The 98,681-nt window shown below is 38.6% G+C and carries 90 protein-coding genes, 1 other RNA gene and 1 pseudogene; 42 read left to right on the top strand and 50 right to left on the bottom strand.

From position 1 onward, the window contains the following. Positions 1–120: 120 nt before the first annotated feature. The 4 genes from thrS (at position 121) to rplT (ending at position 3,447) form a co-directional block, all read left to right on the top strand. The gene (gene thrS, locus UXI14_RS11890) at positions 121–2,061 is read left to right on the top strand and encodes a threonine--tRNA ligase (protein WP_335966316.1); all 1,941 of its coding nucleotides are present in this window, start codon (positions 121–123) and stop codon (positions 2,059–2,061) included. A 35-nt stretch (positions 2,062–2,096) separates the two neighbouring features. Continuing rightward, on the top strand, positions 2,097–2,645 hold the full coding sequence (gene infC / locus UXI14_RS11895; RefSeq protein WP_277901412.1) for a translation initiation factor IF-3: 549 nt from the start codon (positions 2,097–2,099) through the stop codon (positions 2,643–2,645). Positions 2,646–2,764: 119 nt separating this feature from the next. After that, entirely contained in the window at positions 2,765–2,962 is a 198-nt protein-coding gene (gene rpmI, locus UXI14_RS11900; RefSeq protein ID WP_277901410.1) for a 50S ribosomal protein L35, read from the top strand. A 140-nt stretch (positions 2,963–3,102) separates the two neighbouring features. Beyond that, positions 3,103–3,447: a 50S ribosomal protein L20 gene (rplT, locus tag UXI14_RS11905; protein ID WP_335966317.1), complete on the top strand. Its 345-nt coding sequence runs from the start codon at positions 3,103–3,105 to the stop codon at positions 3,445–3,447. A gap of 281 nt (positions 3,448–3,728) precedes the next feature. Here the strand turns inward: rplT and UXI14_RS11910 are convergent, their stop codons facing one another. Beyond that, complete coding sequence (locus UXI14_RS11910; protein ID WP_335966318.1) at positions 3,729–4,835, bottom strand: hypothetical protein; 1,107 nt, start codon at positions 4,833–4,835, stop codon at positions 3,729–3,731. A 195-nt stretch (positions 4,836–5,030) separates the two neighbouring features. Here UXI14_RS11910 and UXI14_RS11915 point away from each other — a divergent pair, with 195 nt between their 5' ends. Further along, positions 5,031–5,846: a Cof-type HAD-IIB family hydrolase gene (locus tag UXI14_RS11915; RefSeq protein ID WP_335966319.1), complete on the top strand. Its 816-nt coding sequence runs from the start codon at positions 5,031–5,033 to the stop codon at positions 5,844–5,846. Position 5,847: 1 nt separating this feature from the next. Here UXI14_RS11915 and UXI14_RS11920 read toward each other — a convergent pair whose 3' ends face one another. From UXI14_RS11920 to UXI14_RS11935, 4 genes are all read right to left on the bottom strand, one after another. Next, entirely contained in the window at positions 5,848–6,270 is a 423-nt protein-coding gene (locus UXI14_RS11920) for a secondary thiamine-phosphate synthase enzyme YjbQ (protein ID WP_335966321.1), read from the bottom strand. A gap of 9 nt (positions 6,271–6,279) precedes the next feature. Beyond that, a complete protein-coding gene (locus UXI14_RS11925; protein WP_335966322.1) occupies positions 6,280–7,590 on the bottom strand; it encodes an asparagine synthetase B in 1,311 nt (436 codons plus the stop codon). A 54-nt stretch (positions 7,591–7,644) separates the two neighbouring features. Further along, entirely contained in the window at positions 7,645–8,916 is a 1,272-nt protein-coding gene (gene purD, locus UXI14_RS11930; protein ID WP_335966323.1) for a phosphoribosylamine--glycine ligase, read from the bottom strand. Positions 8,917–9,209: 293 nt separating this feature from the next. Further along, entirely contained in the window at positions 9,210–10,202 is a 993-nt protein-coding gene (locus UXI14_RS11935; protein WP_335966324.1) for a UDP-glucuronic acid decarboxylase family protein, read from the bottom strand. 175 nt (positions 10,203–10,377) lie between these two features. Here UXI14_RS11935 and purU point away from each other — a divergent pair, with 175 nt between their 5' ends. Beyond that, complete coding sequence (gene purU, locus UXI14_RS11940) at positions 10,378–11,232, top strand: formyltetrahydrofolate deformylase (protein WP_335966325.1); 855 nt, start codon at positions 10,378–10,380, stop codon at positions 11,230–11,232. Positions 11,233–11,339: 107 nt separating this feature from the next. Beyond that, entirely contained in the window at positions 11,340–12,323 is a 984-nt protein-coding gene (locus tag UXI14_RS11945) for a carbohydrate kinase family protein (protein ID WP_335966326.1), read from the top strand. A gap of 229 nt (positions 12,324–12,552) precedes the next feature. Here the strand turns inward: UXI14_RS11945 and UXI14_RS11950 are convergent, their stop codons facing one another. The 3 genes from UXI14_RS11950 to prfA all read right to left on the bottom strand — a co-directional run bounded on the left by UXI14_RS11950 (position 12,553) and on the right by prfA (position 15,329). Beyond that, positions 12,553–13,344 (bottom strand): helical backbone metal receptor, encoded by a 792-nt coding sequence (locus UXI14_RS11950; RefSeq protein ID WP_335966327.1) that lies wholly within the window; start codon positions 13,342–13,344, stop codon positions 12,553–12,555. 3 nt (positions 13,345–13,347) lie between these two features. Then, positions 13,348–14,157: an orotidine-5'-phosphate decarboxylase gene (pyrF, locus tag UXI14_RS11955; RefSeq protein ID WP_335966328.1), complete on the bottom strand. Its 810-nt coding sequence runs from the start codon at positions 14,155–14,157 to the stop codon at positions 13,348–13,350. Between the two features lie 95 nt (positions 14,158–14,252). Then, positions 14,253–15,329: a peptide chain release factor 1 gene (prfA, locus tag UXI14_RS11960; RefSeq protein WP_335966329.1), complete on the bottom strand. Its 1,077-nt coding sequence runs from the start codon at positions 15,327–15,329 to the stop codon at positions 14,253–14,255. 397 nt (positions 15,330–15,726) lie between these two features. Here prfA and UXI14_RS11965 point away from each other — a divergent pair, with 397 nt between their 5' ends. Beyond that, on the top strand, positions 15,727–16,383 hold the full coding sequence (locus tag UXI14_RS11965) for an ABC transporter ATP-binding protein (protein WP_335966330.1): 657 nt from the start codon (positions 15,727–15,729) through the stop codon (positions 16,381–16,383). A gap of 26 nt (positions 16,384–16,409) precedes the next feature. Here the strand turns inward: UXI14_RS11965 and UXI14_RS11970 are convergent. From UXI14_RS11970 to UXI14_RS11990, 5 genes and pseudogenes are all read right to left on the bottom strand, one after another. Further along, positions 16,410–16,748: pseudogene (locus UXI14_RS11970) on the bottom strand (HepT-like ribonuclease domain-containing protein). After that, entirely contained in the window at positions 16,738–17,040 is a 303-nt protein-coding gene (locus UXI14_RS11975) for a nucleotidyltransferase domain-containing protein (protein ID WP_335966331.1), read from the bottom strand. Before UXI14_RS11975 ends, UXI14_RS11970 begins: the two are co-directional and overlap by 11 nt. A gap of 202 nt (positions 17,041–17,242) precedes the next feature. Then, the gene (locus UXI14_RS11980; protein WP_335966332.1) at positions 17,243–17,692 is read right to left on the bottom strand and encodes a GNAT family N-acetyltransferase; all 450 of its coding nucleotides are present in this window, start codon (positions 17,690–17,692) and stop codon (positions 17,243–17,245) included. Beyond that, entirely contained in the window at positions 17,693–18,874 is a 1,182-nt protein-coding gene (locus UXI14_RS11985) for an AIR synthase related protein (protein WP_335966333.1), read from the bottom strand. 336 nt (positions 18,875–19,210) lie between these two features. Further along, positions 19,211–21,397: a glutamine synthetase III gene (locus UXI14_RS11990; protein WP_335966334.1), complete on the bottom strand. Its 2,187-nt coding sequence runs from the start codon at positions 21,395–21,397 to the stop codon at positions 19,211–19,213. A gap of 280 nt (positions 21,398–21,677) precedes the next feature. On the opposite strand from UXI14_RS11990, the gene UXI14_RS11995 reads away from it, so the two are divergent. Next, complete coding sequence (locus UXI14_RS11995) at positions 21,678–22,700, top strand: glutamine synthetase beta-grasp domain-containing protein (RefSeq protein ID WP_335966335.1); 1,023 nt, start codon at positions 21,678–21,680, stop codon at positions 22,698–22,700. 108 nt (positions 22,701–22,808) lie between these two features. Here UXI14_RS11995 and UXI14_RS12000 read toward each other — a convergent pair whose 3' ends face one another. Further along, entirely contained in the window at positions 22,809–23,744 is a 936-nt protein-coding gene (locus UXI14_RS12000; RefSeq protein WP_335966336.1) for a calcium/sodium antiporter, read from the bottom strand. 158 nt (positions 23,745–23,902) lie between these two features. Between UXI14_RS12000 and UXI14_RS12005 the strand changes: the two genes are divergently transcribed. The 3 genes from UXI14_RS12005 (at position 23,903) to UXI14_RS12015 (ending at position 26,344) form a co-directional block, all read left to right on the top strand. Further along, positions 23,903–24,262 carry a BlaI/MecI/CopY family transcriptional regulator gene (locus UXI14_RS12005; protein ID WP_277901133.1) on the top strand — a complete coding sequence of 120 codons (360 nt, stop codon included), beginning with the start codon at positions 23,903–23,905 and terminating at the stop codon, positions 24,260–24,262. Next, positions 24,262–25,944 (top strand): TonB-dependent receptor plug domain-containing protein, encoded by a 1,683-nt coding sequence (locus tag UXI14_RS12010; RefSeq protein WP_335966337.1) that lies wholly within the window; start codon positions 24,262–24,264, stop codon positions 25,942–25,944. Before UXI14_RS12005 ends, UXI14_RS12010 begins: the two co-directional genes overlap by 1 nt. Before the next feature lie 247 nt (positions 25,945–26,191). After that, the gene (locus UXI14_RS12015; protein WP_277901131.1) at positions 26,192–26,344 is read left to right on the top strand and encodes an SsrA-binding protein; all 153 of its coding nucleotides are present in this window, start codon (positions 26,192–26,194) and stop codon (positions 26,342–26,344) included. Here UXI14_RS12015 and UXI14_RS12020 read toward each other — a convergent pair. Then, on the bottom strand, positions 26,341–26,853 hold the full coding sequence (locus UXI14_RS12020; protein WP_277901130.1) for an adenine phosphoribosyltransferase: 513 nt from the start codon (positions 26,851–26,853) through the stop codon (positions 26,341–26,343). The two genes, UXI14_RS12015 and UXI14_RS12020, sit on opposite strands and share 4 nt — an antisense overlap. Positions 26,854–26,998: 145 nt before the next feature. Between UXI14_RS12020 and UXI14_RS12025 the strand changes: the two genes are divergently transcribed. The 6 genes from UXI14_RS12025 (at position 26,999) to UXI14_RS12050 (ending at position 33,305) form a co-directional block, all read left to right on the top strand. After that, complete coding sequence (locus tag UXI14_RS12025) at positions 26,999–29,749, top strand: T9SS type B sorting domain-containing protein (protein ID WP_335966338.1); 2,751 nt, start codon at positions 26,999–27,001, stop codon at positions 29,747–29,749. A gap of 162 nt (positions 29,750–29,911) precedes the next feature. Next, positions 29,912–30,601, top strand: a complete 690-nt coding sequence (gene aqpZ, locus UXI14_RS12030; protein WP_335966396.1) for an aquaporin Z — start codon at positions 29,912–29,914, stop codon at positions 30,599–30,601. Between the two features lie 134 nt (positions 30,602–30,735). Continuing rightward, entirely contained in the window at positions 30,736–31,461 is a 726-nt protein-coding gene (locus UXI14_RS12035) for a DUF2092 domain-containing protein (protein ID WP_335966339.1), read from the top strand. A gap of 21 nt (positions 31,462–31,482) precedes the next feature. Continuing rightward, entirely contained in the window at positions 31,483–32,442 is a 960-nt protein-coding gene (locus tag UXI14_RS12040; protein WP_335966340.1) for a DUF6515 family protein, read from the top strand. Between the two features lie 116 nt (positions 32,443–32,558). Then, positions 32,559–32,885: a multidrug efflux SMR transporter gene (locus tag UXI14_RS12045; RefSeq protein ID WP_277901126.1), complete on the top strand. Its 327-nt coding sequence runs from the start codon at positions 32,559–32,561 to the stop codon at positions 32,883–32,885. 39 nt (positions 32,886–32,924) lie between these two features. Next, positions 32,925–33,305 (top strand): Dabb family protein, encoded by a 381-nt coding sequence (locus UXI14_RS12050; protein ID WP_335966341.1) that lies wholly within the window; start codon positions 32,925–32,927, stop codon positions 33,303–33,305. A 725-nt stretch (positions 33,306–34,030) separates the two neighbouring features. On the opposite strand, the gene rimO is transcribed toward UXI14_RS12050, so the two are convergent. From rimO to recR, 13 genes are all read right to left on the bottom strand, one after another. Beyond that, a complete protein-coding gene (gene rimO, locus UXI14_RS12055; protein WP_335966342.1) occupies positions 34,031–35,335 on the bottom strand; it encodes a 30S ribosomal protein S12 methylthiotransferase RimO in 1,305 nt (434 codons plus the stop codon). A 123-nt stretch (positions 35,336–35,458) separates the two neighbouring features. Next, entirely contained in the window at positions 35,459–35,740 is a 282-nt protein-coding gene (locus UXI14_RS12060; protein ID WP_335966343.1) for a hypothetical protein, read from the bottom strand. Further along, positions 35,740–36,693, bottom strand: coding sequence for a signal recognition particle-docking protein FtsY (gene ftsY / locus UXI14_RS12065; protein WP_277901122.1), 954 nt, complete (start codon positions 36,691–36,693; stop codon positions 35,740–35,742). The genes UXI14_RS12060 and ftsY overlap by 1 nt, the downstream gene beginning before the upstream one ends. A 213-nt stretch (positions 36,694–36,906) precedes the next feature. After that, the gene (locus tag UXI14_RS12070; protein WP_277901121.1) at positions 36,907–37,059 is read right to left on the bottom strand and encodes a DUF4295 domain-containing protein; all 153 of its coding nucleotides are present in this window, start codon (positions 37,057–37,059) and stop codon (positions 36,907–36,909) included. Positions 37,060–37,069: 10 nt separating this feature from the next. Continuing rightward, positions 37,070–37,252 carry a 50S ribosomal protein L33 gene (rpmG, locus tag UXI14_RS12075; RefSeq protein WP_277901120.1) on the bottom strand — a complete coding sequence of 61 codons (183 nt, stop codon included), beginning with the start codon at positions 37,250–37,252 and terminating at the stop codon, positions 37,070–37,072. 27 nt (positions 37,253–37,279) lie between these two features. After that, a complete protein-coding gene (gene rpmB / locus UXI14_RS12080; RefSeq protein WP_277901119.1) occupies positions 37,280–37,516 on the bottom strand; it encodes a 50S ribosomal protein L28 in 237 nt (78 codons plus the stop codon). Positions 37,517–37,591: 75 nt separating this feature from the next. Further along, positions 37,592–38,839 (bottom strand): competence/damage-inducible protein A, encoded by a 1,248-nt coding sequence (locus UXI14_RS12085; protein ID WP_335966344.1) that lies wholly within the window; start codon positions 38,837–38,839, stop codon positions 37,592–37,594. Positions 38,840–38,842: 3 nt separating this feature from the next. Further along, the gene (locus UXI14_RS12090) at positions 38,843–39,178 is read right to left on the bottom strand and encodes an Hpt domain-containing protein (protein ID WP_335966345.1); all 336 of its coding nucleotides are present in this window, start codon (positions 39,176–39,178) and stop codon (positions 38,843–38,845) included. A gap of 71 nt (positions 39,179–39,249) precedes the next feature. After that, the gene (locus UXI14_RS12095) at positions 39,250–39,861 is read right to left on the bottom strand and encodes a fumarylacetoacetate hydrolase family protein (protein WP_335966346.1); all 612 of its coding nucleotides are present in this window, start codon (positions 39,859–39,861) and stop codon (positions 39,250–39,252) included. Positions 39,862–39,884: 23 nt separating this feature from the next. Beyond that, on the bottom strand, positions 39,885–40,835 hold the full coding sequence (locus UXI14_RS12100) for a carboxypeptidase-like regulatory domain-containing protein (protein WP_335966348.1): 951 nt from the start codon (positions 40,833–40,835) through the stop codon (positions 39,885–39,887). Further along, positions 40,835–41,611, bottom strand: coding sequence for a 3'-5' exonuclease (locus UXI14_RS12105; protein ID WP_335966349.1), 777 nt, complete (start codon positions 41,609–41,611; stop codon positions 40,835–40,837). Before UXI14_RS12105 ends, UXI14_RS12100 begins: the two co-directional genes overlap by 1 nt. Positions 41,612–41,683: 72 nt before the next feature. Continuing rightward, complete coding sequence (locus UXI14_RS12110; RefSeq protein ID WP_335966350.1) at positions 41,684–43,084, bottom strand: dihydrolipoamide acetyltransferase family protein; 1,401 nt, start codon at positions 43,082–43,084, stop codon at positions 41,684–41,686. Positions 43,085–43,179: 95 nt separating this feature from the next. After that, positions 43,180–43,803: a recombination mediator RecR gene (recR, locus tag UXI14_RS12115; protein ID WP_335966351.1), complete on the bottom strand. Its 624-nt coding sequence runs from the start codon at positions 43,801–43,803 to the stop codon at positions 43,180–43,182. A 77-nt stretch (positions 43,804–43,880) separates the two neighbouring features. On the opposite strand from recR, the gene UXI14_RS12120 reads away from it, so the two are divergent. Continuing rightward, positions 43,881–45,347, top strand: a complete 1,467-nt coding sequence (locus UXI14_RS12120) for a sodium:solute symporter (RefSeq protein ID WP_335966352.1) — start codon at positions 43,881–43,883, stop codon at positions 45,345–45,347. Here UXI14_RS12120 and UXI14_RS12125 read toward each other — a convergent pair. Next, positions 45,344–45,703: a CoA-binding protein gene (locus UXI14_RS12125; protein ID WP_335966353.1), complete on the bottom strand. Its 360-nt coding sequence runs from the start codon at positions 45,701–45,703 to the stop codon at positions 45,344–45,346. The genes UXI14_RS12120 and UXI14_RS12125 overlap by 4 nt on opposite strands. 120 nt (positions 45,704–45,823) lie before the next feature. Here UXI14_RS12125 and UXI14_RS12130 point away from each other — a divergent pair, with 120 nt between their 5' ends. Further along, positions 45,824–48,286 (top strand): TonB-dependent receptor, encoded by a 2,463-nt coding sequence (locus UXI14_RS12130; RefSeq protein ID WP_335966354.1) that lies wholly within the window; start codon positions 45,824–45,826, stop codon positions 48,284–48,286. Between the two features lie 337 nt (positions 48,287–48,623). Here UXI14_RS12130 and nagB read toward each other — a convergent pair whose 3' ends face one another. Continuing rightward, complete coding sequence (nagB, locus tag UXI14_RS12135; protein ID WP_335966355.1) at positions 48,624–50,561, bottom strand: glucosamine-6-phosphate deaminase; 1,938 nt, start codon at positions 50,559–50,561, stop codon at positions 48,624–48,626. 98 nt (positions 50,562–50,659) lie between these two features. Further along, a complete protein-coding gene (locus tag UXI14_RS12140; RefSeq protein WP_335966356.1) occupies positions 50,660–51,409 on the bottom strand; it encodes a DeoR/GlpR family DNA-binding transcription regulator in 750 nt (249 codons plus the stop codon). Between the two features lie 167 nt (positions 51,410–51,576). On the opposite strand from UXI14_RS12140, the gene UXI14_RS12145 reads away from it, so the two are divergent. From UXI14_RS12145 to UXI14_RS12160, 4 genes are all read left to right on the top strand, one after another. Further along, a complete protein-coding gene (locus UXI14_RS12145; protein WP_335966357.1) occupies positions 51,577–52,143 on the top strand; it encodes a carboxypeptidase-like regulatory domain-containing protein in 567 nt (188 codons plus the stop codon). Positions 52,144–52,263: 120 nt separating this feature from the next. Next, complete coding sequence (locus UXI14_RS12150; protein WP_335966358.1) at positions 52,264–53,736, top strand: sodium:solute symporter; 1,473 nt, start codon at positions 52,264–52,266, stop codon at positions 53,734–53,736. Then, positions 53,714–54,526, top strand: a complete 813-nt coding sequence (murQ, locus tag UXI14_RS12155; protein WP_335966359.1) for an N-acetylmuramic acid 6-phosphate etherase — start codon at positions 53,714–53,716, stop codon at positions 54,524–54,526. Before UXI14_RS12150 ends, murQ begins: the two co-directional genes overlap by 23 nt. A gap of 256 nt (positions 54,527–54,782) precedes the next feature. After that, positions 54,783–55,295, top strand: a complete 513-nt coding sequence (locus UXI14_RS12160; RefSeq protein ID WP_335966360.1) for a hypothetical protein — start codon at positions 54,783–54,785, stop codon at positions 55,293–55,295. Positions 55,296–55,415: 120 nt separating this feature from the next. On the opposite strand, the gene UXI14_RS12165 is transcribed toward UXI14_RS12160, so the two are convergent. Further along, a complete protein-coding gene (locus UXI14_RS12165; protein WP_335966361.1) occupies positions 55,416–56,429 on the bottom strand; it encodes a beta-ketoacyl-ACP synthase III in 1,014 nt (337 codons plus the stop codon). 459 nt (positions 56,430–56,888) lie between these two features. Beyond that, entirely contained in the window at positions 56,889–58,094 is a 1,206-nt protein-coding gene (locus UXI14_RS12170) for an NAD(P)-dependent oxidoreductase (protein ID WP_335966362.1), read from the bottom strand. A 216-nt stretch (positions 58,095–58,310) separates the two neighbouring features. Between UXI14_RS12170 and ssrA the strand changes: the two genes are divergently transcribed. Further along, positions 58,311–58,710: a transfer-messenger RNA gene (gene ssrA, locus UXI14_RS12175) on the top strand. A gap of 284 nt (positions 58,711–58,994) precedes the next feature. Here ssrA and UXI14_RS12180 read toward each other — a convergent pair. Further along, complete coding sequence (locus tag UXI14_RS12180) at positions 58,995–59,981, bottom strand: helix-turn-helix domain-containing protein (protein ID WP_335966363.1); 987 nt, start codon at positions 59,979–59,981, stop codon at positions 58,995–58,997. 163 nt (positions 59,982–60,144) lie between these two features. Between UXI14_RS12180 and UXI14_RS12185 the strand changes: the two genes are divergently transcribed. The 10 genes from UXI14_RS12185 (at position 60,145) to UXI14_RS12230 (ending at position 70,109) form a co-directional block, all read left to right on the top strand. Continuing rightward, positions 60,145–60,603, top strand: a complete 459-nt coding sequence (locus UXI14_RS12185; protein WP_335966364.1) for an SRPBCC domain-containing protein — start codon at positions 60,145–60,147, stop codon at positions 60,601–60,603. A gap of 35 nt (positions 60,604–60,638) precedes the next feature. Then, positions 60,639–61,514 (top strand): SRPBCC domain-containing protein, encoded by an 876-nt coding sequence (locus tag UXI14_RS12190; RefSeq protein ID WP_335966365.1) that lies wholly within the window; start codon positions 60,639–60,641, stop codon positions 61,512–61,514. 366 nt (positions 61,515–61,880) lie between these two features. Next, a complete protein-coding gene (locus tag UXI14_RS12195; RefSeq protein WP_335966366.1) occupies positions 61,881–62,750 on the top strand; it encodes a helix-turn-helix domain-containing protein in 870 nt (289 codons plus the stop codon). A gap of 213 nt (positions 62,751–62,963) precedes the next feature. Continuing rightward, a complete protein-coding gene (locus tag UXI14_RS12200; RefSeq protein WP_335966367.1) occupies positions 62,964–63,929 on the top strand; it encodes an alpha/beta hydrolase in 966 nt (321 codons plus the stop codon). Positions 63,930–63,999: 70 nt separating this feature from the next. Continuing rightward, positions 64,000–64,503, top strand: coding sequence for a hypothetical protein (locus tag UXI14_RS12205; protein ID WP_335966368.1), 504 nt, complete (start codon positions 64,000–64,002; stop codon positions 64,501–64,503). Positions 64,504–64,657: 154 nt separating this feature from the next. Beyond that, a complete protein-coding gene (locus UXI14_RS12210; RefSeq protein WP_277901093.1) occupies positions 64,658–65,761 on the top strand; it encodes a nickel-binding protein in 1,104 nt (367 codons plus the stop codon). Between the two features lie 206 nt (positions 65,762–65,967). Continuing rightward, positions 65,968–67,338 (top strand): FAD-binding oxidoreductase, encoded by a 1,371-nt coding sequence (locus UXI14_RS12215; RefSeq protein ID WP_335966369.1) that lies wholly within the window; start codon positions 65,968–65,970, stop codon positions 67,336–67,338. 126 nt (positions 67,339–67,464) lie between these two features. Continuing rightward, on the top strand, positions 67,465–67,839 hold the full coding sequence (locus UXI14_RS12220; protein ID WP_335966370.1) for a cupin domain-containing protein: 375 nt from the start codon (positions 67,465–67,467) through the stop codon (positions 67,837–67,839). Positions 67,840–67,864: 25 nt separating this feature from the next. Further along, entirely contained in the window at positions 67,865–68,881 is a 1,017-nt protein-coding gene (locus UXI14_RS12225; RefSeq protein ID WP_335966372.1) for a carbon-nitrogen hydrolase family protein, read from the top strand. Positions 68,882–69,263: 382 nt separating this feature from the next. Further along, the gene (locus tag UXI14_RS12230; RefSeq protein ID WP_335966373.1) at positions 69,264–70,109 is read left to right on the top strand and encodes a phosphatase PAP2 family protein; all 846 of its coding nucleotides are present in this window, start codon (positions 69,264–69,266) and stop codon (positions 70,107–70,109) included. Between the two features lie 591 nt (positions 70,110–70,700). Here the strand turns inward: UXI14_RS12230 and UXI14_RS12235 are convergent. The 7 genes from UXI14_RS12235 to UXI14_RS12265 form a co-directional block, all read right to left on the bottom strand. Further along, on the bottom strand, positions 70,701–72,011 hold the full coding sequence (locus UXI14_RS12235) for a BatD family protein (RefSeq protein WP_335966375.1): 1,311 nt from the start codon (positions 72,009–72,011) through the stop codon (positions 70,701–70,703). After that, a complete protein-coding gene (locus tag UXI14_RS12240; RefSeq protein WP_335966376.1) occupies positions 71,995–73,713 on the bottom strand; it encodes a VWA domain-containing protein in 1,719 nt (572 codons plus the stop codon). Before UXI14_RS12240 ends, UXI14_RS12235 begins: the two co-directional genes overlap by 17 nt. Further along, entirely contained in the window at positions 73,706–74,713 is a 1,008-nt protein-coding gene (locus tag UXI14_RS12245; RefSeq protein WP_335966378.1) for a VWA domain-containing protein, read from the bottom strand. Before UXI14_RS12245 ends, UXI14_RS12240 begins: the two co-directional genes overlap by 8 nt. Then, a complete protein-coding gene (locus UXI14_RS12250) occupies positions 74,703–75,179 on the bottom strand; it encodes a DUF4381 domain-containing protein (protein ID WP_277901085.1) in 477 nt (158 codons plus the stop codon). The genes UXI14_RS12245 and UXI14_RS12250 overlap by 11 nt, the downstream gene beginning before the upstream one ends. Then, complete coding sequence (locus UXI14_RS12255; protein WP_277901084.1) at positions 75,179–76,120, bottom strand: DUF58 domain-containing protein; 942 nt, start codon at positions 76,118–76,120, stop codon at positions 75,179–75,181. Before UXI14_RS12255 ends, UXI14_RS12250 begins: the two co-directional genes overlap by 1 nt. A 9-nt stretch (positions 76,121–76,129) precedes the next feature. Then, entirely contained in the window at positions 76,130–77,095 is a 966-nt protein-coding gene (locus UXI14_RS12260; protein ID WP_335966379.1) for an AAA family ATPase, read from the bottom strand. Positions 77,096–77,207: 112 nt separating this feature from the next. Continuing rightward, entirely contained in the window at positions 77,208–78,716 is a 1,509-nt protein-coding gene (locus UXI14_RS12265; RefSeq protein WP_335966380.1) for an arylsulfatase, read from the bottom strand. 774 nt (positions 78,717–79,490) lie between these two features. Between UXI14_RS12265 and UXI14_RS12270 the strand changes: the two genes are divergently transcribed. The 3 genes from UXI14_RS12270 (at position 79,491) to UXI14_RS12280 (ending at position 81,567) form a co-directional block, all read left to right on the top strand. After that, positions 79,491–79,841: a hypothetical protein gene (locus UXI14_RS12270; protein ID WP_335966381.1), complete on the top strand. Its 351-nt coding sequence runs from the start codon at positions 79,491–79,493 to the stop codon at positions 79,839–79,841. Between the two features lie 96 nt (positions 79,842–79,937). After that, positions 79,938–80,144: a hypothetical protein gene (locus UXI14_RS12275; protein ID WP_335966382.1), complete on the top strand. Its 207-nt coding sequence runs from the start codon at positions 79,938–79,940 to the stop codon at positions 80,142–80,144. Positions 80,145–80,403: 259 nt separating this feature from the next. Beyond that, on the top strand, positions 80,404–81,567 hold the full coding sequence (locus UXI14_RS12280) for an IS4 family transposase (RefSeq protein WP_335966383.1): 1,164 nt from the start codon (positions 80,404–80,406) through the stop codon (positions 81,565–81,567). Between the two features lie 50 nt (positions 81,568–81,617). Here the strand turns inward: UXI14_RS12280 and UXI14_RS12285 are convergent, their stop codons facing one another. After that, complete coding sequence (locus UXI14_RS12285) at positions 81,618–82,988, bottom strand: aminotransferase class V-fold PLP-dependent enzyme (protein WP_335966384.1); 1,371 nt, start codon at positions 82,986–82,988, stop codon at positions 81,618–81,620. 75 nt (positions 82,989–83,063) lie between these two features. Between UXI14_RS12285 and UXI14_RS12290 the strand changes: the two genes are divergently transcribed. Beyond that, a complete protein-coding gene (locus tag UXI14_RS12290) occupies positions 83,064–83,612 on the top strand; it encodes a pyridoxamine 5'-phosphate oxidase family protein (protein ID WP_277901079.1) in 549 nt (182 codons plus the stop codon). Positions 83,613–83,716: 104 nt separating this feature from the next. Here UXI14_RS12290 and UXI14_RS12295 read toward each other — a convergent pair whose 3' ends face one another. The 4 genes from UXI14_RS12295 to UXI14_RS12310 form a co-directional block, all read right to left on the bottom strand. Further along, positions 83,717–84,325, bottom strand: coding sequence for an alpha-ketoglutarate-dependent dioxygenase AlkB (locus UXI14_RS12295; protein ID WP_335966385.1), 609 nt, complete (start codon positions 84,323–84,325; stop codon positions 83,717–83,719). Continuing rightward, a complete protein-coding gene (locus tag UXI14_RS12300) occupies positions 84,309–84,515 on the bottom strand; it encodes an Ada metal-binding domain-containing protein (protein WP_335966386.1) in 207 nt (68 codons plus the stop codon). The genes UXI14_RS12295 and UXI14_RS12300 overlap by 17 nt, the downstream gene beginning before the upstream one ends. A 179-nt stretch (positions 84,516–84,694) precedes the next feature. Beyond that, the gene (locus tag UXI14_RS12305) at positions 84,695–85,408 is read right to left on the bottom strand and encodes a 2OG-Fe(II) oxygenase (protein ID WP_335966387.1); all 714 of its coding nucleotides are present in this window, start codon (positions 85,406–85,408) and stop codon (positions 84,695–84,697) included. Continuing rightward, a complete protein-coding gene (locus tag UXI14_RS12310) occupies positions 85,409–86,254 on the bottom strand; it encodes a methylated-DNA--[protein]-cysteine S-methyltransferase (RefSeq protein WP_335966388.1) in 846 nt (281 codons plus the stop codon). It lies immediately after the preceding gene. Between the two features lie 247 nt (positions 86,255–86,501). On the opposite strand from UXI14_RS12310, the gene UXI14_RS12315 reads away from it, so the two are divergent. Then, positions 86,502–87,332 carry a DUF5694 domain-containing protein gene (locus UXI14_RS12315; RefSeq protein ID WP_335966390.1) on the top strand — a complete coding sequence of 277 codons (831 nt, stop codon included), beginning with the start codon at positions 86,502–86,504 and terminating at the stop codon, positions 87,330–87,332. A 77-nt stretch (positions 87,333–87,409) separates the two neighbouring features. Here UXI14_RS12315 and UXI14_RS12320 read toward each other — a convergent pair whose 3' ends face one another. The 4 genes from UXI14_RS12320 to UXI14_RS12335 are packed head-to-tail and all read right to left on the bottom strand — an operon-like array spanning position 87,410 to position 92,792. Next, positions 87,410–88,600, bottom strand: a complete 1,191-nt coding sequence (locus UXI14_RS12320) for an aldose epimerase family protein (RefSeq protein WP_335966391.1) — start codon at positions 88,598–88,600, stop codon at positions 87,410–87,412. A 2-nt stretch (positions 88,601–88,602) separates the two neighbouring features. Then, on the bottom strand, positions 88,603–89,670 hold the full coding sequence (locus tag UXI14_RS12325; protein WP_277901072.1) for a cellulase family glycosylhydrolase: 1,068 nt from the start codon (positions 89,668–89,670) through the stop codon (positions 88,603–88,605). Positions 89,671–89,706: 36 nt separating this feature from the next. Next, positions 89,707–91,764: a beta-L-arabinofuranosidase domain-containing protein gene (locus tag UXI14_RS12330; protein ID WP_335966392.1), complete on the bottom strand. Its 2,058-nt coding sequence runs from the start codon at positions 91,762–91,764 to the stop codon at positions 89,707–89,709. A gap of 2 nt (positions 91,765–91,766) precedes the next feature. After that, positions 91,767–92,792: a glycoside hydrolase family 43 protein gene (locus UXI14_RS12335; protein WP_335966393.1), complete on the bottom strand. Its 1,026-nt coding sequence runs from the start codon at positions 92,790–92,792 to the stop codon at positions 91,767–91,769. A 422-nt stretch (positions 92,793–93,214) separates the two neighbouring features. On the opposite strand from UXI14_RS12335, the gene UXI14_RS12340 reads away from it, so the two are divergent. Beyond that, positions 93,215–97,183: a two-component regulator propeller domain-containing protein gene (locus UXI14_RS12340; RefSeq protein WP_335966394.1), complete on the top strand. Its 3,969-nt coding sequence runs from the start codon at positions 93,215–93,217 to the stop codon at positions 97,181–97,183. 90 nt (positions 97,184–97,273) lie between these two features. After that, positions 97,274–98,290, top strand: a complete 1,017-nt coding sequence (locus UXI14_RS12345; RefSeq protein WP_335966395.1) for a family 43 glycosylhydrolase — start codon at positions 97,274–97,276, stop codon at positions 98,288–98,290. Positions 98,291–98,681 lie beyond the last annotated feature (391 nt).

Below are 98,681 nucleotides of genomic sequence, written 5' to 3' on the forward strand. Positions count from 1 at the left end.
CCGGCCCGAATGCAATGGAGGGAACGCCCCGTTTTTTATTAACTTATAAACATATTATATATAGTGTTGTATGCGTAAAGACTTACGCTTATCTTTGCAGACTGAAAAATATTATATATAATGATTAAGATTACTTTACCCGATGGATCGGTTAAGGAGTTTGAAAAGAACACAACTCCGATGGATGTTGCTAAAAGCATTAGTGAAGGCTTGGCCAGAAATGTTATTTCTGCAAGTTTTAATGGCACAAAAGTGGAAACGGTTACGCCTTTGACCACCGATGGGAGTCTTATATTATATACATGGAACGACGATGAAGGAAAGCAAGCATTCTGGCACTCTACTTCGCACATCATGGCTCAGGCCCTGGAGGAACTATACCCCGGTGTTAAATTGACCATTGGGCCTTCTATTGATAATGGCTTTTATTATGATGTTGATTTAGGCGACCAAACAATTTCTGAAAAGGATTTTCCTGCCATTGAAGCTAAAATGCTGGAAATTGCCAGAGGGAAGCATGACTACAAAATGCGTTCGGTTAGTAAGGCCGAAGCTTTGGATTTTTACAAAAAGCAACATAATGCGTTTAAAGTAGAATTGATTGAAAATCTAGAAGACGGGACCATTACTTTTTGCGACCACGATACGTTTACCGATTTATGCCGCGGCGGGCACATACCCAACACAGGGATTGTAAAGGCCGTAAAACTATTGTCGGTAGCTGGCGCTTATTGGAGAGGAGATGAGAACAACCCACAACTTACACGTATCTATGGGATTTCTTTCCCGAAACAAAAGGAGCTGAAAGAATATCTTGAATTACTGGAGGAGGCTAAAAAAAGAGACCACAGGAAACTGGGCAAGGAACTGGAACTGTTTACTTTTTCTTCTAAAGTAGGTCAAGGATTGCCTCTATGGTTGCCAAAAGGTGCTGCCTTGCGGGAACGCTTGGAGAATTTTTTAAAGAAAGCGCAAAAAAAAGCGGGGTACGAGCAAGTTGTTTCGCCACATATTGGACAGAAAGAATTGTATGTAACATCTGGACATTATGCTAAATACGGCGAAGATAGTTTTCAGCCCATACATACTCCAAAAGAGGATGAAGAATTTTTATTAAAGCCCATGAACTGCCCGCACCATTGCGAAATATACAATTCGCGTCCGTGGAGCTACAAAGAACTTCCAAAGCGTTATGCCGAATTTGGCACTGTATATAGATATGAACAAAGCGGAGAGCTACACGGTCTAACACGTGTTCGCGGGTTCACGCAAGATGATGCCCATATTTTTTGTACCCCGGACCAATTAGATGACGAGTTTAAAAAAGTAATCGATCTTGTGTTGTATGTTTTTGGATCTTTAGGGTTTGAAAATTTTACGGCTCAGGTTTCGTTGCGCGATCCCGAAAACCCCGATAAATATATTGGCAGTGACGAAAATTGGGTAAAAGCAGAAAATGCAATACTTAGTGCCGCTAAAGAAAAGGGATTGAATTATGTAGTTGAAACCGGCGAGGCCGCTTTTTATGGCCCCAAACTAGATTTCATGGTAAAAGATGCCCTGGGAAGAAGCTGGCAACTGGGGACCATACAAGTAGATTACAACCTTCCCGAGCGTTTCGACTTGAGCTACAAAGGCAGCGATGACAAGCTGCACCGCCCGGTAATGATACACAGGGCCCCATTTGGAAGCATGGAGCGTTTTGTGGCCATACTGCTGGAACATACCGCTGGAAATTTCCCGTTATGGTTGATGCCGGAACAGGCTATTATATTGTCAATCAGTGAGAAATATGAAAAATATGCCGAAAAAGTTTTAAATTTATTGGAAAATAACGAAATTCGCGCCCTCATTGACAACCGAAACGAAACAATTGGCAAAAAAATACGTGATGCCGAAATGAAAAAAATCCCGTATATGCTTATTGTTGGCGAGCAAGAAGAAAAAGACGGTACAATTTCTGTAAGAAAACACGGAGAGGGCGACATAGGTACCATAACCATAAATGAGTTCTCAGATTTGATAAATTCAGAAATCAATCGTACATTAAAGAAGTTTTAAAAATTAAGTTTAATTAAAATTATTTAGCCATAGCAATTAAAAGATTTAACAGAAACGCTCAAAGAAGAGAAGTTAAAAATCCGCATAGAACCAACAAAGAGATCCGTGTGCCGGAAGTGAGACTGGTAGGAGACAATGTTGAAATGGACATATACCCAACCAAAACCGCTTTAAGCAAAGCCGAAGAATTAGGATTGGACCTCGTTGAGATTTCACCCAATGCCAAGCCACCTGTTTGTAAAATAATGGACTATAAAAAGTTCTTGTACGAACAGAAGAAAAGAGAAAAGGCACTGAAGGCGAAAGCCTCCAAAGTCGTGGTTAAAGAGATCCGTTTTGGACCCAATACCGATGATCATGATTATGATTTTAAAAAGAAACATGCCGAAAAGTTCTTAAAAGAAGGTGCAAAATTAAAAGCATATGTTTTCTTTAAAGGACGTTCTATTGTTTATAAAGATAAAGGAGAGATTTTGCTGCTTAAACTGGCATCGGAGTTGGAAGATATAGGGAAAGTAGAACAAATGCCCAAATTGGAAGGAAAGCGTATGACCATGTTCATAGCTCCTAAAAAAACCAAGTAATTTACCTAGTACGAATTTTAAAAGTACAAAGTTAAAAGTTAAGGATACTGTTAATCCCGGTAGTTATCGGGACAGTATATAAAGATAATAAGCGAGATAATTAAATAAATATTAGGATTATGCCTAAACAGAAAACAAAATCCAGTGCCAAAAAGCGTTTTAAGCTTACCGGTACCGGTAAAATTAAAAGAAAGCACGCTTTTAAGAGTCACATCTTAACAAAGAAATCTAAAAAGCGTAAGCTTGCACTAACTCATTCTGGTTTAGTAGATAAAGCAGATGAGAATAGTATCAAGGAACAATTGCGTTTAAAGTAATTGCCCTTAGGTTCAATTAAATTGTTTAACCCTGGAGTCAGGCCATTTTAAAAAATTAAGCGCTTTTATAAGAGTGTTAAATCAAAAATAAATGAAACAAAGTGCCGGTTATCGGCCGCCTGCTACAAAAAATTAAAATTATGCCAAGATCAGTAAATTCAGTAGCTTCAAGAGCACGAAGAAAAAAAGTGATGAAGCAAGCAAAAGGCTACTACGGTAGACGTAAAAACGTTTGGACGGTTGCCAAGAATGCGGTTGAAAAAGCGATGTTATATTCGTACAGAGACCGTAGAAATAAGAAAAGAACTTTCCGCGCGTTGTGGATTACCCGTATTAATGCGGGAGCCAGATTGCATGGAATGTCTTATTCTCAGTTTATGGGGAAAGTAAAGGCTAACGAAATTGAGCTTAACCGTAAGGTTTTAGCCGATTTGGCCATGAACCACCCAGAAGCTTTTAAAGCAATTGTTGAGAAAGTAAAGTAAACGTTTAACAATATATTATCCGCTTATAAAAATCCCGGTTCGTTGAACCGGGATTTTTTATGGCCTTATTTAACGTGGGTTCGAGATAGAAAAGTTAACACCTCTATTAAAATTGCTTATTGTTGCAAGGTTTGGAGACCTTCTAGGTGTTTTAATTTTACGGTTAAACACTCCCTACAAGGTCGAAAAAAAGATCTTGCAGGAGCTTGTTGAACTCAACTACTTAAAATAAGCATCCAACATAGATTACTCTATCGAAAATTATATTATTTAATTATGTCTTATTCCACTATTTCGGGTAACTGGGCAATAAATATTTCATGAACAGCTTCAGGAGACAAAATATGACCTTTCTTTTGGGCACTTTGCGCCAGCTCGAAACCACGGTGAGCGGCATCCATACGCTGTATGGGCGTACCATGGTGCCCATCGCTCTCAAAGCTGCAGTCGCCTATATTGAAAAACAGATCAAAAAATTCTTCAACGCGCTTCCAGTTATATGTTGCTCCCCTTTTATGGGTCATATAATAAGCGGCAAAAAAATCGGCCTCCAATTCGGTAGAACGTGTAGATTCTGGCACATTTCCATCTTCAACAGGATAACTCCAATTGTTATTAAACTGTATTTGGTGCCCCCATTCGTGTGCCAGTATTCCAGTCCAAATAATATTGGCATCGATTCCCGTTTTTGTCATTACCGAAACTATTCCGTCGCTTATTACAATTATATCTCCTTGGCCCTTACCGAAAAAATTATCAATATTAATGGCAAATCCGTCAAATGAAACAAAGGGGTTTTCAATTAAAAAAGTACTCTCCTCGTTAATTGCATATATTTCCCCAATAAGTGCATCAATATCAGCAGTTGGGCCATAAAGAAAAGGCAATGTTTCCCTAAGCAGGTCTTCATTTTTAAAATTGGCATTATGCTGCCCTTTTACAGCAACTTCATTTGACATGTCCCAAAACCTTTCTTGATCTTTTACCCTTTTTTTCATTAAATTGGTATATTTTCCATCGACACCAAAATATTGCGGGCTTGTATCAACAAGAGACATGTAAAAGTTAATATCGCTGTAAATACTGTAAAACTGAGCTCCCAATTGATCGAGGTTTTCTGAAATTGTTTCATCAATAGCCTCATCGAAAGCAGTTGTTCCACATTCTGACGGTTCTACAACTTTGGAAAAGTTGTCGTAGTACGAGAATTCATTTATCCCAAGATCTATATTAACGGTTGTTCCTTGCGATAAATTAGGGAATTTGTTGATAATAGAAGTAGCATAAACGGCATTTAAATCGGGATCTACATAAGTATCTTCTTTAGTACAAGATCCAAGCATTATAGCAATGACTATAACGCCTGTTAAAAGGTAGTTGGTTTTCATAAAGTTATTTTTAAGATTATAGCTACATAATATAGAAAAACTTCATATTTTAAACAATTTAATTCGACCAACTGCATTATAAAATTTTAATTAGAAAACCCTTTTATAGATTTGTGTAAATTATAAATTCCTAACAAAGTATTAACTTCAATCTGGTTAAGAAGCCTTATTTTTGCACCTTATTATTAAAAAACTATGGATTTATCAAATGTAAAGTTGGTGGTTACCGATATGGACGGAACACTTTTAAACAGTAAAGGGGAAGTAAGCACGCTTTTTTTTGACCTTTTCAAGGAACTCCGTAAGCACAATATCCATTTTGTTGCCGCAAGCGGAAGACAATACAACAGCATAACCAACAAACTCGAAAAAATTGTTAACGACATTACCATTATTGCCGAAAACGGTGGTATTGCCAAACAAGGTACCGATGAACTTTTGGTAACAAATATGCCCAACGAAAGCATCCATGAGTTAATTACCTTATTAAGAAAGTTGGAAGATGTATATGTGGTACTTTGTGGTAAAAAATCTTCTTACATTGAAACTGAGAATGAAAAATTTATTACTCTCTTTAACGAATATTACGCTGCTTATAAAGTTGTAGACGATTTAACAAAGGTTACCAATGATGATTTTGTTAAAATAGCGGTATACCATTTTGATAGTTCCGAAGACCATATTTACCCCGCCGTACAACATTATGAAGACACTTTGCAAGTAAAGGTTTCTGGAAAAAACTGGTTGGACCTTTCGCACCCAAATGCCAACAAAGGCTATGCCTTAAAGCTGCTTCAAACAAAGTTGGGGGTTACCAAAGAAGAAACCATGGTTTTTGGAGATTACAACAACGATTTGGAAATGCTGGACTTGGCACATTTTAGTTATGCCATGGAAAATGCACACCCAAATGTAATCAAGGCTGCAAACTATAAAACCAAAAGCAACGACGAAAATGGTGTTGAATTTATACTGGACCAATTAATAAAAGCCAAGAAAAAGCTATCCTAATTTAATTTCCAAAAGCTGTTATTACAACCGATCTGCTTCCGCCGTGGTTTCTGTGTTCACAAAAATAGATTCCTTGCCAAATTCCAAGGTTTAACCTGCCGTTTGTAATTGGAATCTGCACTGAACTCCCCATCAACGAAGCCTTGATATGTGCCGGCATATCATCTGGGCCTTCATAGGTATGGATATAATATGGTGCATCTTCGGGAACCATTTTATTGATATGGCTTTCAAAATCTGTTCTAACGGTCGGATCTGCATTCTCATTAATGGTTAAACTGGCCGAAGTATGTTTTATAAATATTTGAAGTTGCCCGATTTTAATATTTTTTAATTCCGGGACCGCATGCAGGATTTCCCCTGTAATTAAATGAAACCCCCGTTTCCTCGCTTTTAATTTTACTTCTTTTTGAAAAAACTCCATCCTGCTATATTATGTTTTTTGCTTTTTCTTTTTTGCCGCCGGAAACAGTACATTATTCAATATCAACCTATAACCGGGAGAATTTGGATGCAATTCCAACTCTGTTTTTGGATCCCCTACCCTATGTTGATAATCTTCGGGGTCGTGCCCGCCATAGAATGTAAAAAATCCTTTTCCTTTAATTCCGTGAATATACCTTGCTTCCCCATTTACTTTATTTTCGGCCATTACCAATACGGTTGGACGAATGGTATTTGGATCGTAGGCAGTAGTTTGCCCCATAAAGCCCTTAATTAAAGAAGTATGGTTTTGACATAACATTGTAGGCACCGGATCCCATTTTGCCGAAAACTCCATTAATGTGAAATAATCGGTTTCCCGTTGTACCGTTCTTCTTTTGTTTGTCATGTCTATGGAAGAAAATTCGTATTCCAACGGGTTTCGTTCCAGTATAAAGTCCTTAAAGGCAAAAGTTTTTGAAAAATCTATTTTTGACTGATAATTTGGTGTTGACGGGTCGCCATCAAACATGGGCTCGCATATATCTAGGCCTTCTGCTGACAGAGCTATATCGAAACTATCGGTAGCCGAGCACATGGCAAACATAAACCCGCCGCCCACAACATAATCACGAATTTTTATCGCTACCGCCAATTTTTCCTGAGAAACTTTATCGTAACCCAAATCGGTAGCCAGCGCCTCGGCATCTTTTTTTTCCTGGATATACCATGGTGTTGCCCGGTAGGCCCCGTAAAATTTTCCATATTGACCCGTAAAATCTTCATGGTGCAAATGCAACCAATCATAAAGCAGCAATTTGTCTTCCAGCACTTCGGTGTCGTAAACCACATCATAAGGGATTTCGGCATAAGTAAGCACCATTGTTACGGCATCGTCCCAAGGTTGATTTCCCTTTGGGGAATAAACCGCAATTTTCGGTGCCTTTTCCAAGATTACCGATTCCTGGTTTTTGGATGGGCTGCTAATTTCTTTTAAAATGGTTTCGGTTTTTGCATCTGATAAAACTTCAAAAGAAACGCCCCGAATTTGGCATTCTTTTCGTATTTCATCAGTATCCGTCATTAAAAATGAGCCGCCCCTATAATTAAGTAACCACTTTACCTTTTCATTCTTTGCCAACACCCAATAGGTAATTCCGTAGGCCTTTAGATGGTTTTTTTGCGTTTCGGCATCCATTGGTATTAATATATAAGAGGCCAAGGCGGTTTTTAGACCAAAAACAACACAAAAAAGGAGCAGACACACATGGGCGCGCCACTCCTTTTTAATATGCTTTTTTTTACAGTTATTCTCGGGCATTATAATTTTTCAGTTTTCAGATCAACATGCATCTTTTCTATCTGAAAAATACAATTATAAATCGAAACCTAAGTCTTTTCTGTAATACATTTTATCAAAAGTTATACTTTCAAGACTTTTATAGGAAGTTTTTAAAGCTTCCCGGAAATCATCCCCATAGGAAGTTACTGCCAACACCCTTCCACCGGAAGTTAATACTTTATTGCCGTCTAATTGTGTCCCGGCATGAAAAACAATAGCATCTGTTACCTTATCGTGCCCTGTTATTTCCTTTCCTTTTTCGTAAGCTTCGGGATATCCGCCCGAAACCGCAACCACGGTTGTAGCTGAGCGTTCGTCTATTTTCAAGTTTATTTTATCGAGCGTGCCTTCTGCCACTGCCTGGAGCATATCTACCATATCGTTTTGGATACGCGGGATTACCACTTCGGTCTCAGGGTCGCCCATTCGCACATTGTATTCAATAACATATGGTTCTTCCCCAACTTTAATCAAGCCGATAAAAACAAATCCTTTATAGGGAATTTCATCTTTTTGAAAACCTTCTATAGTCGGTTTCACTATGCGTTCTTCTACCTTTTTCATAAAGGTTTTATCTGCAAAAGGCACTGGCGAAATGGCGCCCATGCCACCAGTATTAAGCCCGGTATCTCCTTCGCCAATACGTTTGTAATCTTTAGCCGTTGGAAGTGTTAAATAATTCTTTCCATCGGTCAGTACAAAAACGCTTAATTCTATACCGCTTAAAAACTCTTCAATAACTACTTTGGCACTTGCATTGCCAAATTTGGCGCCGACCAACATATTTTTAAGTTCTATTTTGGCTTCTTCGATATCGTTAAGTATCAACACCCCTTTTCCGGCCGCAAGACCATCGGCCTTTAAAACATATGGCGGATGGAGCGTTTCTAAAAAGGCATAACCGGCATCCAGGCTTTCTGAAGTAAAACTTTGGTAAGCCGCAGTAGGAACATTGTGTCTTGCCATAAATTCCTTGGCAAATTCTTTGCTTCCTTCCAGAATGGCCCCGCTTTTTTGAGGTCCGATTACCGGAATGTTCTTTAATTCACTGTCATTCAAGAAAAAATCATGAATCCCTTGTACCAATGGATCTTCGGGCCCAACAACAACCATATCTATTTTTTTAGCCGTTACCAGCTTTTTTATGGCAGGAAAATCGGTTACCGAAACAGCTACATTAGTAGCTATCTTTGCGGTACCTGCATTTCCGGGTGCTACGTATAATTGTGTGGTTTTATTGCTTTGCGCTATTTTCCATGCAAAGGTATGTTCCCTGCCTCCAGAACCTAATATAAGGATGTTCATTTTTACTGAATTATATTGACTTTTATTTTAAAGATGCCAAAGTTACACGGACTAGCTGCAAAAACATAATTTAATCCTGAAAAAGTTTTTGATTTGTCGGCCTGTAATGCTAAAGTTTTCCTTTATGCTAATAGACGTCTGAATATATTATAGGAAGCACGTTGTTTTTTATGCATGTAATAATTCTTTAAGTGAAGGAAAATAACTTCTTTAACTAGCTCCGCAAATTCTTATGTTGCTGAGAGATACCATCTATAATTTATATTTACTCAGCAAGTTACTTTTAGCACAAATTACTTCCTGTTCCTATTGGAAAAATCTCGATGTTCTTTTTTGTAGAGCTCTTCTGTTGGTAAGTTTTTAAAATATTGGTACGTACGTTTCATGCCATCTTTGCGGGTTACCTTTGGCTCCCAGCCAAGGATTTCACGGGCTTTGGTAATATCTGGCCTACGTTGTTGCGGATCGTCTTTTGGTAGGGGTTTATACACTATTTTTTGGTCGGTTCCCGTTAGCTTCACAATTTCTTCGGCAAAATCTTTTACGGATATCTCGGTAGGATTGCCAATGTTTACAGGCTCATTATAATTACTCATCAACAAGCGGTAAATTCCTTCTATTTGGTCGTCTACATAACAAAAAGAGCGGGTCTGGCTACCGTCGCCAAAAACGGTAATATATTCACCGCGAAGGGCTTGGCCTATAAATGCCGGGATTACGCGTCCGTCGTTTAATCGCATTCGCGGACCGTAGGTATTAAAAATACGGGCTATGCGCGTATCCAGATCATGGAAACGGTGGTAGGCCATGGTAATGGACTCCATAAATCGTTTGGCTTCATCATATACACCACGCGGACCAACCGGACTCACATTTCCGTAATATTCTTCAGTTTGTGGGTGTACCAAGGGATCTCCATATACTTCAGAAGTTGAAGCTACTAAAATTCGTGCTTTTTTATCTTTGGCCAATCCCAATAGATTATGCGTTCCCAAAGCTCCGACTTTTAATGTTTGGATAGGGATTTTTAAATAATCAATCGGGCTGGCGGGCGATGCAAAATGAAGAATGTAGTCCAATTCGCCAGAAATATCCACGAAAGTTGTTACATCATGATGACGAAATTCAAAATCTGGGTTGGCACGAAGGTGTTCAATATTATTAAGGTCGCCCGTAATCAAGTTGTCCATTCCAATAACATACATTCCTTCATTAATAAACCGATCGCATAAATGCGAGCCTAAAAACCCGGCTGCCCCGGTTATTAAAATACGCTTCTTTTCCACATGGTTTTGTTTAATGGCGAAGGTAAGTATTTTTTGTTGTAATGCAGTTATGCTGTTATGTTACTATTTTTTTGTTTAATTTCTTTTATTCTGACGGCATTCCTGTTACTTTTCATTCAATCCAATTGATTACTTGGCAAAACAATGTATTTTTGATGCTAAGAAACAACCAGCTATGGCAAAGCTTACCATTTTAATTCATTGTAAGGATACTTCCGGAATTATTGCTTCGGTCACCAATTTCATTCATAAAAATCATGGCAATATTGTTTATATCGACCAGCATGTGGACAGGCACAACAGCATTTTTTTTATGAGATCTGAAAGCGAATTTAACCCAAAAACTTTCGATCTATCATCTTTTAAAAAAAATTTCGGAGCGCTCATCGCCGAAAAATATGAAATGGAGTGGGAGCTTTATACAGCAGCTTACAAACCTAAAATGGCCATATTTGTTTCTAAATACGACCATTGTTTGTATGATATCCTCGGGCGTTATAATGCAGGGGAGCTCCATGTTGAAATTCCGTTTATTAGCAGCAACCACCCCGATTTAAAATATATTGCCGATAGTTTTAATATTCCGTTTTTCCATATCCCGGTTACCAAGGAAACCAAGGCAGCATCAGAAAAGGAACAATTGAGGCTATTAAAAAAACATGGAGTCGATTTTATTGTCCTGGCTCGCTATATGCAAATTGTTTCGAGTAAACTTATTGAAGCATATCAACATAAAATCATTAATATCCACCATTCTTTCCTGCCTGCCTTTGTTGGGGCAAAACCTTATCATTCTGCCTATAAAAGAGGCGTGAAAATTATTGGCGCTACCAGCCATTATGTAACCGAAGAACTTGATGCCGGCCCAATAATCGAACAGGACGTGGCCCGTGTAACACATGCACATTCTACTGAAGATATGGTAATGAAGGGGCGCGACCTTGAAAAAATCGTGCTGGCAAGGGGAATAAAACTGCATATAGACAGAAAGACCATGGTTTTTAACAACAAGACCATTATTTTTAGTTAACGGCTATAACCCGTAGCAATTATTTCTTATCTTGTATGGGAAGATATGTTTATTTTCCAAACCCATTCTTGGCATTGCCTTTCCAATACTTAATTTGCAAAAACACCATGTCTAAGAAAACCAAAATAGCAATTGTTGGCCCCATACCACGGGATAAGATTATTACCCATAAAGGTGATGTAATAAAAAAATATGGCTGTGTCACGCATCCGGTCATTGCGTTGGCCAAACTCCTAGAAAACGACGGAGAGGTTTTCCCTATTTCCCATATCCATAAAATTGACGAAGCGCCCATAAAAAAAATATTCCATCAGCATACAAATATTAAAGTTGATGGTATTTATACCCACAAAGACAAAGGAACGGTAATAGAACTAAAATTTCTGGACCAAAACAACCGCAAAGAGCAACAACGCTCTAAAATGGAGCCCATAAAAAAAGAGGACATTGAAAAATTTACCGATGTAGACGCCTTTGTATTTGTGCCCATTACCGATTTTGAAATTGAGCTAGGCGCCCTTCAGTATATAAAGAAAAACAGCAAAGCCACTGTTATTTTTGATGCCCACGGCCCCACCACCTGGATAAACGATAAGGGAGAGCGCCTCAGAAAATTTTGGAAGGACAAAAATAAATGGTTCCCTTATATTGATGTCTTAAAAATGAACTTGGAAGAATCGCAGTTTAGTTGGTTGGAAGATGAAAAAATCCTTACTTCTTATGATGAAAATTATACAGACCACTTGGACGATTTTGCCGAAGACACCTTGAGAAAAGGCGTTAAAATACTTTTTGTAACATTGGATTCCCGTGGATGCGTTACCTATCAATTCAATAATGATACGCTACAAAAAGATTGGATCCCATCGGTAAAAGTTACCAATGTTATAGACACGACCGGGTGCGGAGATTCTTTTGCGGGTGGTTTGGCATACGGGCTTACCTGCTATAACGATCCCATAAAAGCCGCTCAATATGCCAATGTGCTTGGGGCATTAAGAACGCAGGGAAAAGATTTTCAGGTTTTTAAAAACAAACAGGAAACCGACCGTATTCTGCGGGAAAATTACAAAGAAGAAAAGTTAAGCTAAAAAGCAACAATATTTCGGCACCTTAAGTATACTAACTTAATAACTCTATAACCCATTGGTAATTTCTACTTAACATAGAATAGCCAATCTATTCTGAAATTTGTACCAGAAAGTAAGTTTCATACTTTGAATTGTTTGAGTTAGCAAGTTAGTTTAGAAAAAGCCGGTTTATACAAATCGGCTTTTTTCATTTATATTTCGGCAATACCGTATGGGCAAGGCTTTTTAACTACAATTTCTCATGTAGTTCCTTAAAATACGAAAAAGCCTTTTGCAAACGCGAACCATACCAAGAAAAGTATTCCCCGTCTACCAATATAACCTTGCCTTTAGGTATTTGTTTTTGTATTTCTGCCATATGTTTTTCCTTAAAGGGGTACGGCTCGGAAGAAAGTAATATGTATGCTGTTCCTTTTGATTTTAATTGAGCTAATTCAATTTCGGGATACCGGGCATGGGCTGCAAACACATTTTTAAAATTATTGAGCTTTAAAAGATGATCTATAAATGTATTTCCGCCAGCAACCATCCATGGCTTTTTCCAAATAAAATAGGCGACATTCCGTAAAGGTTTATTCTGGATGAAAAGTTCAAAATCTGCTTTCTTTTCTTCAAGGTCCCTTATCAATACCAAAGCTTTGTCTTCAACTTTAAAAAGCACCCCGTATTGATTTATGAGCGACAAAGCATCTTCAAAAGTAAAAATATCCGAAACATGGACTGTTGTAAACTGCTCCAGGCTCTCCACTATTTTCTTTGTGTTTTCTTCTTTATTGCAAAGTACAATATCTGGCTGAAGCGACCGAATAACATCCAGTTTAATGTTTTTGGTGCCACCAACTATTTGCTTTCTATCTTTTATTGATGAAGGATGCACACAAAACTTTGTAACCCCTACCAATTGCGCCTCCAGGCCAAGGTCGCATAGCAACTCGGTCTGGGAAGGCACCAAAGAAACAATTCGTGCAGGCGTTTCGGGAATGTTGATATGTCTTCCTGTTTGATCTATCAACCGAAACATTTTTTATAAATATGCAGCCATTTGCTGTTGCAGTTCTTTTGCCTTTTCGGCTGCTTTTTGGGCAAAATTTTCATCTTTAGAAGCATAGATAATGCCCCTTGACGAATTAATGAGCAAGCCAATATTATGGGTCTTCCCGTATTTACATACCTCATCCAAGCTTCCGCCTTGGGCACCTACGCCCGGTACCAGCAAAAAACTTTCGGGGATAATGTTTCTTATTTCTTTTAAATATGTTGCTTTAGTAGCACCTACCACATACATTAAGTTTTCTGAATTTTTATAAGATTTGGATGTCTGCAAAACTTTTTGGTACAAAGGAACTCCTTCTACGTCTTTAGTTTGAAAATCGAAAGCTCCTTCATTTGAAGTTAATGCCAAAAGAATGGTATGTTTGTTTTTAAATGCCAGAAAAGGTTCTACCGAATCTTTCCCCATGTATGGTGCAATGGTAACCGAATCGAAGTTTAAATCTTCAAAAAAAGCTTTGGCATACATGGTTGAGGTATTCCCTATATCGCCACGTTTGGCATCTGCAATGGTGAAAAGCTCTGGGTATTTTTCGTTAATATAGTCTATTGTTTTTTTAAGTGATTGCCATCCTTTAATTCCATAGGCCTCATAAAATGCTATGTTGGGCTTATAAGCAACTGCCAGATGATGTGTAGCATCTATAATGGCCTTATTGAAAGCAAAAACAGGATCGGTTTCTTCAAGCAAGTGTGACGGGATTTTATCAATGTCAACGTCCAGGCCTATGCAAAGAAAGGATTTTTTTAGTTTGATTTGTTCGATGAGTTGTTTTGTTTCCATTAGTAAAGTTTACATCTAATATAAAAAATGTCACACTTCGACAGGCTCAGCATGACATTCTTCTCTTTCTCATTTAAATTTAAAATAAATATCGTTTACATTGTTTCATTGGCTTCTTTGAGCTTCTCGGTATTTTCTGTCATTTTTAATTCTTCAATTATTTTTTCCAGGTCACCGTTTACAATATTAGACAAATCGTAAAGTGTCAACCCAATTCTATGGTCGGTAACACGCCCCTGCGGATAATTATACGTCCTGATTTTGGCACTTCTATCTCCGCTGGAAACCATACTTTTACGTCTTGCCGAATCTTCTTCCTGTTTTTTTGCCAATTCGCGTTCGTACAAACGTGAACGCAATACTTTTATGGCCTTGTCTAGATTTTTATGCTGCGATTTTTCGTCTTGGCACCGTACTTCAATTCCTGTTGGAATGTGTTGAAGCTGGATTGCAGAATACGTAGTGTTTACCGACTGGCCGCCGGGCCCGGTTGAAGTAGTCCGGATAATTTTTACATCGCTCATGTCCAATTCCACATCAAACTCCTCAGCCTCGGGAAGTACCATCACCGTGGCAGCCGATGTATGCACGCGGCCTTGTGTTTCGGTTTGTGGCACACGCTGTACACGGTGTACCCCCGATTCGAACTTCAGGGTTCCGTATACGTTTTCCCCATTTATCTCAAAAATAATTTCTTTGTATCCTCCAGAGGTCCCCTCGTTAAAATCTACCACGTTTACTTTCCAGCCCCTGCCTTCGCAATATTTGGTGTACATACGGTGCAGGTCGCCTGCAAAAATACTTGCTTCGTCCCCACCAGTCCCAGCACGGATTTCCATCATGACGTTTTTGGCATCTTCTGGGTCTTTAGGGATAAGCATATACTTTATTTCTTCTTCCAGGTCGGGCAGCTTTTCTTTGGCCTCTTCCAACTGCATTTTGGCCATTTCCACCATTTCGGAATCGCTTCCGTCTTCTATTATCTCTTCGGCTTCGGCTATATTATCGAGTACTTCTTTGTAAACTTCGCGTTTGTCTACTAATTCTTTAAGTTCTTTGTATTCTTTGTTGAGTTCTACATAACGCTTTTGGTCGGCAATTATATCCGGTTGGATAATCAAGTCGGAAATCTCATCGAAGCGCTGTTTTACAATGTTTAATTTATCTAACATAATTCGTCTCTAATTCGGTTTGCAAATTTACGATTATTTTTGGTGATTTTATATTTTGATAATATTCCGTTAAAATTTCTTTTTAAAACCATAATATAAATATTTTTATGTGCATGAGAACCCTGCTGTTACTATTCTACTATTACAAAAACTATATGTTTGTTTCGCTATTTATACAACTCATTTTGTCTTTTATTTCTTTTCCATTAGCCGCTATTTTTTTGTGTAAAATTGCACTGTTTAGTACTGTTTTTCTTTCTCAGTTAAAATTGGGTAATCATAATAGTTTTATTTTATATCAAAATCTTACATTGTCTGCTTTTAAACTATATCTTGGTGTACTTATTATTGATTTTATTGTGAGTTATTCTTTTCATAACCTCTTAATTATATTTTTTTGATACTTGAAATTGACAATATTGAGCTTAATTACAACCAGAAGAGAATCCTTTCGGGGGTTTACTTTAAGAATGAAATTGGTAAGATTACCGGAGTTTTAGGAAGAAATGGCTGTGGAAAAAGTAGCTTACTAAAAATTATTTTTGGAGACCTAAAGCCTAAGTACAAACTTTTACGACTTGATAAAAAACCGTTATTAAAGCCTTTTTACAGGACGGGTTTAGTAAAATATCTCCCACAACATTCTTTATTACCTACTACTATGAAACTTAAAGATGCTTTTTTCTTAATGAATGTAGATTGGTTTTTATTTGTTGAACTTTTTCCGAACTTCATTAATTATGAAAATACTAAACCCAAAGAAGTTTCGGGTGGTGAATTGCGAGTTATTGAAACCTATCTAATTTTAAAATCGCCTGCAAGATTTATCCTACTCGATGAACCTTTTTCTCATATTGCTCCCATTTATATGGAAAAAATTATCAGTCTAATTAAACAAGAAAAACAACGAAAAGGAATTATTATTACTGATCACTTATATGAACACATTGTATCTATTTCTGATGATCTATATTTATTGAAAGATGGGTATACCAAACAAATTAAATCTAAAGAAGAATTGGTTGACCTTGGTTATATAACCGGCTTCTTTTAATCTTTTTTATAAATGCTTGGAAAGTGTTATTTTTTAAGAAGTTCTTCGACTTCAATTTTTAGTTTTGGTAACTCTCTCATAATAATTGTCCAAATTACTTCATCAGAAATATTATCATACTCATGCGCAATTCTGTTTCGGGTGCCAATTATTTTTTAAGCATTATTAATTTCAATCTTTACACTTTCATGCTTAGAAATTCTATTAATTGCTTCTCCAATTATTTCTATATTCCGTTCAACAGCTTTCTTTGTTTTTAAATCTTTTTGGTACTCCAAAAAATCTTTTTTTTCAGGCAAAAAACTAAAAATTTCGTCAATAGACCTTGAAATATCTTCAAGCCATGCATTAATTCTATTGTCCATAAATTAGCGTTTTTGTCTCGTCAAGCTCTTTTCTAAAAAACTTATTCTGTATTGCTCTGTCTTCAACAAGATCGATTTGGCGTTTTAATAGCTCCTCTAGTTTTTCTTTTAATTGAAAGTATAAATCTGTGTATTTAAAAGGGTCGTTCTCCTCAAAGTCGACAACAAAATCAATATCAGAATCTTCATTAAAATCTTCCCTGGTAACTGAACCAAAAGCAAAAAAAGTTTTAACTCTGTATTCTTTACAGAGTTTTTTGATACTCTCGATATTTTTTTTGCTTATTTTCATCTGTATAAAATTTTTAATCTTTTGAAATTGAATGTCTTAAAAATTTTATTCATATCAATCGGGAATTTATCCATGAAAAAATTTATGTTCATTTCATAAATCAAATGTAACAAAAAAGCACTTATATTTAAAAGAAGGGCATCTCAAACATATTCAGTCAAAAGAAGAAATTAATTAACTGTGTTATGTAACTGGATTTTTTTTAAATCTCTTTATAAACATTCGGAAAATGTTTTTCCATATATAAGTTGGAGCCTTTAACTTTTGTAAAACCAAACTTTTCGTACAACCAAGGTGCTGTGTCGGTTATTAACATCCATCGGCGTAAATTTTGCAATTCAGGATGGTTTGTAACTACTTCCATAAGCCATTTGCTCAACCCTTGCTTTCTGTATTCATCCAAAATAAAAACATCCCCCAAATAAGCAATCGTTGCATAATCTGTTATAATACGTGCAAAACCAATTTGTTTATCGTTGTGAAAAAGTCCGAAATTCAACGAATTATCAATCGATTTCTGGACAGTTTCCAACGGAATATTATCGCACCAACCGGCTTCTGTACTTAAAAACCGATGAATAAAAGGGACATCAAGTTTTTCTTTATCTGTAGTAATTAAAAAATCTCCTTTTAGAATTTCGCTTGTTAACATTTAGGCATATTCAAAGGTTCCATATTCGCTGGTAATGGTCAGTTTTTTGGTTTCAGAAGTTTCTACGCGACCAATAATTTTGGCATCTACATGAAATGATTTTGAAATTTCAATGATATCGTTTGCAATATTTTCGTCTACGTACAACTCCATTCTATGCCCGCAATTAAATACCTGATACATTTCTTTCCACGAGGTTTTGGATTGTTCCTGAATTAATTGGAACAATGGCGGTACCGCAAACATATTGTCTTTTATTACATGGACATTATCTACAAAATGCAATACTTTGGTCTGTGCGCCACCACTACAATGAACCATTCCGCTAATTTCAGCCGGGTTGAACTTTTCTAATATTTTTTGAATGATGGGTGCATATGTCCTAGTTGGCGAAAGCACCAGTTTTCCGGCATCGATTGGCGTATTTTCAACGGAGTCCGTCAATTTAACGTTCCCGGAATACACCAGCTCGGAAGGAACATCATGATCGAAACTTTCGGGATATTTTTCGGCCAGGTATTTTTCAAAAACATCATGCCGTGCAGAAGTAAGCCCGTTACTGCCCATTCCGCCGTTGTATTCTTTCTCGTATGTTGCTTGCCCAAACGATGCCAACCCAACAATTACATTTCCCGGTTTAATGTTGGCATTGTCTATAACCTCGCTCCTTTTCATCCTTGCAGTAACGGTAGAGTCTACAATGATGGTGCGGACCAAATCGCCCACATCGGCTGTTTCGCCACCTGTGGAATGTATGTGTACGCCAAAAGATTTTAATTCGGCAATCAATTCTTCTGTTCCATTGATAATTGCTGAAATAACTTCGCCCGGAATTAAATTTTTATTCCTCCCAATAGTTGAAGAAAGCATAATGTTTTGTATTGCACCAACGCAAAGAAGGTCGTCTATGTTCATAATCAAAGCATCTTGCGCTATGCCTTTCCATACCGATACATCTCCGGTTTCTTTCCAGTACATGTAGGCCAAAGACGACTTTGTCCCGGCACCATCGGCATGCATAATAACGCAGTGTTCCTTGCTTCCGGTGAGATAATCGGGTACTATTTTACAAAAGGCTTTCGGGAACAATCCTTTATCTACATTTTTAATAGCGTTGTGAACATCTTCTTTTGATGCCGAAACACCTCTTTGTGTGTACCTCTTGCTTATCTCTGAACTCATTTATAAAAATTTTATGCAAAAATAGCCTATAAATAAAAAGCACACAAACAAAAGTTCGTGTGCTTATTCTTTTAGAAGGTTGGTTTAAATCCTCCTAATCCTTTTGTGGTCTTTGGGCAAAAGCTTTCTTGGTCTTTTCCGGCTCAAAAACCACATCATTAAATTGATTAATAGCATTCCAAAGATATAAAATACCTCGGCTCATTTATCAGGGAAAACACCCTATTTGTGCTTTCTTGTAGGATTTTTCGATAAAACATTGTAAAAAACAGATTAAAAGCCCCGCACAATGAATTTGATAGAAAAAATACTACCAATTTCTACTTCTACAAACATTTATCTAGTAAATAATAACTCGCGGTATTTTGTAAGCGGCCATATGTTATCGTCTACCAAGAGTTCCAGTTTATCGCAATGGTAGCGGATGGCTTCAAAATGCGGCAAAACCTTTTGGCAGTATGCTTCGGCTTTTAGTTGTGCTTTTTCCAGTTTGTTTGCTTTTTTACGTTCTTCGGTCATAAACCTCACCTTAGAATTAATTTCAGAAATATGGTTCGATATTTCTTCGATGAGGTCCAATTGTTCAGGTGCCAATTTTTTAAATTCGCTTCCAAATACTTCTTTTAGTCCTTTTACATTTTCTATCAATCCGTTTTGATACCTAATGGCGGTAGGTATTACATGATTTCTTGCAATATCGCCCAGTACGCGTCCTTCAATTTGCACTTTATGCACATATTCTTCCAATTCTATTTCATGGCGCGCTTTAATCTCTGTGGCGTTCATGACCCCCATTTCTTCGTATAGATCCAATGTTTTTTTAGAAACGGATACTTTTAATGCCTGCGGGGTTGTTTTATTGTTGCTAAGCCCCCTTTTCAAGGCTTCTTTCTCCCATGCTTCGCTATAACCATCTCCTTCGAACCTAATTTTTTTGGAAGCTTTTATATATTCCCTCAACACGTTAAATATAGCTTCATCCTTCTTCAGGTTCTTTTTATCGATTAGGGAATCTACTTCTTTTTTAAATTCTTTTAATTGTTTTGCCACAATGGTATTGAGTACCGTCATGGGCTTGGCGCAATTGGATTTGGAGCCTACGGCCCTCAACTCAAATTTATTTCCGGTGAATGCAAAAGACGAAGTTCGGTTTCTATCGGTATTATCCAGTAATATCTCGGGAATCTTACCCACAACATTCAGCTTGAGGTCTGTTTTTTCCTGAGGAGAGAGCTTCCCTTTGGAAACATCTTCCAGTTCGTCCAAAACCTTTGTTAACTGCGAACCAATAAATACCGATACAATTGCCGGCGGTGCCTCGTTGGCACCCAAACGGTGATCGTTGGTAGCCGAAGCCACCGATGCCCTTACCAGTTCTTCGTAGTCGTGTACAGCTTTAATGGTATTGATGAAAAACGTTAAAAACTGAAGGTTTTTGGTAGGCGTACTTCCCGGGCTCAATAAATTTGTTCCATTATTGGTAGCCAAAGACCAGTTGTTATGCTTCCCAGAGCCATTGATCCCCGAAAATGGCTTTTCATGAAACAGCACTTTAAAATTATGCTTATCGGCAGTTTTGTCCATTAAGTCCATCAAAAGGGAATTATGGTCTACCGCCAGGTTTGCCTCTTCAAAAAGTGGTGCCAGCTCAAATTGATTGGGAGCCACTTCATTATGGCGTGTTTTTACGGGAATCCCAAGCTTTACACAATCGTTCTCAAGATCGCGCATAAAGCTCAGCACGCGGTCGGGAATGGAGCCAAAATAATGGTCGTCCAATTGTTGCCCCTTTGCGGGGGAATGCCCGAGCAGTGTTCGTCCTGCCAAAACAATATCTGGCCTGGAATACGCCAGCGCCTTATCTATTAAAAAATATTCTTGCTCCCAGCCCAAAGTTGCGTTTACCTTGGTTACGCTTTTATCGAAATAACGGGCCACTTCGGTCGCCGCTTGGTCGATTGCCTGTAATGCCCGCAACAACGGGGCCTTATTGTCTAAGGCTTCGCCCGTGTAGGAAACAAAAACGGTTGGTATACACAAGGTCGTTCCATATACAAATGCCGGCGATGTGGGGTCCCATGCAGTATAGCCACGTGCTTCAAAGGTATTCCTGATGCCCCCGTGCGGGAAACTGGAAGCATCTGGCTCCTGTTGTACCAATTGGTCTCCTCCAAATTTTTCAACGGCATGCGAATTGCTGATCGGCTCAAAAAAAGCATCGTGTTTCTCGGCCGTTGCGCCCGTTAAAGGCTGAAACCAATGTGTATAATGCGTTGCACCTTTTGATATGGCCCAGTTTTTCATGGCCGCGGCAATTTCATCGGCAAGCTTTCGGTCTATTCTTTCACCTCCTTCTATTGCAGAAATTACACTGTTGAATGCTTCTTTCGACATTACCTGCCGCATGACCATTTCATTAAAAACATTGTTACCAAACATTTCCGAACGTTTGGCAGTGGACTCGATGGCCAATGGTTTGCGTTCAAAAGTTTTCTTTATTGCTTTAAACCTGATTGTTGACATATACCTAGTTATAAAAAATTCATTTTAAAATCTATCTGTTTAATTAATAACAAAAATGCTATTTAAGTCTAAAAAAAAGTACCTTTCAAATAAATTAAATATTAAATAATTATTAACATTTTTCCTTAAAATTATATATTTAAAAAATACCCCCCTGCAAAAATAGGGTATTAATAAAAATAACAAAGTTTTTTTAAAATTGCCCCTATATTTTTCGGTATGAAAAACAAAAAAACATATTTTTGTCATCGAGTAAAGTTCAATTAAAACTATTAATAAAATGAGTAAGGCTAAACTTGAGTACATTTGGTTGGATGGTTATTTTCCTACCCAAAACATGAGAAGTAAAACTAAAGTTGAAGATGATTTTAGCGGTAAATTAGAAGATTGCCCTATTTGGTCTTTTGATGGTTCTTCAACAAAACAAGCAGAAGGAGGGTCTTCTGACTGTTTATTAAAACCTGTAGCGATTTATCCAGATCCAGCCCGTAAAAATGGATACTTGGTTATGGCTGAAGTATTAAATGCAGACGGTACAGCCCACGAAACAAACTCAAGAGCAACGATTGATGATGAGAATGACGATTTCTGGTTTGGTTTCGAACAGGAATACTTTATAATGGACACCAAAACACAACTTCCGTTAGGATTCCCCGTAGGAGGTTATCCAGGGCCTCAAGGACTCTATTATTGTTCTGTTGGCGGCTTGAACACCCATGGAAGGGAAGTTGTTGAAAGACATGCCGACCTATGTATAGAAGCGGGAATTAACTTTGAAGGAATCAACCAAGAGGTTGCTTGTGGACAGTGGGAATTCCAAATCTTTGCAAAAGGTGGTAAAAAAGCAGGAGACGAAATATGGGTTGCCCGTTATTTACTAGACAGATTATGCGAAGAATATGGTTACTATATTGAATACCACCCGAAACCGGTAAAAGGTGACTGGAACGGTTCTGGTATGCATGCCAACTTCTCTAATTCTTTATTAAGGACTTGTGGCTCTAAAGATGTTTACGACAAAGTTTGCGAAGCATTTAGACCCGTTACCAAAGAACATATTGACGTTTATGGCGAGTTTAACGACGAGCGTTTAACAGGTAAGCACGAAACTGCTTCGATTAACGACTTTAGTTATGGCGTTTCAGATAGAGGTGCTTCCATACGTATCCCTATCATCACTGTAGAAAAAGGCTATAAAGGATGGTTGGAAGACAGACGTCCTGCTTCTAATGCAGATCCATACAAAGTTGCTGCTAGAATTATAGAAACAGTTAAAACTGCCGATATTAGTGTAGAAGCATAATAAATATTAAAGATTTAGATTTAAACATTTAAAAAGCTACCTTTTTGGTAGCTTTTTTTATTGAGCTGGTTGAAGGCTTTTAACCAATTGAAAAAAGTTAAAATGAGTTTATTTTAAGGTAAGCCAAACAAAAAGTATATAAATTATTAAAAGCACCACACCATCCCTCCACCCCAAACGCAGACCTTTTGGGATAAAAACCAAAGGCAATACCACAAACGAAATGCCCAACATCCAATAAATATCGTTTGTTAGCAATTGCCCGTCGTTGACATGAATTGGTTGAATTATTGCCGTAATGCCCAATACCGCCAAAATATTAAATACATTGGAGCCTATTAAATTCCCCAAGGAAATAGCCTTTTCTTTTTTTAACACCGCAATAATTGAGGCCGCCAACTCGGGAATGCTCGTTCCTACCGACACAACGGTTACTGCAATTACCCTTTTGCTCACCCCGTAAAATTCGGCCATGCCCACTGCACCGCTAATTAATAATTCTGATCCGCCCCATAAAGCGATGCCACCAACGACCATGAAAATCAATATTTTGTATCCCGGCAACACCTCATCCTCGGTTGGGGTATCTACTACCACTGCTTTAGCTTGAGTGCGCAGTAAATAAACAAGAAATACCACTAAAAAGCACACCAACACAATTCCCTCATAACGTTGCAAAACAGCATCGGTTATTACAAAACCAAACAGCAAACAAGAGGCAATCATCATGACCGGCCAATCGGTTTTATAAAAGCTCCGTTCTACATCAATGGGCATTAAAATAATGGTTATGGCCAGCACCAGACCAAGGTTTGCAACATTTGAACCAACTACATTCCCCATGGCAAGATCTGGAAAGCCGTTTAAAGCAGCTTTTATGCTCACTATCAACTCGGGGGCCGAAGTCGCCAAAGAAACAACCGTCATCCCAATTACTATTTTTGGAATATGAAGCATTAAAGACATGCCTACGGCCGACTTCAACAACCAGTTTCCGCCTAAAATCAAAAGCGCCAAACCAAGGACAATAAAAAGTAGGTTCATTTATTTTTTTTGAAGGTGAAGATACACAAATTGACATAGATAAAGGAACATGGCCATAAACAAACTACAAAAATAGTTTATTAACTAAAAATACAGTTGTGTAACTAAAAAAATAGTTGTAAGTTTACCCCCAGAATCAGTTTCGATACCATTTTATCATGCAAAAATTAACCAATAAAGAAGAAGAAATAATGAAGGTTTTATGGAAGCTCAACAAGGCTTTTGTAAAAGATGTACAGGCAGAAATAAAAGAAGACAAGCCACACTACAATACGCTGTCTACCATTATAAGGAACCTGGAAGAAAAAGGCTATGTTGCCCATAACGCCTATGGAAACACGCATCAATACTACCCGATAGTAAAAAAAGAAGATTACAGAAAACGTTTTGTTACAAATGCCATTGAGGATTATTTTAACAATTCTTACAAAAACCTGGTTTCTTTTTTTGCCGATGAAAAGAAAATAAGTGTGGAGGAGCTTAAAGAAATAATCAACCAAATAGAAAACAACAAATAATGGAAGCCTTTGCCATATATTTACTAAAAGCCTCGGGATTGTTGGCCGTTTTTTGGCTAATGTATGTGTGCCTGCTGAATAAAACTACATTCTACAAACAGAATAGGTTTTATCTGCTTGGCGGCTTGTTAATTTCTGCATTGCTGCCGTTGGTTGTATATAAAAAAATTGTTTTGGTTGAAGCCATTAACACGTTGGGAAAAAATATTGACCATGTCGCTACCTACACTACTCAAGGGCACGATTACACACAGCAGTTTCTAGTTATATTGGCTATGGTTTATTTAATGGGTGCACTTTTTTTCTTTGGCAGGTTTTGCATACAGTTATACTCCCTGTACCATTTCATGAAAAAGGAAACGCATACCAAAGAAGAAGGTTTTATGCATGTTTCCACAAGCAAGGATATTAGTCCGTTTTCGTTTTTCAAGTTTATTGTTTACAATCCAAAAAAATATACCGAAGAGGAGCTGACAACTATTTTAAGGCATGAAAAGATACATGCATGGCAATTGCATACCATAGACATTCTCTTTGCGCACCTGTATACCGTAGTTTTTTGGTTTAGCCCATTTAGCTGGCTGTATAAAAAAGCCATAGGTGAAAATCTTGAATATTTAACAGATAAAGAAACAACAACAAGCCAGTCTCAAACTAAAAATTACCAATATTTATTACTGAAACAAATAAGCGGAATACCCTATTCTGTCATCAATCCATTTTATTATTCATCAACCAGCCTAACCGCTTTTGGACATACCTTTACTTTTGGTAAACGCAGCGGGCAGGTAAAAAAACGAATCGTTATGTTACAAAAACAAAAAACAAACAAAACAAATTTACTGCGCTACACATTGATAATACCTTTTTTAGCAGGTTTTATGATGCTCTTTAGCTTTAAAACAGAAACCAAGTTGGCCTTGAATACCGAAGTGGCCCAAAACAGTAATTTACCTGAATATGTAATTACAAAAGACTTTTCGGCGGAAGATTTAAAGCAACTCCAGGCAAAAGTTAAAGAAGACGGGGGAAGCTTGACCTATTCCAACATTAAAAGAACGGATACAGGCGAGATTTCCAACATACAGGTAACCTACGAGACCAAAAAAGGGGGAAAAGCCACCGGGACATCATCTAACAAAGGAAAGGGAATTGAAAATCTCTATTTTGGCATTGGGGAAGGCGGTGGCGTTTATATAATTGTTGGTTCTGCGTACACAAAAAACCAAAGAGGGGTGATTATAGCTGCTACAGACCAACATACTATGGACAAAAAACCACTTATTGTCCTGAACGGGAAAATCATGCCTAAGGATTTTGACACAAAAAGCATCCAGCCCGATGCAATTGAAAGCATTAATGTTTTAAAAGATAAAAATGCCAGTGATAAGTATGACGTGCAAGGAAAGAATGGCGTGATAGAAATTACTTTAAAGAACAAGACCCAATACAATCCGTACAAGGTTACAGGAGCTTCTGAAGCCGGTACCCGTATTAATTTTAAAGGAGAAAAACCCCTTATTTTGGTCGATGGGAAAACCATGCCTGCCGATTTCGACCTGAACAGCATAAGTCCGGACACCATAAAGCAGGTGTCTGTGCTAAAAGATGAAAATGCCATAAAACAATACGGAGAGAAAGGAAAGGATGGGGTAATTTTAATAACCACCAAAAAGGAATAAGCGGGCTTATCAATAATTTTTGTAAGGCCAAGTGCGGTTTCATGCTGTGCTTGGCTTTTTTTTTCAGGTAGGGATTGCAGCGGTTAGCTTTTGGTAAACTTTTATATATGGTTTACCAAAACTAGTAGCGGAAAGCCCGGTTGTGCAGTTTACGGAACAAATCTGCATAATATCAAGAACCAATTAAAGTGTAGCCAAAAACCGTTAGTTATATTTAGTTTTTTTACCTTTATGGGAAAACAAAGGCATGAAAAAAAAGTTTTTTAAGTTACTGGCAAAGCTAAACAGGGCCATATTGCCTTCTTATTCCAAAAAGGGGCTGGATCTGGCCAAGGCCAATAAATTGCAAATGGCCATTATTGGATGGCGCGTTTTTGTTACCAAAAATGCTTTGGGCTAGTATTTAATTATGGTTTGGACATTGTGCCCGCTTAACTTTTTTCTTCCCTCCAGAAAGCTTAGCTCCATTAAAAAATTGCACTGGACCACTTCCCCACCTAGTTTTTCGACCAATTTACAAACGGCCAAAGCGGTGCCCCCGGTAGCCAGTACGTCGTCGTGAACAATAACCTTATCTCCTTTTTGTATGGCATCTTTATGGATTTCAAGCGTGTCGTTGCCATATTCCAGGGCATAGGTTTCTGAGACCGTTGCATAAGGCAATTTATTGGGCTTTCTTACGGGCACGAACCCGCAGTTGAGCTTTTGGGCCAGCAAGGTGCCAAAGAAAAAACCCCTGCTTTCTATGCCCACTACCAAGTCTACATTTTTCTTTTCGGTTAGATGGTACAGTTGGGCAACGGCCTGATTTACTGCCTTGGGATCTTTAAGCAACGGGGTAATGTCTTTAAAAACAATGCCCGGCTTGGGAAAATTATTTACATTCCGGATGTAACTGCTTAGGTCCATAATTAATGGTTTTTATACAATATAGAGGTTACAAAGCTAAGAAATGTTGCTTTTCCTCTAAACAATGACATACTTCTTTTGTCTACCCGTTTTTATTATTATTTTTGCTGTTATTCATAATTTACTAATAAACAGGCGTTTTAATTTGAGAATATCCATACGTATCTCAATAGGTTTTATATTACTATGCTGTAACTTTTTGTTTGCTCAAAAAGAATCGGCTAATTGGTATTTTGGAGAAAAGGCAGGTTTAAGCTTTAACACCGAGCCTCCAACTGTAATGACCAATGGCCAGCTTGTTACCAATGAAGGGTGTGCAACCATATCTGACAAAAACGGGAATTTACTATTTTATACAGATGGGGTAAGCGTATGGAACCGAAGACACCAAAAAATGCCAAACGGTACCGGGCTGTTGGGGCATAGCTCCAGTACGGAATCTGCCATAATAATACCTAAACCGGGAGCTTCCAATTCTTACTACGTTTTTACAATAGACAAGCCCAGTTATTATTTAACAGAAGACGAACCGATAGATGGTATAAATTATTCTGAAATCGATATGACCCTTGACGGAGGTTATGGAGACATTGTTGCAGGCGAAAAAAACATTCATTTGGTAACTTATGATGCTTCCAGCCCAATACAAAAAGAATATAAATCTTCTGAAAAAATAACTGCCGTTTCCCATAGCAACGGAACTTCCATATGGGTGATTACTTTTTTTATGAATAAATTTTATGCCTTTGAAGTAGATGGGAACGGGGTTAATACCTCTCCAGTTATTTCAACGGTCAACGAGGCTGTTGGCCCACTTATAGATAAAAACAAGATAAACATAAGCGCCATTGGCTATTTAAAGGTTTCGCCCAACGGAAAAAAAATAGCCATCGCGCATAGCTCTACCAGGTTGGGGAACGAAAGGAGCAGCGCTAAAAAATCAGGGAAATTATTGATTTACGATTTTAACAACTCGACCGGAAAGGTTACCAATGAAAAGCTTATACTCAACAACGAATATCCGTACGGACTTGAGTTTTCCCCAAATTCCAAATTGCTATATGCCACTTCCGGGATATACAACAAAAATGACGGCCTGGACAAAAGTTACATCTATCAATATGACTTGGGCAGTTCGAACATTTCGGGGACCAAAAAAATCATTAATGAATCTGATAATGTTCCAGGTGCATTGCAATTGGCCATTAACGGAAAAATATACAGGGCAGGATATAAAGTATCTGCTGATGGAACACATTTATCCGTCATAAACAAACCCAATGAAATAGGAAATGCCAGTATCTATTCCCATAACTCAGTATTTTTAGAGGGAAAATTTGCAACGCTTGGTTTGCCTCCTTTTATTCAGTCCATATTTAAATACACCTTTGATTTTAAAAATCTGTGCTATGGAGATACTACCGAGTTTGAAATTACTACGGAAGACCCATACGACACAGCAGAATGGGATTTTGGAGATGGCTCCACTTCTAATGATGCTTCCCCAACACACCAATATGCAATGCCCGGCAATTATACCGTTACTTTATATCTTTCTACTGCCGGAAGAAATTACGACCCTTTAATTAAGCAGATAACCATTTCTGAGCCGCCGCAAGTTATAAATGGCACCTATGAATTATCTCAATGCGATTCGTTTGACAACAATCCAAATGACGGGCAAACCACTTACAACCTCAGTAACGCCAATGCCGATATAACACTGAACACGACCGATTTTATAAATGTTAACTATTATCACTCGATTACCGAAGCAGAAAACGACAGCCTAAACTTAGATTATATAAACCCCATATACAGAAATACCCAACCAAACGAACTATTATATGCAAAAGTATTTGGCATTGTTCCTGAATGTTACAATATCGTACCTATAGAATTGACCACATCTACTTCATCAAACTTAAGTACTTATACACAACAGGCCTGCGATCTGGACGATACTGGTACGGCCATATTCGATCTATCCGAAGTTAGGGCAAACATCATCAGCAATTTAAATTTACCCGGTATTACCGAGGTTTCATTTTATAAAAATCAACAAGACGCCTCTATTGGAACCAATGGAATTGCAGATTTCTATGAATCATCAACTGCTTCATTATATTATAGGGTAGAACACAACAATGAATGTTACGGCGGGGGAATTGTAGAAATATCCACCAAAGCCTTTCCCGTTATACAAGATCAAGAGATAGACATATGTGCCTCTGAATTCCCCATAGAAATCAGCTCGGGATTAAACACCCCTCTTTCCACATTGTATAATTACCAATGGAATACAAACCAAGAGACAAATACAATTACCGTATACCAACCAGGTCTTTATGAGCTAAGGGTTACGGACCCCACATTAGATTGCGAAAAGACAATTCAGGTAAAAGTCAATCAAATAGAGCCTCCCTATATTAACAATATTAAAATAGACGACAGAAATATCGAAGTTATACTTTCTGCCCCTATTGATGGATATGAATTTTCAGTTGATAACCAGTTTGATACTTTTCAAGCAAGCAACCAATTTGAAGGTTTAGAACCTGGAAATCACACACTATTTGTAAGAGACATAAACAATTGCACAACCATTTCTCAGGAATTTTCTATAATTGGTTTTCCACACTTCTTCACCCCAAACAACGACGGGGCCAATGACACATGGAACATATACGGCCTTGATGATACTAATTTTCTTCAAACTATTCATATCTATATATATGACCGGTACGGAAAATTAATCAACTCCTTCAACCCCTTAAATTCTAATGGTTGGAACGGAAAATACCATGGGCAACTTATGCCACCTGACGATTATTGGTACTACCTAAAACTTCCAAATGCTAAAGAATACAAAGGACATTTCTCTCTAAAAATTTAGCTTACAAATACTTACAAACATTCAACGATGGTTTAGAATGAAAAAATCATTCAAGAATTAAACTTATTTTATTAACTTTAAAATTATATTCAATATTTAATAGTATTATACTTTAGTATTTAATGGATATAGATATAAACTTTAATTTAAAAACTTAGAATGATGAAAAAACTATTTGCAGAATTTATTGGTACCATGTGGTTGGTGCTTGGTGGATGCGGTAGCGCTGTGCTTGCTGCCGGTTACCCAGAATTGGGTATTGGCTTTGCAGGGGTTGCGCTTGCTTTTGGTTTAACCGTTTTAACCATGGTCTATGCCATTGGGCATATTTCGGGGTGCCATTTAAACCCGGCCGTTTCTGTAGGGCTATGGATTGGTGGCCGTTTTAGCGGCAAAGAACTGTTTGCTTATATTGTTGCTCAAGTATTGGGCGGGATAACCGGGGCAGCAATACTATACCTTATTGCCACCGGAAAAGACGGCGCCTCCATTGGTAATTTTGCAGCAAACGGTTATGGCGAACATTCTCCGGACGGTTATAACATGACAGCCGCTTTGATTACCGAAATTGTAATGACGTTTATGTTTCTTATAATTATACTCGGGGCCACACATAAAAATACACCCAAAGGATTTGCCGGTATAGCCATAGGCCTTGGGCTAACATTAATACATTTAATAAGCATCCCGGTTACCAATACATCGGTTAACCCTGCGCGCAGTACAAGCCAGGCATTGTTTGTTGGCGATTGGGCAATGGGGCAATTATGGCTTTTTTGGGTAGCACCAATAATTGGGGCGGCCATTGCAGGTGTTGTATACAAGGCACTTGCCCCTGCACAGGAAGATTGAATTTAAAAAACATGTTAGAAAAACCTCTTGCACAATAAGAGGTTTTTTTATGCCACTTTTAAAGATTTTTATTATTTTTACTAATATACATACACTCCCCCTCTCTTATTTAATCAGATATAAATCCATAAGTAATGAAAAATTATTTTCTATCATTGTGCTGCTTGTCAGTATCTTATATGTTCGGACAAAACAGCAAAGTTATCGATAGTGCTGCAATCCACATTCTTGATAAAATGGGGGAATCCATCGGGAAAATCCATTCCTGCAACTTCCAGCTTTCCCGGGCACTGGACAACGATGGCATGTTTGGCATGGAAAAACACTTTTATTTTGACGACATTACCATGGTAGGGCCAGATAAAATGCTGGTTAAAACCAGAAGCGCCGACCGTAACAGAAATTATTACTACAACGGGAGCAAGTTTGTATACTATTCTCTAGACGAGAACAACTATTGCGTGGTCGATGCCCCAAACACCATTATTAAAATGATCGACAGCCTCCATAAAAAATTTAGCATACGGTTTCCTGCCGCCGATGTTTTTTATCCCAGTTTAACCGATGACCTCTTGGAAGAATTCCCAACCATTGTCTATAACGGAACAGAAACCATAGACGATGTAGAATGCCAGGAAATTCTTGCTTCAAACAATAAAATGAACTTCCAGTTATGGATTACCAACGACGAAAAAGCATTGCCTAAAAAAATAGTCATCATCCATAAGGACGGCGACCGCCAACAATACGAAGCCACATTTAAAAACTGGAAGATAAATACAGATGTAGAAGACACCATTTTTAACTTTTACCCCCCGGAAGGTTCAAAAAACATTAGCATCATGGCCACGTCTAAATAACAAACTTTAAAAGATAGAAAGATGAATCCAACTATAAAAAAACATACCATGCATTACGGCAGCCTGTTACTTTTTGTTCTTTTACTTACGGCCCCCATATCGGTTGAAGCACAAAGGTTTGGGCACGGGTCCAGCATGAGCCGCCCAAATGTATCGCGCCCCTCTACCGGGAGGCAGCCCATAAACGGGGGATTTCAACGGGAGACAAACAGAAGCTTTCCAAGTTCTCATACCGAATACCGCAGGCCAAGTACAAACAACAACATAGGCAACCGAAATACAAATATTGGCAACGATAGGAATATAAACTCGCGCTCCAACAACACCAACGTTAGGACCAATAGAAACATTGACAATTCCACGGTAATAAACAACAGGGGCGGGCACAACAATGTAAACATAAACGTAAACAACCGCAATACCATTGTTCGCCCTGCAATTCGCCCTTATCCCCGCCCCCCGTATTTCTATGGCGGATTTAGCTATTATTCATTCCACCCATATTTCTACCATCCTTTTACCCCATTTTACTGGGGCCCGGTATGGCACCCATGGGGATTCTTTGTGGCCTCGTTGGCCACCACTGCCATTATTGTTAGCATAGAAAACAGCAACCAGCAATATTATTACGATCAAGGAAATTATTACATGAAAGAAAAAGACGGCTATACGGTTGTCCAGGCACCAGTTGGCGCCACCATTAAAGTACTTCCCGATGGCTATCAGGTTGTTGATGCCGGCGGGGATACTACCGTAAACAATTATTATTACGGAGGAACCTATTACGAAAAAGACAGCAACGGCTACACCGTGGTCCCACCAACGGCAGGCACCCTTGTTGAACACTTACCCGAAGGCGGCGAAGAAGTACGCATTGGCGATCAAACCTACGTTAAATACGGAGAAACCTATTATCAACCGGTTCAGGTAAACGGCAAAAACCAGTACGAAGTAGTTGATGTAAAAGAAGGTCAAAACTAAAACCCTTGCCTAAAAATATTTCCTTCATTCATAAACTACCGCATAGCTTTTATGGCATGTGGTAGTTTTTATTTTTTATAAATTTGCGCATGCCGTAATTTAACACCTATTTTTTTATGAACTGGTTTCTTTTAATCATCGCAGGGCTGTTTGAAGTCGGGTTTGCCACCTGCCTGGGAAAAGCCAAAGAAGCAACGGGAAATACCGCTACCTATTGGTATATTGGTTTTGTTGTTTGTTTAACCATAAGCATGCTATTGCTTATCAAGGTAACGCAATCGTTGCCCATTGGCACTGCTTATGCCGTATGGACTGGCATTGGTGCCATTGGTACCGTTGTTGCCGGCATAGCCCTGTTTAACGAGCCCGTGGATTTTTGGCGCGTGTTTTTTATCTCAACTTTAATAATTTCTGTTGTAGGCCTTAAATTTGTTTCGCATTAACTGCTCTTTTTAGTATCTTCGGAATTAAAATTATAACCTATGAAAATCAACCGACTTATCCTTCTTTTCGTTACCATTGCCCTAATTTCGTTTACAGCATGCAATACCGTTTCTTCTAAAAAAGGAACAATTACCCACACCGTATTCTTTAAACTGAAGCATCCGCAAGGAAGCGAAGCCGAAAAAGTTTTTTTGGAAAAAGCAGTAGCCTTAAAATCCATTTCAACGGTAATGAAAATGACCTGCGTAAAAGAAATAGGCAAAAAGAACGATTTCGACTGGGGCTTGACCATGCAATTTAAAAACCAAACCGATTACGACACTTATTCCAACCATCCAGACCATGTGACATTTGTAGAAAATGTATGGAAAAAAGAAGTAGCCGACTTTATGGAAATAGATTATATAGATGCACCATAAGTTAAAGGCAACCAACCACGGTTGTTAATATACCTATACCTATCCGTACCCGTTTTTTACTGCTCAGGACACGTACATATAACCTGTCCGAAGCTATTTTACCCATCCCGACACGTTAAAACAAACCCTCTGGCGGGGTTATTTACTTGTCCAGATACGTTATTGGACGTATCCCGAGCTATTTTTTACCTATCCGGAAGGGTTCTAGATATGTTGGTGGACGTATCTCGTGAGGTTCCGGACGTGTCCAGATAGCTATCAAGACTAATTGGGATTTACCACTATTTATTATCTTTAGTTTTTCGGTAGAAAACCCTCGTGGATTTCCCGCAACAAACCATTTACAAACCCGTCGGGATCCATACGAAAAACTAACTACACAAAAGATATTTTTCGTAAATTCGTTTAATAAAAGAGTTATAAAATGGATACTCTAACAACAAAATTGGAATTATTAAAAGCTATTTTGGAAAGTGAAAATTCCGAATTTATCAGACACAACGATTGGGATTTAAAAACAACCAGAAATTGGACAAATTGAAACTAGCTTAAAGCATAGAAAGCATCAATTTAGATATTATTTAGTCTTTAAAAATTATAAAATAGTTTATTGGATAAATTACGATTTCAACAGAATTGAAAGTGCAAATGTGTTCGACACTAGACAAGACCCTGAAAAAATAAACAACATGAAATAAAAAAGCGTATTGCCGTTGTTTAACTAATTAAACCACAGGCTTTCCATAAAGGTCGAAGTCTCCGGCTTCTTCAATAAAGATTTCGGCAAATCCGCCGGTTTTTAAGTAATATTGAGAGGCATCTACCAATACTTCATTATCAACATCGGGAGAATCGAACTCGGTACGCCCAACAAAATAATTACCCTCTTTTCGGTCTATTACGCAATGGAACGTCTTCCCTACCTTTTCCTGGTTTAGCTCCCATGAAATCTGCGACTGTATGTCCATAATTTCTGAGGCACGCTGTTGTTTAACTTCTTCCGGTACATTATCTTCTAAATTATAGGCATGCGTGTTTTCTTCATGGCTATAGGTAAAACAGCCCAAACGTTCAAAACGCATTTCCTTGACCCAGTTTTTTAAAATCTGGAAGTCTTCTTCCGTTTCTCCGGGATAACCAACTATCAATGTGGTACGAATGGCCATTTCGGGCACCGCTTTTCTAAAATCACGTAATAAACGTGTGGTTTTTTCGTATGTGGTACCACGACGCATCGATTTTAAAATAGCATCAGAAATATGCTGAAGCGGGATATCTATATAATTACAAATTTTAGGCTCTTGCTTCATTACTTCCAATACGTCCATCGGGAAACCGGTCGGGAATGCATAGTGCAAACGTATCCATTCTATTCCTTCTACTTTAACCAGTTCTTTCAATAGATCGGCCAAAGCACGTTTTTTATAGAGATCGAGTCCGTAATAGGTTAAATCTTGCGCAATAAGCACCAATTCTTTCACCCCGTTATCCGCTAGGTTTTGAGCTTCTTTTACCAAGGCTTCAACGGGCGTGCTTTTATGTTTGCCGCGCATTAACGGAATGGCACAAAAACTACACGGACGGTCGCAACCTTCGGCAATTTTTAAATACGCATAGTTTTTAGGGGTTGTTGTAAGCCGTTCGCCTATTAATTCATGTTTATAATCGGCTCCCAAAGCCTTTAATAAACTTGGTAATTCGGTTGTGCCAAAGTATTGGTCCACATCGGGAATCTCTTTTTGCAAATCGGACTTATAGCGTTCGCTCAAACAACCGGTTACAAAAACTTTATCAACTTCTCCTTGTTCTTTCTTCTGTAGGAATTCAAGAATGGTATTTACACTTTCTTCTTTGGCGTTATTAATAAAGCCGCAGGTATTAATTACCACTACATTTCCATCATCTTCATGTGCCACTTCTTTTCCACTTGCCTTGAGCTGCCCCATTAACACCTCGCTGTCGTATACATTTTTGGAACATCCTAATGTAACTACATTGATTTTATTTTTTTTAAGTGACTTCGTTCTCATACCCGACTATAATTATAAATGATAAATATTGAATTTTATCTACCTCATTTTTAAGCGCTAGAAAGCAGTTTGCAAAATTACAACTTGAAAGTGTATTATACGAAGATTATACCAACAAAATAATTATGAAGCAAAAAGCCCTTGCAAATATGGAATCAGTCGTGGTTCGTAATAGCGGAGCGCCGAAAGCAATACTATGCATATGCCCGCAAAATACCAATTGTATGTTTCTTTTTTGATTACCCGAAACCCAAACCATGCTACAATGCCCAAAAAAACAGCTATAAGCAAATTGGGCCAAAACCACATCCCTTTAACAATGGCGTATATTTTTACGGCCGCATAAAACAAACAGTAGTACGCTATTATTTTGGTAACGGTAATTAAAAACGGGGCTGGTTTCATTATTTAAAAAAGGAATCAACAAATTCGTATTTATTAAAGACTTGCAGGTCCTCAATACCTTCGCCAACGCCTATATATTTTACGGGTATTTGAAACTCATCGGAAATACCGATAACAACACCGCCCTTTGCCGTTCCGTCCAGTTTTGTTACTGCCAAAGAAGTTACTTCGGTGGCTTTTGTAAATTGTTTGGCCTGTTCAAAAGCGTTTTGCCCTGTAGAACCGTCCAGGACCAAAAGCACCTCATGCGGTGCATTATCCACCACTTTTTGCATAACACGCTTAACCTTGGTAAGCTCGTTCATCAGGTTTATTTTATTATGAAGTCTTCCGGCAGTATCGATAATAACAACATCGGCATCTTGAGAAACAGCCGATTTCAAGGCATCGAACGCAACTGATGCAGGATCGCTCCCCATTTGCTGTTTTACTATGGGCACTTCTACACGGTCTGCCCAAACTTGAAGCTGGTCTATTGCCGCAGCCCTAAAAGTATCGGCGGCCCCCAAAACCACTTTTTTCCCTTGTTTTTTAAATTGATAGGCAAGTTTACCGATGGTTGTGGTCTTGCCAACGCCATTTACACCAACCACCATTAACACATACGGTTTTTTTCCTTCGGGAATAACAAAATCTTTTTCTTCGCCAGAATTAGTCTCAGAAAGTAAGCCTGCAATTTCTTCGCGTAGAATTAAATTGAGCTCGTCGGTCCCTAAATATTTGTCCTTGGCCACACGTTCTTCAATACGCTCAATTACCTTTAGGGTAGTATTCACGCCAACATCGCTCGTTACCAATACTTCTTCAAGGTTGTCAAGCACCTCATCATCTACCTTAGACTTTCCTGCTACGGCCTTCCCCAGTTTGGAGAAAAAACTGTCTTTGGACTTTTCCAGCCCTTTATCTAAAGTTTCTTTTTTTTCTGATGAAAATATTTTTTTAAAAAAACTCATATTTCAATGGGTAATTAATGCCCTTTACGGCATAAAAGTTTATTTAATGAAAAACGCCTGTCAATTTTAATTCTTTCAATCCTTAAACCCCGCACAACAGATGGTACCTATTATGCAAAAAATGGTTTTGCAATTTATGTCAAAGATATAAAAACAAAAAGCTACTTTCTATAGGAAAGTAGCCTTAATATATATTGTAAAGTTGTGAACTTCTTAATTTTCTTTTAACCAGTCGTTAACTGTTTCCGGAGTCATTACAGCTTCTACAAAAGTGTAAGCACCTGTTTTAGGAGACTTGACCATTTTTATAGCTTTAGTCAATCTCTTTGAACTTGTTTGTAAAGTTGCTACTGTCTTCTTTGCCATGGCTTCTTAATTATTTAATTTCTTTATGAACAGTCATTTTCTTAAGGATAGGGTTGAATTTCTTGATTTCAAGTCTATCCGGAGTGTTCTTTTTATTTTTTGTGGTGATGTAACGGGAAGTTCCTGGCTTGCCAGACTCTTTGTGCTCGGTACATTCTAAAATAACCTGTATTCTATTACCTTTTTTTGCCATTTTTATATTGTTTTAACGGATAATTAATTACTTAATAAATCCTTTTTCTTTTGCCTCTTTTAAAACCGCAGAAATACCTTTTTTGTTAATTGTTTTTAACGCAGCGGTAGAAATTTTAAGAGTAACCCAACGGTCTTCTTCTGGTATGAAGAAACGTTTTTTGATTAGGTTAGCATCAAATTTACGTTTGGTTTTGTTCATTGCATGAGAAACGTTGTTTCCCACCATTGCCTTCTTTCCTGTAAGTTCACAAACTCTTGACATTATTCTATACTTTAGTGTTATTTTAAAACAGGGTGCAAATTAACGAATTTTTCACTTGACAGACAAGCAAATGGATTATTTTTTTAAAATTTCTTTCCAGAGCAATTCAAAAGCTTTGTTAACCGCTTTATTAATCACTTTTTCACGGTGATTTCCAAAATTAAACTCCTGTACCTTTACGTCAAAAGGTGTGGCCAAGGCTATAAAGACCGTCCCGATAGCAGCATCAGAATCTCCTTTTTCCGGGCCTGCATTTCCTGTGGTCGCTAATGCATAACTGGTATTGAAAAGCTTTTGGGCATTTATAGCCATTGCCGTTGCCACTTCGGCACTTACCACCGAATGTTTGTCTATAAGCAATTTGTCGATGTTTAAAACCTCTATTTTGGCACTGGTAGCGTAACTTACTACACTGCCCGTAAAATAAGCCGATGAACCGGGTACCGAAGTAAATGTTTCGGCTAGTTTGCCCCCCGTGCAGCTTTCGGCCGTGGAAACTGTTTGCCTTCTTTCACTTAGCAATTTTCCGGTGAGTATTTCCAGAGCACTGTCTTCTTCAAGGCCGTAATAAATATCTTCAATAAGTGGTTTTAAACTTTGTATCTGTGCTTCAATTTCATCTTCAAGTATATTCATGTCTTCCCCTTTTCCTGAAAGACGGAGCCTAACTTTCCCCAAATTAGGCAAATAAGCCAACCGTATATGCCTTGGAAGGGCTTTTTCCCAATCTTCAATACGTTCTGCCAGCGAGCTTTCTCCTAATCCATAGGTAATCATTGTTTTATGAAGAATGTATGGCCGTTTATATTTTGCCTGTATGCGCGGCATTACCTCGTTTGTAATGAGTCCCTCCATCTCCAACGGGACACCAGGCAAGGAAATTATGGTTTTATTGCCTTTTTCTATCCACATACCGGGCGCTGTGCCGTATTGATTATTTAAAACCGTAGCCTTGGAAAGTACCATGGCCTGAGAGCGGTTAAGGTTGGAAATGGGGGCGTTTATGTATTTTTTAAACAAGGCCTCGATGTGCGCCAAAACGGCCGGGTCTTCCACCAGCTTGTCATTAAAATAGTCGCATAATGTATGCTTGGTAACATCGTCTTTGGTGGGCCCCAATCCGCCTGTAATTATAATAATATCTGCTCGTCCTTCCGCTTCCTTAATCGACTGAAGGATATGTTCCCTGTCGTCTTGTACTGAAGTAATTTGATATACCGAAACCCCAATATTATTCAATTGTTTCGCTATAAAGGCTGAATTTGTATCTACTATTTGGCCAATAAGTATCTCATCTCCAATAGTAATTATCTCTGCAAACATTTATTATTTTAAATAGTTTCTATATGCATCAAAGGCTGCTTGTAGTTCTGTTTCGGCCTCTAAATAGGTTTTTTCTATGGCGTCAATGTTTTTATCGCCCCTTGCGTGACCTTCTATGGCCAGCATATTTTCCCTTACCTGGTCTATCCCAAGCAGGTCTGCATTGGGCTTTATTTTATGAGCAAATTGATAGATATGGTCAAACTCTTTATTGGCTATCGCTTTCTTTAGGTTTTCTATATCATCGGGTGTTTCGCTTATAAAGGTCTGGATTACGGAGGTGTTAAATTCTTTGTCCCCGCCAGAGAGTTCGTTTAGTTTATTTAGGCTATATTTCATCTTGATATGTTTTTTTAGGTTCTATGGTGTTTTGGGTCTAACTTAAGGTTGTTTTTTATATAAATCTTTTTCTATTTTACTTTTACATCAAACATTTTTGCATTGTTCATAAATCCTTCCAGGCAATCACCGGCCTTTACCTTTCCAACGCCCGCTGGTGTTCCGGTAAATAGTACATCTCCTGTCTTTAATGTAAAATAAGCTGAAATATACGAAATTAACTCATCTATTTTCCATAGCATTAACGAAGTGTTTGCCTTTTGCGCAACTTTTCCGTTCAACAGCAAGCTAAAGTCTAATTCATTAATGTTTGGAATTTCTTCTTTGGAAACCCACGAACCAACTACGGCCGAGTTGTCAAAGGCTTTGGCCTTTTCCCACGGCAACCCTTTTTCTTTTAATTTATTTTGAAGATCCCTCGCCGTAAAATCGATTCCCAGCCCTACTTCATCATAATATTTATGAGCATATTTTGCGTCTATATGCTTTCCTACTTTGTTGATTTTTACCAAAACCTCTGTTTCGTAGTGCACGTCCTTTGAAAAATCCGGAATATAAAAATTGTCATTACTCTTTAACAATGCCGTATCGGGTTTCATAAAAATAACGGGGTCGGCAGGTTTTTCGTTTTCCAATTCTTTAATATGATCGGTATAATTTCTACCAATACAAATAATCTTCATTGCTGTTATTTTAAGTTTGCAAATTAATAAACTACTTTCACTTTAAACGCAGGGGAAGCAATTTTTCCCTCTTTAAACATACTCCCATATTGAGGAATATTTAACCCTTTCATGGATTTCCATCCTTTGTTGGACATGTAATAGGAGTTTGACACGTCTTTATCTTCTTCTACCCCTTTAAAAATAGGTCCGTAACGTATGGTCCCAACATTTTTATAAACAGAATCGTTTACCCGTACATCTATTTTTTCTTCGTAAGAATTTTCTTTAATAAACAAATGTTCAACCGCTATAAAAAATCCATTATCGGGTACCTTTATGGAATAGCCCGATAGGTCTACCCGTATTTTTCTGTCGTATTTATAAGAAGTTATTATGAGGTTGCCCCGAATTAAATCTTCCCCCGGAGACAACGAGTCGGTTGCACTTAACACACGGAGCCTGAATTTTGAGTTTCCCACATAATGCTCATCAAAAAAAATAGTTACCTCATCCATATAAACTGGATTGGGCAACTGCATATCGTTTGGGTAATACCTGGCCAAAACCGAGGGGTACAAGCCCCCACTAAAATTGCCCAAGCCTATTCTTCTTTTGTTTTTAAAAGGGTTTAAATTTTTCTTATGATGGTACGCGCTATTGTTTACCAGCACGACTTCGCCCAATTCTTCCACGCGTTTCTTTAAGGAAATTGTAGCATTGGCCAATTGATTGGCAGGAATTATTTTTTCTTGATAACCAATACATGAAATACGTACATTTTTTACCAATAACTCATTAGGGATATTTAAAAAAAAGCGGCCGTTTTTATTAGACGTAGTTCCAATGGCAACATCGGTGAATATTAAATGCGCATAAGGTATTTTTTGTTTTGAACCTTGATCCACCAGTTCCCCTTTCAATATTACCTGTTGTGCGCTTACGCCATGTACGGCAATTAGCAATATGGCACCTATTAATAAGCGCCCGAGCATTAATTAAGCTTATTATTCAATTTGCGTAGTTTTATGGCCGTAAGCACCTTTTTGGTATAGAGGGGGAAATCTGCATTCAACAGCCACCCAAAATATCCCGGTTCCTGCTCCATGACATCTTCTACTCTTTTTCCTTTGTGCTTTCCAAACGAAAAAACTTCTTCTTCGTCTTCATTAAAAATAATAAATCCAGCAAAGTCGGCAGTTTGTTTTCTAGTGGTAAACTCTCCTAAAAACTTCATATTGTTTTCCAGTTCCCCATACCGGTCCAGTTGCGATTTAAGCACTTCGTATGTGGCGTTGGTATCGGCTTCGGCAGAATGGGCGTCGTCCAGGTTTTTCCCGCAATAAAATTTGTATGCAGCCGAAAGTGTACGTTGTTCCATTTTATGAAATATGGTCTGTACATCAACAGACACCCTGTTGCCCATGTCAAAATCTATTCCCGCCCTTAAAAGCTCTTCGGCCAATACAGGAATGTCGAACCTATCAGAATTATATCCGGCCAAATCGCTGTCTTTTATCATGTTATAAATGGTTTTGGACAGTTCTTTAAAAGTGGGCTCATTGGCTACTTTTTCATCGGTTATATCGTGAATTGCCGAAGACTGCGGCGGAATGGGCATTTCGGGGTTTACCAACCAGGTACGGCTTTCCTTGTTTCCGTTCGGGAAAACTTTTAAAATTGATATTTCTACCACCCTGTCCCGGGCCACATCGATTCCAGTGGTTTCCAGGTCGAAAAAGCAAATGGGTTTAGATAAGTTTAATTCCATTGTATTGTTTTGAAACTATAAAATTAGGTATTGAAAAATAAAAACCCTGAAAATTTCAGGGCTTATTTGTAATTATATTTCTTTGTTGGGATCCCATGCCTCGATATACTCGGCCACCCGCTGTATAAACTGACCTCCAAGGGCACCGTTTACAACCCTGTGATCGTAACTGTGCGACAAGAACATTTTATGGCGTATACCAATAAAATCGCCTTCCGGGGTTTCTATAACCGCAGGCACTTTTCTAATGGCGCCCAATGCCAGAATGGCCACTTGGGGCTGATTGATAATTGGGGTACCCATGACACTCCCAAATGTCCCCACATTGGTTACAGTATAGGTTCCGCCTTGTATTTCGTCTGGCTTCAACTTGTTTTCCCTTGCCCTTCCGGCAAGATCATTTACCCGTTTTGCCATCCCTACCAAATTAAGCTGGTCGGCATTTTTAATAACCGGGACAATAAGGTTGCCATCGGGCAGCGCGGCCGCCATTCCAAGATTGATGTTTTTCCTTTTGATTATTTTATCTCCATCAATAGAAATGTTTATTAACGGGAAGTCTTTTATCGTCTTGGCAATAATCTTCATGAAAATGGGCGTAAAGGTAAGCTTCTCCCCTTCGCGGTTTTGAAACTCATGCTTCACCTTGTTCCTCCAGTTCCAGATATTGGTAACATCTACCTCTATGAAGCTTTGTACGTGCGCCGATGTTTGCACGCTTTGCGACATATGATGAGCTATTAATTTGCCCATTCTGGTCATTTCTACAATTTCATCTTGCCCATTTACCGATACCGGAGTTGCCTGTGTGGCAGCCTGTTGCTTATTAACAACTTGAGGCGGCTGTGTTTTAACGGGTTCTTCGTTGGTTGCCGCCTGGGGAGCTTCTTTGGTTTCAGGCTTTGTTTCGGTTTCTGTACTTATTGTGGGTTTTCCACTTCTCTTTTCCAGGTACCCTAAAATATCGTCTTTGGTTACACGACCGTCCTTACCGGTCCCGGCTATGCCCTCTAATTCCTCCAAACCGATGTTTTCTTCCTTTGCAATATTTTTCACTAAGGGCGAAAAGAATTTTTCTGAAGTTGAAAAATCTGCAACCGGTGCTACAACCGTTTCTTTAACCGTATTGATATCTTCTTGAATTGAAGCAACAGCCTCTTCAGCTGCTTCTTCATCTACTTCTTCTACTTGAGTATGGTTAAGGGTTTCTTCTTCATTGCCATCTTCATCGCCATCGGTTTCAATAATAGCAAGCACATCGCCTACTTTTGCAACATCGTCTACCTCAAAAAACTTTTCAATTAGCACCCCGTCCACTTCGCTGGGAACTTCAGAGTCTACCTTGTCGGTAGCTATCTCCAGTATGGCCTCATCGGCTTCGATAGTATCTCCAATTCCTTTTAACCACGAAGTAACCGTTGCTTCTGCAACACTTTCACCCATTTGGGGTAGTTTTAATTCTATTTTTGCCATATCGGTAAATTGTAGCTGTTTATAGATATATATTTTGCGAAAATAATAAAAAAATAGGCTTTATGTTATTAATTTTCGTTTCTAATTTAAATTTATCATTGTTCACTTTTCAATGAATTTTCAAACGGTATCCTGTTTAAAATACTTCTACCCAAAGTTACTTCGTCTGCATATTCCAATTCGTCCCCTACTGCAATCCCCCGGGCTATGGTAGAGGTAATAACCGCATAGGGTTCCAACTGTTTAAAGATATAAAAATTGGTGGTATCTCCCTCCATTGTTGAGCTCAATGCAAAAATTATCTCTTTTATCTCCCCCGTCTTTGCTTTTTCTATTAATGTAGCTATGTTAAGGTCGGAAGGCCCAACGCCATCCATGGGCGAAATTTTTCCGCCTAAAACATGGTATACGCCCCGGTATTGACCTGTACTTTCAATGGCCATTACGTCCCGTATGTCCTCGACAACACAGACCAATGAAGTATCCCTTTTAGGGTTTGCGCATATTTCGCACAACTCTGTATCTGATATGTTATGGCATTTTTTACAGAACTTAATTTCACTACGCAAGTTCTGCAAAGCCAGGGCCAAGTTTTTGGTTTGTGCTTCGGGCTGCCTTAATAAATGCAACACCAACCGCAAAGCTGTACGTTTGCCGATACCCGGAAGTTGAGAAACTTCGTACACAGCATTTTCTAATAACTTTGATGAGAATTCCATTATTGCGAAATTACAATTTTAAGGCGCATAAATGAATTTTATGCCATAGTTTTGTGATTACATTTACAAAAAACCATATGAAGCCAATTTATATTCTTCTAATTATTGCTGCTTATTTTGGAATTTTAATCCTTATTTCTTTCCTGACCAGTAAAGACGAAGAAAGTAACGATACTTTCTTTAAGGCCAAAAGACAATCGCCGTGGTATGTTGTTGCCTTTGGAATGATTGGGGCTTCTTTAAGCGGGGTCACCTTTATATCGGTACCTGGCTGGGTTGAAGCTTCCAAGTTCAGCTATATGCAGGTTGTTTTTGGGTATATTTTGGGTTATTTTATTATTGGTGCTGTACTTTTGCCCCTCTATTACAGATTAAACTTAACATCTATCTACACCTATTTGGAACAAAGGTTTGGGCCACATAGTTATAAAACCGGTGCCTCTTTCTTTTTATTATCCAGGGTTGTAGGCGCCAGTTTTCGTTTGTTTCTTGTGGCCAATGTTTTACAGGTAATTATTTTTAATGAAATGGGTGTTCCTTTCTGGGCGACGGTCACGCTTACCATACTGCTTATCTGGCTCTATACGTTTAAAAGTGGTATTAAAACCATTGTGTGGACCGATACCTTGCAAACTTTGTTTATGCTTATTGCGCTGGGCGTTACTATTGTTACGGTTTACAATGATATGAATATTTCTGAAGAGATTACCAATTATGTAGCTTCCAGCGACCTCTCCAAAATGTTTTTCTTTGACAATATAAAAAGCGCCGATTACTTTTGGAAGCAGTTTATTTCGGGAGCTTTTATCGCCGTGGTAATGACAGGCCTCGATCAAGATATGATGCAGAAAAACCTTACTTGCCGCTCCTTAAAAGATGCCCAGAAAAACGTATTTTGGTTTACTATTGTACTCACCATCGTTAATTTTATCTTTCTTTGCCTTGGCCTCTTGTTAACGGTATATGCACAGCAAAATGGGATCGATGCCCATAAAGACGATCTTTTTGCGGTTTTGGCAAAAGATTACCTCGGCATTGCGGTTTTTATTTTCTTTTTAATAGGCCTTATAGCCGCAGCGTACAGCAGTGCCGACAGTGCTTTAACAGCACTTACAACATCGTTTAGCGTGGATATTTTAAATATTGAAAATAAATATGGAGAAAAAAAGCAAATAGCCGTAAGAAAGCGCATCCATATATTGTTTTCCCTTTTGCTTATTTTAGTGATTATTGCCTTTAAATACATCATTAAAAATGAAAGCGTTATTGCAAAACTGTTTATATTTACAGGTTATACATATGGTCCATTGCTTGGAATGTATAGCTTTGGCCTCTTTACAAAGCTCAAGGCAAACGATAAATTTATTCCGTTTATCGCTATAATCTCGCCAATATTATCGTATGTTATTAGTTTTTACAGCAATAAGAAATTTAATTTCGATTTCGGATTTTTTGTTCTTATTTTAAACGGTGCCCTCACTTTTATAGGGCTACTTATTGCCAGCTCTTTTAAACAGGAAAGAGATTTAAAACCAGCCCATTAATATTGGTTTGTTGCCAATAAAACCAAAGTGCAGGCAACAACAACTTCAATGTTATTGGATTTTAGCAGCTCGAAAAACTCACGGTTTTCTGTACCGGGGTTAAAAATAACGCGATTGGGCTTCAACCCGATTATGTATTGATAAAATTCCTGCTGATTTCTGGCATTCATATACAGTGTAACGGTATCTATATCGGTATAATTTTTTAATTCCGTATCTATTTCCACACCTGCCACATTGCCAGCTTTTAAGCCATAAGCCACAACTTCTTTACTACTAGAAACCAATCTGTTAACTGCTATGTTGCTATATCTTGAAGGCTTTAATGAGGCGCCCATAACCAATGTCTTTCCCATATGTTAAACTTTGTTAAAGGTTATAAATTATTGTAACAGCTTTCCATAAAAATCGTCAATTAGGTAACAACTCGAAAAGAGTTTAAGTTAAAATCATCAATCAAAAAAATCAACTAATCAATGAAACATTTCATTCTTTTATGTACGGCATTCTTTTCGTTCCTTACATATTCTCAAAACAGTACCCCGAATAACGAACTGGCAAAAACAGGAAGTGTTACCGGTATTGTCATCGATCAAAGCTTACAACAGCCAATACCTTACGCAACAGTTGTCCTTAAACAAAACGGGGAGAATATTGTTGGTGGAATTACAGCAGACAACGGTAGCTTTGAACTTACCAAAATTGAAGAAGGAACCTACACATTCGAAATTCAATTTATTGGGTACCAAACTTATAGTAAAGAAATAAGCATTACCGGCAATAAAACCAACTTAGGGACCATTACGCTGGTAGAAAACGTTACCGAGCTGGAAGGTGTGGACGTGGTTGCCGAGCGCTCTACAATTGAACAGAAAATAGACCGGAAGGTAATCAATGTAGGGAAAGACCTTACCACACAAGGGGCTACGGCATCAGATATCATGAACAATATCCCTTCGGTAAATGTCGACCAGCAAACGGGCCAGTTAAGCATGCGCGGAAATTCAAACGTGCGTGTTATGGTAGACGGGAAACTATCGAACGTCCCCGTTGCTCAATTACTTAAACAAATCCCTTCCACTTCAATTAAAAAGATTGAATTGATTACAAATCCTTCAGCAAAATACAACCCCGAAGGGATGAGCGGTATCATCAATATCGTTTTGTATAAAGATGCCAACATAGGTTTTAATGGAAATATAAATCTCGGACTTGCATATCAAGACGAAGCAAAATTTAACAGTTCCGGGGATTTAAACTACCGCAACGGAAAATTTAATGTCTACGGAAGTTATGGCAACAACATTGGTAAATACGTAAACGATGGTGTTGTAGAACGTATGGACGATGAAAATACAACCGATTTTAACGAAAATCAGTTTCAATACTTTTCGTTTTTAAACAATAACAAATCACACCTTTACAAAGCGGGAATCGATTTTTACCTCAACGAAAAAAACACCATTTCCGTTTTTACCAACCAAAACATATTTGACGGAAAAGGTCGCGGAGACACTCAAATTGTAAACATGGACCCTTCTGTTGATAACTCCCGGCAGGTTTTTACCAATGAGAACTCCAACCATAACGAACAATACAACTTTGACTACAAAAGAGATTTTGAAAAAGAAGGGCATAATATAGAATTTGAAATTGATTACAACAATTTTAAAGACGAAGAGGATGCCGATTTTAATTACATTGGAGCCTCTACACAACCGGATTACCAAGATTTTGTAGACACCAGAAGGCAACAGACCATTGCCAATTTAGATTATGTAAATCCGCTTTCTGAAAAGTCAAAATTAGAATTAGGTTTGGAATACAGGACTTTTGAAACCGATGTTGATTATTCTTCAACAGGATTTACCTTTAATTCCGGTGGCGTGCTTATTCCAACACCCGATACTGATTTTATTTACGGCATGGACATTTATTCGGCATATACCACCTTTGGGCAAAATTTTGAAAAATGGAGCTACCAGGTCGGTGCCCGTTTTGAAGATGTGAGCGTAAAGGCAGACACCAATAGCGTAAGAAGTTTCACGGACGATTATAAACAAATTTACCCTTCGGCTTTTGTTACGTACAATCCATCAGAAAAAAATCAATTTCAAATAAGTTTTAGTCGCCGCGTAGACCGTCCGGGACTTGGACAGGTAAACCCAATAAGGGAATGGAGTACCCCTCAAATTTCTTCGTATGGAAATGATGAATTGCTTCCACAATTTACCAACTCCTACGAAACAAATTATACCCGAAGATTGGAGCATGGAAGCATTACTTTTGGAATCTATTACCGCTCCATTGAAGACGAGATTAACCAAGTTTTATATGTAGACAGGCTGGACTTAACCAAACAAATTCTTACTTACGACAATTTTGACAACACCAACGCTTACGGTTTTGAAATATCTACCAACTATAAACCGTTAGATTGGTGGAGTATTAATGGTAGTGTTGATATGTACGCACAAAAACAACGCGGTTTAACCGAGCAATTAATTCCCGACGATAACGACGTAACCGTTGACGATATTATTACCGAAGAAGTTGAAGTTAACAACGTAGCTTTTAACGCCCGGCTAAACAACAACTTTACAGTTACCAAAAACCTTACCCTTTCCTTATTTGGTTATTACAGGGGGAAAAACAAAGGATTGCAAATGGATGCCAAGCCCATGTATTTTGTAAACACAGGCGCCCGTTACAGTTTTGCCGGCGGGAAAGGAACTTTCAGTCTTAATTTTAACGACATTTTCAACACCATGCAATTTAGCTTTGAAGGACAGCGTCCATACGAACAAAACGGCACATTTAATTGGGAAAGCCGCACCATTTTTGCAGGTTTATCTTATCGTTTCGGAAGCGGCAAAAACCGAAAGGTACAACGCAAACAAAGAGACAGCAACACCAAAGAAGGCGGCGGAATTATGTAAAAAATTAGTAATAATGCAACATTCTCATATAGTTGATGGTTAGTGTAAAAGGTTGCATGTTATTAATAAAAAACCCGGGAGCAGTAATACTTCCGGGTTTTAACATTTTATAATTATTGAACTCAATTTACACTTTTTTCAGGAGCTGTTTCCCGCTGTCTAAAAAGCCTTATGTAAACTTGTTTGTCAGTCTGAGCCTGTCGAAGACTTGTTGGCATTCAGCGAACTATGCTTCGACAGGCTCAGCATGACATCAGGATTTACAACTTTTTAGACAGTCTCTAATTCAACCAGCTATTTTAAATGCGCCCTTGGCTTTTTAAAATAGCTGGTTGAATTAATAATCAAAACGCTTAAAGGCTTCAATGGCGGCATAATCTGCTAGGCCAAGATCGCGGTAATGCTGTGCCGTTTTTTTATTTCTGTCTTCGGCACGTACCCAAAACTCCCTTAAATCTTCTCCTTGAAACAGTACCCCATCTTTTTGTGTTTGATGGAAGAAAATAGCTTTTCGTTTTCTAAGCACCTGGTCGGGGCTCATTGGTACGGCCATGTCAATTTCGTGGATTTCCCATTCGTGCCATGCCCCTCTGTACAACCACAGCCAACAATCGTTCATAAACGGTTCCGGTTTTAGTTCGGCCATGGCCTTGAACACAGCGTCCAAACATACTTTATGCGTTCCATGCGGATCTGCTAAATCTCCGGCAGCATACACCTGATGTGGTTTTACGCTTGCAATTAAATCCCTCACGATCTGTATATCATCAGGTCCTAACGGATTCTTCTTCACAGTTCCCGTTTCGTAAAAAGGTAAATTCAAAAAGTGAACCTGCGTATCCGGCACGTTAAAATACCGCGTAGCAGCAATAGATTCCCGCTTACGTATCAAGCCTTTTAATTCCCTAACGGAAATTGCATCGGTTTCATTTTCTTTTTTCTTGTTAATTCCTGTAACTACCTCTTTTATCTTTTCCAGTTCCTCACCTTCCGGAAGAAAATCCATAGCCACTTCAGCATATTTTAAAGCATCGGCATTGGACACAGCAATATTTCCAGATGTTTGGTATGCAATATGTACTTCATGGCCTTGCTCCACCAGCCTATCAAAAGTGCCTCCCATGGAAATTACATCGTCATCCGGGTGCGGACTGAAAATAATAACGCGTTTCTTCTCTGGCGATTTTCTTTCGGGCCGGTTGGTATCGTCGGCATTTGGCTTACCGCCCGGCCAACCGGTAATGGTATGCTGTAGTTTGTTAAACATTTCTATGTTCAGTTCGTACGACGATCCTTTTTCCGTAATTAAAGAGGCCAATCCATGTTCGTTATAATCCTTATCGGTTAAACGAAGGATAGACTTTTCTACTTTATCGCACAGCCATACCACGGCCCTTTTGGTCATGGCATCGGTCCATGTAACTTCGCCAACCAACCACGGCGATTCAAATCTGGTTAGTAACGAAGCCGCCTCTGTATCGAGCACAAATGTGGTATTGTTATGTTCTTGCAGGTATGTTGCGGGTATTTGCGGACTTATTTCGCCTTCAATGGTTTCCTTTAAAACACTTGCTTTTTTGTGCCCCCAAGCCAACAACACAATTCTTTTGGCACTAAATACAGTGCCCACTCCCATGGTTATGGCCTTTTTGGGCACGTTTTCTATTCCTAAAAAAGACGGCGCCGCATCTTCCCGTGTTAACTGGTCCAGGGTAATGCTTCTTGTAATAGAATTATAATGGGATCCCGGTTCGTTAAAACCAATGTGTCCCGTTCTACCAATACCCAATAACTGAAAATCGAGTCCGCCGTATTTGGCTATTTTTTCTTCGTATGCCTTGCAATAGGATGTTATTTCATCTTGATCGGTGGTACCGTCGGGAATGTTAATCTGATCTTTTGGAATATCTATATGATTGAACAAATGCTCGTTCATAAAATAGTGATAACTATGAATACTTTCCGCGTTCATCGGGTAATATTCGTCCAAATTGAAGGTTACTACATTTTTAAAGCTCAGCCCTTCGTTTTTATGCATCTTGACCAACTCATCATAAACACGTATGGGCGACGATCCCGTGGCCAAGCCCAACACACAGGTTTCCCCTTTTTTATTTTTTTCACGAATTAAATCGGCAATCTCTTTCGCCACCAAATACGATGCTTTTGAAGATTTTTCAAAAACTACGTTATGAATCTTCTCATAACGGTTATGCTCATGGGTTCCTGCCTTTTCATACTTTATAGTATTCTGTGCATCGATATGTACCTTCATTTGTGTATGTTAAATCGGTTAATCATTAAAGTTACTATTTTCCATCAATTTCAGCAACTATGCGCCTGCATCTTGCCATTTTTATACCTGTTTTTACATTAGATTGTTTGCACGTTTTGCAATAAATAGTTGCGCAATTTATTATCATTTGGATTCAACTCGGTTATCAAAGTGTTAATTTCGTTTAAACTGCACACATTGTAGTTTTGCCTTACATTCAATTTATTAGAAGTTGCCAAAGCCACTATTTTGTCTGAAGCCGCAATCATGGCCCTTTTTACAAGAGAGACTTCGTAACCTTCATCCGTTAGGCCATTTGCAATATTTATGCTGCTAACACCAATAAAACAGATATCCGCAACAACTTCGGAAAGCGACTGAACCACGTCGATACCAACGGTAACCATTGACTTTTTATTAATTTTTCCACCTATAAAAATCACTTCTACCGATGGATGCTCAGAGAGTTGCATTGCAATGGGCAAACTATAGGTATACACAGTTGCCTTTAAATCTTTAGGAAGTTGTTTTGCCAACATTAAATTGGTAGTCCCCCCACTAATAATTACCACCATGCCATCTTCTATCAATGAAACTGCTTTTATGGCAATAATGTTCTTTCCTTCTTTATTAAACACAACATCTTCATTGTAGTGATATAGCTTCTGGATGGTAGATACGGCCCCCCCATGAACCTTCATTATCAATCCCTTTTTATCAAGTTCATTGAGGTCCCGCCTAATGGTATCTTCAGAAACTTTTAATTTTTCAGCTAAGTAATTGGACGATACATTCCTGTTTACCCTTACCTCATCTACAATTATATCTTGTCTTTCTTTTTTTTGCATGGTTTTGCCTGCATATTGTTTAATACATGCATGAAATATAAAACATTAATGCTGTAAAAAGCAAATATTAATTCAAATATGCAAAAATAATGCATTTTTATACATTTTTCTTGCATACATATAGAAAAAATACTAACTTCATTCCCACTTAAAAATTTTTGTTTACAATGAAAAAGCAATATTTTACTATGCTAGCAGCTCTTTTCCTATTGGTAAATTATGCGTTAGCTCAAGAAAGATCGATTAATGGGACGGTTACTTCAGAAGATGATAATCAACCCCTCCCGGGAGCAAATGTTATAATTAAGGGAACAACTATAGGTGCTGTTACAGATTTTGACGGAAAATTTTCCATTACGATCCCAGACGAAAAAAGTGTAATGATTATTAGCTATATTGGCTATATTGCCAAAGAAGTTACGGTTCCTTCCGGCCAAAACCGCATCTCCGTTTTTTTAAAAAGCGACGCAAATGCTTTAGAAGAAGTAGTTGTTATGGGGTCGAGCGTATCGCAATCCAGAAAGAAAATCGGTAATGCCATTACCACTTTAAAATCTGAGGACATTACAAAAGCACCTACCCCAAGCGTTACGGCGGCTATTCAGGAGAAAATTCCCGGTGCCCAGATTACACAAAATTCTGGAGACCCGGCCGGTGGATTCTCGATTCGGTTAAGGGGCCAAGCACAATTAGCGGTTCATCAGAACCTTTATATGTTATCGATGGCGTTATAACCAGCAACCTAACGACCAATGTTACCAATTTGAATGTCGATGCAGGATTTGGAAGGTTTTGAAGACCTCCACGAATACAATTTACAAATCAAACCAATTTTACAGTATAAATAACCTTATATGAATACTACGCTCTTTTTAGCCGTTTTTCTTGGATATTTTATCATTTTAGTAGGCATTTCATACCTCGTTTCCAAAAAGTCGGGAGCCGATGCTTATTATACCGGCGACAGGCAATCCCCATGGCCGTTGGTAGCCTACGGAATGATTGGCGCCGCCATGTCGGGAGTTACATTTGTTTCTATTCCCGGAATGGTTTCCAACAACTATTTGTACTATTTTCAGTTTGTAATCGGGAACGTTATTGGTTATAGTTTTATCGTTTTTGTACTTATTCCCATTTACTACAAATTCAAATTGATCTCCATTTACACCTATTTATCCAATCGTTTTGGGTTTTATTCCTACAAAACCGGTTCGCTGTTTTTCATCATATCACAATCCTTTGGTGCGTCTTTACGCCTTTTATTGGCTGTAAAAGTACTCGATTATGCCATGTTTGCCCCCTTGGGCGTTCCATTTCCTGTAACGGTTGTTATTATTTTGGCACTAATTTGGGTCTACACAAACAAATCGGGAATAAAAACCATTGTTTGGACAGATACTTTGCAGACCACCTTTTTAATTGTTGCGGCCGTCGTTTCTATTTTTGCCATTAAAAACGCCCTTAACTTTTCATTTTCTGAAACCATTGACGCAGTTACGTCCCACAAATACTTTCAGGTCTTTGATTGGGACCCAAAATCGGGAAATAACTTCTTCAAACAGATTATTTCTGGTGTTTTAATAGCCATTGCCATGATGGGGCTCGATCAAAATATCATGCAAAAAACCCTCACATGCAAATCGAAAGGCGAAGCACAAAAAAATGCGTTGGTTTTCAGTTTCATTTTAGCCATCACTCAATTTCTGTTTTTAGGGCTAGGGGTGCTTCTATATATTTATGCAGAAAAACAAGGTGTTTCCCTTCCTGTAAATGAAAACGGTACTTTTATCAATACCGATGATCTTTTCCCTAAATTGTCGCTTAATTATTTTGGTATTGCAGCAGCCATTACATTTATTTTAGGAATTACCGCCGCGGCATTTTCCAGTGTAGATTCTGCCTTAACTGCTTTAACAACTTCATTTACCCACGACTTTTTAAACATGGAAAAGAAAACACCATCAGAAAAAAAGAAGGCAAAAAATATAACGCTGTTCGGGTTTAACATTATCGTTTTTGCAATTATCATGGCTTTTGCAAATAGCACCGGAGATATTATTACCAGCATATTTAAAGTAGCCGGGTATACGTATGGTCCATTACTTGGGCTCTTCATTTTAGGGATTTTCACCAAAACAAACATTACCGATAAACTCGTGCCCGTTATTTGCATTCTTGCTCCTGTTTTAACGTATATTTTAAATGAAGCCTTGATACAGTACTTCCGTTTCGACCTCGGTTTTATGAACATTTTTATAAATGCCCTTATTACCATATCCTTCTTAATCATAATCAAAAAAAATCATGAACCAACAACTAACCACTGAAAATGCTTCGCATTACAATAATCTAGAAAAAATGAGCACGCAAGAACTGCTCTACAATATAAATACCGAAGACAAAATGGTGCCGAATGCTATTGAAAAAGCACTGCCCAAAATAGAAAAACTCGTTGATGTTGTATATGAAAAAATGAAAAATGGCGGACGGTTATTTTATCTTGGAGCTGGTACAAGTGGACGATTAGGAGTTCTCGATGCATCAGAACTTCCACCTACATATGGGGTCTCTAAAGAATTGGTTATTGCACTTATAGCCGGTGGAGATACTGCCTTGCGAAATGCCGTTGAAAATGAAGAAGACAATACCGAAAAAGCATGGCTCGACATGCAGGAACATTTAATTTCTGATAAAGATGCCGTTATTGGCATTGCAGCATCGGGGACTACTCCTTATGTTATTGGCGGTGTAAAAAAAGCAAAAGAGAACAATATTGTTACCGGGTGCATTACCTGCAACAAAAACAGTCCGCTAGCTGCCAATGTAGCCTATCCTGTTGAAGTCGTGGTGGGACCTGAATTTGTTACCGGAAGCACTCGCATGAAAGCCGGAACTGCCCAAAAATTAATCTTGAATATGATTTCTACTTCCTTAATGATAAAAATGGGGAAAGTAAAGGGGAATAAAATGATTAATATGCAGCTTTCTAATAAAAAATTGGTGAAACGAGGTGTAAAAATGTTGATGGATGAACTGCATATAGAAAAAGAAGAAGCCCAAAAGCTGTTAATGGAACACCAAAGTGTTAAAAAGGCAATTACCTTTTTTAAAGGGTAATTGTTTTCTATTTTTACTCGGGAATAATACTCAAGGGATGCGCTACACTAAAGACAATTTTCCTGAAAAATCAACCGTTATTAATCATTCATTAACATGGGCGTGCAAAATTTTGCTCATATTAATAATTTGTCTTTTTACGGTGATGTTTTATGGGTTGCCCATATTATTTGCAAGTGAAAATAATTTGGAAGTCACATCCATTATCTTTTTTTTTCTTATATACTATTTGCTTCTCCTTTTTGGTACTTATAAATTGATTAAATACAACAAATCAGTAAAAAGGGAATCAATAAAAAAAGTAACTATCAATAAAGAAGGGGTGCATTACCTAAAACTTAATGGTAAAAGGGAAAGCATCTTATTTTCAGAATTGACCAAATCATCGTCTCCGTCTCCTTTCTCCGATGATGTTTTTATCAAAACAGTTGGTGTTACACCCTATTCATCTACCCGATTAATAATATTTTATCAAGGAAATGAGAAACATATTACTTTTTCCAATACCGATGTTATATATACGGGAGCTACAGGAAATTGGCGAGAATTGAGAGGGCATTTTATACAAGGAATAGCATTATTTTGTCCTCATTTAACCATTTCGGAATCTGTTTATTCAGATTTTTTTATTCACCCCGAAACTTTTGAATTTAACGCTAAAGAATTTAAAAAAACTTTTTTGTTCGCAGCAATTTTCATCCTAATAATACTTCTCGGTATTGATTTGTACACAAAGTATCGTTTTGGTTATTCACTTATTTTTGATTAAGATTTCACCAATAATATCAAGCAAAAAAAAGAGCATTGAGTGAAATTTATTAAAATCCTCTCAATGCTCCTATATTACTGAATATTTTACGCCTGCTGATTAACGGTTAATAACGTTAAATCACCATTTTATAATGGCACTTGCCCAAGTAAATCCACTACCAAAGGCGGCCAGCACCACTGTATCGTTTTTTTTAACCTTACCTTGCTCCCAAGCTTCGGTTAAAGCAATAGGAATGGATGCTGCCGTGGTATTTCCGTATTTCATAATATTGTTGAATACCTGATTATCATTCAATTTAAATTTCTGCTGAATAAACTGCGAAATTCTCAAATTTGCCTGATGCGGCACCAACAAATCGATATCTGAAGCCGTTAAGCCATTTGCCTGCAAGCCTTCGTTTATTACCTCGCTAAAGCGGACCACGGCATTTTTAAAGACAAATTGACCGTTCATGTGCGGAAAATAAGAAGTATCCTCTTCTGGATTGTCTTCGGACAAAATATCGGTTACCCAGCGTTTCCCCATTCCCGGGGCTATCAATGCCAACTCTTCGGCATGCTCTCCTTCAGAATGTAAATGTGTGGACAGTATGCCCTTTGTTGTATCTTCTTCCCTACTCAATACGGCAGCTCCAGCTCCATCGCCAAAAATAACCGAAACCCCGCGTCCGCGCGTAGTCATATCCAATCCGGTAGAATGCAACTCTGAACCTATTACCAGCACATTTTTGTACATCCCGGTTTTAATAAACTGATCGGCCACCGAAATGGCATACACAAAACCCGAACATTGGTTACGAACATCCAGTGCCCCAACGGTTTTCAAGCCTAAATCGCGTTGTACCAACACTCCCGGGCCCGGAAAATAATAATCGGGGCTCAAGGTGGCAAAAACCACAAAATCGATTTCATCTTTGTCCAAACCAGAACGTTCTATGGCAATTTTTGCGGCTTTTACACCCATTGTGGTGGTGGTATCGCCATCTCCCTTTACCACATGGCGACGCTCTTTAATACCGGTCCGCTCCTGTATCCAGGCATCATTCGTGTCCATCAACTTAGATAGATCGTCGTTGGTTACCACATTTTCGGGAACATAATACCCTAATCCTGTTATCTTTGAATTGTACATCTTTTTTATCCTTCCTTTTTATAAAAAATAAAACAATCGTCTTTTATAATACGATTTCATTAAAAATTAGCGCCGCAAGTTACACAATATTAACAAATGTATAAAAAGACGGTAGACAAAAGGTAATGAATTTATTTTGAATGTATTAGGTTATTGTTCTTTTTCACACGTTTAAGTTTTAGTAACTAATTGATTATAATTAAACAATCATGTTCTAAATGTTATATGTTCATTTTTTCCATTGATGAAAAAACGAACCAAAAAAATCTAGGCTTGCTATAAAAATATGAGAAAATACTACGGAATCTCCTACCACTGATAAAAATAACGCGCTCTTCCTACGGTCGACCTTAAACAGATTTTTATCATTTATCCACACTGCTTCCTTGATTTTTAATATTTTTCTAGGTAGGCCATAATAAATTTAAACATCTTGTGAAGCACTATTTAAATTTCTTATTATTCTTTTTCATCCACATAATCTTGCAAATAAGCATAGCGTTTGGTCAACTGCCCATTTGAAGTCATTTTGGCCCGTTCTAAAATGCCATCCTTGTCATTATTAAAAAAGGATGGGATTACATATTTAACAAAACTTTCGCCAAAGCCTTCGCTGGCATTTGCGGGAAGCTCGCATGGCAGGTTATCGACCGCCATTACCGCAATGGCCTCTTTATTTTTAAAATTGGTTTCTTCTTCGGTTTCTGGATTGTAGCCATAAATAGGGCTGGCTATGGTTGAAGGGCGAATGGTGGTGGCTACCGGCCCATCTATATCGCAGCTGACATCTGCCACCACTTGTATGTTGAACTTTTCTGATTTTACATCCTCCCGTGTGTATAAATAAGGAGCCCCATCGCCATAAAAATGCCCTGCAATATAAAAGTTGGTTACCTTGGCAAAGCGCATAAAATTGGATTGGTATGCTGATGGATTTTGATAAAAATCGGTTACATCAGCATCCTTTCCGTCTTTTCTTTTGTTATAATCAAGCACATCTATTTGGCAATAGACCGGCTTATTGAAATTGTTTGTTAAATAGTCTTCTACAGAGACTTCTTTTAATTTCATGGCATCCAGTATTTCTTTGGCGCCACTGCCAACACGGCCTTTCCCTGTGAGCAAAATTTTAATAGCGGGTAAATGGATGCGCTGCAAGGCATCGATAAGTGCCTGCATATTAGGTAAGTGTTCTGCTTTGGGGAGCTCGAAAAGCTCAAATTTAAGTCCGTATGCACGTATGCCGTTGTATGCACCCACTATGCCTGCGTAACGGCCAAAGGCTACCAAACGCTGCCCGTTTGTGTTGGTAATTACTTCATGGTCGTACAATTCTATGTTTTTGGCCAAAACAGCTTGTAACAACTTTTTGTTGTAAGGTTGTTTTTTTATGGTGTGCGAAAAGAAAAAATATTTTTTATTTGGAATAAGAGCTTCGATAGGCACTTCTTTTACCCCCAATAAAACATCGCATTGTTGCATGTTTTCTGAAAGTTCGAACCCGGCCGATGCATAGTCTTCATCTTTAAATATCCTGATATTGGACGGTTCTACAATAATTGCTGCGGATGGATATTTTTTTTTGACAGTTTGACAGGTCTGGGGTGTCAACACCACTCTTCTATCGGGCGGATTTTTCCGCTCTTTGATAATTCCGAACTTCATATCACTCTGGTATAAATTTTGTTCTAAAAATACATGCTTGGTTGTAAATGTGCAAGTTTAGAAGAATTTGTATTACATTTGCACCCCGCATTAGGGATAGCAGCGGCATCCCCGACGAAACTTTGTTTGTCGGGGATATAGCGGATAGCCCGGCCCTGTGCCCGACCGCAGGGAAGGAGCAGGGAATGCCCACAAAACGTTCTTTATAAATATATTGGGGTCGACTGGTTTTGACAGCGAGTCTAATTGAGGTGTAAGCATGCAGAGCGCTGGGATACAGCTCTTAAATCTCATATTTCACACTTTTTAAATGGCGAGAATAACTACGCTCTTGCTGCCTAATCTGAAGTTATAGTAAGATTTCGGCCACGTTCCCGCAAGGCGGGAAGGCGAGATGTCTCTGGGTAGCCCTTGTTGATGGCGACCCGTTTTGAGGCACCATAAAAGTCAACATAGAAACGGTGTAGCTCCGGCACGGTTTTAAATTTTAAGGAGCTAAGCAAATAGTGGGCGGTTTTCGGTCAGCTATTTGTCGACAATTAAACGGAAACTAAGCATGTAGAAAGCATTTTGGTTGCTTGTTTGGACGGGAGTTCGAATCTCCCCGACTCCACGATAAAGGGTTTTCTTGAGAAAGCCCTTTTTTTTCTTAAACCCTATACTGATAACCTAATAGAGGGAAGCAATTTCCATTCAATTTTACTATGTAAAAATAGTGTTCGGCAGATTAAAAATTACAAACATCTAAAAAAATATAATATGGTTATTATCTGTAATTTAAATTTTTAATGTTGCAAGGGAGCTTACATTTTCTTTCCTTAATCAACCTGAATGGTTTCCATGTCAATTAAAGCAGGGCTGATTTTCCTTATCAAATTAAATCTTTAGGCATAGCCAATATTAATTTTGGCTTATCAATTCTTTATTGTAACGTTCTTTATATTCCCATGGGCTTAACCCTGTAATTTTTCGGAAGACCTCTCGAAATGCCTTTTCATCTGAATACCCTACTTCGTACATTACCTCGTTGATAGTTTTTCGGGTGGTTTCCAGCGATTTTTTGGCAACCTCTACTTTTACTCGTTGTATATATTCCATTGGGGTGTTTCCGGTGGCTTTAATGAACCGTCGGTCGAACTGTCGCCTACTAACTGGAAATTTTGAAGATAATTCCATAATGGAAATTTTTTGATGGGATGCACTTTCGATATATGCCTGAGCTTCTTTTACCATTTCATCACCGTGCATTTTCTGCCCCTTAAAGATAATAAATGAAGATTGGCTTTGACGATCCATTTCAATCTGGAAAACTTTAGAACAATATACTGCCGTCTGGCGGTCGTAGCATTTTTCTACAAGGTAAACCATTAAGTTCAGAAAAGAATAGGCTCCACCATTGGTATAGATTCCATTTTCATCTGTAATTAGCTTGTCCGTTTGCAGGTTTACGTTGGGGAATCTTTTCCTGAAATTTTCTGAAGCTGCCCAATGTGTGGAACAAGTCCTGTTATTCAACAAGCCTGCTGCGGCCAGCAGAAATGCTCCTGTACAGATACTCGCTATTTCCGCCCCGCTTTTGTACTGTGTTTTAATCCATTCTATAAGTAACCGATTACCATTTAGAGCTTTTTCATAGTTATGGTTAAGCGATGGAATGACAATCAAATCGGTCTTTTTTATAACCGATATATCGGTTTGCGGTCTAACACAAAATAACCCGTCATAAAAGTCCACTTCTGTAGAAATGCCTGCCAAGTTTATATCAAATATCCGCTTCCCGCCTTTTTCCCTCCAGTAATCGTTAGCCTTATTAAATATTTTATAGGGGCCAACAATACTGCTCAGGTTGTTTTGACCTTCTGGCACTAATATGGTTAATTGTTTCATATCTTTTTTTACAAAGATAAAAACATTAAATGTCTAAATCAACCCGTCACAAAGTCTATATTACAACCTATTAATCTTATTTTTAGACACTACATTTGGATAATCGTTATTAACGAAGATTATAAAAAAAGTAAATAAATTTTTAACTCCTAAAAAAACAGAAATGGTAAACATTATTCATCGTGTAGGAACTAAAGCTTCTATATCAGAAGTTTATAAAGTATTATCGTCAGTCCAAGGTATTGGTAAATGGTGGACTCAAAACACTTCCGGCACATCTGAAATAGGTAAGACAATAGCCGTGCGATTTCATTCACAAGAAGGAAATGAGATTGGCAGTATGCAAATGCTTGTCAAAGCACTTGTACCCAATAAAAAAGTTCACTGGCACTTTACAGCAGGCCCTGAAGAGTGGCTCGGCACCGATGTAGTCTTCAACTTACATGAGGAAGAAGGGCTAACCATTATCCTCTTTGAACATAAAAACTGGAGTGAAGCAATAGAGTTTACAGCACATTGCAGTATGAAATGGGCCATATTCCTACTTAGCCTCAAAGAACTTATGGAAACAGGAAGGGGCAGGCCCTCTCCCCATGACATCAAAATCGATAACTGGAATTAAACATTATTATCAGTATTTATAAATTAATTCACCTCATGGAAAAAAATAGCTTCAAAACTAATATAGCGGTAGATAAAAGTCTAAACGAAGTCTTTATAAGTATCAATAATGTACGCGGATGGTGGTCAAAGAATCTAATAGGCAAAACAGATGAGCTTAACGCAACGTTTACCCATCGTGACAGATATCTTAACGTAACGTTCAAGATTGCCGAACTCTCGAAACAAAAAATCGTTTGGGAAATCGTATCAAGTCATAACAATATGTTTGCAGATAATCTGCATGAGTGGGAAAATACTACGATAATATTTAAAATCACAGAAACAGAGGGTACAACACATATCGATTTTACACATGATGGGCTTACGCCTCATTTTGAATGCTATAATGTATGCTCAAAGGCCTGGGATTTTTTTATAAACAATAGTTTAAAAGGTTTTATAGAAACCGGTAAGGGCGACCCTATCTCCGGCAACTATGCCTCTTTTACTACTTCTTTTACCGTAAATAAAACTGCTGAAGAAGTATACGAAGCGGTCAATAATGTACGTGATTGGTGGCTTGAAGATATTCAGGGAAGCACAGGGAAGCTCAATGGAGAATTCAAGTTTTTTGTTAATGGAAAACTTCAATTCCATTTTAGGATTATTGAAATGCTGCCGTTTGAACGGGTTGTATGGCTGGTAGTAGATCAAAATTTCGCAAACACCGAAAAGCAAGAATGGAAAGGCACCACATTGCTTTTTGAAATATCGGAACAAGGTGGACAAACCCAACTTCGTTTTACACATCAAGGACTTGTCCCCCCTTTTGATTGCTACAAAACCTGCCAAAATGCTTGGCAAAACTATATCAATATCAGTTTGCATAACTTAATCGTTGAAGGCAAGGGGCAACCAAATCAGTGGTGATTCAAAATCAAGGATAATTCCGACCTAAATAAGAGTGAAAAAACAGCAAATAAAAGGTCAGGTACAATAGCAAGGCGAAACCATTATGTATAACCGTATAAAGTTTAAGTACTTGCTTTTGAAGTTCCAGATTAACCGCTTAAAAGGTTAGACTCGGTTATACGGTAATCATTCATAGTATACTGTTGCCAATTCCCGCTTACCAGTTGCGCTCTTAAAATTTACCCATCCCATTGCCATAAAAAAGATTTACTCTTTTAAAGATTATATCTTATAACTTCAATAGTTTATCTATATTTTATACTTTTATATAATTAAATTACCTAATAATCAGCTATTTAAAATTTAAATCAACCAACTAGACAAGTGAACAAGAATACCAAAAATACTACTCCTGCACTGCCATTTGACATCAGCATTGGGACAAAAGGTATTAAAGATTATAACTTGCATTATACCTTGATTGAATTTAATCTAAAAGAAGCGTTTTTAAATATATTCCCACGAATCGGTTTTTTAGTTTGTAATTTATTTATTGGTGATACGTTAAACTGTAGATTTTTAAACTATACCAAAGATGCATTTTATAGCAACCGACTTTACATAACCGGCCTGTTATCAAAAGGTTCTTTATTTTTCTCAATGAATAATAAAGGAAAGGGTTATGCTTTTAAGTTACACCCGGTAATAGGTTATCATCTTTTAAAAACCCCCATGGACGAACTCTCTGATAAACAGGTCATGGTAAGTAATGTGCTTGATGTAAGCGGACATTTACTAAAGAGGTTGGAAAGGAATGAAGATATCGGTTCTATTAATAACCAATGCCTTACCCGTTTCTTATGGAAGGTTCTTCCCGATAAAGCCTCTTTTTTAAACGATCCGATATATCATGCTGTTAACTATGTTATAGAAAACAAAGGAAAGGTAAGTATCAAACAATTGGCAGAAAAATTTTGTATCAGTCAGCGTACTCTACAAAGACAATTCCTCGTCAAAGTAGGCCTCACCCCTAAAGCTTATTCAAGTATATGGAAAGTACAGAACGCTATAGGGCTTATTGGAAGTAACCCCAAAATGAGTCTTGCAGAGGTAGCCTTTCGGGCAGGGTATTACGATGTTGCCCATCTTGCCCATGACTTTAAGAGCAGGATTGAACTTCCTCCTTCTATATTAAGGAATAAGTTAAACCCACTCACACGAACTTACCTCGAAAATAAGGTGATTTTTGAATAATGTCCATTTTTTACAGTACACAAACATCAGCAATCACCTAATTTTATGACAGTTATAGTTTTATTTTACCTATATAATGAAGAGGAAAGGGATTTTGCACCAATAATTAAACAACTATAGTAAGGTCTTATTACATTGAAAATCCAGGTATTAATATAGGTTCCCTTATATAAGCCGTAGCATATTGTAACCAATCTTTAAACAATATAAATTATGAAATTACTTGTAAAAGTAACTCTTTTAGGGGTGTTCTTATTATTAATGGCATGTCACCAATCTTCTAAAACAAAAAGCATAGCTAGTAAAGAAATGGATAAACAACCTGTTGAAAGAGAGTTAAAACCAAGAATAATAAAAGTTAACGGGGTTAATCTTCATTATGTAGAAAAAGGTAAAGGAAATCCCGTAGTTTTTGTCCATGGGGCTTTTGGTGATTATCGGACCTTTCATAATCAAATGGGAGACTTTTCCCACAAATATAGAGCCATTTCTTATAGTCGGAGATATTATCACCCCAATAATATACCAATCGATTCAATTTCTGACTTTAGCAAGGTAAATATAGATGACCTTGCCTCTTTTATTCAATCCCTAAGTACGGTGCCCGTACATTTGGTAGGCCATTCTTCTGGCGCATGGATTGCATTGCAGGCTACAATTCAGCATCCTGAACTAATCAAAACTTTAACTTTAGGCGAACCACCAGCTTTTGAATTACTTATTGGAGACCCTAAGCGCGATTCAATAATGAATATATTTCAAACAGATTACCAACGAGCAATAAAGGCATACAGCCAAAATGAAGATAAAAAGGGGACTAAACTTTTTCTAGAAATGGCTACTGGTGACGCACATTTTTTTGACAATCTCCCTGTTTTTGACCAAAAGATTATTATGGATAATATTGCTGAACGAAAAGCCTCATTACTTGCACAAAGCCGCAAGGCCGATCCGGTCCCACTTCATTGTAGCGATATTAAAAACATTCGTGTGCCTGTATTGCTCGTAGGAGGGGGAGAATCTCCGGGATGGGTTGGCTACATTATGGACAAATTGGAGGCTTGTATAGAAAACAAGAACCGGGTAATATTACCAAATACAACCCATGGACTGGAATATCAAAGCCCGGAAGCCTTTAATAGAGCTGTTTTGCAATTTATAGGAGAACATGAAAAGTAGAAAAAAACAAACATTCACCTCTTACACAATATAGCCTCAGTAATCTAATGAAAAGAAATACATTAAAATTATGGAAAACAACAAAAATCGCATCGCTATTATTGTTGCAGTAATCGGTTTAATCGGATCATTGGGAGCGGTTATTATTGATAAAACATTATCAAAAGACAGTCAAAACTCTAATATGGACATAGGTCCGCATGCCCCCAAAATTGAGATTAACCAAATATATACCATATGGGGCGAAAAATTAATGCAATTTTATTTAAAACCAGGTAAGTCAAAAACCATTAAGGCCAATGAATTGTATGAATATATAGCTACCTATCCAGAACCTTCCTGTGCAGGGCCTGGATTTGTGGTGTATACTTGGCAGATAAGGCAACCGTACCCAAAAGGAGGCGACCTGGAAATAAGAAGAACTCTACAAGGAGGAATGACAGAACAGGTAAGTATGGGATCTACAGGCAAAGAAACAATGGGGTACTGCCAAGAGCATGTTTTTAAAAATAATGGAGGGGAGAAAATCTATGTGGAAATTAGATATGCATCTGCTGCCAATCTCAATAATTAATATTGAAACGATACTAAAAAGTAGAAAATATAAAACCTAAACTACATTCATTGGGGTTATTCCCCGATAAAAAAGACCATTTATATTAGATTTTAAAAGAACTCCAAAGTTTTTGTTAACTTTAATAGCATAAATTTTAGTAAAATGTAAAGTCATGCCACTTTATATGGACTTCCATATTATTCCGGACGTAACAATTGAAGATGTTAAAATGGCCCATATTGCAGATAAGGCCGTTCAGGATAGGTTTGGGGTAAAATACCATCAATTTTGGGTAAATGAAGATGCGGGCACTGTTTTTTGTCTTATGGAAGGCCCCAATAAAGAAGCATGTGCCGCAACCCATAGAGAAGCTCACGGAAATATTGCCTGTAAAATTGAAGAAGTAGCGGTTGGTTTTTATCAATCTTTTATGGAACATAACTCAAAACTGGATGGTGGAGTTGTGCTTAACAAAGATGGAACTGCTGATAGAGGTTATCGATTGGTACTGGGCATCAATATTTATGGCAATACCAAGATTACTTCTAACCGGGATTATAAAAAATTACGGCATCCCGATAAGCCGAAAAAATTTGTTGCCGAAATAATAACCAAATATCAAGGAAAACAAATCAGGCCCTTTGTAGACGATAGCATCATGGCGGCCTTTAAGAGTCCAGAGAATGTCCTTAACTGTGCACATCAAATCCATAGAGAGTTGAGTAAGCGGAGACATGAACATGAAAATTCCGAATGGAACATTACCTATAAAATGGGAATTGGGTGCAGTCAGCCCCTTAACGAAAACCAAGGCTTTTTTGAACAGGCAATTAAATTAGCAGAAAGGTTGAGTTTAATAGCCGGTAAGCAAGAAATTCTTGTCTCGAATACTGTAAAACGGCTATGCAATAATAATATATTGAATAACTGCCCAGTGTTCCTTAGAATTTTAGAGGCATCAGAAGAAAAATTCCTAAACAATCTTTTTAATGCAGCTGAAGAAAAACTTTCTAACGACTGCTTTTCCATAAGTAGCCTTGGGCGGGATATTGGTATAAGCAGGCCACAACTCTATCGCAAAGTACAATCCATAATAAAAGATACTCCAAACGGGTTTATCCGCAATCTTAAAATGCACAAAGCCCTTTTACTCCTTAAAGAACAAGAATTAAATATTTCTCAAATTGCACTGGAAGTTGGTTATAACAACCCTTCTTATTTTGCAAAATGTTTTAAGGAAACTTATGGTGTTTCCCCTTCACAGGTCCTTAACTAGCATTAAAATACCATTATTATACTGTAAATGAGACACCTGTAGCCGATTTTGAGAAAAATCGAGTAGCCCCCCTTTCTTATAACCCTTAGTTTTGTTGATGTAAAATATATTACTTCCCTCATCCTTTTACATAGATTGGTCTGCCATTTATTACATGGCAATAATCAACTGTATTATAAAATTAAAAAACCAATAAACGCAAGTCAATGGAACCAACTATCAAAGAACTAAAACACAAAATAGAAGGAAACGTAATACTGCCTATAGATGATAATTATGATGAAGCCCGAAAAATCCACAATGCCATGATAGATAAAAGGCCAAGTATTATTATAAAATGTCGAAATAACAATGACGTTATACAGGCAATTAATTATGCCAAGGAAAACAGCCTTGAGGTTTCTATCCGTAGTGGCGGTCATAACGGACCCGGGCTTGCTCTGTGTAATGATGGCCTTGTTATTGACCTTTCATGCATGAAAGAAATAAAGGTGAATGCCAAAGCACAAACCGCTAAAGTACAATCTGGCTGCACATGGGGTGAAGTAGATGCAGCTACACAAAAATATGGATTGGCTACCGTAAGCGGAATCATTTCTACTACGGGAGTGGGGGGCCTAACTTTGGGGGGCGGACATGGATATTTAACCCGCAAATATGGACTAACCATAGATAATCTGTTGGAAGCGGAGGTAGTTCTAGCCAATGGACATATAGTTAAAGCCAGCAAAGAACAGCACCCCGATTTATTTTGGGCCCTTCGCGGCGGTGGCGGGAATTTTGGAGTAGTAACTTCTTTTACGTATAAATTACACCCCGTAGATTCTGTTATTGCCGGACCTATGTTTTGGACAATCGACAAATTGGAACCCACCTTAAAATGGTACCGGGAATGGTTGCCCAATGCCCCAGAGGAGATAGGTACTTTTTACCTCATAGCCGAAGTACCTTCGGCCGATCCATTTCCAGAAGCTATCCGGGGAGAAAAAGTTTGTGGACTGATGTGGAGCTTTATTGGAACAGAGCAAGCATTTAACCCTATTATCCAAGAAGCCAGGAACATAGCCGAACCGCTATTCGAGTTTACTGGTCCCATGCCATATACTACTTTACAGAGTATGTTTGATGGATTATATCCAAAGGGACATCAGCAATATTGGAAAGGTGATTTCGTCCATGAATTATCGGATAAAGCTATCCATGAACATCTTAATTTTTCACAGGTTCCAACTTCTCAATCGTGCATGCACTTATATCCTATCGATGGTGCCGTGCACCGGGTTGGAAAGAATGAAACAGCCTGGAATATGCGGGATGCCAACTGGTCTATGGTAATTTTTGGCGTAGATCCCGACCCGGCCAATAAAGAAAAAATTACTGATTGGGCACGAGCTTATTGGGAAGCGCTTCATCCTTTTCATCAAAATGGGGCTTATGTAAATTTCATGATGGAAGAAGGTGAAAACCGGGTAAAAGCTACTTATGGTGATAACTATGACCGACTACAAAAAGTGAAGGCTACATACGATCCTGATAATTTTTTTCATGTAAATCAAAATATCAAGCCTAAAGAATAAAACGATGAGGCTTCAAGAGAACCAAAATGCTTTATTAATAATTTTATTATAGAATACTGAAAGCCCACACACTTACGCATATCCAACAAACCAAATTAAATAAAAAATCCCATTAAAATAATAGATATGAAAATCAATAAGAATAATATTCCAATAGCAATGGAAGGTCCGGGAACCGTCATGCGGACTCAGAACAACTTTGGGAAAATGACAGTATGCTTTAACGAATTACCTAAAGGAACAGATTTTTCACCCCTATTAAACGGACTTGACAACAACAGTTGTCATTGCCCCCATTGGGGATACGTATTAAGCGGCTCTTTGCTTGTAAAATACGATAATGGAAGCGAAGAAATCCTTACCGAGGGAGATGTTTACTTTCTTCCAAATGGCCATACAGCCATTGTACAAGAAGATATCATGTTAATAGAGTTCAGCCCTTCTAAAGAATTTAGTGAAGTAATGACCCATGTTGGAAAGAAAATGGCTGAATTGGGTTGAAAAACATAATTAAAATTCAAAAATCATGAAACATAAAACAAATTATTCAGTTGCAATACTTGTATTATTTTTTTTCGGTTGCTTCATTATGTTAAATACCGTCCATAGCCAATCAGAAAGTAAAAAGAACAGTACTAAATTTAAAGTTGCAGCAGCACAATTGACACCTGTTTATATGGACCGGGAAAAATCGCTAGAAAAAGCCTGTAAAGCCATTATAGAAGCAGGTAAAAATGGGGCAAAACTAGTAGTTTTTCCCGAAGCTTTCATTCCCGGATATCCAGAATGGGTGTGGCATACCATGCCAAGCGATTGGGAACAGAACAGCGAAATGTATGTAAAACTCGTCAACAATGCTGTAGCTATCCCCAGCCCTACCACCAATAAGCTATGCGAAGCCGCAAGGCAGGCCAATATAAATGTAGTTATTGGAATAGACGAACTCAACACAGAATCCAGCAATGCAACCATATACAATACCATATTATTTATTAGTGATAAGGGTGTACTGCTCGGTAAACATCGCAAATTGGTACCCACCGGAGCAGAAAAAATGGTTTGGGCAAGAGGTGATGCCAACACACTCCAAACATATAATACCTCAGTAGGTAAACTTTCTGGCTTGATCTGTTATGAAAATAAAATGCCTTTGGCCAGGATGGCCTTGTATAATCTTGGCACACAAATAATGGCCTCGCCTACAGCAGACGACACCGACTCTTGGTTGGCTACTGTAAGAAGTAATGCTTCTGAAGGCGGAATGTATGTTATAAATGTATGTTCCCCGGGAAACAGAGATTGGATTCCCGATACATACGAATTTAAAAAGAATATGCCCAAGGATTGGTCCAAAAAAGGAAATAGTTGCATTATTGGCCCCGGAGGTCATATTTGGAAAGGTCCCGTTGAAAATAAAGAAACTATTATTTACTGTGATATTCTTATCAAGAATATAATCGAAGGCAAACGTATGTTTGACGTTGCGGGTAATTATTCCCGTCCCGATGTATTTAAATTTTCGGTCAAAGAAGATGAAAAATAGAGCCATAAACTATGGTAAATGCCATATTTTATAATTAAGAAGTATCTGGTGGTTTTTATTTATGATTTATTGGATATTTCTGATATGGATGAAAATTATAATTTTTTAAAAAATATCATACGCTTTTAATTTAAATGTCTTTTTACAGTATTTTCTCTACTACTCTTAATCAATTCTACATTTTTTATGCTTGCTTCATATAGAAAATCAATTTTTTAATATTCTCTTCCAAATAATTTATTGAACTCATTTTAATAAATTCACTTAAGGTTGTAAAATATTTCCACTTCTTCCGACATATCGTCCTAAATAATATAAGTAATTTTATATTTTTTTGGAACTCCTTCCAGTTTTATAAAATGACCGCAAACTTTTTAAACAGATGAAACGGATACTCATCTTATACATTTTTGCCAATTTGGGCATATATGCAGGTGTAAACGCTCAACAAAATTATCAGCTTCCAGATAATGCTACCAGATGGCAAATGCTAAAATATGATACGGGAAGTATCTTTAAGGGCATTCTATATTCGTACAGTAGGCCTTTTCATTGGGAACAAAAACAATGGCTAGAATTTGGCGGTGTGGTTGCAGGAACTTCTGTTCTTTACATTTTTGACGATCAAACAAGTAAATATTTTAGGGACCAAAGCAATGATATCCCTCAACCCGTCAAGGATTATGGTTGGTATTATGGGAGTCCGCAAAATAATTATATGCTTACCGGAGCAGTATATTTAACAGGGCTGACCTTAAAAAACGAAAAGCTAAGGCGTACCGGAGTCCTCCTAATTGCCTCCGCCTCGGCTGCGGGGCTATTACAACAAACCAGCAAGTACATTTTTGGAAGGGCCCGTCCCAGAAGCGGGGACGATAAAAATACTTTCTATCCTTTTACTACCGATAAAGATTACCATTCGTTTCCTTCAGGGCATGCCATTTTGGCCTTTACCAATGCATATGCTATAGCCAAACAATTTAAAAGTCCGTGGATAAAAGGAGGGCTGTATACCATAGGCCTTGTTCCAGGGGTTTCAAGGCTATGGGAAGGAGCCCATTGGTTAACCGATGTTGTGGTGGGCGTTGCCATTAGTATTGCTACCGTTGAAGCCATTGACAAATATTTGGACAGCCGTTATGATGAAAAATACAATCAAAAGAACAAACAATATTCTTGGAACCTATCTTTTTCCCCTGGTAGATTAGGAGTTACGGTAGTTTTTTAAGTCCGGCGATTAAAAAAGTAGTCCATCGGTTTTGGATTGCTAACGGAGCGGCTTCCAAATATGTTAAATATTTTTCATAACATAACTGTATTTCAGATATTTGCACCTTCATACTGTACATAGTGTATACCAACTACACTTATCAAATTCGGAAAAACTGGCATCAGCTAGTTGTTACTTAGGGATTCCGAATGTAAAAAGCACAGTGTTACCAACTTCATATAATAATCTATACTTATAATAATTAAATATGTTCTGTATACATGTTCTACCTTGGATATGGGGAAGTGTATCTTGAATATTATTTAATGATCAACTTAGAATAAATGTTTTGTTTGATTTTTTAATGTAAAAGTTGAGTTATGATTATTTTTATTATGTTAGTTTTTGGTTTAACCATTGGTTTGTTAGTCAGTACCGCCGTATTGGCCCTAATGAAAAAAGTTAGCCTTATTCAAGTTAAACACAGGTCTGATAATTAAAAGACACCTGCACTTTTAATGCGTTTATTAAAACTTCGGAAGTTTTTTTATGCCGGTTTCAATAAGTTTACCGCAATAAGCATTGTGGGTATATTGCTATGTCTGTATTTCAAGGATTTATCCAAAATATTTTTTTCTGGTGTTCCTCCCTATGCAGGTAGTTCTTGCGCAATTCCTTAACATTTTTTTGGGTTAAGGTCGTTGCCAGAGCTGTTTTGTCTATTGATGATTCACTGCCACAGGCAATAATGAGATAATTGATACTGGGCTCTTTTAAATCGAGTTCATCAATCCATCTGTACATGGCATTTTTAATTTGCAGTTCGTCTTTTGAACGGATTGCTTTTTTTAAACGATTGAAATAATACAATTCTGAATGTAAATATGCCTTTCTTCTTGCTTTTATGTATTTAAGCAGCCATTTGAAAAATCGAAAAAGCAAAAGTAACAGCAATAAAGCCCCCAATGTGGCAATAACAAATTGCTTGGGCGACAGGCCCAAAATTGTCAGTGTTTTTGTCTCATTTTTATTTTCGTTTGCTACTATTTCTTGTTGCTGAAACATTAACGAGTCCCGAACGCTCTCTAACATGCCTAAATCGGGGTTGGGACCTACATGCACCGTCATCCCTTTCAAAGTACGTTTGTACAGTTTTTTATGATACGAATTGTACCAGGTATATACTTTGTCCGGAATTGTTACATCTCCTTCTTCTTCAAAAAGATACCGCACTGTTTCTGTACGTTGTGCGCTTATGGCCGTTTTAGACTTATTACTATGTATCTCGCTCCTTCCGGGATAAATGCTTACATGGGGCAAACTGTCCCATTCGGTAGGCGGAATAAGCTCTGCAACTGTCCAACCGGCATTTCGGGTAATGGTACGCTCCAAAACATCGCCTACTTTTATATTCTTGGTGCTTCCAGACCATCTTTCGGACACATTTAAGCTCGTGGCTACCAACCATTCAGAATGTTTAAAGTTGGCAGGAATCGGTTTTACATTAATGGTCACCGCTTTACTTTTAACTACTCTTTTTACACCTTTATATCCTCCCGGGGGTGGTGTTTCAACTTCAATGTCCAACGAAGGGAATTGAATGTCATCATCGCTGAAAGGGAATACATGATAAATAAGCTCCACACCCGAATAATTTTTGCCATTTTGCATAAAAGACCTGCTTACGGGCCTAAAATAAACCGTAAAAGCCCCATTAACTGTTATGTTGCCTAAATCCAATCCTTTAGTAAACCAAGTAGAAGTATATACCGTAATACTTACTTGTACAGGCTCGCCCACATAAACACTTTTTTTATTGACCTGTACACTGCTCCATACGCTTTGCGCCTGCAACCATTGGGTTCCCAAGAAAAGGAACGACAAAAACAATATGTAATTTACCTTACCAAGCCGTTTCATTTCCCGTAGGTTTTATATTGTATTTCTTTACCTGGTACCTAAACTTCTTTTGCAGGAAAATAGAAGGGTCATCATCTACTTTTCGCATAAGGAGGTTATTGTTTTGTTTTTGAATACTGGCCTCGATATTATCGGGCACCTCATCGAGCTCTTTTCCTTTATGGATATTAGAGGCAACATCTTCTTCCAGACGCTGTTTCTCCATATCTTTTTTTGTGGCCTCCTGTCCCCCGCCGCTTAAATCTTCCATGCTATTGTTTTGTTTATTTTTCGCCCTTTTATCTGGTGCGGCTTCTTGGGCATTGTCTGGTGTCATTCCATCTGTTTGTGGCAACAATCGCATTAACTGCTGTTGATTTTCCTTGGCATTCTCCAGAGAAGGATCTTTTTCGACCGCTTGGTTAAAAGCAAAAGCAGCCGCTTCATAATCGCCGTTCTTAAAATATGCAAGCCCTAAATTATAGGCTCCCATTGCCGTAGTATCCATAGAAAATTCATCAACGGCCTTTTCATAATCTCCAGCTTTAAAATAGGCCACTCCTTTTCGCATGGGATCTGTATATGTTTTGGCAGCATCTTCAAAATTGTTTTTATCGCTCAACCGTTGCCCTTGATAATTTGGCGTGAACCATACATCTTTAAATGAAGTCCCTTCACCGGAGCATGATGTCAAAAACAAAAACACGAGCGAATAAAGTACCCAGCCCCTTCTAAACCACAATAACATAAAAAAGGCCATTGGAATTACAGCCAGCAAGCCCAAATCACGCCAATCGTTCTCTTTTTCCTGTTTTTTCTCTGTAAAAACCAGATTTTCCTTTATGGTTTTGGCTATTACCTCAACATCGCTATCGTCTAAGGTAAGCGGTTGCACCGTAATTCCCTCTATGGCATTCATGCTTGCCATTACATTGTTGTCTAGGTAAGAACGAACCACTTCTCCTTTACTATTTTTTACCGCACGGCCCCGCATATCTTTTACATCGGCCCCACTTGGTGTGTTCATGGCGAGAATAACCACCTTATTTTTAGAGTTTTGAACAAACGTATTTAAAATGGCACGCTCTTTTTCTTCAAAATCATCAGAAAACACTACAATGGTGCCCGGTGCCTTGGTTACTTGTGTAAGGGAATCGCCCAGTTTCAATGCCGCTTGGAGATCGGAGCCCGGATAAGGCATTACCGATGGCTTTAGCCCCTCTACATGACTGTTGATTATTTTATAGTCTTTTGTTAGCGGAACAATAGTATGTGCCGTTCCCGCAAAACCTATCAAGGCCATGCGTGCACGGGGATTGTATTTTATTAAATCTTTAATTTTAAACTTGGCACGCTCCAAACGATTGGGCTGAATATCTTCGGACATCATACTTTGCGATAAATCCAGCAAAACAATCATTGGGGTCTCCAGTTTTTGCCCCGGTAATTCTATTTTTTTCCATGTAGGCCCCGATAATCCCATAATCCCAAACAAAAAAGCTATTAATAGTACTATATGCATCCATATTTTTATGGCATTGCTCCCTTTTGATATTACATAAGCACGAAGGTGAGGGGCAATAATCTTTTTCCATTTTAATTCTTGACGCATTGATAATAAACTGATAATGATAAGTACTATTACAGGCACCATCAACCATAAAAATTGTGGCCTCAGAAAGTGAAAATCACTCCAGTTTATAGGGAGCAGGTCTTTATACATACAATTCTTTTCTTTGGTTGAACAGTTTTATAAAGTTTACTATGGTCAAGATTACCACCATTACCAATAAAACCCCGATGGCTGCCCCCAACGGATAATAATACAATAAGGTAATGGGTTTGTTTTGCTCCTCCTCATATTCTATGGGCTCCAATGTGTCCAGTTCGGTATAAATTTCTTCAAGGCGGGCTTTATCTTTTGCCCTAAAGTATTGTCCGTTGGTTACTCTTGCAATTTCCTGTAGTGTGCGTTCGTCCAAGTCTACGCCTGCTTTCCCGGGGTCGCCAATTCCTATGGTATATATCCTTACCGTATCCCTTTTTGCCAAATCGGCGGCATCTAAAGGTAAAATATCCGATCCTGCATCTACACCGTCTGTTAAAAGCAACATTACTTTTGTTTTAATGGTATCCCGTTCAAACATTTCTACCCCTTTGGTAATGGCTTTCCCAATGTAGGTTAATTGTCCGGCCATACCAACATCGGCTTCTTCCAGCATTTGGTCCACCACTTGTAAATCGGGTGTAAAAGGCGCTTGTATATAGGCGTTGGAAGCAAAAAAAATGAGCCCCATCCTGTCTCCTTTCCTCTTTTTTATAAATTCGTGCATTACCTGCTTCACGGCGTCCCATCTTCTGGCTTTTTTACCATTTATTGTCCAATCGCTTTGTGCCATGCTAAAAGAAATGTCGGCCGCTATTAAAAAATTCCGGGACGTTTTTACTTTCATCTCGGGTTTTCCAACCAATTGGGGAGAAGAAATAGCTACCAATAGCAGTACCCAGCACAAGAATAGCCCCAACCAGACCAAGAAGTTGCGCCGCTTTACCAAAGCAGACTTCCTTGGCTTTTGGCGGGTATAATCCAAAGCTTTGTTGAATACCGGCAGGAATAGCGAAGCACTTTTTATGCGCAATGCCGGAAGAAAGAAGTATATCAACAAGGGCAATGGCACTAAAAAGAAGACCCACGGGTATGCTATTTCAAAATTATCGGGCATGAGTACGTATCCACTTTTTTGAGTTCAACAAGATTAGCTCCCGTGTTTCGGGGGCCAGTGTATTGCTTCTATAAGTTACCTCTTCTATATCTTCTTTATAAGGAGCAAACAAGGGTTCGTCTACGGCATCGTCTAAAAATTCGAGCCACTCCCTTCCGTAAAGCGGGCCCACCGTTTCCCTTCCAAAAGTTTGCATTGCTACAACCTTTACTATTACCAATATATCTAATACCGACCCTGCCTGGTTTAATTTTGTTATGGCCTCGCGCCTGTATGCATTTTTATAATACCGTTTTATTAAATAATAAGCAATAAGGCATGCCAAAACAACCAAAACGATGGCAAGGACTTTCCATCCTATGGTTTCGAAGGTAAACGGCACCCTTTCCGGCTCGTACAGTGGTGCGAGTTTTAAGTCTGCTGGCTTTATTGCAAGCGTATCTTGCATTTTTAGTGCTATTGGCATCAACTTTTTGTATTTATTTTCCCAAAAACGTCTTTCAGTTGGTCCTCAATGGGCGTAATGGTATCAATCATAAAAACAGGAATTCGGTATTTCTTCATGGTATCTTGAAAAAAGAAAAAATCTTTATCAAATCCCTTTTTAAAAGCTTCAGAAATTTTTTTGCTCCTTCCGTCCACGGAAATTTGACGCTCCATGTTCCCGGCCACGAACTTTGTATTGGGGATGGAGTGTTCCATGGGGTCGTTTATTTTTGCCACAATTAAATCGTTATGTCGCGAAATGGCAGCAATGGCACGGATAATCCCTGGATCGTACCGAACAAAATCGCTTATAATAACAACCAGGAAATCGTGCGTTACTATATTGCGTATGCGTTGTGTTATATTCTTTAGTGTATCGTCTATAGCTACAGGCCTGGCATCTTTTAACTTGTGGTTTCGCTGTACAATTTTTTCAAGTAGGTGAACAATGTTCTTCCTGTTACGTTTGGGGGCAATTACATCATATCCATCATCAGAAAAAATAACCCCGCCTACCCTATCGCCTTCCTTAAAGACCCTAAATGCTGTAATGGCGGCCAGTTCTGCGGCAACAACGGCTTTTGTCTTGTTTACCGAGCCAAAAAACATGGAATACGATTGGTCTACGACGATCAAAACGGGTTTTTCTTTCTCTTCGGTATACACACGGGTATGTGTTTTTTGTGTCCGGGCAGTAACTTTCCAATCGATGTTGCGTATATCGTCTCCTTTGACATAATTTCTAACTTCTTCAAAGTCCAAACCCCTTCCGCGGAGCTTGGAAGCATGTTTTCCCGAGAGCACACTGTTTACTTTGTGCTTGCGTGCCAACAGACTAAAGTGATGTGCCATATGTTCCTTTTTGAGCAGTTCGCCCAAAGAGATAAACACATTTTTAGGATATGCTTCTGCCTTTGCCATTGTTTGTTTTTATGCGGTTACTGCCACTTGCTTCAACACGGCATCTATTACCTCGTTGGCCGATACCCCATCGGCATTTGCCTCGTAGCTCAAGATAATGCGGTGGCGCAGACAATCGTGTACCACGGCCCGAATGTTTTCGGGGGTTACCGTATTGGCGCCTTGCATCCAGGCATGCACCCTGCTGGCCCTATCTATGGCAATAGAGCCCCGTGGACTTGCGCCATAATCCAGCCATTTGTCTATTTCTTCACTGTATTTTGAAGGGTAACGTGTTGCCGAGATAATATCTACTATGTATTTTTCCATAGCCTCAGAGATATTCACACTGGCTATTTCCTTTCGGGCATCAAAAATAACCTTGGGGTCTAACCGTTCATGCTTTCCTTCCTTCGCTTTTTTCTGCTCCTCCCGGTTAAGTTTAATAATCTTAAGTTCGGAGGCATCGTCGGGATAATCGATCATGACATGCATCAGGAAACGGTCCATTTGTGCCTCGGGCAATGGGTAAGTACCTTCCTGCTCTACCGGGTTTTGTGTTGCCATTACCATAAATAGCGGATCCATTAAATAAGTTTTCCCGGCTACAGATACCTGCCGTTCTTCCATAGCTTCCAACAATGCCGATTGTACCTTGGCCGGTGCCCGGTTGATTTCATCGGCCAATATAAGGTTGCTAAATATGGGCCCTTGCTGAAAAACAAACTTTTCCTTGAGCTCGGGCTGATATATCTCTGTTCCGGTAATATCCGAAGGCAATAAATCGGGAGTGAACTGTATCCTGCTCAATCCACAGTTCAATTCTTTGGCCAGGGTCTTGATTGCCCTTGTTTTTGCCAGTCCCGGCAGGCCTTCCAACAACATGTTCCCATCGGCCAGTAGTACCAATATAAGTCGCTCTATTAAAGTATCCTGCCCAATGATGGCCTTGTTCATTCGTTCGTGCAAAGATGCAATGGCTTCATGTGTGGTCATATATTATATGTTTTTAAAATTAATTATACATAAGGGCAAAGGGTAAAAAACAAGGATGGCCATAGATAACCACCCCTGTAATTTTCTTGTTGATATGTTTTTTTATGCCTAATTAATTCCTAGGTGGTGATGCTAATTGCTGAACTACCTTATCTATAGACAGAGAAGACCCCGTTTGTGGCGGAAACTCTTTAAAAGTTGATAAAAACTCGGCAGCATAGCGTTGCGCAGGCACAAACAGCCACATATTCTCACCATACCAACGTACATACATCCTGGCATCTGGCGACACTTCATATGGGTCTGCCCTCAAGTTAATAATCAACGGCCAACTGGGAGATTTTCTATAAGCTTCTGTTATATCTCCTTCCATAATGGTAAAATGTAGCTTCCACATTCCATAACGGATGGCATTTAGGTTTCCTCCTGCATCAAAATAGAAAATTTCTTTCCGGGGTGCTTCTTTTACTTCACCCTTTAAATAAGGGAGGAAGTTATAACCATCTAGGTGCTGCTTAAAGGTCTTGCCATTGGCACTGTAGCCTTTTAATACCTTCTCTTTTATATTGGGCTCCCCGGCAGCAGCCACAAGTGTTGGCATCATGTCTTCATGAGAGAAGATATCGTTGTATACGGTCCCCGGTTTTATAACCCCCGGCCAGCGAATGGCACATGGCACACGGAAACCGCCTTCCCAGGTAGTCCCCTTTTCTCCACGGAATGGGGTACTTCCCCCATCGGGCCATGTAACCTTCTCGGCACCATTGTCTGTAGAATACATTACTATGGTATTGTCTGTTATGCCAAGTTCATCCAGTTTATCGAGTATCCTGCCCACAGCCTTGTCATGCTCAACCATTCCATCGGGATATAGGCCTATACCTGTAACCCCTACACTTTCTTCTTTTAGATGTGTCCATACGTGCATACGTGTGGCACTTAACCATACAAAGAAGGGTTTACCATCTGCATGTGCCTTTTCAATAAATTTAATGGCTGCATCTTCAAATTCCTCGTCTACAGTTTCCATTCGTTGTTTCGTTAATGGCCCCGTATCTTCTATTTTTCCATCGGCAGTACTATGGATTACACCACGCGGACCAAATTTTTTACGGAAGTCTGGATCTTTTGGATAGTAGTATCCTTCCGGCTCTTCTTCTGCATTTAAATGGTACAGGTTACCAAAAAATTCATCAAAGCCGTGGTTGGTTGGCAAGTGTTCGTCCTGATCGCCCAAGTGGTTTTTACCAAATTGCCCTGTGGCATAGCCCTGGGGTTTTAGAAGGTCGGCTATTGTTGGTTGAGAGGCCTCAATACCATGTTTGTCTCCCGGCATACCAATGGTTAACAGCCCTGTCCTGAAAGGGTGCTGCCCTAAAATAAATGCTGCACGCCCTGCGGTACAGGATTGTTGCCCGTACCAATCGGTAAATACAGCTCCCTCGTTTGCAATACGGTCTATGTTAGGGGTTTTGTACCCCATAAGCCCATTGTTGTTAAAACCTACATTGGACCAACCAATGTCGTCCCCCCAAATCACTAGAATATTGGGCTTGTCTTGAGCAATTAGAAAATTAACCAATAGATATGCTATTGGTAAAATAATAGATTTGTTTTTCATAATTATTTTTAGTTTATATTAAAAATGTATAGGTATAAGGGGGACTTATAATGCTATAATTTTATCCTGCTATAAACTTTAACTTTCTATAATCTATAAATGTAGTAATACAATAATACCTTTATATACAAGGTATTATAAACATAGGTGGGGAAGACTCATTTTTTATAAATGTAATAAATAAAAATATAATGTCCATTATATTTTAGGGCATAAATTTTTATTTTTTTTTTGCAGTGCTATAATTTTTCGGCACCTACCGTTATTCATTAAAACCATAAAAACCTCATAATCAGGTATTAATATATGCAATCAATGCTTCATTCTATGTTTTGAATGTATAAATCTTATTTTTCAATGCTTCATTCTATGTTTTGAATGCATAAATCTTGTTTTTCAATACTTCATTCTATGTTTTGAATGCATAAATCTTGTTTTTCAATACTTCATTCTATGTTTTAAATGCATAAATCTTATTTTTCAATGTTTCATTCTATGTATTGTGTGCACAATATTGATTTACTAATATAAAAGTTACTTTTTTGATGGCTTCTTATTGATTTTTTATATTTTTTAGCAAGCAATGTATATATTACTTTCCTCAATATACACTATTAAAACTATCTTTTTCATCTAAAAAGCTTCAAAATTGTAATCTTAAACTTACATAAAATACATTAATTTTGTGTATTTAGGTGATTTTTTTCATTATTTAATATCTTATATAGTTATTATGCTGTATATTGTCGATTATAAATTTTAAATACTATTAAAATGAAAGCAAAGACTTCTTTGAATGACCGATTGAAACATTTTGAAACAGCATTAGACAATGCAATGAACAGCCATGAAGTAAGAACGGCACTTGCCAAATCCGGATATGATAGTAAAAAGATATCTGAAGGTAAAAAGCTGGTAGAAAACACCTATGCTGCTTATCGCGACCTTGACAAAAGGAAAAACGATCTAGATAATGCCCCTATAACCTATAAAAAAATGTATAAAGAGGTAGATCCCACTTATAGGGAACACCGCCTAAAGGCAAAAGTTTTGTTTAATAAGGATGAAAATATATTAAAAGAACTTCGCATTGATAGGAGCATCCCAAATAAATATACCGATTAGCTTTCTAATGTAGAAAAATTTTACAGCACAATACTGGCAAGTGAAGATCTGTTACAAAAATTAAGTACATTAAAGCTTACTAAAGCAAACATAGACATGACTTACAGTAAGGCAATGGAAGCAGATCGTTACCGCAAGCTACGGATTGAACTTGATGGTAATAAACAGGATGCTACTAAAGAACGTAATAAAAGTTTAATGGACCTAAATACATGGATGGGGCATTTTTATACTATTGCGCGAATAGAACTTAAGGAACACCCCCAATTATTGGAATCTTTGGACAAGGTGGTTAAAAGTTAGCTGTCAATTTTTGTGCATACCGAAGAAAACGGGACACAGAAAAGTAAAAAACAAAGAATGCCCAACATACTACGGCCCTAAGTCTTTTTATGCGTTGTGCTTATAAGATATATTAGGGTTTTTTATGGGGCATTCTCACTAGTGTCCACTAAAAATTAATATATGTTCTTTGAAACCCTTGTAATCCGTAGCTTTCAGCGTTTTTTTATAGCGTGACGATTTGAATGGCTATGTTGGGAAGATTTTATAACACTTCCCTATGAACACAGGCAAATATGTTTTTTCGCAAGTCACATCTTTTTTGCCCCGGCGCGTTTTTGATCGTATTGTTACCAAACATCATGGTAATAAATACGTTCGGCATTTTACATGTTGGAATCAACTACTTTGTATGGTTTTTGGTCAATTAACTAATCGGGAGAGCCTTCGTGACTTAATTACGGTCATTGAAGCTCATCATCCAAAATCGTATCATCTTGGTTTTGGCAAAAGTGTAACCAGAAGCAATCTGGCTAAAGCCAATGAAAAACGTAACAGCAAAATCTTTGAGGAATTTGCTTACCACCTGATTGATATAGCCCGTAAAAAACGAGCCCATGATGATTTTCAGATCAAAGGAAAGGTATATGCTTTTGATTCCTCTACGATTGATTTGTGCTTAAATGTGTTTTGGTGGGCGAAGTTTCGTAAAACCAAAGGAGGGATCAAACTTCATACACTTTTTGATATCACCACTCAAATTCCGGCATTCATCCACATCACAGCGGCAACGGTAAATGATATGAATGTCATGGACGTGATCCCATATGAAACCGGGGCCTATTACATATTTGACCGCGGGTATGTAGATTATCAAAGGCTTTACCATATCACTCAATGCCAAGCCTTTTTTGTGGTTAGAGCTAAATCCAATTTAAAGTTCAGGCGGATGTATTCCAATAAGGTCGATAAATCCACCGGAGTTTTATGTGACCAATTGGGCAAGCTCTCCGGCTTCTATGTTTCCAAGGAATATCCGGATAAACTGCGCAGGGTCAAATTCCGTGATGAACAAACCCGACGGACCTTTGTCTTCCTGACAAACAATATGGAATTATCAGCCCCTGAAATCGCCTTGTTGTACAAAAACCGTTGGCAGGTAGAACTCTTTTTCAAATGGATCAAACAACATTTAAAGATCAAATCCTTTTGGGGAACATCCGAAAATGCGGTTCGTATCCAAATTTACACGGCTATTATTGCCTATTGCTTAGTAGCTATTGTAGGACATGACCTGAAAACTGACCGTTCAACCTACGAAATATTACAGATTTTAGGTGTATCTCTACTGGATAAAACACCTGTAAAAGAGCTGTTTACGAATACAGATTACAATAATTTCAAAGAACACGAATATAATCAACTGAAAATCAGTTTATTTTAAATGGACACTAGTGGGGCATTCTTTAATTTTATGAGCATTTCTTATATTTTCTATGCCATGGAATCCAGTATTGCTTTAATATCGGCTTCGGTTGTATCTGGATTGATAAAGCAAAAACGTGAAACGGTCTCAAAGCTATCGCCCTGGCGCCATTTGGTAGGCGTTACCAGTGCAAAGCCATCGCGGTGGTTTTTATAGGTCCAATTCCTGTAATCGTCGGGGGTCCATCCTTTGCGCCTATATAGTACACAGGATAAACTTGGCTCGCGCACCAGTTCTACATTTGGGTCTTCCTCGATTAGCTTCCCCGCAAGCTTGGCAAGCTTGATGCCCTGTTCTACCGCCCATTTGTATTTATCGGTTCCGTGCATGGCTAGCGAAAACCATAAAGGCAACCCCCTTACACGGCGCGTTAATTGTATTTGGTACTCAGATGGATTGAAGCCATGTGCCCCTTCATCCTTAAATATATCCAGGTAAGAGCCTTCTTGTGTATGTGCATTTTTTGCCAATTGTGGGTTTTTATAAATAATGGCCCCACAATCGTAAGGAGAGAACAACCATTTGTGCGGATCGATGGTAATACTATCGCAACGCTCTACACCCTTGAACAAATGCTTCACGGAATCGGCGGCAAGGGCACCGCCACCATATGCTGCGTCTATATGGAACCAAAGTTTTTCCCTTTGGCATATGTTAGCTATACCGTCCAGGTCGTCTATAATACCGGCATTGGTAGTGCCGCCCGTGGCAACAACGGCAAATAAGCGTTTGCGCTGGTGCGGTGTAAGGCTTTTTATTTTTTCTTCCAGATATTGTCCTTTCATCTGGTCTTCGGTTTCTACCAACAGGACATCGGCATCTATTACTTTGGCCATTGACTTTATAGAGGAGTGTGCCCCGATAGAAGTTATAATCAATCCCTTTTCACCTTGGTTATTTTCATCCTTTCGCCACTCTTCACGGGCTGTTACCATTGCCGAAAGGTTGGCGGCAGTGCCCCCGCTGGTAAATACGCCAAAAGCTCCTCTGGGCATGCCCGTTAGGGAGACCAACCACTTCATGGCTTCGTTTTCGCAGTAGATACCGCCCGCACCTTCCATCCAATAAGCCCCGTGGATGCTCGATGCCGAGGTTACCAGGTCGAACATTATGGCGGCCCGTGTAGGCGATGCCGGCACAAATGCCAAATGCCTGGGGTGGTCTATGGGGACGGTGGCTTTTATAAGTACATCCTTAAATAGCTGGAAGGCCTTTTCGCCCCCAATACCTTTTGCCGTTACGGTCTCTCCTACCAATGCCTTTAGCTCTTCTTCCTTTTTAGGCTTTCCTAGCTCGGGGGAGATCATTGTAATCCTGTTCAAGGCGTACTTCATGACATCGAGTGTCATTTCTACGCTGTCCATATCTATATTGTGCATAAAATCTCTTTTTGGCAAAGGTATGCTTTTGTTCGGTTTTCAATAGAATTTGCTATCTTTATAAAAAGCCAATAGATGAAGACCAACGCTTATTTTAGAACCGCCAAGCAGGAATTGCTGGATGCCATTAAAGATGTAAAGCACCCTTTTAGGTATTTTACCATGGCTACCATTGGCATAAACCATAGTCCTAGGCTACGCACAGTAGTACTTAGGGAAGTACAGGACGATTTGGCCTTAACCATCTATACCGACAAGCGTTCTAAAAAAGTTACGCACCTAAAGGAAAACAATAATGTGTGCCTGCTTTTTTTTAACCATAACGAGATGCTGCAACTTAAAGTTGATGGCAAGGCTTTTCTGGAAGCAGATGAAAAAATAATACAGCATGGGTGGAAACAGGTTAAAGTTTCTTCTAAAAAAGACTATAGTACCTCAAGGGATCCCGGTACGAAGATTAAAGATCCCGAAATGATAGAGTATTTGGAGAATGTAAACCATTTTGCTATTATCCATATTATTCCCTCTAAAATAGAATACCTTCAATTGAAGAAAGATAAGCACATAAGGGTGCTTTATGCTAAAGAACCTACCGGATGGGAAGGCACTTTTTTGGTTCCATAAAACAATTGACGGTTGTTTGTTCCGGATCTCAGGTTTTAAATACTACTTTGCCTAATTTGGGTTGCCCCTTTTTCTTAGTTAGCTGTCCAGCAGGAATATTGTTACTATTTGTCTATGGTTCTAAAGGTAAGATTTACCCTTGGCCTATTTATTAGTTTTGTGGGCGGCAATCTATGCAGCCAATGCGTTTGCGTGGTGCCTTTCATGACGAGTAAACTTCCGTGGGCCAAAGTAATTGTTACTTTTTCTTTGGTTGTTTTGTGCTTAAAGGCAAATTTTCGTTCGGCGCCAAAGCTCAAGGAGGCAATGGTCCCGTTCTTTTTCAGGTCTTTTTCGGCATCGCTGTGCCATGCCATGCCTTCGCTGCCATCGTGATATAGGTTTAAGAGACAGGAGTTGAACGTTTCGCCGGTTCTTTGCTCTACCGTGCCTTTGAGGTCCAAAAGTGCTTGGGTCCATGGCAGCGCCCGCTTTGTAGTGTTGGAATAAGTGTAGGAAAAGGGTTTGTTTGCATACCAGGCCACCTTTCTTTTGGTAATTATCCTTTTTCCAAATACTATGGCCTCGTCGTTTTTCCATTGTATGGAGCTTAACAGCGTGTTTAAATAGCTATTGGCCTCTTGGGCGGCAAACAATTTACCATAGTAATTTACGGTTCCGTCTTTGGGCAATAGGTTTTGTGTTGTATCTATCTCGTTATTGAACAAGTCCATTTTTCCATGTTTTATATGCTTGCTTCATACAATGCCCGCATGGGCGGTAGTTGTTTATGACAGCTTCTTTTTCTGTTTTGAAAAACACGCGGTTTTCTTTTTGCATGCGTTTTCCCGATTTGCAGTTTAATGTGCCATAAATTTTAAGTCTTTTGTTTCCTGCAAGACATATTTGTCCATTTTTTATCATGCCATGCAAAGTTAAGGATGTTATTTGTTGATGTTGTACCATGTTATTATCTCTTTTATTTAATGCCTCTTTTAATTGTTCGGGCAGGGATAGCAGCGTAAATCCTTTTGTGAGGCACGAACAAAAGATTGCAGTGGATAGCCCGGCCGGAATGAAATGGAGGGCCCGCCAAAATAGTATTAGCTAAGTGCATCGTGAAAAATAATGCCCAATGTATGCCTTTGGCCATGGTGCAATTGGCTAACCCCGTGCTTTATGCGGGCACGGTAATAGCCTTTTGTGCCCTTTATGGGCCTAAAGTTGGTGGTAAAGATAAGCATATCTCCTTTTTGGGGCCTTAAAACCATTGCCTTGGATTGTGCCCTTGGCGTTTGCTGGGTAAGTACAAACTCGCCGCCGGAATAGTCAATATCGGGTTGGTCTAAAAACAGGACTGCTTGCAGGGGGAAGTATATGTCTCCGTACAAATCCTGATGCAAGGTGTTAAAACCTCCTTTGCCGTATTTTAATATAAGGGGCGTTGGCTTTAATTGATTGTTTTTGTGGCACTGTTCAAGTAATTCCCGTAATGTTTCCGGGAATTTTCTGTCAATCTTTAAAACTTTCATCCACAAATTGGCAATTGGCGCTAATTTTGGGTATAATCCTTGGCGTATTTCCCGTACAATTTTGGGCAAAGGGTAATTAAAGTATTTGTATTCGCCCAAGCCAAAACGATAACGTTCCATGACCACGGTTTTTCGGTATGCACTTACCGATGGATATAGGCCGATTAAGGTATTGCATTGCTTTTGGTTTATAAATTTGGGCACAATTGCATAACCTTTTTCGTGCATTTGGGCAGTTACGGTATTCCAATCTATTGTTGCTATTTTAGTGTTGATGCTTTCCATTTATTCTACGTTTGTTTTAGCGGCCTCCCAGCCAATTATGGCAGATTTTCGGGTGCTTCCCCACATATAGCCCCCCGTGTTCCCGGTAGACTGTATAACCCGGTGGCACGGGATTAAATATGCTACGGGATTGTTGCCAATAGCGGTCCCGATGGCCCGTGATGCCTTTGGCATGTCTATTTTTTTGGCAACGGCCCCATAGGTCGAGAGGTTTCCCTTGGGGATTTTTAAAAGGGTTTCCCAAACTTTTAGTTGAAAGGGAGTGCCTTTTAAATGCAACTTTATTTGGTTGCCCTTGCTCCAATCTTCACGGAAAATGAAAAGTGCATTTTGTTGGATTTTATCCACCATTTGATGATATTCTGCATTGGGGAACCTGCTTTTTAACGTATAAAAGGCTTCTTCCTTGTTGTTTAAAAAAGCCATATGGCAAATTCCCTTTGGTGTGGAGGCTACTATAATCTGCCCGAACGGGCTTTCGGCAAAACTGTAGTTTATACGTAGGTTTTCGCCTTTGTTTTTGTATTCGCCGGGCGTCATTCCCTCTATGTTTATAAATAAATCGTGTAAACGGCTAGTACCCGAAAGTCCGGTTTGGTAAGCGGTGTCGAATAATGTGGGCCGACCTTTGTTTAACAACCGTTTTGCATATTCAATGCTTAAATACTGCATAAATTTTTTTGGACTTACCCCCGCCCAATCGGTAAACAACCGTTGAAAGTGAAACGGACTTAAATGTACCTGCTCCGCTATATGCTCTAAAGAAGGCTGTTCCTTAAAATGCGCCTTAATATACTGTATGGCCTCGGCAATTCTATTGTAATTGAGTTCTTCTTGCGGTGTCATTTTTCTTTATGTTTTATAGAAGCAAAAATATATTGCTTTTGAAGGCCTTAAAACCTGATTCTTGCTAAACATATGTGTTTTAACTATTGGTATTGTTCATCTCTTATAAAAGTAACTCTATTTTAATTGCCAAAAACAAATAATCCCTTCGGATTATCTTGAAAAAAGAACAGCTATCCCACTGGGTTACACACAAATATTGTAACAAATGTGGTCCTGGCTAGTCTTCATAATAAACAATAGCCTTATGAAGCCATTAACGGTGTTATTTTTATGCGTAACATTCGCCATTCAAGCACAGAAAAGCGAAAATGAAAACAAAATTGAAGTGCTAACACTTGCTACGTTCCATTTTGACTTCCCAAACCTAGACGTGCAACAGGTTGAAGATTCCGATAAAATAGATATTTATGAGAAGCGTTATCAAAAAGAAATAAATGAGATTGTTAAAAAACTAAGCGCGTTTAAGCCTACTATTATTGCAATAGAACTTCGACCTGAAGAGCAGGCAAAAGCCGATTCGCTCTATAATTTATTTCTTGAAGGCATCTATAAATTGCAAAGAGCCGAATACCAACAAATAGGATTTAGGCTTGCCAAACAATTAAAGTTAAAGAAACTGTATTGTGTAGATGAGTGGGGCAACTTTACCCAGTCCGTTGAAAAAGTAATAAATGGAAATGACTCCATTAACCGTAAGAAATTTGTAAAATATGTTGAAAACAACCCGGATGCCCCGCTAAAGAACATAAGAAAAGACATATATAAGTCTGAAGGTATTCTGGAACAACTAAAAATGATGAACAACCCTGAAGTTATAAAGAAAAGTTTGGGAAATTATCTATTGGGCCCTTTTAAATATGAGATAAATGAAGGCGATTTTTTTGGTGTTGATTTTGAAACGGGAAGATGGTTTAGTAGAAACCTTAAAATATTTAGAAATATACAGCGTATAAAAACCGATCCGTCTAATCGGATTTTAATAATATTTGGGGCAGACCATATGAATCTATTAAACATTTTCTTTGACAGTTCTCCTGAATTTAAGCTCGTTGACACGAACGTTTATTTAAAGTAAGATTACAAAAAAACCGCAAAATAAGTACTTTGCGGTTTTTTCTATATTAACATTGGGGTTATTTGGTATAAAACCCTTTATTTTTTTACTGAAAATTTATATACAGAAACCGTATGGTATTCTTCTCCCGGGTTTAAGGTAATGGATGGGAAGTCTGGTTGATTGGGCGCATCTGGAAAATGCTGGGTTTCCAATGCAAAAGCAGTTCTAAAATCGTCTTTAGCCCCCGACTTGAAGGTGTTTTTGCTTTGCATGAAATTTCCGCTGTAGAATTGTACGCCCGGTTCCTGGCTTACAACATCCATTTCAATCCCCGATTTATCCCCAACAATGGTTGCCACATGGTTCATACTATCTTCCTTGGCACCAGTTAACACATAATTATGGTCGTAGCCCATTCCGTTTTTTAGTTGCTCGTTATCGGTTTCTATGCGTTCCCCAATAGTATGCGGATCGGTAAAATTGAACGGGGTCCCGGCTACCGGTTTTAATTCTCCCGTGGGAATCAAACCGGCATCGACCGGAGTGAACTTATCGGCATAAATTTGAACTTGATGACCTAAAATAGTCCCGCTCCCCTCACCATTTAAATTAAAAAAGGCATGGTTGGTTAAATTTACCACCGTGGGCGCGTCTGTAGTTGCGCTGTATTCCATCTTTACGGCATTATCGTTGGTAATGGAATAGGTAACCGTTACGTCCAGGTTCCCCGGAAAACCTTCTTCCATATCGGGGGAATGGTATTTAAGTACCAATGTATGTTCGTTTACCTTTTCGGCGTCCCAAATAACATCCTGAAAACCTTTGTTTCCTCCATGAAGGGTATTACCATTGTTATTGGTGGGGATTATATATTGTTTTCCGTTTAAAGTAAACCTTCCCTTTGCAATTCGGTTGCCAACCCTTCCAATGGTAGCTCCAAAATATGGTTCGGTAGACTCCATATACCCTTTAGCACTGTTCATACCCACGACAACATCGGTCATTTTACCATTTTTATCGGGCACCCATAAACCTACTATACGCCCACCGTAATTGGTAAAGGCCGCTTTTAGGTTTTTATTCTGAATCCAATATAATTGTACTTTTTTCCCGTTTACAATAGTATCGAAAGCTTCTGAATTAATTAAAGTTGCAATGGAATCCTTGGTAACCACCTCAACGGTTTCTCCTTGAGATGCTGCCTCTTCTTTTTTGTTTTGCTTACACGCCACTACACTGATTATTCCTGCCAGCAAAAGAGCCATGAAGATTTTTGACTTGTACATGTTTATTTATTGTTTAGTTTTTTTATTAAATCTACTTCATCCTGCCTGTAAGGAGTTCCGTCTTTTCTAAATATATCGTGGAACCACTCAATAGGTTCTTCTCCACTGCTTATGGGCGTGTCCCAAGCATAAATGGTATTTGTTTTACCATTTACCAATCCCCAATTTATGGCCCCGATGTTATGCTCTTTAAGCATTGGCAGTATATTGGAAAAACGACTGTCTCTGGTTCTTGCCATGTATTCGGTACAAATAAGCGGGCGTCCAAAGGATTCTAATAATTGTATTACGCGCAAGTGCCATTCGGGTGCTTCGTAATCATGGTAGGTAACAATGTCGGAGTTTGTTACCTGAAATTCGTTAAGTTCTTTTTCGTTCCATTTCCAGATACCTACACTTATAGGTTGCGATGGGTTTACCTCGCGTGCCCAGGTAAAAACTTGTTTTAGCAATGGCAAAGACTCGCTGCTTTTGCCGTTGTTTCCGGGTTCGTTGTACAAATCCCACAGCAATACGCGATTGTCGTTGGCAAAAGTTTTTATGATATCTTTTACATATGTTTCCAGTTCAGGAAAATTTGCCTCGTTTTTTGATGCCGGATATCCTGGGTCCTGCATCCACCCGGAATTATGGGTTCCCGGCTTTGGTTCGCGCTGCTTCCCTATCTTTGGGTTGGCGTCCCAAACGTCATCAAAAATAACCAAGATGGTTTGTATGCCGTGTTTATTAGCTATTTTTAAATATTGGTCTACCCTTTTCTTAAATCCTTCTTTGTCTGCCTTATACGCCAGACTGTGCAAATACACACGCATGGTGTTAAATCCAATTCCTTCGGCATAGCCTAGTTCCCGGTCGATGGTTTCGGGGTCGAAAGTATCTTCTTGCCACATTTCTAATTGATTAATGGCCGTACTCGGGATAAAGTTGGCACCACTTATCCATTTATGCTGTGCATACCAGTTATTGGCTTTCTCGGCAGACCATTTGTTTTTTATAAGCACATCTTTTTTCTGGGCCATCCCCAAGTTGCACATAAGAAGCGTTACAGCTACAATAAGTATTTTTTTCATTGTTCTCTATTTTTATAATTAGTGTTCTTTTTTTAACTATTTGACCACGGGAAATGCAACAATTCTAAGCTTTGTAAAACCAATGGGCACCAAACTGATGGATTCTTCCTTTTTGGAAACTTCGCCTTTATAAAAACCTTCCCTTCCCGTTACCGGTAAATATGCCAAACCATTGATGGCCTTCCAATCGGGGATTTGTTTTGCGTTTACTTTTATTTCAAGTGGTGCATTTTCCAAATTCCATTTAAAGTCATCGTTCAGTCCTTTTGCAATTACTTCGGTATTGTTTGCAATTGTTTTTAATTCTTCTTGAAGCAAGCCATAATTCCAGTTGGAATCGGTATGGACGGTAAAATATTTACCTTCATGTTCCTCGTTGCCTTCGTTCCACTTTTCATTTAATTTCAATCCGTAAACCAAGGGGCCACGCTCAATGGCACGCGAGTTTTCTGCCCATTCAGAAGCACGTACTTCCATAGGGAGCTTTAGTTTTACCACATCGCCGTTTTTCCAGCTTCTGTTAAGCGTTACAATTTCTTTGTCCTTCTCGAAGGACACTTTTTCACCGTTAACGGTTATTGAAGGTGCTGTGCACCATTTTGGGATTCTCAACTCAAAAGGAAAGGTTATTTCATCTTCAACAGAAATTTTAAAATCAATTTCGTCTCCAAAAGGATAAGCAGTATCTTCCTCTATGGTTACCGTTTTATTTTTAATGGTGGTCGAAATTGTATTTGGACTGTAAACCAGTGCCGCCAAGCCGTCCTGCTGATTTTTATACCACAAATGTTGTGTAAATTTGGTCCATCCTTGGTGCATGTTTACATAGCAACAGGTATAACCGCTTTTTGCCCCCAAAACATTGTTCATTTCGCGGTTAAACGGCAAGGTAAAAGCATATACCCCCCTGTCTATTTCAATTTGGTTGGCTATTTGGAAGTATTGTTTTTCGTTAAAATCGTCGGTAGTTTGTGCCGGAAGCGCATTAAACGTTGCCCGCTCTAATGCATCCATATAGAATGGGTCTCCGGTAATCCCTATAATTTCTTCCAATGAAAACATGGCCTCGACCACGGCACAAAGTTCGGTTCCCTGTATGGGCGCATTCCCGTGCAGGTCTTCATCGGCAGAAAAAATTCCGTTGGGAAGCCCATGGAGAGTCATTAAATCGCTAAATCCAACTTTGGTAGCCTTTAAATAAGCCGAATCGCCCGTACGCTGGTAATTTTCGGCAGGTTCCTTTATGGCCATTCCAACATTTACACCATGGCGGTGCATCCAGCTTTCTCCATTGGGGTGCGCAGCAGCGTTTATTACCCAATCGCGGTTGCCAAGCCATTCGCTCCATGCAAAAGACTGTTCTTTAATTTTATTGGCCAGTTGCAACAGTTTTTCATCTTTGGTAATGGTATACAACCATTGTGCAATACGCATGTTTTCAACACCGCGGGATTGTGCCCATTCTGTCCACTTTCCAATTGGGCAGGTATCTAAAGTAGCCCATTGATAATCGAAATATTTTTTCATGAACGGAATTACACGTTCGTCTTGCGTTGCCGTATAATATTGCTGAATCACTTTTAGCATTACCATTCTTGGCCACCAATCTTCGCCTTTATCGCAATGGGCTATATCTACTTTGTTCCCTGTTTCCCGTTCCCACTCGGTTATGGGGCCGAAATAACCGGACGGTCGTTGGTTTTCTATACTCCAATCGATGTACTTTTTTACTTTTTGCTGAAGTTTTTCATCATCCAATTGATAGGCCAACGGCACTGCACCATCCAGCCAATAAGGTGTTTCCTCCCAATCATCGCCCTTGCCGCCAAGCCAACCGTTATCAATTTTTATCTTGTCGTAAATCTCGTCCATATGCCCGGTTGAATTATCGCGCATTATGGCTAGCTGGTCTTTAAGCCAACCTTTTGGTTGGATCTCTCCCAACGCGACTTCATTATAAACCGACGCTACATAGTTGGTTCCCTTTAATTCTACTTTATTCTTGCTTTCCGTTTCTTTATTGCACGATAGGAACACTAATGTTACCAAAACTGAAACTGCAATGAATTTACTTTTCTCGATGTTCGTTTTCATAATTATTTTGAAGGTATTGGTAGTTTTGTATCTTCTGAAACAGGCTCGCCTACATACGGGCTTCCATCTTCCTGCCAATGTACCCGTTGCATCCTTGGCGACCTGAAGCCACCGCATCCCTGTCCCGGCTCTGAATTGGCATGGTACAGGATCCAATCTTCTTTCCCGTCCGGTGATTTAAAAAAAGAATTATGTCCGGGTGCATACACTCCGTTTTTTGGAGACTGTGTTAACAGAGGTTTTTTTTGTTTTTCCCAATTGGAAGGGTCCAGCAAGTTTTCTTGTCCCGTAAACTTAAGTACCCCCAAACTGTAATAATCGGTCCAGCAACCACTCGCCGAAAAGATTATAAAAATAGCATTGTTATGTTGAAGAAACTGCGGTCCTTCGTTTACATTTACATGCGGTGGGTTTATGGGGTCGTTTAAATCGCCGTGCTTTTCCCAATTAAAAGTCGGAGATGCAATTTTAACACGGTCTCCTTCAATTTCAAGCGGGTTCTTCATTTTGGCTATAAATATGTCCTGTTGTCCATTTTGGTCTCCTTCCCATCCGGACCAGATCATGTAATATTGGTCTTTATAATTAAAAACATTCCCATCTATTGCCCATTTATCTGTTTTTGCGGCTATTTTTCCTTTAAACTCCCAATTATCGGAAAAAGGATCCTTGCTTTCGTTCTCGATAACATACATTCTGTGCGTGTTATTATCTCCATTATCAGCAGCAAAATAAACATACCATTTACCCTCTAGGTAATGTACTTCCGGGGCCCATATATCTTTAGAGTAAAGCCCCGTTTTTGGCGGGGTCCAAATGGTTTTCTTTTCGGCTGAAGCCAAATTTGCCAAATTCTTTGTTTTCCAAAGCACTATTTTGTTTCCCATGGTATGGGTATAATAGTAATATCCATTTACGTGCACGCTAAAGGGATCTGCACCCGATGGCAATAAGGGATTGGTAAATTCTTTTTGCTGTGCACATACGGTCAAAGAGCATAGCAGGAACAAAAAATATAATTGTTTCATGATTTTTACGGTTGGTTTTTCTATTTTTTTATTGATGTTATCCTGTTTTGTTTATATAATTTGTTGCAACTTCGGTCTTGAACGATATTGTTGAAGTTTATCAAGGCCGTTTATACTATTTGGCTTCATTTAATCGCTATCCTTTACCTTTAATTAATTCACAATAATTTATCATCTAAATAATTTGGCGTATTGTACATTGCCATATCATTAAAAAAACACATTTGTTTTTATTGAATTCTCCGTTATATCAAAATAGGCTAAATTAACCGTGTTTATAGCATATCGATTGTGTCATTCTTTCGTAAAATTCGTCCAAAGTGCTACTAAATGTATACTTTTTATGATAGTTGAAACAAATTGAATGATTATGAAACAAAATGTATAAGTATTATTAGTACATTTTGGCAAAATTTATAAAGTTGAAAAAAAGCCTGCTGTTTTCCATTTTTTTTATGCTCTTGAGCACTGTTATTTATGCCCAAGAATACTATTTAAAACATTATCAAGTAGATAATGGCCTGTCTCATAATTCCGTTATATCCTCCTTGCAGGATAACCATGGTTTTTTATGGTTTGGAACAAAGGACGGCTTAAACCGTTTTGACGGTTATTCTTTTAAGTTATATCAAAACGACCCGCAGGATACAACCAGTATAGGCAGCAATTTTATACAGAAATTGCATCAATACAAAGGTTTTTTATGGGTTGGTACCGACAATGGTTTGTACAAGTTTGACGAACTGCATGAAACTTTCGAGCTATTGGAGCTTACCCAAAACCAATCTGTCCAGGATATAGAGACCGACGCACACGGAAATTTATGGTTTATTGCAGGTGCAACCTTGTATAAATACAATATTGAGAAGAAAAAATATATAGTTTTTGATCCCGCCGACTTTTTTGGGGCATTGAGCATTACCAAATCGCAGGACAATACGCTCTGGGTTGCTTCTTTTAACCAGCTGTATAAGTACGACCCCGATAAAATATCTTTTACGCCCATGGGAATAGCCCCCATAGAAAACACAATCTTCCCTTTTATAATATCGACCATATATGCACTTAACTCACACACCATTCTAATTGGTACACAAAATCATGGCGTTATAGAATACAACACCCAAAGTGGCACACAAAAAAGATTGCTAGCCAATGAGAGCGGCCCAGTTTATGTAAGGAACTTTGCCAAAAAGGGAGCGGGAGAATTGTGGATTGCAACCGAAAACGGGGTATATATATACAACATTCAAGATAAGACATACGACCATATACAAAAAAAATATACCGATGACTATGCCTTGTCCGACAATGCGGTATATACCATTACGGTAGACAATGAACAGGGCGTATGGATGGGCACCTATTTTAGGGGAATTAACTATTACCCAAAACAATACACGCCCTTTAAAAAGTATTTTCCAAAGCTTAATGAAAATTCTTTGAGCGGGAACATTGTTAGGGAGATTACCAAAGATAAATATGGCAACCTATGGCTGGGTACCGAAGATGCCGGCCTGAATAAATTTAACCTGAAAACCAAAAAGTTCACCAGTTACAATCCGCTTAAAAACAATACCGGGCTTGCCTATTATAACATTCACGGTATACTGCCCGATAGCGATAAACTTTGGGCAGGCACTTTTGAGCATGGCCTGGACGTGCTCGATATCCCTTCTGGAAAAGTAACAAAACATTATGGAATGGGCAGTAAAGGTGGCCTGTTCAGCAATTTTGTCTATGCCGTGCACAAAACAAAAAGCAATGATATCGTTATTTTAACTACGGGCGGCATTCAACAGTACAATGCAGGAAAGGATACCTTTGAAGGCTTTAAGCCTATTCCTGAAAAATACTTTTTTAACTGCTTTATGGAAATTAGCGCTACCGAAGCCTGGGTTGGAAGCTATAGAAACGGGCTTTTTCATTACAATGAAGCTACCGGCAGAAAAGAAGTTTATACATACAACAACAAGAATGCAAATAGCATTAGCAGCAATGCCATAAACGATCTTTACAAAGACCACAAGGGAAACATTTGGGTTACTACCGAAAACGGTTTGAACAAATACCGGCCCGAAACAAACGATTTTGAACGTTTTAATACCAAAGACGGCTTCCCAAGTAACGTAATGTACTCCATTTTAGAAGATAACGATTTTAATTTATGGATTAGCAGCTCCAATGGCCTTGTAAAGTTTAACCCAGAAGACTTCAGCATAAAAACATACACCAAAGCAAACGGACTAATGACCGACCAGTTTAATTACCGCTCTGCATTTAAGGACGATAACGGAGACATGTACTTTGGAAGCGTGGACGGCATGGTGTCTTTTAACCCAGACAATTTTATAAAGAACACATACAACCCGCCTATTTTGTTAACCAACCTTAGGGTCAACAACAAAGAAATTTCTGTAACAGAAAATGGATCGCCGCTCTCAAAATCCATTACCTATTCTGATGAAATCAACCTTAAACACACAGAATCATCGTTTAGCATTGATTTTTCGGCCTTGAGCTTCAATGCCTCGCAAATGACCAAGTATTGGTACCAATTGGAAGGCCTTAACGACGACTGGGTAGAACTTAACAAAAGCCGCACCGCCTATTTTACCAAGCTTCCGCCAGGAAATTACACCCTTAAATACAAAGCCCTTAACAGCAATGGTTCCTGGAGCCGGGGAAAAGACCTCAGAATTATAGTTTCGCCCCCGTTTTGGGCCAGTAATACGGCATATGCTTTCTATTTTCTATTTATTTCAACCATATTGTTTTTTGCGGTACGGTTTTATCACGAACAAACCGAAGAAAAAAACAACCGCAAGATCCGCCAGCTCAACAACAAGAAGGAAAAAGAAATCTATCAGGCTAAAATCGAGTTTTTTACCAACGTGGCCCACGAAATAAGAACCCCGCTTACACTTATTAAAAGCCCACTGGAAAAAATACTAAAGACAACGCAACAAAATGGCTTCTTAAAAGAAAACCTCAACATCATGTCCAAAAACACCTCCCGGCTATTGGACCTTGTTAACCAGTTGCTGGACTTTAGGAGGACAGAAATAGAAGGGGTCGACCTTACTTTTGTAAAGGCAAACATAACCGCTATGGTAAAAAACACCCATACGCGCTTTAGCCAGGCCATTGAAGAAAAAAATGTCTTATTTGAATTTTCTTATCCCGATGAGCCCATACATGCTTATGTAGACAGCGAGGCTCTTAAGAAAATTTTAAGCAATCTCTTTAACAATGCCATTAAATACGCCAAAAACAAGGTATTTGTAACCCTAAAAAGAGACGAGGCAAGCTTTATCCTTATTGTTAAGAACGATGGAGAGCTTATTCCTGCCCATTTAAAAGACAAAATCTTCGAACCTTTTTTCAGGGCGCCCGAAGTAACGCACCAAACAGGAACGGGTATTGGCCTATCGCTGGCACATTCGTTAACCGAACTGCATAAAGGGACACTTTCCCTGGATAATACAGATGTGGCCATGAATACTTTTATATTGAAACTGCCCTTGTTCCAGGAAAAGAAATTTGAACTCTATTCATCAAACACCCTTCCTATAAAAGATACAGGGCTCCCTACAATTTATCATGATGAAGATGATACAGAAGAAGTTAAAAAGACCACCATACTGCTTGTTGAAGACAATGAAGACCTTTTGGACTTTATTGCCAAGGACCTTCGTGAAGATTACTTTGTACACAAGGCCGCATATGCCGAAAAAGCACTGGAAATTATTCAGAACGACAACATACAACTGGTTATAAGCGATGTAATGATGCCCGGAATGGATGGTTTCGAGCTTTGTAAGAAAATAAAAACATCTTTAGAAACCAGCCATATACCCGTTATCCTGTTAACTTCCAAAAGTGCCATAAGCGCTAAGGTAGAAGGACTGGAATCGGGGGCAGATGCTTATATTGAAAAGCCCTTTTCGATAGAATATCTCCATATTCAAATTAAAAACTTATTGGAAAACAGAAAGCACATCATGCAACATTATTCCAGTACGCCATTGGCACATATAAGAAGCATTGCACACTCCAAAACCGATGAATCTTTTATAAAAGCACTGGACAAAGTAATCTATGAAAACATAGCCGACCATAATTTAAGCGTTGAAATACTAGCAGAAATCATGAACATGAGCAGGTCTACGCTCTATAGGAAGATAAAGGACATATCTAACCTTAGCCCTAACGAGCTTATTAACATTACCCGCCTTAAAAAGGCCGCCGAACTGCTCCGGACAGGCGATTACAAAATATACGAGGTATCCGAAATGGTAGGCTACAACTCCCAGACCAGTTTTGGCAGGAATTTTCAAAAACAATTTAACATGACCCCTACCGAATATATAAACAGCAAGGAAGTTTAGTCTATGCACGCTTCTTTTTATAGTAAATCAACCCATAAAATTGATGTTTGCACCCCGCTAAACACTATTCACCTATAAAAATTTAAAAAATTGAAAGCAAAACACCTTATCACAGTATGTTCCTGTGCACTATCTATAGCATTTTCGGCAACGGCACAACAACAGCCCCACACAGCTCCTTCTCCTGTTTACAACGACCCCATATATGATGGTGCTGCCGACCCGGTTATTATCTGGAACAGGCAAGAAAAGAGTTGGTGGATGCTCTATACGGCACGCCGGGCCAATATGCCCACCCCGGACGTATCGGCTTATTACGGCAACAAGGTGGGCATTGCCTCTACCAAAGATCATGGACAAACATGGGTGTTCAGGGGCTACCTAGACCTGGAATTCGAGCGGGGACAAAACACATTTTGGGCCCCCGATGTTGTATACCATAAAGGCACCTACCATATGTACGTGTCGTACATACAAGGAGCAAGGAGCCACTGGGGCGGAAAGTCCAAAATCGTGCACTTAACCAGCAAAAACCTATGGGATTGGAGTTATCAAGGAGGCGTAAGTGCATCTTCAGATAAAGTAATAGACGCTACCCTCTTCCAAAAGGAAGACGGCATATGGCGGATGTGGTACAAAGACGATTCTAAGGGAGGGATTACCATGATGTCGGAGTCCAAAGACCTAAAAACATGGGAAGCAGCACAAAAACCTACAATAGCAGGCGATGCCCATGAGGGACCCAATGTTTTTGAATATAAAGGATACTATTGGATGCTTACCGACGAGTGGCACGGGCTGCGCATATACCGTTCTACAGACCTCAACACCTGGGAAAAACAAGGCTTGATACTCGATACTCCTTCCAAAAGGAAGGACGATACCCCATCTGGGGCACATGGCGATGTAATTACCCTTAAAGACCGGGCTTATATATTTTATTTTACCCATCCGGGGCGTGACAAGCATGGAGTTACCAAACCAGAAAATTCTTTTTATCAAAACCATAGAACCAGCATACAGGTAGCACCAATTACGGTAGAAAATGGCACTTTGAAAGCAAACCGTGACCAACCCTTTGATTATTGGCTTCCCGATGCCGAATAAATAATAGAACACGAATACATATTTTTATAGTGGCCGTACATACATTTTTCTCTTTTAATGCTCCATTCTATGTTTTGTGTGCATAAATCTTCTTTTTTAGTGCTCCATTCTATGTTTTGTGTGCATAAATCTTCTTTTTTAGTACCCTATTCTATGTTTTATATGCGTAAATGTTCTTTTTTGGTACCCCATTCTGTATTTTTTGTCCTTAAATATCTCTTTTTAGTGCTGCATCTGTGTTTTTCTATAATTTTTCTCATTATCTGCTATTGATCATAAAATATTATTTAATGCCTAGAACGCAGTCGAGACCCTATTTATAAAAGTGTTGGGCTTAACAACCTCATGACTATAATCAAGGCAGCCATTGAGATTAATTATGGCTATTTCT

The sequence above is a fragment of the Galbibacter sp. PAP.153 genome (assembly GCF_037029175.1).
Lineage (GTDB): Bacteria > Bacteroidota > Bacteroidia > Flavobacteriales > Flavobacteriaceae > Galbibacter > Galbibacter pacificus.

Excerpts from the sequence above, each read along its gene's own strand:
- thrS (WP_335966316.1), top strand. The coding sequence starts at position 121 with ATGATTAAGATTACTTTACCCGATGGATCGGTTAAGGAGTTTGAAAAG.
- rpmI (WP_277901410.1), top strand. The coding sequence starts at position 2,765 with ATGCCTAAACAGAAAACAAAATCCAGTGCCAAAAAGCGTTTTAAGCTT.
- rplT (WP_335966317.1), top strand. The coding sequence starts at position 3,103 with ATGCCAAGATCAGTAAATTCAGTAGCTTCAAGAGCACGAAGAAAAAAA.
- UXI14_RS11910 (WP_335966318.1), bottom strand. The coding sequence starts at position 4,835 with ATGAAAACCAACTACCTTTTAACAGGCGTTATAGTCATTGCTATAATG.
- UXI14_RS11915 (WP_335966319.1), top strand. The coding sequence starts at position 5,031 with ATGGATTTATCAAATGTAAAGTTGGTGGTTACCGATATGGACGGAACA.
- UXI14_RS11920 (WP_335966321.1), bottom strand. The coding sequence starts at position 6,270 with ATGGAGTTTTTTCAAAAAGAAGTAAAATTAAAAGCGAGGAAACGGGGG.
- UXI14_RS11925 (WP_335966322.1), bottom strand. The coding sequence starts at position 7,590 with ATGCCCGAGAATAACTGTAAAAAAAAGCATATTAAAAAGGAGTGGCGC.
- purD (WP_335966323.1), bottom strand. The coding sequence starts at position 8,916 with ATGAACATCCTTATATTAGGTTCTGGAGGCAGGGAACATACCTTTGCA.
- purU (WP_335966325.1), top strand. The coding sequence starts at position 10,378 with ATGGCAAAGCTTACCATTTTAATTCATTGTAAGGATACTTCCGGAATT.
- UXI14_RS11945 (WP_335966326.1), top strand. The coding sequence starts at position 11,340 with ATGTCTAAGAAAACCAAAATAGCAATTGTTGGCCCCATACCACGGGAT.
- UXI14_RS11950 (WP_335966327.1), bottom strand. The coding sequence starts at position 13,344 with ATGTTTCGGTTGATAGATCAAACAGGAAGACATATCAACATTCCCGAA.
- pyrF (WP_335966328.1), bottom strand. The coding sequence starts at position 14,157 with ATGGAAACAAAACAACTCATCGAACAAATCAAACTAAAAAAATCCTTT.
- prfA (WP_335966329.1), bottom strand. The coding sequence starts at position 15,329 with ATGTTAGATAAATTAAACATTGTAAAACAGCGCTTCGATGAGATTTCC.
- UXI14_RS11975 (WP_335966331.1), bottom strand. The coding sequence starts at position 17,040 with ATGAAAATAAGCAAAAAAAATATCGAGAGTATCAAAAAACTCTGTAAA.
- UXI14_RS11980 (WP_335966332.1), bottom strand. The coding sequence starts at position 17,692 with ATGTTAACAAGCGAAATTCTAAAAGGAGATTTTTTAATTACTACAGAT.
- UXI14_RS11985 (WP_335966333.1), bottom strand. The coding sequence starts at position 18,874 with ATGAGTTCAGAGATAAGCAAGAGGTACACACAAAGAGGTGTTTCGGCA.
- UXI14_RS11990 (WP_335966334.1), bottom strand. The coding sequence starts at position 21,397 with ATGTCAACAATCAGGTTTAAAGCAATAAAGAAAACTTTTGAACGCAAA.
- UXI14_RS11995 (WP_335966335.1), top strand. The coding sequence starts at position 21,678 with ATGAGTAAGGCTAAACTTGAGTACATTTGGTTGGATGGTTATTTTCCT.
- UXI14_RS12000 (WP_335966336.1), bottom strand. The coding sequence starts at position 23,744 with ATGAACCTACTTTTTATTGTCCTTGGTTTGGCGCTTTTGATTTTAGGC.
- UXI14_RS12005 (WP_277901133.1), top strand. The coding sequence starts at position 23,903 with ATGCAAAAATTAACCAATAAAGAAGAAGAAATAATGAAGGTTTTATGG.
- UXI14_RS12010 (WP_335966337.1), top strand. The coding sequence starts at position 24,262 with ATGGAAGCCTTTGCCATATATTTACTAAAAGCCTCGGGATTGTTGGCC.
- UXI14_RS12015 (WP_277901131.1), top strand. The coding sequence starts at position 26,192 with ATGAAAAAAAAGTTTTTTAAGTTACTGGCAAAGCTAAACAGGGCCATA.
- UXI14_RS12020 (WP_277901130.1), bottom strand. The coding sequence starts at position 26,853 with ATGGACCTAAGCAGTTACATCCGGAATGTAAATAATTTTCCCAAGCCG.
- aqpZ (WP_335966396.1), top strand. The coding sequence starts at position 29,912 with ATGAAAAAACTATTTGCAGAATTTATTGGTACCATGTGGTTGGTGCTT.
- UXI14_RS12035 (WP_335966339.1), top strand. The coding sequence starts at position 30,736 with ATGAAAAATTATTTTCTATCATTGTGCTGCTTGTCAGTATCTTATATG.
- UXI14_RS12040 (WP_335966340.1), top strand. The coding sequence starts at position 31,483 with ATGAATCCAACTATAAAAAAACATACCATGCATTACGGCAGCCTGTTA.
- UXI14_RS12045 (WP_277901126.1), top strand. The coding sequence starts at position 32,559 with ATGAACTGGTTTCTTTTAATCATCGCAGGGCTGTTTGAAGTCGGGTTT.
- UXI14_RS12050 (WP_335966341.1), top strand. The coding sequence starts at position 32,925 with ATGAAAATCAACCGACTTATCCTTCTTTTCGTTACCATTGCCCTAATT.
- rimO (WP_335966342.1), bottom strand. The coding sequence starts at position 35,335 with ATGAGAACGAAGTCACTTAAAAAAAATAAAATCAATGTAGTTACATTA.
- UXI14_RS12060 (WP_335966343.1), bottom strand. The coding sequence starts at position 35,740 with ATGAAACCAGCCCCGTTTTTAATTACCGTTACCAAAATAATAGCGTAC.
- ftsY (WP_277901122.1), bottom strand. The coding sequence starts at position 36,693 with ATGAGTTTTTTTAAAAAAATATTTTCATCAGAAAAAAAAGAAACTTTA.
- UXI14_RS12070 (WP_277901121.1), bottom strand. The coding sequence starts at position 37,059 with ATGGCAAAGAAGACAGTAGCAACTTTACAAACAAGTTCAAAGAGATTG.
- rpmG (WP_277901120.1), bottom strand. The coding sequence starts at position 37,252 with ATGGCAAAAAAAGGTAATAGAATACAGGTTATTTTAGAATGTACCGAG.
- rpmB (WP_277901119.1), bottom strand. The coding sequence starts at position 37,516 with ATGTCAAGAGTTTGTGAACTTACAGGAAAGAAGGCAATGGTGGGAAAC.
- UXI14_RS12085 (WP_335966344.1), bottom strand. The coding sequence starts at position 38,839 with ATGTTTGCAGAGATAATTACTATTGGAGATGAGATACTTATTGGCCAA.
- UXI14_RS12090 (WP_335966345.1), bottom strand. The coding sequence starts at position 39,178 with ATGAAATATAGCCTAAATAAACTAAACGAACTCTCTGGCGGGGACAAA.
- UXI14_RS12095 (WP_335966346.1), bottom strand. The coding sequence starts at position 39,861 with ATGAAGATTATTTGTATTGGTAGAAATTATACCGATCATATTAAAGAA.
- UXI14_RS12100 (WP_335966348.1), bottom strand. The coding sequence starts at position 40,835 with ATGCTCGGGCGCTTATTAATAGGTGCCATATTGCTAATTGCCGTACAT.
- UXI14_RS12105 (WP_335966349.1), bottom strand. The coding sequence starts at position 41,611 with ATGGAATTAAACTTATCTAAACCCATTTGCTTTTTCGACCTGGAAACC.
- UXI14_RS12110 (WP_335966350.1), bottom strand. The coding sequence starts at position 43,084 with ATGGCAAAAATAGAATTAAAACTACCCCAAATGGGTGAAAGTGTTGCA.
- recR (WP_335966351.1), bottom strand. The coding sequence starts at position 43,803 with ATGGAATTCTCATCAAAGTTATTAGAAAATGCTGTGTACGAAGTTTCT.
- UXI14_RS12120 (WP_335966352.1), top strand. The coding sequence starts at position 43,881 with ATGAAGCCAATTTATATTCTTCTAATTATTGCTGCTTATTTTGGAATT.
- UXI14_RS12125 (WP_335966353.1), bottom strand. The coding sequence starts at position 45,703 with ATGGGAAAGACATTGGTTATGGGCGCCTCATTAAAGCCTTCAAGATAT.
- UXI14_RS12130 (WP_335966354.1), top strand. The coding sequence starts at position 45,824 with ATGAAACATTTCATTCTTTTATGTACGGCATTCTTTTCGTTCCTTACA.
- nagB (WP_335966355.1), bottom strand. The coding sequence starts at position 50,561 with ATGAAGGTACATATCGATGCACAGAATACTATAAAGTATGAAAAGGCA.
- UXI14_RS12140 (WP_335966356.1), bottom strand. The coding sequence starts at position 51,409 with ATGCAAAAAAAAGAAAGACAAGATATAATTGTAGATGAGGTAAGGGTA.
- UXI14_RS12145 (WP_335966357.1), top strand. The coding sequence starts at position 51,577 with ATGAAAAAGCAATATTTTACTATGCTAGCAGCTCTTTTCCTATTGGTA.
- UXI14_RS12150 (WP_335966358.1), top strand. The coding sequence starts at position 52,264 with ATGAATACTACGCTCTTTTTAGCCGTTTTTCTTGGATATTTTATCATT.
- murQ (WP_335966359.1), top strand. The coding sequence starts at position 53,714 with ATGAACCAACAACTAACCACTGAAAATGCTTCGCATTACAATAATCTA.
- UXI14_RS12165 (WP_335966361.1), bottom strand. The coding sequence starts at position 56,429 with ATGTACAATTCAAAGATAACAGGATTAGGGTATTATGTTCCCGAAAAT.
- UXI14_RS12170 (WP_335966362.1), bottom strand. The coding sequence starts at position 58,094 with ATGAAGTTCGGAATTATCAAAGAGCGGAAAAATCCGCCCGATAGAAGA.
- UXI14_RS12180 (WP_335966363.1), bottom strand. The coding sequence starts at position 59,981 with ATGAAACAATTAACCATATTAGTGCCAGAAGGTCAAAACAACCTGAGC.
- UXI14_RS12185 (WP_335966364.1), top strand. The coding sequence starts at position 60,145 with ATGGTAAACATTATTCATCGTGTAGGAACTAAAGCTTCTATATCAGAA.
- UXI14_RS12190 (WP_335966365.1), top strand. The coding sequence starts at position 60,639 with ATGGAAAAAAATAGCTTCAAAACTAATATAGCGGTAGATAAAAGTCTA.
- UXI14_RS12200 (WP_335966367.1), top strand. The coding sequence starts at position 62,964 with ATGAAATTACTTGTAAAAGTAACTCTTTTAGGGGTGTTCTTATTATTA.
- UXI14_RS12205 (WP_335966368.1), top strand. The coding sequence starts at position 64,000 with ATGGAAAACAACAAAAATCGCATCGCTATTATTGTTGCAGTAATCGGT.
- UXI14_RS12210 (WP_277901093.1), top strand. The coding sequence starts at position 64,658 with ATGCCACTTTATATGGACTTCCATATTATTCCGGACGTAACAATTGAA.
- UXI14_RS12215 (WP_335966369.1), top strand. The coding sequence starts at position 65,968 with ATGGAACCAACTATCAAAGAACTAAAACACAAAATAGAAGGAAACGTA.
- UXI14_RS12220 (WP_335966370.1), top strand. The coding sequence starts at position 67,465 with ATGAAAATCAATAAGAATAATATTCCAATAGCAATGGAAGGTCCGGGA.
- UXI14_RS12225 (WP_335966372.1), top strand. The coding sequence starts at position 67,865 with ATGAAACATAAAACAAATTATTCAGTTGCAATACTTGTATTATTTTTT.
- UXI14_RS12230 (WP_335966373.1), top strand. The coding sequence starts at position 69,264 with ATGAAACGGATACTCATCTTATACATTTTTGCCAATTTGGGCATATAT.
- UXI14_RS12235 (WP_335966375.1), bottom strand. The coding sequence starts at position 72,011 with ATGAAACGGCTTGGTAAGGTAAATTACATATTGTTTTTGTCGTTCCTT.
- UXI14_RS12240 (WP_335966376.1), bottom strand. The coding sequence starts at position 73,713 with ATGTATAAAGACCTGCTCCCTATAAACTGGAGTGATTTTCACTTTCTG.
- UXI14_RS12245 (WP_335966378.1), bottom strand. The coding sequence starts at position 74,713 with ATGCCCGATAATTTTGAAATAGCATACCCGTGGGTCTTCTTTTTAGTG.
- UXI14_RS12250 (WP_277901085.1), bottom strand. The coding sequence starts at position 75,179 with ATGCCAATAGCACTAAAAATGCAAGATACGCTTGCAATAAAGCCAGCA.
- UXI14_RS12255 (WP_277901084.1), bottom strand. The coding sequence starts at position 76,120 with ATGGCAAAGGCAGAAGCATATCCTAAAAATGTGTTTATCTCTTTGGGC.
- UXI14_RS12260 (WP_335966379.1), bottom strand. The coding sequence starts at position 77,095 with ATGACCACACATGAAGCCATTGCATCTTTGCACGAACGAATGAACAAG.
- UXI14_RS12265 (WP_335966380.1), bottom strand. The coding sequence starts at position 78,716 with ATGAAAAACAAATCTATTATTTTACCAATAGCATATCTATTGGTTAAT.
- UXI14_RS12270 (WP_335966381.1), top strand. The coding sequence starts at position 79,491 with ATGAAAGCAAAGACTTCTTTGAATGACCGATTGAAACATTTTGAAACA.
- UXI14_RS12275 (WP_335966382.1), top strand. The coding sequence starts at position 79,938 with ATGACTTACAGTAAGGCAATGGAAGCAGATCGTTACCGCAAGCTACGG.
- UXI14_RS12280 (WP_335966383.1), top strand. The coding sequence starts at position 80,404 with ATGAACACAGGCAAATATGTTTTTTCGCAAGTCACATCTTTTTTGCCC.
- UXI14_RS12285 (WP_335966384.1), bottom strand. The coding sequence starts at position 82,988 with ATGCACAATATAGATATGGACAGCGTAGAAATGACACTCGATGTCATG.
- UXI14_RS12290 (WP_277901079.1), top strand. The coding sequence starts at position 83,064 with ATGAAGACCAACGCTTATTTTAGAACCGCCAAGCAGGAATTGCTGGAT.
- UXI14_RS12295 (WP_335966385.1), bottom strand. The coding sequence starts at position 84,325 with ATGGACTTGTTCAATAACGAGATAGATACAACACAAAACCTATTGCCC.
- UXI14_RS12300 (WP_335966386.1), bottom strand. The coding sequence starts at position 84,515 with ATGATAAAAAATGGACAAATATGTCTTGCAGGAAACAAAAGACTTAAA.
- UXI14_RS12305 (WP_335966387.1), bottom strand. The coding sequence starts at position 85,408 with ATGGAAAGCATCAACACTAAAATAGCAACAATAGATTGGAATACCGTA.
- UXI14_RS12310 (WP_335966388.1), bottom strand. The coding sequence starts at position 86,254 with ATGACACCGCAAGAAGAACTCAATTACAATAGAATTGCCGAGGCCATA.
- UXI14_RS12315 (WP_335966390.1), top strand. The coding sequence starts at position 86,502 with ATGAAGCCATTAACGGTGTTATTTTTATGCGTAACATTCGCCATTCAA.
- UXI14_RS12320 (WP_335966391.1), bottom strand. The coding sequence starts at position 88,600 with ATGTACAAGTCAAAAATCTTCATGGCTCTTTTGCTGGCAGGAATAATC.
- UXI14_RS12325 (WP_277901072.1), bottom strand. The coding sequence starts at position 89,670 with ATGAAAAAAATACTTATTGTAGCTGTAACGCTTCTTATGTGCAACTTG.
- UXI14_RS12330 (WP_335966392.1), bottom strand. The coding sequence starts at position 91,764 with ATGAAAACGAACATCGAGAAAAGTAAATTCATTGCAGTTTCAGTTTTG.
- UXI14_RS12335 (WP_335966393.1), bottom strand. The coding sequence starts at position 92,792 with ATGAAACAATTATATTTTTTGTTCCTGCTATGCTCTTTGACCGTATGT.